This is a genomic window from Leptolyngbya subtilissima AS-A7 (assembly GCF_039962255.1).
In the GTDB taxonomy this organism is placed as follows: domain Bacteria; phylum Cyanobacteriota; class Cyanobacteriia; order Phormidesmidales; family Phormidesmidaceae; genus Nodosilinea.
In genome coordinates this window covers 1-110,230 of record NZ_JAMPKY010000012.1, presented here as the reverse complement: position 1 = coordinate 110,230, position 110,230 = coordinate 1, and the positions used below count along the sequence as shown (strand labels likewise).

General features: G+C 56.5%; 117 protein-coding genes, 1 tRNA gene and 1 pseudogene (1 of these 119 cut by a window edge). 64 read left to right on the top strand and 55 right to left on the bottom strand.

Annotated elements, in window-relative coordinates:
* On the bottom strand, positions 1–185 hold the 5' portion of the coding sequence (locus tag NC979_RS23080; RefSeq protein ID WP_190519879.1) for an Npun_F2552 family protein. 781 nt of this gene lie to the left of the window's left edge; the window shows 185 of its 966 coding nt (coding positions 1–185); its start codon is at positions 183–185; its stop codon lies off the left edge, out of view.
* Positions 186–284: 99 nt separating this feature from the next.
* On the opposite strand from NC979_RS23080, the gene NC979_RS23075 reads away from it, so the two are divergent.
* Positions 285–1,022: a DUF554 domain-containing protein gene (locus tag NC979_RS23075; protein WP_190519877.1), complete on the top strand. Its 738-nt coding sequence runs from the start codon at positions 285–287 to the stop codon at positions 1,020–1,022.
* Between the two features lie 86 nt (positions 1,023–1,108).
* On the opposite strand, the gene NC979_RS23070 is transcribed toward NC979_RS23075, so the two are convergent.
* Positions 1,109–1,190: transfer RNA gene (locus tag NC979_RS23070), tRNA-Leu, on the bottom strand.
* Between the two features lie 260 nt (positions 1,191–1,450).
* Here NC979_RS23070 and accC point away from each other — a divergent pair.
* A complete protein-coding gene (gene accC / locus NC979_RS23065; RefSeq protein WP_190519875.1) occupies positions 1,451–2,800 on the top strand; it encodes an acetyl-CoA carboxylase biotin carboxylase subunit in 1,350 nt (449 codons plus the stop codon).
* A 57-nt stretch (positions 2,801–2,857) separates the two neighbouring features.
* Here accC and NC979_RS23060 read toward each other — a convergent pair whose 3' ends face one another.
* The gene (locus NC979_RS23060; RefSeq protein ID WP_347403941.1) at positions 2,858–3,142 is read right to left on the bottom strand and encodes a YggT family protein; all 285 of its coding nucleotides are present in this window, start codon (positions 3,140–3,142) and stop codon (positions 2,858–2,860) included.
* Between the two features lie 214 nt (positions 3,143–3,356).
* Here NC979_RS23060 and psbX point away from each other — a divergent pair, with 214 nt between their 5' ends.
* From psbX to NC979_RS23045, 3 genes are all read left to right on the top strand, one after another.
* The gene (gene psbX / locus NC979_RS23055; RefSeq protein ID WP_190519873.1) at positions 3,357–3,476 is read left to right on the top strand and encodes a photosystem II reaction center X protein; all 120 of its coding nucleotides are present in this window, start codon (positions 3,357–3,359) and stop codon (positions 3,474–3,476) included.
* Positions 3,477–3,628: 152 nt separating this feature from the next.
* Complete coding sequence (locus NC979_RS23050; RefSeq protein WP_190519871.1) at positions 3,629–4,414, top strand: Ycf66 family protein; 786 nt, start codon at positions 3,629–3,631, stop codon at positions 4,412–4,414.
* 52 nt (positions 4,415–4,466) lie between these two features.
* Positions 4,467–4,784, top strand: coding sequence for a hypothetical protein (locus NC979_RS23045; RefSeq protein WP_348253812.1), 318 nt, complete (start codon positions 4,467–4,469; stop codon positions 4,782–4,784).
* A 652-nt stretch (positions 4,785–5,436) separates the two neighbouring features.
* Here NC979_RS23045 and NC979_RS23040 read toward each other — a convergent pair.
* Positions 5,437–6,261 carry a hypothetical protein gene (locus NC979_RS23040; protein WP_190519869.1) on the bottom strand — a complete coding sequence of 275 codons (825 nt, stop codon included), beginning with the start codon at positions 6,259–6,261 and terminating at the stop codon, positions 5,437–5,439.
* 174 nt (positions 6,262–6,435) lie between these two features.
* Between NC979_RS23040 and NC979_RS23035 the strand changes: the two genes are divergently transcribed.
* Together NC979_RS23035 and NC979_RS23025 are read left to right on the top strand one after the other, a co-directional pair.
* Entirely contained in the window at positions 6,436–7,326 is an 891-nt protein-coding gene (locus NC979_RS23035) for a nucleoside monophosphate kinase (protein ID WP_190519867.1), read from the top strand.
* Between the two features lie 369 nt (positions 7,327–7,695).
* Complete coding sequence (locus tag NC979_RS23025; RefSeq protein WP_190519865.1) at positions 7,696–8,274, top strand: SMI1/KNR4 family protein; 579 nt, start codon at positions 7,696–7,698, stop codon at positions 8,272–8,274.
* Positions 8,275–8,365: 91 nt separating this feature from the next.
* Here NC979_RS23025 and NC979_RS23020 read toward each other — a convergent pair whose 3' ends face one another.
* Positions 8,366–8,953, bottom strand: a complete 588-nt coding sequence (locus NC979_RS23020) for a DNA-3-methyladenine glycosylase I (protein ID WP_190519863.1) — start codon at positions 8,951–8,953, stop codon at positions 8,366–8,368.
* A 166-nt stretch (positions 8,954–9,119) separates the two neighbouring features.
* On the opposite strand from NC979_RS23020, the gene NC979_RS23015 reads away from it, so the two are divergent.
* From NC979_RS23015 to NC979_RS22990, 6 genes are all read left to right on the top strand, one after another.
* On the top strand, positions 9,120–10,271 hold the full coding sequence (locus NC979_RS23015; protein ID WP_242024041.1) for a CobW family GTP-binding protein: 1,152 nt from the start codon (positions 9,120–9,122) through the stop codon (positions 10,269–10,271).
* A 15-nt stretch (positions 10,272–10,286) separates the two neighbouring features.
* A complete protein-coding gene (locus NC979_RS23010; protein ID WP_190519861.1) occupies positions 10,287–10,715 on the top strand; it encodes a QcrA and Rieske domain-containing protein in 429 nt (142 codons plus the stop codon).
* Between the two features lie 95 nt (positions 10,716–10,810).
* Positions 10,811–11,311, top strand: a complete 501-nt coding sequence (locus NC979_RS23005; protein ID WP_190519859.1) for an HIT family protein — start codon at positions 10,811–10,813, stop codon at positions 11,309–11,311.
* Positions 11,269–11,751 carry a D-aminoacyl-tRNA deacylase gene (gene dtd, locus NC979_RS23000; RefSeq protein WP_431191110.1) on the top strand — a complete coding sequence of 161 codons (483 nt, stop codon included), beginning with the start codon at positions 11,269–11,271 and terminating at the stop codon, positions 11,749–11,751. The genes NC979_RS23005 and dtd overlap by 43 nt, the downstream gene beginning before the upstream one ends.
* Positions 11,752–11,775: 24 nt before the next feature.
* Positions 11,776–11,916, top strand: a complete 141-nt coding sequence (locus NC979_RS22995) for a hypothetical protein (protein WP_190519855.1) — start codon at positions 11,776–11,778, stop codon at positions 11,914–11,916.
* A gap of 309 nt (positions 11,917–12,225) precedes the next feature.
* Positions 12,226–12,960 carry an HAD family hydrolase gene (locus tag NC979_RS22990; protein ID WP_190519853.1) on the top strand — a complete coding sequence of 245 codons (735 nt, stop codon included), beginning with the start codon at positions 12,226–12,228 and terminating at the stop codon, positions 12,958–12,960.
* Between the two features lie 151 nt (positions 12,961–13,111).
* Here NC979_RS22990 and mreD read toward each other — a convergent pair whose 3' ends face one another.
* Genes mreD through NC979_RS22975 form a run of 3 tightly spaced genes read right to left on the bottom strand, consistent with a single transcriptional unit; the run spans position 13,112 to position 15,573 of the window.
* Positions 13,112–13,684 (bottom strand): rod shape-determining protein MreD, encoded by a 573-nt coding sequence (gene mreD / locus NC979_RS22985; RefSeq protein ID WP_190519851.1) that lies wholly within the window; start codon positions 13,682–13,684, stop codon positions 13,112–13,114.
* Positions 13,681–14,505 (bottom strand): rod shape-determining protein MreC, encoded by an 825-nt coding sequence (gene mreC, locus NC979_RS22980; protein WP_190519849.1) that lies wholly within the window; start codon positions 14,503–14,505, stop codon positions 13,681–13,683. Before mreC ends, mreD begins: the two co-directional genes overlap by 4 nt.
* 33 nt (positions 14,506–14,538) lie before the next feature.
* Positions 14,539–15,573, bottom strand: a complete 1,035-nt coding sequence (locus tag NC979_RS22975; RefSeq protein ID WP_190519847.1) for a rod shape-determining protein — start codon at positions 15,571–15,573, stop codon at positions 14,539–14,541.
* 325 nt (positions 15,574–15,898) lie between these two features.
* Here NC979_RS22975 and NC979_RS22970 point away from each other — a divergent pair, with 325 nt between their 5' ends.
* Positions 15,899–16,258, top strand: coding sequence for a single-stranded DNA-binding protein (locus NC979_RS22970; RefSeq protein WP_190519846.1), 360 nt, complete (start codon positions 15,899–15,901; stop codon positions 16,256–16,258).
* Positions 16,259–16,294: 36 nt separating this feature from the next.
* Here NC979_RS22970 and NC979_RS22965 read toward each other — a convergent pair whose 3' ends face one another.
* Positions 16,295–16,501, bottom strand: coding sequence for a DUF2949 domain-containing protein (locus NC979_RS22965; RefSeq protein WP_190519843.1), 207 nt, complete (start codon positions 16,499–16,501; stop codon positions 16,295–16,297).
* A gap of 103 nt (positions 16,502–16,604) precedes the next feature.
* Positions 16,605–17,033 (bottom strand): large conductance mechanosensitive channel protein MscL, encoded by a 429-nt coding sequence (mscL, locus tag NC979_RS22960; protein WP_190519842.1) that lies wholly within the window; start codon positions 17,031–17,033, stop codon positions 16,605–16,607.
* 255 nt (positions 17,034–17,288) lie between these two features.
* On the opposite strand from mscL, the gene NC979_RS22955 reads away from it, so the two are divergent.
* The gene (locus NC979_RS22955) at positions 17,289–17,660 is read left to right on the top strand and encodes a Crp/Fnr family transcriptional regulator (RefSeq protein ID WP_190519840.1); all 372 of its coding nucleotides are present in this window, start codon (positions 17,289–17,291) and stop codon (positions 17,658–17,660) included.
* Positions 17,661–17,806: 146 nt separating this feature from the next.
* Positions 17,807–19,396, top strand: coding sequence for a glucose-6-phosphate isomerase (locus tag NC979_RS22950; protein ID WP_190519838.1), 1,590 nt, complete (start codon positions 17,807–17,809; stop codon positions 19,394–19,396).
* Between the two features lie 180 nt (positions 19,397–19,576).
* On the opposite strand, the gene NC979_RS22945 is transcribed toward NC979_RS22950, so the two are convergent.
* The gene (locus NC979_RS22945; protein ID WP_190519836.1) at positions 19,577–20,131 is read right to left on the bottom strand and encodes a hypothetical protein; all 555 of its coding nucleotides are present in this window, start codon (positions 20,129–20,131) and stop codon (positions 19,577–19,579) included.
* A 316-nt stretch (positions 20,132–20,447) separates the two neighbouring features.
* Here NC979_RS22945 and NC979_RS22940 point away from each other — a divergent pair, with 316 nt between their 5' ends.
* The 3 genes from NC979_RS22940 to NC979_RS22930 all read left to right on the top strand — a co-directional run bounded on the left by NC979_RS22940 (position 20,448) and on the right by NC979_RS22930 (position 24,142).
* A complete protein-coding gene (locus NC979_RS22940) occupies positions 20,448–21,173 on the top strand; it encodes a Bax inhibitor-1/YccA family protein (RefSeq protein WP_190519834.1) in 726 nt (241 codons plus the stop codon).
* Positions 21,174–21,601: 428 nt separating this feature from the next.
* Positions 21,602–23,044 carry an Asp-tRNA(Asn)/Glu-tRNA(Gln) amidotransferase subunit GatA gene (gatA, locus tag NC979_RS22935; protein WP_190519832.1) on the top strand — a complete coding sequence of 481 codons (1,443 nt, stop codon included), beginning with the start codon at positions 21,602–21,604 and terminating at the stop codon, positions 23,042–23,044.
* A gap of 246 nt (positions 23,045–23,290) precedes the next feature.
* A complete protein-coding gene (locus NC979_RS22930) occupies positions 23,291–24,142 on the top strand; it encodes an alpha/beta hydrolase (RefSeq protein WP_242024040.1) in 852 nt (283 codons plus the stop codon).
* A gap of 78 nt (positions 24,143–24,220) precedes the next feature.
* Here NC979_RS22930 and NC979_RS22925 read toward each other — a convergent pair whose 3' ends face one another.
* Positions 24,221–26,329, bottom strand: coding sequence for a S8 family serine peptidase (locus tag NC979_RS22925; protein WP_190519828.1), 2,109 nt, complete (start codon positions 26,327–26,329; stop codon positions 24,221–24,223).
* 198 nt (positions 26,330–26,527) lie between these two features.
* On the opposite strand from NC979_RS22925, the gene NC979_RS22920 reads away from it, so the two are divergent.
* From NC979_RS22920 to grxD, 3 genes are all read left to right on the top strand, one after another.
* A complete protein-coding gene (locus tag NC979_RS22920) occupies positions 26,528–27,151 on the top strand; it encodes a hypothetical protein (protein WP_190519826.1) in 624 nt (207 codons plus the stop codon).
* Positions 27,152–27,288: 137 nt separating this feature from the next.
* Positions 27,289–27,543, top strand: coding sequence for a BolA family protein (locus NC979_RS22915; protein WP_190519824.1), 255 nt, complete (start codon positions 27,289–27,291; stop codon positions 27,541–27,543).
* A gap of 56 nt (positions 27,544–27,599) precedes the next feature.
* The gene (gene grxD / locus NC979_RS22910; RefSeq protein WP_190519821.1) at positions 27,600–27,923 is read left to right on the top strand and encodes a Grx4 family monothiol glutaredoxin; all 324 of its coding nucleotides are present in this window, start codon (positions 27,600–27,602) and stop codon (positions 27,921–27,923) included.
* Positions 27,924–27,984: 61 nt separating this feature from the next.
* Here the strand turns inward: grxD and NC979_RS22905 are convergent, their stop codons facing one another.
* Positions 27,985–28,221 carry a hypothetical protein gene (locus tag NC979_RS22905; protein WP_190519819.1) on the bottom strand — a complete coding sequence of 79 codons (237 nt, stop codon included), beginning with the start codon at positions 28,219–28,221 and terminating at the stop codon, positions 27,985–27,987.
* A 40-nt stretch (positions 28,222–28,261) separates the two neighbouring features.
* Here NC979_RS22905 and NC979_RS22900 point away from each other — a divergent pair, with 40 nt between their 5' ends.
* Positions 28,262–29,716 (top strand): MFS transporter, encoded by a 1,455-nt coding sequence (locus NC979_RS22900; RefSeq protein ID WP_190519817.1) that lies wholly within the window; start codon positions 28,262–28,264, stop codon positions 29,714–29,716.
* 153 nt (positions 29,717–29,869) lie between these two features.
* Here the strand turns inward: NC979_RS22900 and NC979_RS22895 are convergent, their stop codons facing one another.
* The 4 genes from NC979_RS22895 to NC979_RS22880 form a co-directional block, all read right to left on the bottom strand.
* Positions 29,870–31,912 (bottom strand): ribonuclease catalytic domain-containing protein, encoded by a 2,043-nt coding sequence (locus tag NC979_RS22895; RefSeq protein WP_190519815.1) that lies wholly within the window; start codon positions 31,910–31,912, stop codon positions 29,870–29,872.
* A gap of 35 nt (positions 31,913–31,947) precedes the next feature.
* Positions 31,948–32,163 (bottom strand): 30S ribosomal protein S18, encoded by a 216-nt coding sequence (rpsR, locus tag NC979_RS22890; RefSeq protein WP_073610307.1) that lies wholly within the window; start codon positions 32,161–32,163, stop codon positions 31,948–31,950.
* A gap of 9 nt (positions 32,164–32,172) precedes the next feature.
* The gene (rpmG, locus tag NC979_RS22885) at positions 32,173–32,361 is read right to left on the bottom strand and encodes a 50S ribosomal protein L33 (protein ID WP_190519813.1); all 189 of its coding nucleotides are present in this window, start codon (positions 32,359–32,361) and stop codon (positions 32,173–32,175) included.
* A 396-nt stretch (positions 32,362–32,757) separates the two neighbouring features.
* On the bottom strand, positions 32,758–33,315 hold the full coding sequence (locus tag NC979_RS22880) for a phycobiliprotein lyase (RefSeq protein ID WP_190519811.1): 558 nt from the start codon (positions 33,313–33,315) through the stop codon (positions 32,758–32,760).
* 292 nt (positions 33,316–33,607) lie between these two features.
* Here NC979_RS22880 and NC979_RS22875 point away from each other — a divergent pair, with 292 nt between their 5' ends.
* Together NC979_RS22875 and NC979_RS22870 are read left to right on the top strand one after the other, a co-directional pair.
* The gene (locus tag NC979_RS22875) at positions 33,608–34,144 is read left to right on the top strand and encodes a phycobiliprotein lyase (protein WP_190519809.1); all 537 of its coding nucleotides are present in this window, start codon (positions 33,608–33,610) and stop codon (positions 34,142–34,144) included.
* A gap of 83 nt (positions 34,145–34,227) precedes the next feature.
* Positions 34,228–34,875 (top strand): cyclase family protein, encoded by a 648-nt coding sequence (locus NC979_RS22870; RefSeq protein WP_190519807.1) that lies wholly within the window; start codon positions 34,228–34,230, stop codon positions 34,873–34,875.
* Between the two features lie 248 nt (positions 34,876–35,123).
* On the opposite strand, the gene NC979_RS22865 is transcribed toward NC979_RS22870, so the two are convergent.
* Positions 35,124–36,164: a ligand-binding sensor domain-containing protein gene (locus NC979_RS22865; RefSeq protein ID WP_190519805.1), complete on the bottom strand. Its 1,041-nt coding sequence runs from the start codon at positions 36,162–36,164 to the stop codon at positions 35,124–35,126.
* Between the two features lie 491 nt (positions 36,165–36,655).
* Between NC979_RS22865 and NC979_RS22860 the strand changes: the two genes are divergently transcribed.
* The 3 genes from NC979_RS22860 to NC979_RS22850 all read left to right on the top strand — a co-directional run bounded on the left by NC979_RS22860 (position 36,656) and on the right by NC979_RS22850 (position 39,133).
* A complete protein-coding gene (locus NC979_RS22860) occupies positions 36,656–38,086 on the top strand; it encodes a form I ribulose bisphosphate carboxylase large subunit (RefSeq protein WP_026072509.1) in 1,431 nt (476 codons plus the stop codon).
* Between the two features lie 189 nt (positions 38,087–38,275).
* Entirely contained in the window at positions 38,276–38,704 is a 429-nt protein-coding gene (rcbX, locus tag NC979_RS22855; protein WP_190519803.1) for a RuBisCO chaperone RbcX, read from the top strand.
* Positions 38,705–38,785: 81 nt separating this feature from the next.
* Positions 38,786–39,133 (top strand): ribulose bisphosphate carboxylase small subunit, encoded by a 348-nt coding sequence (locus tag NC979_RS22850; RefSeq protein ID WP_190519800.1) that lies wholly within the window; start codon positions 38,786–38,788, stop codon positions 39,131–39,133.
* A gap of 89 nt (positions 39,134–39,222) precedes the next feature.
* On the opposite strand, the gene NC979_RS22845 is transcribed toward NC979_RS22850, so the two are convergent.
* The 4 genes from NC979_RS22845 to NC979_RS22830 form a co-directional block, all read right to left on the bottom strand.
* On the bottom strand, positions 39,223–39,408 hold the full coding sequence (locus NC979_RS22845) for a hypothetical protein (protein ID WP_242024039.1): 186 nt from the start codon (positions 39,406–39,408) through the stop codon (positions 39,223–39,225).
* Positions 39,409–39,411: 3 nt separating this feature from the next.
* Positions 39,412–39,615, bottom strand: a complete 204-nt coding sequence (locus tag NC979_RS22840; protein WP_255524824.1) for a Uma2 family endonuclease — start codon at positions 39,613–39,615, stop codon at positions 39,412–39,414.
* Positions 39,573–39,806, bottom strand: a complete 234-nt coding sequence (locus NC979_RS22835; RefSeq protein ID WP_431191114.1) for a Uma2 family endonuclease — start codon at positions 39,804–39,806, stop codon at positions 39,573–39,575. The genes NC979_RS22840 and NC979_RS22835 overlap by 43 nt, the downstream gene beginning before the upstream one ends.
* A gap of 137 nt (positions 39,807–39,943) precedes the next feature.
* Positions 39,944–40,438: a hypothetical protein gene (locus NC979_RS22830; RefSeq protein WP_190519798.1), complete on the bottom strand. Its 495-nt coding sequence runs from the start codon at positions 40,436–40,438 to the stop codon at positions 39,944–39,946.
* 193 nt (positions 40,439–40,631) lie between these two features.
* Between NC979_RS22830 and NC979_RS22825 the strand changes: the two genes are divergently transcribed.
* Positions 40,632–41,276 carry a histidine phosphatase family protein gene (locus NC979_RS22825; RefSeq protein ID WP_199308866.1) on the top strand — a complete coding sequence of 215 codons (645 nt, stop codon included), beginning with the start codon at positions 40,632–40,634 and terminating at the stop codon, positions 41,274–41,276.
* A gap of 88 nt (positions 41,277–41,364) precedes the next feature.
* Here the strand turns inward: NC979_RS22825 and psbO are convergent, their stop codons facing one another.
* Positions 41,365–42,189, bottom strand: coding sequence for a photosystem II manganese-stabilizing polypeptide (gene psbO, locus NC979_RS22820; protein WP_190519794.1), 825 nt, complete (start codon positions 42,187–42,189; stop codon positions 41,365–41,367).
* Positions 42,190–42,574: 385 nt separating this feature from the next.
* Between psbO and NC979_RS22815 the strand changes: the two genes are divergently transcribed.
* From NC979_RS22815 to NC979_RS22805, 3 genes are all read left to right on the top strand, one after another.
* Positions 42,575–42,943 carry a hypothetical protein gene (locus tag NC979_RS22815; protein WP_242024038.1) on the top strand — a complete coding sequence of 123 codons (369 nt, stop codon included), beginning with the start codon at positions 42,575–42,577 and terminating at the stop codon, positions 42,941–42,943.
* A 265-nt stretch (positions 42,944–43,208) separates the two neighbouring features.
* The gene (locus NC979_RS22810; RefSeq protein ID WP_190519792.1) at positions 43,209–44,765 is read left to right on the top strand and encodes a glycoside hydrolase family protein; all 1,557 of its coding nucleotides are present in this window, start codon (positions 43,209–43,211) and stop codon (positions 44,763–44,765) included.
* Positions 44,766–44,955: 190 nt separating this feature from the next.
* A complete protein-coding gene (locus NC979_RS22805) occupies positions 44,956–45,540 on the top strand; it encodes an antibiotic biosynthesis monooxygenase (RefSeq protein ID WP_190519790.1) in 585 nt (194 codons plus the stop codon).
* A 147-nt stretch (positions 45,541–45,687) separates the two neighbouring features.
* On the opposite strand, the gene NC979_RS22800 is transcribed toward NC979_RS22805, so the two are convergent.
* The 6 genes from NC979_RS22800 to aroF all read right to left on the bottom strand — a co-directional run bounded on the left by NC979_RS22800 (position 45,688) and on the right by aroF (position 51,496).
* Complete coding sequence (locus NC979_RS22800) at positions 45,688–46,299, bottom strand: DUF4334 domain-containing protein (RefSeq protein WP_242024037.1); 612 nt, start codon at positions 46,297–46,299, stop codon at positions 45,688–45,690.
* A gap of 201 nt (positions 46,300–46,500) precedes the next feature.
* Positions 46,501–47,226 (bottom strand): GDSL-type esterase/lipase family protein, encoded by a 726-nt coding sequence (locus NC979_RS22795; protein ID WP_199308865.1) that lies wholly within the window; start codon positions 47,224–47,226, stop codon positions 46,501–46,503.
* A 425-nt stretch (positions 47,227–47,651) separates the two neighbouring features.
* Positions 47,652–48,902, bottom strand: a complete 1,251-nt coding sequence (locus NC979_RS22790; RefSeq protein WP_190519788.1) for a BaiN/RdsA family NAD(P)/FAD-dependent oxidoreductase — start codon at positions 48,900–48,902, stop codon at positions 47,652–47,654.
* 17 nt (positions 48,903–48,919) lie between these two features.
* Complete coding sequence (locus NC979_RS22785; RefSeq protein WP_190519786.1) at positions 48,920–49,579, bottom strand: MotA/TolQ/ExbB proton channel family protein; 660 nt, start codon at positions 49,577–49,579, stop codon at positions 48,920–48,922.
* A 123-nt stretch (positions 49,580–49,702) separates the two neighbouring features.
* Positions 49,703–50,497 (bottom strand): LmeA family phospholipid-binding protein, encoded by a 795-nt coding sequence (locus NC979_RS22780; protein WP_190520090.1) that lies wholly within the window; start codon positions 50,495–50,497, stop codon positions 49,703–49,705.
* Positions 50,498–50,602: 105 nt separating this feature from the next.
* The gene (aroF, locus tag NC979_RS22775) at positions 50,603–51,496 is read right to left on the bottom strand and encodes a 3-deoxy-7-phosphoheptulonate synthase (RefSeq protein WP_190519784.1); all 894 of its coding nucleotides are present in this window, start codon (positions 51,494–51,496) and stop codon (positions 50,603–50,605) included.
* A gap of 571 nt (positions 51,497–52,067) precedes the next feature.
* On the opposite strand from aroF, the gene NC979_RS22770 reads away from it, so the two are divergent.
* A complete protein-coding gene (locus NC979_RS22770; RefSeq protein ID WP_190519782.1) occupies positions 52,068–52,226 on the top strand; it encodes a family 2 glycosyl transferase in 159 nt (52 codons plus the stop codon).
* A 46-nt stretch (positions 52,227–52,272) separates the two neighbouring features.
* Here the strand turns inward: NC979_RS22770 and frr are convergent, their stop codons facing one another.
* Together frr and pyrH are read right to left on the bottom strand one after the other, a co-directional pair.
* Positions 52,273–52,833 carry a ribosome recycling factor gene (gene frr, locus NC979_RS22765; protein WP_190519780.1) on the bottom strand — a complete coding sequence of 187 codons (561 nt, stop codon included), beginning with the start codon at positions 52,831–52,833 and terminating at the stop codon, positions 52,273–52,275.
* A complete protein-coding gene (pyrH, locus tag NC979_RS22760; RefSeq protein WP_190519778.1) occupies positions 52,823–53,551 on the bottom strand; it encodes a UMP kinase in 729 nt (242 codons plus the stop codon). The genes frr and pyrH overlap by 11 nt, the downstream gene beginning before the upstream one ends.
* 61 nt (positions 53,552–53,612) lie before the next feature.
* Here pyrH and NC979_RS22755 point away from each other — a divergent pair, with 61 nt between their 5' ends.
* Both NC979_RS22755 and NC979_RS22750 read left to right on the top strand, forming a co-directional pair.
* The gene (locus tag NC979_RS22755; RefSeq protein WP_431191109.1) at positions 53,613–54,284 is read left to right on the top strand and encodes a diacylglycerol/polyprenol kinase family protein; all 672 of its coding nucleotides are present in this window, start codon (positions 53,613–53,615) and stop codon (positions 54,282–54,284) included.
* A 144-nt stretch (positions 54,285–54,428) separates the two neighbouring features.
* Complete coding sequence (locus NC979_RS22750) at positions 54,429–54,914, top strand: hypothetical protein (protein WP_347403940.1); 486 nt, start codon at positions 54,429–54,431, stop codon at positions 54,912–54,914.
* A gap of 183 nt (positions 54,915–55,097) precedes the next feature.
* Here the strand turns inward: NC979_RS22750 and pip are convergent, their stop codons facing one another.
* A complete protein-coding gene (gene pip, locus NC979_RS22745) occupies positions 55,098–56,045 on the bottom strand; it encodes a prolyl aminopeptidase (protein WP_190519771.1) in 948 nt (315 codons plus the stop codon).
* Between the two features lie 636 nt (positions 56,046–56,681).
* On the opposite strand from pip, the gene NC979_RS22740 reads away from it, so the two are divergent.
* The 4 genes from NC979_RS22740 (at position 56,682) to NC979_RS22725 (ending at position 60,070) form a co-directional block, all read left to right on the top strand.
* Positions 56,682–57,533: a hypothetical protein gene (locus NC979_RS22740; RefSeq protein WP_190519769.1), complete on the top strand. Its 852-nt coding sequence runs from the start codon at positions 56,682–56,684 to the stop codon at positions 57,531–57,533.
* Between the two features lie 84 nt (positions 57,534–57,617).
* The gene (locus NC979_RS22735) at positions 57,618–59,171 is read left to right on the top strand and encodes an NAD(P)H-hydrate dehydratase (RefSeq protein ID WP_190519766.1); all 1,554 of its coding nucleotides are present in this window, start codon (positions 57,618–57,620) and stop codon (positions 59,169–59,171) included.
* A 5-nt stretch (positions 59,172–59,176) separates the two neighbouring features.
* Positions 59,177–59,809 carry a rhomboid family intramembrane serine protease gene (locus NC979_RS22730; RefSeq protein WP_347403939.1) on the top strand — a complete coding sequence of 211 codons (633 nt, stop codon included), beginning with the start codon at positions 59,177–59,179 and terminating at the stop codon, positions 59,807–59,809.
* Positions 59,810–59,866: 57 nt separating this feature from the next.
* Positions 59,867–60,070: a hypothetical protein gene (locus NC979_RS22725; protein ID WP_190519763.1), complete on the top strand. Its 204-nt coding sequence runs from the start codon at positions 59,867–59,869 to the stop codon at positions 60,068–60,070.
* A gap of 38 nt (positions 60,071–60,108) precedes the next feature.
* Here the strand turns inward: NC979_RS22725 and trpD are convergent, their stop codons facing one another.
* The gene (gene trpD, locus NC979_RS22720) at positions 60,109–61,179 is read right to left on the bottom strand and encodes an anthranilate phosphoribosyltransferase (RefSeq protein ID WP_313887304.1); all 1,071 of its coding nucleotides are present in this window, start codon (positions 61,177–61,179) and stop codon (positions 60,109–60,111) included.
* Positions 61,180–61,439: 260 nt separating this feature from the next.
* Here trpD and NC979_RS22715 point away from each other — a divergent pair, with 260 nt between their 5' ends.
* Positions 61,440–61,847, top strand: a complete 408-nt coding sequence (locus NC979_RS22715; protein WP_190519762.1) for a nuclear transport factor 2 family protein — start codon at positions 61,440–61,442, stop codon at positions 61,845–61,847.
* A gap of 10 nt (positions 61,848–61,857) precedes the next feature.
* Here NC979_RS22715 and NC979_RS22710 read toward each other — a convergent pair whose 3' ends face one another.
* From NC979_RS22710 to NC979_RS22695, 4 genes are all read right to left on the bottom strand, one after another.
* Complete coding sequence (locus NC979_RS22710) at positions 61,858–62,304, bottom strand: hypothetical protein (protein ID WP_190519760.1); 447 nt, start codon at positions 62,302–62,304, stop codon at positions 61,858–61,860.
* A 204-nt stretch (positions 62,305–62,508) separates the two neighbouring features.
* Complete coding sequence (locus NC979_RS22705; RefSeq protein ID WP_347403938.1) at positions 62,509–64,212, bottom strand: glycoside hydrolase family 3 N-terminal domain-containing protein; 1,704 nt, start codon at positions 64,210–64,212, stop codon at positions 62,509–62,511.
* A complete protein-coding gene (gene rbfA, locus NC979_RS22700; RefSeq protein ID WP_190519759.1) occupies positions 64,209–64,661 on the bottom strand; it encodes a 30S ribosome-binding factor RbfA in 453 nt (150 codons plus the stop codon). The genes NC979_RS22705 and rbfA overlap by 4 nt, the downstream gene beginning before the upstream one ends.
* A 24-nt stretch (positions 64,662–64,685) precedes the next feature.
* The gene (locus tag NC979_RS22695) at positions 64,686–64,883 is read right to left on the bottom strand and encodes a DUF751 family protein (protein ID WP_190519756.1); all 198 of its coding nucleotides are present in this window, start codon (positions 64,881–64,883) and stop codon (positions 64,686–64,688) included.
* Between the two features lie 168 nt (positions 64,884–65,051).
* Between NC979_RS22695 and NC979_RS22690 the strand changes: the two genes are divergently transcribed.
* Both NC979_RS22690 and NC979_RS22685 read left to right on the top strand, forming a co-directional pair.
* The gene (locus NC979_RS22690; protein WP_190519754.1) at positions 65,052–65,894 is read left to right on the top strand and encodes a DNA adenine methylase; all 843 of its coding nucleotides are present in this window, start codon (positions 65,052–65,054) and stop codon (positions 65,892–65,894) included.
* A gap of 82 nt (positions 65,895–65,976) precedes the next feature.
* A complete protein-coding gene (locus NC979_RS22685; protein ID WP_199308863.1) occupies positions 65,977–66,705 on the top strand; it encodes an EcsC family protein in 729 nt (242 codons plus the stop codon).
* A gap of 84 nt (positions 66,706–66,789) precedes the next feature.
* Here the strand turns inward: NC979_RS22685 and NC979_RS22680 are convergent, their stop codons facing one another.
* Positions 66,790–67,266 (bottom strand): CRR6 family NdhI maturation factor, encoded by a 477-nt coding sequence (locus tag NC979_RS22680; RefSeq protein WP_190519752.1) that lies wholly within the window; start codon positions 67,264–67,266, stop codon positions 66,790–66,792.
* Between the two features lie 565 nt (positions 67,267–67,831).
* Between NC979_RS22680 and NC979_RS22675 the strand changes: the two genes are divergently transcribed.
* Both NC979_RS22675 and NC979_RS22670 read left to right on the top strand, forming a co-directional pair.
* Positions 67,832–68,461 (top strand): RNA polymerase sigma factor, encoded by a 630-nt coding sequence (locus NC979_RS22675; RefSeq protein WP_190519750.1) that lies wholly within the window; start codon positions 67,832–67,834, stop codon positions 68,459–68,461.
* Between the two features lie 246 nt (positions 68,462–68,707).
* Positions 68,708–69,631, top strand: coding sequence for an MBL fold metallo-hydrolase (locus tag NC979_RS22670; protein WP_190519748.1), 924 nt, complete (start codon positions 68,708–68,710; stop codon positions 69,629–69,631).
* Between the two features lie 5 nt (positions 69,632–69,636).
* On the opposite strand, the gene NC979_RS22665 is transcribed toward NC979_RS22670, so the two are convergent.
* From NC979_RS22665 to NC979_RS22645, 5 genes are all read right to left on the bottom strand, one after another.
* Positions 69,637–70,320, bottom strand: coding sequence for an SH3 domain-containing protein (locus NC979_RS22665; protein WP_190519746.1), 684 nt, complete (start codon positions 70,318–70,320; stop codon positions 69,637–69,639).
* Positions 70,321–70,431: 111 nt separating this feature from the next.
* Complete coding sequence (locus tag NC979_RS22660; RefSeq protein ID WP_190519744.1) at positions 70,432–71,532, bottom strand: ABC transporter ATP-binding protein; 1,101 nt, start codon at positions 71,530–71,532, stop codon at positions 70,432–70,434.
* Between the two features lie 171 nt (positions 71,533–71,703).
* A complete protein-coding gene (locus NC979_RS22655) occupies positions 71,704–72,273 on the bottom strand; it encodes a hypothetical protein (RefSeq protein ID WP_190519741.1) in 570 nt (189 codons plus the stop codon).
* Between the two features lie 77 nt (positions 72,274–72,350).
* A complete protein-coding gene (locus NC979_RS22650; protein ID WP_190519739.1) occupies positions 72,351–72,788 on the bottom strand; it encodes a DUF4079 family protein in 438 nt (145 codons plus the stop codon).
* Between the two features lie 142 nt (positions 72,789–72,930).
* A complete protein-coding gene (locus tag NC979_RS22645) occupies positions 72,931–73,296 on the bottom strand; it encodes a DUF1830 domain-containing protein (protein ID WP_190519737.1) in 366 nt (121 codons plus the stop codon).
* Positions 73,297–73,723: 427 nt separating this feature from the next.
* Between NC979_RS22645 and NC979_RS22640 the strand changes: the two genes are divergently transcribed.
* The 8 genes from NC979_RS22640 (at position 73,724) to NC979_RS22605 (ending at position 82,277) form a co-directional block, all read left to right on the top strand.
* Entirely contained in the window at positions 73,724–75,319 is a 1,596-nt protein-coding gene (locus NC979_RS22640) for a photosystem II high light acclimation radical SAM protein (protein WP_190519735.1), read from the top strand.
* A gap of 39 nt (positions 75,320–75,358) precedes the next feature.
* Complete coding sequence (locus NC979_RS22635; protein WP_190519732.1) at positions 75,359–76,750, top strand: DICT sensory domain-containing protein; 1,392 nt, start codon at positions 75,359–75,361, stop codon at positions 76,748–76,750.
* 8 nt (positions 76,751–76,758) lie between these two features.
* Complete coding sequence (locus NC979_RS22630) at positions 76,759–77,406, top strand: pentapeptide repeat-containing protein (protein ID WP_431191108.1); 648 nt, start codon at positions 76,759–76,761, stop codon at positions 77,404–77,406.
* A 171-nt stretch (positions 77,407–77,577) separates the two neighbouring features.
* Entirely contained in the window at positions 77,578–78,240 is a 663-nt protein-coding gene (gene arsH, locus NC979_RS22625) for an arsenical resistance protein ArsH (protein ID WP_190519729.1), read from the top strand.
* 22 nt (positions 78,241–78,262) lie between these two features.
* Positions 78,263–78,673 (top strand): hypothetical protein, encoded by a 411-nt coding sequence (locus NC979_RS22620; RefSeq protein ID WP_190519718.1) that lies wholly within the window; start codon positions 78,263–78,265, stop codon positions 78,671–78,673.
* A 402-nt stretch (positions 78,674–79,075) separates the two neighbouring features.
* Positions 79,076–80,791 carry a DUF3352 domain-containing protein gene (locus NC979_RS22615; protein ID WP_190519716.1) on the top strand — a complete coding sequence of 572 codons (1,716 nt, stop codon included), beginning with the start codon at positions 79,076–79,078 and terminating at the stop codon, positions 80,789–80,791.
* 10 nt (positions 80,792–80,801) lie between these two features.
* Positions 80,802–81,890 (top strand): glycerate kinase, encoded by a 1,089-nt coding sequence (locus tag NC979_RS22610; RefSeq protein WP_242024035.1) that lies wholly within the window; start codon positions 80,802–80,804, stop codon positions 81,888–81,890.
* Positions 81,891–81,950: 60 nt separating this feature from the next.
* Positions 81,951–82,277, top strand: coding sequence for an STAS domain-containing protein (locus NC979_RS22605; RefSeq protein ID WP_190519713.1), 327 nt, complete (start codon positions 81,951–81,953; stop codon positions 82,275–82,277).
* 116 nt (positions 82,278–82,393) lie between these two features.
* Here NC979_RS22605 and NC979_RS22600 read toward each other — a convergent pair whose 3' ends face one another.
* On the bottom strand, positions 82,394–83,527 hold the full coding sequence (locus NC979_RS22600) for a SpoIIE family protein phosphatase (protein ID WP_190519711.1): 1,134 nt from the start codon (positions 83,525–83,527) through the stop codon (positions 82,394–82,396).
* 377 nt (positions 83,528–83,904) lie between these two features.
* Between NC979_RS22600 and NC979_RS22595 the strand changes: the two genes are divergently transcribed.
* Both NC979_RS22595 and NC979_RS22590 read left to right on the top strand, forming a co-directional pair.
* Positions 83,905–84,390, top strand: coding sequence for a cupin domain-containing protein (locus tag NC979_RS22595; RefSeq protein WP_242024034.1), 486 nt, complete (start codon positions 83,905–83,907; stop codon positions 84,388–84,390).
* A 79-nt stretch (positions 84,391–84,469) separates the two neighbouring features.
* Complete coding sequence (locus NC979_RS22590; RefSeq protein ID WP_199308862.1) at positions 84,470–86,161, top strand: CocE/NonD family hydrolase; 1,692 nt, start codon at positions 84,470–84,472, stop codon at positions 86,159–86,161.
* Between the two features lie 484 nt (positions 86,162–86,645).
* On the opposite strand, the gene NC979_RS22585 is transcribed toward NC979_RS22590, so the two are convergent.
* On the bottom strand, positions 86,646–87,845 hold the full coding sequence (locus NC979_RS22585; protein WP_190519709.1) for a YbaY family lipoprotein: 1,200 nt from the start codon (positions 87,843–87,845) through the stop codon (positions 86,646–86,648).
* 403 nt (positions 87,846–88,248) lie between these two features.
* Between NC979_RS22585 and NC979_RS22580 the strand changes: the two genes are divergently transcribed.
* Together NC979_RS22580 and NC979_RS22575 are read left to right on the top strand one after the other, a co-directional pair.
* Positions 88,249–89,358 (top strand): DUF1517 domain-containing protein, encoded by a 1,110-nt coding sequence (locus NC979_RS22580; RefSeq protein WP_190519707.1) that lies wholly within the window; start codon positions 88,249–88,251, stop codon positions 89,356–89,358.
* A 278-nt stretch (positions 89,359–89,636) separates the two neighbouring features.
* On the top strand, positions 89,637–90,113 hold the full coding sequence (locus tag NC979_RS22575) for an Hsp20/alpha crystallin family protein (protein ID WP_190519705.1): 477 nt from the start codon (positions 89,637–89,639) through the stop codon (positions 90,111–90,113).
* A gap of 176 nt (positions 90,114–90,289) precedes the next feature.
* On the opposite strand, the gene NC979_RS22570 is transcribed toward NC979_RS22575, so the two are convergent.
* From NC979_RS22570 to NC979_RS22555, 4 genes are all read right to left on the bottom strand, one after another.
* Positions 90,290–90,511 carry a DUF2283 domain-containing protein gene (locus tag NC979_RS22570; RefSeq protein WP_073608782.1) on the bottom strand — a complete coding sequence of 74 codons (222 nt, stop codon included), beginning with the start codon at positions 90,509–90,511 and terminating at the stop codon, positions 90,290–90,292.
* A 77-nt stretch (positions 90,512–90,588) separates the two neighbouring features.
* Complete coding sequence (locus tag NC979_RS22565) at positions 90,589–92,901, bottom strand: glycosyltransferase family 2 protein (protein ID WP_190519703.1); 2,313 nt, start codon at positions 92,899–92,901, stop codon at positions 90,589–90,591.
* Positions 92,902–93,182: 281 nt separating this feature from the next.
* Positions 93,183–94,892 (bottom strand): NACHT domain-containing protein, encoded by a 1,710-nt coding sequence (locus NC979_RS22560; RefSeq protein ID WP_190519701.1) that lies wholly within the window; start codon positions 94,890–94,892, stop codon positions 93,183–93,185.
* A 31-nt stretch (positions 94,893–94,923) separates the two neighbouring features.
* The gene (locus NC979_RS22555; RefSeq protein ID WP_190519699.1) at positions 94,924–95,283 is read right to left on the bottom strand and encodes a rhodanese-like domain-containing protein; all 360 of its coding nucleotides are present in this window, start codon (positions 95,281–95,283) and stop codon (positions 94,924–94,926) included.
* Between the two features lie 167 nt (positions 95,284–95,450).
* Between NC979_RS22555 and NC979_RS22550 the strand changes: the two genes are divergently transcribed.
* From NC979_RS22550 to NC979_RS22535, 4 genes are all read left to right on the top strand, one after another.
* Positions 95,451–96,167 carry an aspartate/glutamate racemase family protein gene (locus tag NC979_RS22550; protein WP_242024033.1) on the top strand — a complete coding sequence of 239 codons (717 nt, stop codon included), beginning with the start codon at positions 95,451–95,453 and terminating at the stop codon, positions 96,165–96,167.
* A gap of 315 nt (positions 96,168–96,482) precedes the next feature.
* Positions 96,483–96,728: a photosystem I iron-sulfur center protein PsaC gene (gene psaC / locus NC979_RS22545; protein WP_006515950.1), complete on the top strand. Its 246-nt coding sequence runs from the start codon at positions 96,483–96,485 to the stop codon at positions 96,726–96,728.
* Between the two features lie 116 nt (positions 96,729–96,844).
* Positions 96,845–97,312 carry a MarR family winged helix-turn-helix transcriptional regulator gene (locus NC979_RS22540; RefSeq protein WP_190519697.1) on the top strand — a complete coding sequence of 156 codons (468 nt, stop codon included), beginning with the start codon at positions 96,845–96,847 and terminating at the stop codon, positions 97,310–97,312.
* A 135-nt stretch (positions 97,313–97,447) separates the two neighbouring features.
* The gene (locus NC979_RS22535; RefSeq protein WP_190519695.1) at positions 97,448–97,978 is read left to right on the top strand and encodes a hypothetical protein; all 531 of its coding nucleotides are present in this window, start codon (positions 97,448–97,450) and stop codon (positions 97,976–97,978) included.
* Between the two features lie 66 nt (positions 97,979–98,044).
* On the opposite strand, the gene secA is transcribed toward NC979_RS22535, so the two are convergent.
* Positions 98,045–100,834, bottom strand: coding sequence for a preprotein translocase subunit SecA (secA, locus tag NC979_RS22530; RefSeq protein WP_190519693.1), 2,790 nt, complete (start codon positions 100,832–100,834; stop codon positions 98,045–98,047).
* Positions 100,835–101,303: 469 nt separating this feature from the next.
* On the opposite strand from secA, the gene speA reads away from it, so the two are divergent.
* Complete coding sequence (gene speA, locus NC979_RS22525) at positions 101,304–103,307, top strand: biosynthetic arginine decarboxylase (protein ID WP_190519691.1); 2,004 nt, start codon at positions 101,304–101,306, stop codon at positions 103,305–103,307.
* A 100-nt stretch (positions 103,308–103,407) separates the two neighbouring features.
* Here the strand turns inward: speA and pstB are convergent, their stop codons facing one another.
* The 5 genes from pstB to NC979_RS22500 all read right to left on the bottom strand — a co-directional run bounded on the left by pstB (position 103,408) and on the right by NC979_RS22500 (position 108,120).
* Entirely contained in the window at positions 103,408–104,214 is an 807-nt protein-coding gene (gene pstB / locus NC979_RS22520) for a phosphate ABC transporter ATP-binding protein PstB (RefSeq protein ID WP_190519689.1), read from the bottom strand.
* Between the two features lie 40 nt (positions 104,215–104,254).
* Positions 104,255–105,187, bottom strand: a complete 933-nt coding sequence (gene pstA, locus NC979_RS22515) for a phosphate ABC transporter permease PstA (RefSeq protein WP_190519687.1) — start codon at positions 105,185–105,187, stop codon at positions 104,255–104,257.
* Positions 105,184–106,119 (bottom strand): phosphate ABC transporter permease subunit PstC, encoded by a 936-nt coding sequence (gene pstC / locus NC979_RS22510; protein ID WP_190519685.1) that lies wholly within the window; start codon positions 106,117–106,119, stop codon positions 105,184–105,186. The genes pstA and pstC overlap by 4 nt, the downstream gene beginning before the upstream one ends.
* Positions 106,120–106,224: 105 nt before the next feature.
* On the bottom strand, positions 106,225–107,271 hold the full coding sequence (locus tag NC979_RS22505; RefSeq protein ID WP_190519683.1) for a PstS family phosphate ABC transporter substrate-binding protein: 1,047 nt from the start codon (positions 107,269–107,271) through the stop codon (positions 106,225–106,227).
* Positions 107,272–107,847: 576 nt separating this feature from the next.
* Positions 107,848–108,120, bottom strand: coding sequence for a hypothetical protein (locus NC979_RS22500; protein WP_348253811.1), 273 nt, complete (start codon positions 108,118–108,120; stop codon positions 107,848–107,850).
* A 672-nt stretch (positions 108,121–108,792) separates the two neighbouring features.
* Here NC979_RS22500 and NC979_RS22495 point away from each other — a divergent pair.
* The 3 genes and pseudogenes from NC979_RS22495 to NC979_RS22485 form a co-directional block, all read left to right on the top strand.
* Positions 108,793–109,161 carry a phage holin family protein gene (locus NC979_RS22495; RefSeq protein WP_199308861.1) on the top strand — a complete coding sequence of 123 codons (369 nt, stop codon included), beginning with the start codon at positions 108,793–108,795 and terminating at the stop codon, positions 109,159–109,161.
* A gap of 224 nt (positions 109,162–109,385) precedes the next feature.
* Positions 109,386–109,775 carry a c-type cytochrome gene (locus tag NC979_RS22490; protein ID WP_199308860.1) on the top strand — a complete coding sequence of 130 codons (390 nt, stop codon included), beginning with the start codon at positions 109,386–109,388 and terminating at the stop codon, positions 109,773–109,775.
* Between the two features lie 312 nt (positions 109,776–110,087).
* Positions 110,088–110,230: pseudogene (locus NC979_RS22485) on the top strand (photosystem II q(b) protein); the annotation flags it as partial.

The window sequence follows — 110,230 nt, the reverse complement described above, 5'->3', positions numbered from 1 at the left end:
GGCCGGGTAGTGCATTCTTTAGTAGGGCGGGCGCTAGTCAGCAGGTTGGGCTTGAGCAGCACGCGATCGCCTGGCTTAACAAAGGCCGCCATACCTCCCAGGGGCGCGAGTAGCTGAGTGAGCGATCGCTCCAGTTCGGCCCTTTGGTAAGACTGGGCGCGCATCAAACTGACTGGCACCACCATGGCACTCTCCCAGAATAAATGGTCTGATTGGAGAATAACGCGGAACCTAAGCGCCGCGCACCTACTATCTGCCCAACCATCTCCCGTGAGGAATTTACTATGCTCAGCCTGTGGGCCAAAACCAGCGGCACCTGGATTAACGTCGCCACCATTTTGCTGGGCACAACACTGGGACTCATGCTGCGCAGCCGCCTGCCTAAGTCAATGCAGCAAATTATCACCCAGGCAGTGGGGCTGATGACCCTGGTCATTGGGGTCTCCATGGCCAGTAACCTGTCTGCCATCGACGCTGGCCCCATCGATGGCATCATCTTGGCGCTGCTGGTAATGGCGGCGGGAGGGATGCTGGGCGAATGGTGGCAGATTGAGAAACGCCTCACGGTGTTGGGCGATTGGCTCAAGGCTAGGGTGCGAGGCGGTGGCCGCTTTACCGAAGGATTTGTGGCGGCTAGCCTGTTGTTTTGCATTGGCCCTATGGCCATTGTCGGCAGCCTCAACAACGGCCTGTCGGGCGACAATGCTCTGCTCACGCTGAAGTCTACGATGGATGGGCTGGCGGCGATTGCCCTGACTGGCACCTATGGTGTTGGCGTCGGCTTTTCTGCCCTCAGCGTGCTGGGGGTGCAGGGGGCGTTGTCGGTGCTAGCCAGCCTGTTGGGGACTATTCTCACCGACCCAACCACGAGTCCTCAGGTTTTGTTGCTCACGGGTACCGGCGGGCTGATGATTTTGGGCATCGGGCTAAATCTGCTCGAAATTGGCCAGGTGAGAGTGGCGTCATTTTTGCCCGCGCTGCTGCTGTGTCCCGTGGCGATCGCCCTAGCCCAGCGTCTATAGCAGTCGTTCAATAAATCGGCTCCAACAACAATGCCGGGCTGTAGCACTACAACCCGGCATTGTTGAATCAATCCATAGGGATTTGATGCGGATGGCGAGACTCGAACTCGCACAGCGTAAGCCACACGCCCCTCAAGCGTGCGTGTCTACCGATTCCACCACATCCGCTGGTGTATGAACGGTGCTAGTTGGGCGCAACTGAGGAAATGTTGGCCCCAGCACCAGCTCAGATATATAAGAGTAAACCATAATGGCCCCCTTGTAAGAGCACATTTTCAGCAATATTTGTTGCGCTAGCCCCGTGATAGAATCAGCGACCGTCGTCATCGTATGATGCTGATGATGGTCGGTTGCGGCAGTGGGCTGGGGTTGCTTAGCTGGGCTGCTACGCCACAACTCAATGGTCTGTTGCTATTTGCCCTACGTACATGCGCTTTTCCAAGATTTTAATTGCCAACCGGGGAGAAATCGCGCTGCGCATCCTCCGCACCTGCGAAGAAATGGACATAGCCACCGTTGCGGTTCACTCTACTGTCGATCGCCACGCTCTCCATGTGCAGCTGGCCGATGAAGCAGTGTGCATTGGCGAGGCCCCCAGCCAAAAAAGCTACCTCAACATTCCCAACATTATTGCCGCGGCCCTGACCCGCAACGCCAGCGCCATTCACCCCGGCTACGGCTTTCTAGCCGAAAATGCCCGCTTTGCCGAAATCTGCGCCGACCACCAAATTGTCTTTGTTGGCCCCTCCCCCGACTCCATTCGCCGAATGGGCGATAAATCGACCGCCAAAGACACTATGCAAAAGGTGGGTGTGCCCACGGTGCCGGGCAGCGGCGGTCTGCTAACCGACGAAGCCGAAGCCTACGCTGTCGCCAGCGAAATTGGTTACCCGGTGATGATTAAAGCCACTGCTGGGGGCGGCGGGCGCGGCATGCGCCTGGTCAACAACGAGTCCGAGCTGGTCAAGGCCTTTATGGCTGCCCAGGGTGAGGCCCAGGCCGCCTTTGGCAACTCTGGCGTATATATGGAAAAGTTTATCGATCGCCCCCGGCACATCGAGTTTCAGATCCTGGCCGATAGCTACGGCAACGTGGTGCACCTGGGCGAACGCGACTGCTCAATTCAGCGGCGGCACCAAAAGCTGCTTGAAGAAGCCCCCAGCCCTCGCCTCACGGCAGACCAGCGCGAAAAAATGGGGGCAGCGGCGGTACTGGCGGCCCAGTCGATCAACTACGTGGGGGCTGGCACTGTGGAGTTCCTGGTCGATAGCCAGGGCAACTTCTACTTTATGGAAATGAATACCCGCATTCAGGTTGAGCATCCCGTCACTGAGATGATTACCGGCATTGACCTGATTGCAGCCCAGCTCACCATTGCCCAGGGCGAAAAGCTGCCCTTTACCCAGTCAGAGATTCAAATTCGCGGCCATGCGATTGAATGCCGCATTAATGCCGAAGACCCCGACCACAATTTTCGCCCCAACCCTGGTCGCATTAGCGGCTACCTCGCCCCCGGCGGCATGGGTGTGCGCATGGATTCCCACGTGTATACCGACTATGAAATTCCGCCCTACTACGATTCGCTGGTGGGCAAGCTGATTGTTTGGGGGCCAGACCGCCCCACCGCCATTCGCCGCATGCGCCGCGCCCTGCGAGAGTGCGCCATCACCGGCCTGCCCACCACCATCGGCTTTCATCAAAAAGTGCTGGAGAACGCCAACTTCCTCAGCGGCGATGTCTACACCAACTTTGTCGCCGAGATGATGGCAATCAAGTAGTCAAACCGTAAATGCTGTGTTGGCAACGTCCAAGTTACCAACACAGCATCTCTTTGCCTAGCCCAGCATCCGCAATAGGCCCTGCTGGCCGACTAGAATTTCCCGCAGCAGGGTGACGATGCCCACCCAAACGACTGGAGCAATGTCCACGCCACCAATTGGGGGGACGAGCTTGCGCATGGGCACCAGCAAGGGTTCCGTTGGCCAAGCGATGAGCGAAAAGGGCAGCTTAGACAGGTCGGCCTGGGGATACCAGGTCAGCACAATGCGAAAGATAAACAGCAGGGTCATCAGCCCTAGCAGCAGGCCCACGCCAATAGTCAGCACTTGTGTAGCGGCCACGGTTGCCCTCCAAAAAATCGCCGTTGCAGTTATGTACAATTCTAAAGCTTTACTCAGCCTTATTTTTGGCGCTGGGATGCCCTTGGCTGGGCTAATCTTGCTCAGTTGAGATAAATACTTGCGATCGCCCCTCCCACGCTATGGGCAGGGGGCAGAACTTGATCAATAATGATTGGTAACAATTTGTCTAAATCATTATTCAGGACAAAGGCATATGACACCGTCTTTAACTAACTTTTTGCTGAGCATTCTGGCTGGAGCCGTGATTATTGTTGTACCGGCTAGCGCTTTCCTGTTTTTTGTTAGCCAGCGCGACAAGATTCAACGCCAGTAGTCTCAAAGAGCTGTGCCCGCTGGCATAGGTCAGAGGGCACAACCTAGCAGTCTTGCGATCGGGAACCCTTGCGGCGTTCCCGATTTTTTCGCTAAGTCGGCTAGAATTAACGTGTTCGGTTGGCAGAGGCGATCGCCTAAGAGGAATTTGCCGTGAATTTTGGTACCCCCGTCCCCCTGCTGCTGGGCATCTTTATGGTGATTTGCGGCGTGGCGCTGTTCTTCTTAGATCGGCTAAAGCCCGGCTATGAGCGCGACTCTGACAAGGTCTATGCCATTCTGTTTTTGCTGTCAGGGGTGTTCCTGCTCGGCAACCTAGGCATGGACGTCATCTCCTCCTTTCAGCAAATGCTGTTGGTGGGCATGGTGGTGTCGCTGATGATTCAGAACATCAATTCCAGAACGCCGCTCGCTAAAGTGGGCTTTCCGGGCGACGGCGGCGATTTTGGTGGCGGTGGCGGCTACCGCCCGCCCCGAGGTAGTCGCCCGCCGGCTTATGCTCCTGACAACCGTGCCAACCTCCGCGCTGAGCTAGACCGCCGCGACTATGGCCCCGCCGATCCCTACAATCGTCCTCGGCCTATGCTTGAGGGGCGCGGTGAACCGACCGGACGGCCTCCCTACACCCCCGACGTCTACGGCGATGGTCGCCCCATGCGTCGCGAAGATATCCCCGTGGATCGGCCTGGCGATCGCCCCGTGGACGGTCGTATGGATCGGCCTAGCGATCGCCCCGTAGACGGCCGCTTCATGGGCGATCGCCCCATGGATGGCCCTGACGGTCAGCCCTACTACGACAATAATCCTCGTCCTACCGACGATCGCGTGCGTCGTCGTCGCCCCCCCAAAAACCGCGGTGAATACAACGATCGCTACCGCATTGATCCCGGTCCACAGCCACCTCGGCCCGATTACCGCCCCGATCGCGACCCGCTCTAGGTGCGGTGAAAGCCTTTGACTTCACTTCGGCTAATGCTCTGGCCTCGCTCCGGTGACTGCTTTGTCGTCCTTGCCCGTTGATTTCGATACCGCCACTATTGCTGGCACTGCTCTGTGGGCGATCGCGCTGTACTGGGGCTTTTCGCCCTTAGCCGACCGAGTAATTTCAACTTTTGAGGGCTGGCTAGGCGCGGACTCGCCCGCGGCATCGCTGCTGGGCGTCCTGCCCTTTTTGGCAGTGGGTGGTTTAGCGCACTACGGTCTGACGCTGTCGCTGGGCGGCAGTTGGGCCGTCAGTTTGGGGGTGCTGTCTGCGATCGGCTGCGGCGTATACGAGCTAGGCCGACGAGACGGTAAGGCGTCTGAATAGAGCTTACCGTTGACCCATTTCGCATGAGTTGTGTGATCTAGCTACTTGGCCACGGGCTAAGGTTTTTTCTGTATATTCTTCAAAAATTTACGTTGGCAAAGTCTTGCGCGATCGCGCCTTCATAGAACTGAGCAGACGGAACCAAAAGTGACCACAGAGAGTCAACCAATCAAGCGATGCAGGGTATTCTACTGACAAGACACATCGCCCTAAAGAGTCTTTAAAACGAACGATTACTAAATTTATGAGTAACTCTGACTCTGCCCCCGAAACGAACAACTTGAAGTCACTGCTGCTTAAAGGGTTGGTTGGTACCGTCGCTTTAGTTGGTACTACTGCTATTCCAATCGTGGTGCAGCGTTCTTTGCAAGCCCCACCTGCATCTCCACCTAGCTCGGCTACAACGGCTCCAGTTTCTCCAACCCAACTCTCTCCACTGCCCGATTCGCCTCAGGTCAACTCTGCTACAACCCTGCCAGTCGTTGATGAAGATAGAAAAGAGAATTCGTCTAATGGGCAAGGCAAGAAGAAGGGCGGGGACGACTAGAAACCCAACGCTTGCCGGTTAGGGGAAGACTTTTAGGAGAAAACTGTTGGTTGTAGGCTATCTATCGCCTAGTTTGGGCAGTTTGTGGCTCACCTGTTTTTTCTATTACCATCGCTGAGCCCAATCAGGAGCCTCCATCGGCTCTGGCTGCAATGCAGATAGATCGGCCTCAAAAGCGACCTTAAAGGAATGCTTCTGCAACTCGCGAACTTGCAGTTTGCCACTGCGAGTAGCTACCGGCAGTTGTCCTTGGGCAGTCCAGTCAGCCCATTGCACATCATTTAGAATCTTGATGTCTTGCTCCGATTCAAGGGCATAGACTACTCGCAGGCCGTCTATCGCCTGGCCAACCCCAAATTCGCCGCCGGCCCGGCCCAGGCTTTCTAGCCGCAGCAAGTAGGGGCCTCCCGGCTGTGGTTTTTGCAAGCGAGCATTGCGGTTTTCATCCCAGGGGCCACCGACACTACGAGGTGGTGAATTGCGGGCTTCTAGCCAGCCCCGCCGCCGTTCGTTAGCGAACTGCTCAACCGGAATGAACGTGAGATCATAGGGAATAGGCAGAGTGGTAGCTTTTGAGTCTTCGCGGCTGCCACCCGTCGTGAAGTAGTAACCCCGAGTCCAGGTGCCGCAGGTGGCGAAGGCATGGAGGGCCGTCAGCCAGGGCAGCTTGGATACGGCGACATAGGCGTCTCCATATTCCCAGCGAGCTTTGGGGTTGTGAGCAAAGTAGCACAGCCAGCGCCCATCGGGGGAAATGTCTGAGCGCCGGGGAAAAATGCGGCCCCGTAACCAGCCCCCTGGCTCGTAGCAGTTCTGAGCCAAATCCCAGCGACCGACGTGAGCCCACTGACTAGGTCCACGTCGAAATACCGCTACCACTGGAGCGTCGGTAGCGGGGAGGCAGTAAATGCGAGGTGGAGATGACGGCATGGAGACGGGGCGAATCAGATCAAGGGTGTACTCATCACTGTTACTCGAAGCCTAAATTAGCCCAATGGTTATTCTTGGCCTGCCGTTAAATGAGGTTAAAAAACTCAGGTTTTAGCCCTTTGACATAGATGATGAATGTAGGGATGAACAGCGGAAGAAGGATATTGCCATTCTATGAAAACTAAGCAATTTATCCTACTGGGCCTTCCTGGCGTAGGGCTAAAGGCGCAAGCGGCTGCGCTAGCTGAACGCTGGCAAGTTCCCCATGTGGCTATGGGGGAACTGGTTCGCGGGGCGATCGCCGCAGAGACTGCGATTGGTGTAGAGGCTCGTCCCTACGTAGATGCGGGCGAGCTGATTCCCGATGCTCTGGCCATGAAGCTGATCCGCAAGCGGTTTGAGCAGCCCGATACTATGCTCAAAGGCTGGGTTTTGGAGGGATTCCCGCGATCGCTGGCTCAGGTCCAGGCGTTTGATGAGTGGTGGGCAGCGGTAGGGCAGCCACCAGCGACGGCGGCTTATCTCAAAGCGACAACTGAGTTTTTGATCATCCGACTCTTAAACGAAAGCAGCGAAAAGCCGCCAATTTCCACCATCCGAGACCGGTTAGAGACCTATCAGCAGTCGTTAGAGCCGCTGATTGAGTACTATCAGCAGCGATCGCAGCTCGCCACCATTAATGCCAACCTGTCGTCTGCGGAGGTAGCCAACGCTCTGACCCAGCTGGGCGAAGAAGACACGGGTGCCGCCAAACTAATTCGCGACGAGGCTGAACTCGATGCGCTGTTGGCCAGTGAACCCTTGCTGGTGGTCGATTGTATGGCGTCTTGGTGTGGCTCTTGCAAACAGGTGACGCCATCGATCGATAAACTAGCCGAGGCCTACAGTGATTCGGTCACGGTGAGAAAGATCGACTTTGATGCTAATCGGCAGATCACCAAGCGATTTGAGCTCAAGGGCATACCGGCGGTGATGTTCTTTAGAGATGGCGAGCGGCTGGAGACCCTAACAGGAATCAAGTCTTATCAGGAATACAATGCGGCGGTAACTCGCCTGTTGGCTTGAAGCTAAACACAGCGAGTCCCGCTGCGATCGCCTAGGGTTAGGAGACAGCAGCAGAGACTCGATCGTTTTAGTCGCTTACTCGATGAGTACGGTTTTGGTCAAAATGACCATCCACGGATGGGAATGTGTATGCTCCTCAGATTTACCTGGGCCAACAACTTCACTGTTGGATACGGGAATGAGATCGCTTCAGTCGTTAGGGTCGGCGTAGCCTAGGGAATAAAGAATTTTGATGGTGCGGTCTATCCCAGCGAGGCTGCCTAAAGCATGTGACGCACTTTCTCGGGTGTTAGGGATCGCGATCCTCCATCGTTTAAGCCGGAGCTAGGTGTCAACAGTGAAGCAAACTTTGATCACTAAGCCAAGCGTATGGATGCGAACGTTATGCAAGATTTATGGAATCGGCTTGAGGCGTGGCTCACTATCAACGCGCCCGCACTTTTGGAAACATTGCAATCTGGCGCAACAGAAGAACAAATTATCCAAACCGAAGCGTTTTTATCGATTCAATTTCCTGATGATTTTAAAGCCGCTTATCGCATTCATAATGGGCAAGTCGACTACGCAGATGGTTTTATTGACGCACGAGAGTTTCTTTCGTTAGAACGCATTCAGGATGAGTGGAAAGTTTGGAAGGACCTGCTCGATAGCGGCGATTTCAATGATTATAAAAGCGATCCTCGTGGACCAGTTAAAGACGATTGGTGGAACGCTAAATGGATTCCGATAACACATGATGGTTCAGGCAATCACGATTGTTTGGATCTAAATCCTGCCAAGGGAGGCTGTGTTGGCCAAATTATTGACTTTTGGCATGATGAGGCAACACGAGAAGTTAAAGCTGATAATTTTGACTTGTGGTTTGCTGCTTTTGTTGAAGGGTGTGAGACCGGAAAATACGTTTATTCAGATGAATACGACGGTATTGTCAACGCGCAGGATGCGTAAGCTGACTGTCTCAACATTGGCAGAGCTAGGTACTGTAACCGACTATTTACAGCTTCGTTCTTTACTACGCTTCCAGCGGAGGTTGGCTGAGTCATGAGGCCAATTCCTGATGGCGAAAGCAGTCTGTGGTGTGGTCGTTGACCATGCCTGCTGCCTGCATGTAGGCGTAGCAAATGGTGGTGCCAACGAACTTAAAGCCGCGCTGTTTGAGGTCTTTGCTCATGGCGTCCGAGGCGGTGGTGCGAGTCGGGGCATCAGCTAGGGTCGGCCAAGCATTCTGCACGGTTTCGCCTTCGACAAATTGCCAAATGTAGCGATCGAAGCTGCCGAAAGTTTCTTGCACCTTGAGAAACGCCTGGGCGTTGAGGGTAGCGGCGGCAATTTTGAGCCGGTTGCGCACAATGCCCGTGTTTTGTAAAAGCTCTTGGTGTTTGTTCTCGTCGTAGGCAGCGACGATCGCAGGGTCAAAGCCATCAAAGGCGGCGCGAAAGTTCTCACGCTTGCGCAAAATCGTGATCCAGCTCAGCCCGGCCTGAAAGCCATCGAGAATGATGAACTCGAAATGCTTGCGATCGCAGTGTAGTGGCACCCCCCACTCAGTATCGTGATAGGCGATTTCAATTGGGTCGTTGTGGTGCACCCAGCTGCAGCGGGGTAGGGCGTCGGGGGCGAGGGTCATAGGTCGTTGCTAAGAACGAATCAATGCAATTGTACTGGTTTGGGCGGCGCGACGGTCAAAGACTGGCCGGGGCCATACTTCCTTACCTAAACAATCCCAACCCTGACCGCCACGACTCCAGATTCATCGCTAGTATGGAAAATGTCCTTGCGTTCAGAGAGCACCCATGTCTACCGCTGCGCCTCCCATCCAGCCCCAGGCCATGGATGACATCAAACACGGTCTGCCCGTTACGATCATTACCGGCTTTTTGGGCAGCGGCAAAACCACCCTGCTCAACCACATCTTGGCCAACCAAGAAGGGCTCAAAACCGCTGTACTGGTGAACGAGTTTGGCGAAATTGGCATCGACAACGACCTGCTGATCGCCACCGAAAACAGCGACGACACCATGGTCGAACTCAGCAATGGCTGCATCTGCTGCACCATCAACAACGACCTGATGGAAGCGGTATACAAAGTGCTGGAGCGCCAGGACAAAATTGACTATTTGGTGGTTGAAACGACCGGGTTAGCTGACCCCTTACCCATTGCGCTGACATTTTTGGGCACCGAGCTGCGCGACATGACCCGACTCGACTCCATCGTCACCGTAGTCGATGCCGAAAACTACAGCCTGGACCTCTTCAACAGTCAGGCCGCCCATAACCAGATTGCCTACGGCGACATTATTCTGCTCAACAAGGCCGACCTGGTCGATGACGCCGATCTTGATCTGTTAGAAGTCAAGATTCGCGACGTCAAAGAGGGCGCTAGAATCCTCCGCACCACCAAGTCGCAGGTGCCCCTGCCGCTGATTCTCAGCGTGGGGCTGTTTGAGTCGGATAAATATTTTGGCAGCGACAGCGCTGAGGCCGAGCACGACCACGACCATCACGGGCACGACCACCACGACCACGAGACCCATGACCACGCCAATTGTGACCACGACCATGGCCACTGTGAGCACGACCACGACGATCACGGTCATGCCCACGGTCACCACTCTGACCACTTAGCCATCGATGGGTTTACGTCGCTGTCGTTTGCTAGCGATCGCCCCTTTGCCATTCGCAAGTTTCAGCATTTTCTCGATAACCTGCTGCCCGAGTCGGTGTTTCGCGCCAAGGGCATTCTCTGGTTTGACGAAAGCCCTAAGCGCCACATCTTTCACCTCAGCGGCAAGCGCTTTTCGCTCGACGATGACCAGTGGAAGGGCGAACCCAAGAACCAGCTGGTGCTGATTGGCCAGGGGCTAGACCACGACACCCTGCGCGAACAGCTCAACGCCTGCCTGGGCATTCCCTCGCCAAAGCGAGGTCAGGGGTTTGGTAAATAGAGGAAAACAGAGTCTATGAAGCGTCGAGAGTTTAACAATCTGCTGGCGCTTGGGCTGCTGGCTAGCTCGTTGCCGGTGGCGATCGCAGCCTGCCAGTCTGACTCCACCTCTGAAGCAGGGTCGGGAGCCGATGGTGAGTTTGTCCCCCTCGGCTCCGTAGCTGATCTAGATGCCCAGGGCAGCCTTGCCAATGAGAATTTTCAGGGCAAGAATCTAGCGGTCATCCGCGACCCCAACGCTTCCGATGCTCTAATCGCCGTGAGTGCGGTCTGCACCCACGCTGGCTGTACCGTGGCTTGGAATAGTGAACAAAAGCTGTTTGCCTGCCCCTGCCACGCTAGTAACTTCAACTCAGACGGCACCGTTGACTCTGGCCCTGCGCGGGAGCCGCTAGAGACCTTTGAGGCAAAGGTTGAGGGCGATCAGGTGCTGGTCAAGGTCTAGGGCGTCTGGTTTAGGGTTTAGGGTCTGACTCAATCTTTGGACCTGTACCCTCTTTTCTACGTTGCCTCGTTCCCCGTCAGCAGGAGGCTTAGGCTATGACCGACAAAGGAGCGCAACTGCATATCGACTGTCTCGCCTGTCAGATATTGGCGGGCGCACAGCTGGTGCCCGGTGGCACCATTGCAGAGAACCCCTGGTGGGTCGCTGACCATTGCGTTGGCCCCTACGGCTTGGGGTCGGTGGTGGTTAAAACTCGCACCCACCGCGAAAACCTGTGGGAGCTGTCGATGGCCGAGTCGGCCTCGATGGGGCCGTTTTTGCAGCAGATGTCAGAGGCGATCGCCCTGGCTATGGAGGCTGAGCGAGTTTACGTTAGCCTCTGGGTTGATCAGCCGCCGTACCACGTTCACTTTGTGCTGCAACCCCGCTACCCAGACGGTTGCCACCCTGAGGAACTGGGGCTTAAGGGCCTAGAGCTGCAGGTGTTTCGTACCCTGGGTAAGCCCCCCAGCGAGGCAGAGATGACTGAGGCCGCTGATCGCATTCGCACCGTGTGGCAGCAGAAATTTTCGCCCCAGGCGTCGTGCGAGTCGTAGTGCAGCGGGTGACGGCCTCTAGCGTCACCGTAGATGGGCAGATCGTGGGGAAAATTGGTGCAGGGCTCAACCTGCTGGTGGGCATTGCGCCTACCGACACCGTTGCCGAACTGACCTGGATGGCGCGCAAGTGTCTCGATTTACGGCTGTTTCCGTCACCGGACAGCGAGCGCTGGGATTTCTCAGTTCAAGATATTCAGGGCGAAATTTTGGTGGTGAGCCAGTTCACCCTCTACGGCGACTGCCGCAAGGGGCGCCGACCTTCCTTCGATGGAGCCGCCCCACCCGCCCAGGCAGAAGCGCTGTACAACGACTTTGTGGCGCTGCTTAGAACCAGCGAGCTGCGGGTAGAGACCGGCCAATTTGGCGCGATGATGCAAGTCGAAATTCACAACGACGGGCCTGTCACCTTGGTTGTAGAACGGGACGCTTCTGGGTAACAAACCTACGGACAAGTAACGCCTATGACCGAAGTCGAGGCGATCGCTAGCAACATCAGCGATACCTGGGCAATAATCAGCACCGACTTGGTCACTTCGGCGCGATCGCAGCTAATCAGTTGGGAACCCCAAATACGCCCCTTACTTGCCCCGTTATCGCAATAGGCTCGATAAAAACCACAAAAACGGCTAAATCGTTTCAAAAATGCAAAAATTTCCTATTTATAGCTGTGGGCTTTTTGAAGCTGGTGTCTCTACTCTCAGCATGAATCCTCTATCTGAAGCCGTGTGAAGGTTCCATGAGACCCTCTATGAATGAGAAGGCTACAATCTCGAGTTCGTGCAGTGGTCATTTTGCATTTAGGTTGCTAAAGTAAACGTACTTTGATTTTTGTAAAGAAATTATTAATAAAACTGATGTCGGATTTTGCTTAATGCGAGTTCGCCGCCAGCGGTGAGGAGTCTCTGAAGTCTATGTCTGCGATCACTCTTTTTTGCGATTTTGACGGCCCCATCGCCGATGTGTCTGAGCGTTACTACGCCACGTATCGCCAAGGGCTAGATTGGGTGCAGGCGACTGCCCAAGCAGAGGGTTACCCAGTCACCATTCGCTATCTGTCAAAGTCACAGTTTTGGACCTTTAAGCAAAACCGGGTTCCCGACCGGCAGATCGCCCATTGGTCTGGGCTAGAAGGTGCAACTATCGATGCCTTTCTGGCGCAGGTCAGTCGCATCGTTAACCATGCAGCTTTGCTCGATCGCGATCGGGTGCAGCCCCAAGCTAGAGAAGCACTCGATTTACTGCGCCAGTGCGGGGTGCGAGTGGTGCTGGTCACCCTCCGTCCCCCCGATCAGGTGATGGACTTTCTAGACCAGCACGATCTCCGCTGGGCCGTTAGCGATCTCTACGGCATGCCCCAGTTAGACGCCGCCTACAGCAACCAGGCGAATCATAAGGTGGAGCGGCTGGGGGCGGCGATCGCCACCCAGCAACGCCAGGGCTATGACCTCCGTCAAAGCTGGATGGTTGGTGATACCGAAGCCGACATCATGGCTGGCCAGACCCTTGGCATAGAAACAGTTGCCGTTACCTGCGGCATTCGCAGCAGCAGCTATCTCCAGGGGTTTCGTCCTACCCATCTACTGCCCGATTTGTGGACAGCCTGCCAAAAACTTCAGCAGCGAGTCACCTTAGGCGGGTGTGCCTAGGCAATTTTCATCCAGGAACCTGTCCTAAATACCTAATCATACGAATCGTCTAGGCTGCCTTAGCGGCCTGGACGGTTCGGGATTGATTAAGGCAGCTATTTGAAAAGATGGGGTGCTCAGCAGCTGCGATCGCCTACTGCCCATCCATCCTCTAAGGCTCAGCGACATAGCGCTCCCACCAGTGGTTGAGGGGATAGTAAAGCGCTGGAGCCCATAGACTACTCAAAATAGCGGAGCTCAGCGCTACCCGCTGGTGATATATCCAGATTCTGCCCAGGGGTGGGTAAAGCGAATTGGCCGATAAAAGCTGATCAAAACTAATTTGCAGCGCCAGCACTGTTTCTGCAATGACCGCCATTGCGAATACAATCAGCGCTACCGAGACAATGTCTTCCTGGAGGTAGCGCTGCTTTTGTAGCCTTGCCGTTAATACGCCAACCACAATCAAGCTAAGGGTGTGGGTTGGGTTAGGGGAGGTCATCGCATCCTGCAATAGGCCCAGCACCAGGCCGGCTATAGCGGCCTCCCACTGGGTGCGCTTAATGCTCCAGGCCACTACCCAAACTAGCAACCAGTGAGGGGCTACCCCCAGCAGTTCCATCCCCGGTATGCGACTGGGCAGTAGCAGCAGGCAGACCAGCACCGACGCTGCCGTGACTAGGCTATTGATCACCCAAGGCTGACGCCATAGGGGCAACGACGATGCTCTTACCCCTAGGGTCATGGCTGAGCTCCATCGCCGCTTTCGGGGACAAGACCATTTTCAGGCGTTGCCCCCGGCAGCACGGGTAAATCCACCGTTTCCTGCGGTTCAAAGGGATGGATAATAGCCCACTCTAGGATCGATAGGGGCGACGATACTTGAATGACTGCTTCTGGAGCCGGGCTCTTGGTTAGATCGATGGATTCGATGCGTCCGATGGGAATGTCTTGGGGAAACAGGCGGCTGTAGGAGGAAGTAACAATTACGTCACCGGCTTTAACGTCGGGGAGTTTTTCGAAAAACTCCATGACCACTCGGTTGTTAGATTGCCCTCTCACCACCCCCATGGCCCGGCTGCGGCTGACCTTGGCCCCCACTCGGCTGGTGGGGTCACTAATTAACAATACTCGTGAAGTGCTGGGAGAAACCGCTACTACCCGGCCAATCAACCCGCCTGGGCCGGTCACTATATGCCCAGTTGCCACATCGTTACGGCTGCCCCGGTTGAGAACAACGTGCTGCCACCAGTGGTCGGCTCCGCGTCCGATTACCGTTGCCCGCACCCCATCCAGGGGATTGGTGGCTTCATAGTCATTCAGGGTTTGTAGAGACCGATTTTGGTTCTCTAGCTCCACAATGCGTTGCTGAAGCTCAAGGATATAGCTATTTTCGAACTGCTGCTCTCGGCTCATGCCCGGCTGTAGAGGCCGGGTTAACCAGTGATAGGTTTCGTAAATAACGGCACCATCATTGGCCCGAATTAGCCAAGCGGAGGAAATGGCCAGGGTAACCATTCCCGCTTTGAGGGCATTACGTGTCCACCAGCGGCGTAGAGCAAACATAGGTTCTGGGTAGATGATGACTCTGGAGATGCCCTACAGGCTCGATCGCCCGCTGAAAACTCGGCCCATTTGGCTAAAGTTCTCTAGTACTCGCCCAGTGCCCAGCACCACACAACTCAGAGGATCAGCCGCCACGTGCACTAATATGCCGGTTTCGTGGCTAATTAAGGTGTCTAACCCTTTGAGCAATGCCCCACCGCCAGCCAGCATGATGCCGCGATCGATGATGTCAGCAGCAAGTTCAGGTGGAGTGCGCTCTAGGGTGCGCTTAACAGCTTCGACGATAACCGAAAGCGGCTCAGCCATGCTCTCGCGAATTTCGGCACTCTTGACCGTTACGGTGCGGGGCAAACCAGACAGCAGGTGTAGACCCCGCACATCCATAGCAATCTCGTGGTCATCGGGGTTGGGGTAGGCTGACCCAATAGTGATTTTGATTTCTTCGGCAGTGCGTTCCCCAACTACGAGGTTGTGCACCTTCTTCATGTAGCTGGAGATGGCTTCGCTAAGTTCGTCTCCGGCTACGCGCACTGACTCGCTCAGCACGGTGCCTTGCAAGCTCAGCACGGCTACCTCTGTGGTGCCACCGCCAATATCCACAATCATGTTGCCGGTGGGTTCGGCGACGGGTAGACCTGCCCCTATGGCAGCGGCCACCGGCTCGTCAATTAGGTATACGGTGCGGGCTCCAGCCTGCTGGGCGGCATCCATAACCGCGCGCCGTTCAACCCCCGTAACTCCGCTGGGAATGCCGATCACGATGCGCGGCGATACTAGGGTGCGGCCCTCGTGCACCTGACGAATAAAGTGCTTAAGCATTAGCTCGGCGGTGTCGAAGTCGGCGATGACACCGTCTCGCAGCGGGCGCAGGGCCACGACGTTGCCAGGGGTACGACCCAGCATGCGCTTAGCTTCTTCCCCAACTGCCAGGGGTTTCTTTTCAACCTGGTCAATGGCCACTACGGAAGGCTCTTGCAGTACGACCCCCTTGCCGGAGACGTACACCAGAGTATTGGCCGTACCGAGGTCAATACCCATATCGCGAGAAAATCTGTCGAAGAAAGCCACAGGCAATAACGCCCCTACATCAAGAAAAGACAGTGAACTAATGCTAAGGCACACCCCTAGGGGCTGACGTTTACATCGAAGTGGATTCTATTACGTTTCGTATCAGTGCGTCTAGTAATCAAATATTTATCGGTAGGGGGAAAAGCCAAGGGGCATTTCTAAAGGCGTTAAACTGACTGAAGCAGTAGGCCCTAAACGCTGAGGGTGACCTCGCCAATATAAAAGATGCATAGCCTCCCCCATGACGGGATTGATCGCCGCAGTGTTCCTGACGGATGCTTGAGGTTTCGCCTACAATGCTGGAACAAGTGTTGGGCAATCAGCAATGACGATTAATGTGGTAACTCTGGTAGGCCGTGTGGGCACTGACCCAGAGGTGAAATATTTTGAGTCGGGTACGGTGGTGTGCAACTTGACCCTAGCGGTGCGGCGACGGTCGAGCCGAGACGATAAGCCTGACTGGTTCAACCTCGAACTATGGGGTAAAAACGCCGAGGTGGCGGCCAACTACGTGCGCAAGGGCAGTTTGATTGGTATAAGCGGTGCACTGAAGCTAGACCATTGGCAGGATCGCTCTAGCGGCACGGCACGTTCGAAGCCGGTTGTGCGAGTAGATCGCTTAGACTTGCTGGGCTCTCGCCGAGATAACGAGTCGTCCATGACCTACAGCGACGATGAATTTTAGGAGATTAACTCCTATTTCTAGTTAGATACCCAAGGCCTATGGAGCAGCAGGGCCAACTTCCTCAAGCCAGTCAAAGATTTGGCTGAGCTGATCGGTGCTGACCAAGCCGTATTGCCACAGTGCCATGGGCAGTAAGTTTGTGGCTTGCCCTGCCTTGCGCAATCCCATGGCGATCGCCTCAGAGGACACCGCTAGTTCGGTCTGAAGAAACTCGATGAGCTGCTTTTGGCGTTGGGATGGCATGGCAATCAGGGCAGATGCTGGTAGTTAGCCCTTACTATAGCGGCTCTGACTGAATACTGCCTCTGCCCTGAGAAATCCGATTTTTTGGGGGCGCGCTCTACCGTTAGGGGCGGCTTTCGAGATAAGTGGCGAGCCGAGTCAAGGTGTCGTTGAGCTTTTCTTCGATGGTGGGTTCTGCTGCTGCCTCAGCGTCATCTTTCCGCTTTAATTTCTCAAAGGCGCGGATCATCAAGAAGATCACAAACGATATCACCACAAAGTTGATGACAGCGGCGAGAAACAAACCGTATTTGATGCCGTTAGCAGAGAGGTTGGCAATATCCTCTACCCCTGCCGCCCGTAGCGCCGGATTCAGCAGAACAGGGGTGATGATGTCTTCGATAAACGAGGTGACCACAGCATTGAAAGCTGCGCCAATGATCACAGCGACAGCTAGGTCAATGACATTGCCGCGCATGAGAAACTCCTTAAAGTCTCTCGCGAATCCACCTGCGGAATTCACCGCTCGACCTCGAGTCTGTCTATTAGCCATGTCTCTATAGTCCTTATCTTTCAATCAAGACCATACAGTATCCGACTAAAACAATATCAGCGTTTCCAAGGCTTGACTTATAGCCGGAGTGCTGAGCAGCAAAAAAGAGACTTAAAGTGCGGCTAACCCATCCAAGACGATCTGGCTATAGAATTGCGGCAGCCCATGAGAGAACCGCTGTGCCCTGGTAGAACCCATCCAGAGCGAGAGCAGGGGCGCTGATTTGGGGACAACACCCGGGAGCAAAGCTAACCTATGCTAAAACCGATTCAGGTTGTTGAACTGTTGATGACGACCCCTAGCCATCAAGACTTTGGGGCTGGGGATACGATCTTTGAGGTGGGTTCCTCAGGAGATTGTATGTACGGCGTCATTCAGGGAGAGGTTGATCTTTGGGTCAATGGCCGTGTGTTCGAAACCATTTTTACTGGCGACGTATTTGGTGAAGGGGCGCTGGTGCAAATTCCCCATGTGCGGGCCTCTACGGCGGTGGCTAAGACCGACTGTCGTCTGGCTCTAGTAGACAAGGCTCACTTTAAGTTTTTAGTACAAGAGACGCCGCTGTTTGCCCTAGAGGTGATTCGTAGCCTCTCAAGCCGTCTGCGGGCGGCCAAAGCGGCGGCTTAGAAGCTGATGGATAGGGCGATCGCCTTCATGGTGCCTTGCCAAGACTAAGCTGTATGTTTAGCCACCCTTTTTGTAGCGGTGGCCGTCCTATCCTAAACTGCACCTCAGGACGTTAGTGAATACGGTTTAGACCGAGGAGTGACAGGATGGATGCAGCCGCCCTTTGGCAACGCTATAAAGACTGGCTCTACTACCACGAAGGTCTGGGCTTTTACCTAGATGTCAGCCGCATGGGTTTTGATGATGCCTTTGTCGCTGACATGCAACCCCGCTTTGCGAAAGCCTTTGCCGATATGGCTGCGCTGGAAGCTGGGGCGATCGCCAACCCCGACGAAGACCGCATGGTGGGCCACTACTGGCTGCGCGATGCCGACCTAGCCCCTACCCCCGAACTCAAGCAAGATATTCTCGATACGTTGACCAGCATTGAGCAGTTCGCCAGTCAGGTGCGTACCGGCGGCATCTACCCCCCTGGTCAAGAACGTTTCACCGAGGTCCTCTCCATTGGCATTGGTGGCTCGGCTTTGGGGCCGCAGTTTGTAGCCCAGGCCCTAGGGCCAGATTTTCCACCCCTGGCGATTCACTTTATTGACAATACTGATCCCGAGGGCATCGATCGCATTCTTGCCCGACTGGAAGACAAGTTGTCCACCACCCTGGTGATCGTTACCTCTAAGTCGGGGGGCACCGCCGAAACCCGCAACGGTATGGTCGAAGTGCGCACCCGATTTGAGCAGCGGGGGCTAAACTTTCCCAAGCAGGCCGTCGCCATTACCGGGCGGGGCAGCAAGCTCGAAAACCAGGCCCTCAGCGAGGGCTGGCTGGCTACTTTCCCCATGCGTGACTGGGTGGGGGGCCGCACCTCTGAGCTATCGGCGGTGGGGCTGCTACCTGCCGCTCTGCAGAACATTAGCATTCGCTCCATTCTCGGTGGCGCACGCGAGATGGATGCGGCTACCCGCGTGCCCGATCTGCGCCGCAACCCCGCTGCCCTAATCGCTTTAGCCTGGTATTACGCGGGCAACGGCAAGGGTGAAAAAGACATGGTGGTGCTGCCTTACAAGGACAGCCTGCTGCTATTTAGCCGTTACCTGCAACAGCTGGTGATGGAGTCATTGGGCAAGGAAAAAGACCTGGATGGCAACCTGGTCTACCAAGGCATTGCCGTCTATGGCAACAAAGGCTCTACCGACCAGCATGCCTACGTGCAGCAACTGCGCGAAGGGGTGGCCAGCTTCTTCGTCACTTTCATTGAAGTATTGAAAGACCGATCTGGCGATTCGGTGGAGATGGAGCCCGGTGCCACCAGCGGCGATTTTCTCTTTGGCTTTTTGCAAGGCACCCGCAAAGCCCTCTACGAAAACCAGCGCCAGTCCATCACCCTTACAATCCCTGAAGTCAATGCCCACACGGTAGGGGCTATGATCGCGCTGTACGAGCGGGCGGTGGGCTTTTATGCCTCGCTGGTAAATATCAACGCCTACCACCAGCCGGGAGTTGAGGCGGGCAAGCTGGCTGCCGCCGGAGTGCTCGATCTACAGCAGGCCGTGGTCAATGCCCTGGCTCAAAGCTCAGGGCCGTTAACCCTAAGTGAACTGGCTGCCGCAGCGGGAGCCCCTGACCAGGTGGAGACGATCTATGCGATCGCCCGCCACCTCCACGCTAACCAGCGCAGTCTGGTCATTCACGGCAACCCCGGACATCCCGATGCGATCAAGATTGTGGCCCTGCGGTGAGAGGGGGTAGATGGGTAGATGGGTGGATGGGTAGATGGGTGGATGGGTAGATGGGTGGGTGAGAGTTTTGAATAGTGAAGGTTGAGTTTTGAGTTTCTGGTATACAAACAGAACTCAAAACTCAAAACTAAGCACTCAAAACTTCCTCTCTCCCCACCCATCCCTAAACCTGCCACTGCTTTAGTCCGGAATCCACACGTAGGGGCTGCCTGACACCGTAATGCCCTCAGTCTTAGAGAAGCGAATCACCACCAGCCGCGAGCTGTCGCGACCCAGGTCGAGGTAGCCGCTGGCCCAAACCTCAGACCGCACCACGCCAGTGATCTCAAGGCGATAGCCGCCAGGGGGCAGGTAGAGGGTTTCTTGGCGATCAAAATTGTGGGGGCGATAGACCAGACGGTTGTTTAAGTAAACTGCGCCCCAGTCGTCACCGCGGGCATCAAACTCGATCCTGACCTGCTCGCTCTCTGGCTCAGGGCGGGGGTAGGGCAGAATAATGATCGATGGGCGAAAAATGTTTGGCGACTGCCGAATGATCACTCGTCGGTTCGAGCGAATAATGCGGTCTGACTCAGCGGTAGTGCCCTCTTGGGCCTGGGCGAGCGGCGCGCAGGGTAGGGCGATCGCCGCCGCTACCCCCCAAAGAAGCCGCCACCAGTGCTGGGTTGATTTCCTCGGAGCGGTCTTTGACCCCAGTCCTTTAAGAGACTTACTTTCATCCGCCTCAACCACCATCCCACTACTCCTTGACTCGCAGCCTCCAGTCCGATGGTAGTCGCCCCTGTTCTTAATCTAGAGAAGTCTGTGACTCTTAGCTAACCGGCGGTCAATTGACGGGTAGATATCCACACCCCAGGGCTGCTCACCCAATTCAGTAAAGTTGACTAAGATTTAGATAAGGAAAACCGGTTTGCCCAAACTTAGCGGCTAAGCTAGCTCTGAAGTCTGATTCAGCTTGTGCGATGGTCAAAGACCGGCCCAGGGGGCCATCGCCCTAACCGGGCACCTAAATCTATTTTGCCAAATCTATTTCGTCGTAGAGGATAGGGCTTTGAGTAACACCAGCAATTTTCGTGAAGCGATTAGTAAAGCCAAAGGGCAAACCCTGATTGGCCCCAACGTGATTAAGAATGCCCTGCCCTATGTGGGCGGCGGGCTGATTCTAACCGCTTTAGGCTCCTTTGGTGGCCTGAGCGTGATGGCCACCAACCCGGCCATCTTTATGCCCACCTTTTGGGTAGCGTTCGTTGCCCAACTCGTGCTTTTCTTTGTGGCGATGAATGTCGCCTCTAAGGGCAACAACAGCACTGCCCTACCCCTGCTCGCCACCTATAGTTTGCTTACGGGCTACACCCTCAGCGGCCTGCTGGCCGTTGCCCTGGGTACGTCTGGAGTTGGTGTCACTGGCATTGGGTTTGCGGCGCTGTCCTGCGGCGTTGTCTTCATTGCGGCTCGCCAAATTGGGTCTAACCTCTCCGAAGAAGATGGTTTTGCTCTGACCCGCACCATTGGCATTGGTGTAGTCGCCGTCCTCATTGCAGTGGTGGGTCAGTTCATCTTCGCCATGTTTGGCGGCCCCATTCCCCAGTTTCTCGACATCGCCATCTCTGCCTTTGGTGTGCTGGTGTTCTGCGGTGCTTCGGTTGTCGATTTCTTCATTCTGCCCCGCACCTACAAAGATGAGCAGTACCTGTCGGCCGCGCTGTCGATGTACCTCACCTACATCAACCTGTTTGTCTTCATTCTGCGTCTGCTGATCGCCATCAACCGCGACTAGTACGCCGCGAGGGTTTACCTTCCCTATTAAATCGAAGTCCCGGAATCCATGTGATTCCGGGACTTTTGTGTTTATGGCACTTGCTCAAACATGCACCCTGCTGAACTGTGCGATAGCAAAGGCTAGGTTGTCCACCCGCACGGTCTGGATAAATGGCAGTTGCTAGGCGCGATCGCCCTTACCGTTAGCCAACTTTATCCCGCTCGAAATCTACACGCCCGCAATCGATGGGGTATCGAATGTGGGCGTGTAGCGATTAACATCCTTTGCCAAGACAGTCCCGTCTCGTTCAATTGGGTCAACCATAGGCTTTAGAGCCTTCACCAACCTTGCTCAACTAAAAACTGCGTTTCGCGCCCCATCCTTCCTATACTGATACCTTGGTGTCCGTTACCCTTAGTCGCCCCGGATCAGTTTTAAGGAGTCCCATGTCTGTCATCCGCGCTCTGCATCAACAGTTGGTCAGCAAAGAACGCTCTGCGGTGGAGATTACCCAGAGCTACCTCGACCAAATTGCAGCCCTGGAACCCACAATTCGCAGCTACCTGACCGTGACTGGCGACCAAGCCCTGGCCCAGGCGGCCCAGGTAGATGACCGCATTGCCGCCGGGGAAGACATTGGCCTGCTAACCGGCATCCCCATTGCTTTGAAGGACAATCTCTGTACCCAGGGGGTACGCACCACTTGCGGGTCGAAGATTCTCGAAAACTTTGTGCCGCCCTACGAGTCAACGGTGACGGGAAAATTGCGGGATGCAGGGGCGATCGCCCTGGGCAAAACCAACCTTGACGAGTTTGCCATGGGCAGCTCCACCGAAAACTCCGCCTACCAGATCACCGGCAATCCCTGGGATGTGACTCGGGTGCCGGGCGGTTCCTCAGGTGGCTCTGCCGCCGCTGTGGCCGCTGGGGAATGTGCGGTAGCCCTGGGGTCCGATACCGGGGGCTCTATTCGTCAGCCCGCCTCGTTTTGTGGCGTGGTTGGGCTAAAGCCTACCTATGGGCTGGTTTCGCGGTTTGGCCTGGTGGCCTACGCCTCGTCACTCGACCAAATTGGCCCCCTATCCCGCACGGTGGAAGATGCTGCACTGCTGCTTCAGGGGATTGCGGGCCACGATCCCAAAGACTCCACTAGTCTGGATGTGAAGGTTCCCGACTACACCCAGTATCTTAAAACTGACCTCAAGGGTCGCAAGGTCGGCATCATTACCGAAACCTTTGCCGCTGAGGGCATTGACCCCGCCGTTAGAACGGCTACCGAGAAGGCCATTCAGCAGCTCAAGGAGCTTGGGGCTGAAATTCAAGAGATTTCCTGCCCTCGCTTCCCCTACGGGTTGCCCACCTACTACATCATCGCTCCTTCGGAAGCATCCTCGAACCTAGCCCGCTACGACGGGGTTAAGTATGGCGTTCGCAACAACAACGACAGCCTGATGTCGATGTACACCAAAACCCGCGCCGAGGGCTTTGGCCCCGAGGTGAAGCGGCGCATCATGATCGGCACCTATGCCCTGTCGGCGGGCTACTACGACGCCTACTACCTTAAGGCCCAAAAGGTGCGCACCCTAATTAAGCAAGACTTTGAGGCCGCCTTTGGTCAGGTCGATGTGCTGGTATGCCCTACGGCCCCCACCACTGCTTTCAAAGCGGGCGAAAAGGTAGACGATCCCCTCAGTATGTATCTGTCTGACCTGATGACGATTCCGGTGAACCTGGCGGGCCTGCCGGGGCTCAGCCTGCCCTGCGGTTTCGACGACCAGGGGCTACCCATTGGGCTGCAACTGATCGGCAATGCCCTACGCGAAGATCTGCTGTTTGAGGTGGGCTACGCCTACGAGCAGGCCACAGAGTGGCACCAGCGGGTGCCGTAGTCAACTGTTTAAACGAACTGGACGCAGCGTTGAGTTGAGTAGAATTCCCTAACTGGAGGCTTTTGACAGCCGTGTCTTCAGAAAGCCTGGCCTAATCCTGTCAGCTGCTGAAAAATCGTCACAGGGGAGTATAGGGAAGCGGGGCAAATACCCCATAATAGGCAGCAAGCAAGGGGCAAAGTTCTGTTGACCGTCACTGGTTCTCAACACCCACCCGCTTACTCACCTACTTCCTTCCTTTATTCCATGCCCATTGTCAAATTTCTCTTCGGCGTTCTGGGCATTGCAGGGGTCATCTATGTTTCGCTGTGCAGCTGGCTGTGGTTTGCCCAGCGGCGGCTGATGTATTTGCCTTGCCCGGCTATGGGCGTGACTCCGGATGCGTTTGGCGTAGTCTACGAAGATGTTTGGATTCCAACGGATGGGGCTGGACAGCTGCACGGCTGGTGGCTGCCGGCGAACTCGGGCAATGACCTCACCATCTTGTATCTCCACGGCAATGCTGGCAATGTCTCCAGCAATTTGGGCAAGGCGCTGCAGCTGCGATCGCTAGGTGCCTCTGTGCTGACCATTGACTACCGTGGCTACGGCCAGAGTTCTGGCCCCTTCCCCACTGAGCAGCGGCTTTACGAAGACGCTCTGGCTGCCTGGCGGTTTTTGCAGGTTGAGCAAGGCGTCATGCCTCAACACCTGGTGATTTATGGCCATTCTCTCGGCGGGGCGATCGGCATTGAGTTGGCTACCCAGGTGCCCCATCTTGCAGGCCTGGTGGTCGAGGCGTCATTCACCTCCATGGCCGATATGGCGACCCTCTCGCAGTACAATCGTTGGTTTCCGGTGCGTCAGCTGCTCACCCAGCGGTTTGAGTCAATCACTAAGGTCAACCATCTAAAGGCTCCCACCCTATACCTTCATGGCTTGGCAGACGCCTCAGTACCGGCTGTCATGAGCGAGATGCTCTACCAGGCTACGGGCGGGCCAAAATCCCTTTGGCTGGTGCCCAATGCCGACCACAACGACCTGCCTGACTGGGCTGGTGAAGAGTTTGAGCAGCGGCTGCGCCAGTTTTTGCAGAATTATGTGTTGGCTAAGCATTAAATGGCAGCAATTGCTCTGCAAAGCCGGTCTGAACTCTGTTCGTAGCGGCGACCTTTAGGGATCTGACGCTCACCTCCCTTATCCACTTACTCCCAACGTCAGCCCCCAACTCAAGAGCTGGCCTGTAGCGCCAGGGGCGTTATCCACTGCCCGCAACCGCCAGGTTCCTTGAGCTGGCTGGCCCAGGAGCCGCATTAGCACTGGCGTTGTTTGCAGCGTGTAGGTAGTGCGCAGTTCCGTTTGGCGGCCCAAAGTGCGGCCTTGAATAAGAGCCGTAGTGCCGTTAGGAGAAACCAGCGTTAGGCTGATATCTCCCAAAAATGGGTGGTCAAGGCTGACCTCGACCTGCACATCGGCTACCGTTCCAGTGACGGCTACGGCCACGCTGCTCTCCACTCCACCTGGCTGGTTGTCAGGTATGCCCCGCGCAGTCTGGTTTTGCTGCTGCACGATCCGACCCACTTGCCGCCCCGGCAAAGCCCGCCGCTGGGCCTCGCGCACCGCTGCTGCTGCATTGACTTTGCCGTAGCCAAACCACTGAGAGTGGCCATTGGCGTTGTAGGTGCCGTGTTGAAGGCCGAGCTGGGGGTCGGGGGTGCGATCGACAATTTTGTCGGCGGTGGCCTGCAAGATTTCGCGCACCTGCCGTGCTGTCAGACTGGGGTTAACCGAGAGCATCAGCCCCGCTACTCCCGCCACCACTGGGCAAGAGCTAGAGGTGCCGCCAAAGGTGTTGGTGTAGTCTTCACCGGAGTAGCCGGCGGCCTGGGTGCGATCGCTCGTCACCATGCCCCGCCCCGGCTGGTACTGAGTCAGCGGTGGCCCAGTTTGCACATTGCCCACTTGGGGTAGGGTCATGTTGGGTGGCGCGTTGTTGCTGGGGGCTGTCACGGCGATATGTTCGCCCCAGTTGCTGTAGGCAGCCTTGGTGCCCAGGCTGGTCGAGGCAGACACCGCAATCACGTCAGGGTGAATGGCAAACCCGCTCAGCCACCGCGTGGGGCCGCTGAGAGCATTTTTAGGCCACTGGGTCTCGTTAATGGTGCCGCTGACGGGGCGGTTAGCATTGCCCGCCGAAAAGACAATAACGCAGCCCTTGCCGTTGCGCCCGGTGGTGGCAGCTCGAGTCAGCGCATGGGTCTGCCGCAGGGTGAGGGGAAAGTAGTTCGATGCCGGTGACCAGCTACAGACGATTACGGCGGCCCCCCGACGCGCCGCCTCATTGAACAGCTGCTCGATCGCTCCATCGTCGATAAAGCCGGTGGTGCGAATGGGCAAAAAGGCGCAGCCAGGGGCCACCCCAACGATGCCGGTGGCATTTTCTTCGCCAATAGCCAGTCCGGCGACGGCGGTGCCGTGGTTTTCATTCTGCTTAGCGGGCAGGGGCAGAGCGTCTTTATCTTGCAGATCTAGCGGTGCTACCAGCTTGCCAACCCCCTGAAGATCGGGATGGTTGAGGTCAAACCCGTCATCGCTGACGGCGATCACCACCGATCTGGACCCCCGGGTAATATCCCAAGCCGCCTCCGCTGAGATGTGTGACCCTGCCGCCAGGCTCGGGCCACCGTTGTGAAACAGGTGCCACTGCTGAGGGTAGCGATCGTCTGTGGGGCGGTAGAGGCTGCCGGTTTCTATAGACAGGTTTGGCTCTGCTGCCAGCACCATCTCTAGCGCTATCAGTCGGTTAGCAATTTTGATTGGATTTTCGGTCGCCGCTGAGGTAACCTGCACCACAAAGGCGTTGGGCATGCCCTCCAGAGGGTTTTCGATGGCGATGCCCAAGCTACCCAAAATGGCGTCAATCGTGGCCGTAGTCGTGTCAGGGGCAAACTGCACCGTTAGCTGGTCGGTTAGATAGACCCAGGTTTGAGGGCTATCGACCAAGCGATATACATGGCTGGCAAAACGGACCGTCGGGTTTTGGCGGGCCGTGGTTAGAGCTACTTCCAATCTGTTTTCAGCCATCTGCCACTCCACCAGTTGCCCTCCAGCCACCGCACGCACAGCCAGAGGGTGCAGACGCTGTTGCAGCGGTTCTAACGCTGTGGCTGCCGTGAGACGGGTAATAAAACGGGTGGGTACTTTTTCGAGCAGCAGCTCTTCGCCGCCGCGCTGCAGGATCTCTCCTCGAAAATCGCTGCGGGGGCCACCATGGGGCAAACGAGCATCTGAGGAAAATCCGGTCATCGATCTGATGGGCTCCAACAGGAACTTTTGGTCGCTAGAGCAGTCTGTGACCTGGCTGTGGCGCTAATTTCTAGCCCTGGGTAGGTGTCTGGCTGAGCCAAAAGTCGGTACTGCGCCATACCGAGATGATAAGATACCCCAGTGTTTTTCTGTTTAGTTGTCTCGTCCTGCTCATTGTCCCTCACTGCGTTTTACTCTATGGTCGTTTTCACCCGTTTTCTGCGTCAGTCTTGGGGCGGTTGTGCCGCCGCTGCCCTATCTATTGCCCTGGTTGCAGGGGGATCTGGGGTGGCCCTGGCCCAGGAGGCTGGCGGCTCTGACCCAGCGCGGCCTCTGAACCAGGCCAGCAGCGCTCTCAGCATTGCTTCGGGGCAGCAGCTGATGACCGAGGCCAATGCTGCGATCGCTGACCAAAACTACCCTCTGGCTGAAGAGAAGCTCAAGGCGGCGAGAGATAGTTTCAACCAGATCTCGACCTTCTACCAAGAGCTGGCGCAAATGTTTGTCGGTGTCGACACGCAGATCAACCGCAGCAACCGAGAAAAAGCGCTTGAAACCGCTCAGCTGCGCGACCAGGCTACCTACCAGCTGGCGTTGGTTTATCGATCGCAAAATCAGGCCAGTGAGGCAGTGCCCCTGCTGATGGAAATTCTGCGCAGCCAGCAGCCCACTCGCGATCTGGGCCAGCGAGCCTATCAACAGCTGTTTGAACTGGGCTTTGTCGATGAACCCTACAACGGCCGGGCAGCTACTACCCCAGTTGAGCCAACCGAGCCGGGTGAAGCAGCCGAGCCGACCGAGCCAGCCGAACCGACCGAGTAGACGATCGCAGCGGCGGTTTTCGCGGTTGCCTATAGCTAGATTCAATGCCCCGGGTTAGCGATCGAGGGTTGCTCCTGGCAATATGGTCCTAGGGGATTCGAGTAATCCCAGCTACCCATCCCACAAGGAAACTGTTCATGATTACTCCCGATCAGGTTAGCGCCATGATCAAGTCTGGCCTTCCCGATGCCGATGTGCAGGTGCAAGATTTGACCGGCGGCGGCGATCATTACCAGGTGGTTGTGGTTTCGTCGCAGTTTGCGGGGCGCAGCTTGGTGCAGCAGCATCAGCTGGTTTATGGAGCGGTGCGCGAGGCCATGTCCTCCGAGGCTATCCATGCGCTAGCTTTAAAGACATATACCCCAGAAGATTGGGCCGCTCAAAGCGCCTGAGCCTGGGCATCGATTTGCCTCAATTGTTTACTCCGTTCTGCAAGGGTATTGACGCTATGGATTCGGCAACTAAAGAAAGGCTCGATCAGCTGGTTCAAAACAACACCATCGTGGTGTTTATGAAGGGCAACAAGCTCATGCCCCAGTGTGGTTTCTCCAACAACGTTGTGCAAATTCTCAACGTGCTGGGTGCCCCTTTTGAAACGGTCGATGTGCTGGCTGACCCAGATATTCGTCAGGGCATCAAGGAATATTCCAACTGGCCTACCATTCCCCAGGTGTACATCAATGGCGAGTTTGTCGGTGGTTCCGACATTCTCATTGAGCTGTACCAAAACGGCAAGCTCCAGGAGATGGTTGAGATCGCCCTAGCTTCTTGAAGATTTGGGGTAAAGACAAGGGCTAAGTTTAGCTTTGCGAACAACTCCGCTTAACTCCTGTTCATGAGAGGTTGAGCGGAGTTGTTGCCTTGGCAAACAGGCAATGCCAATGCGAGGCGTTGCCCAAGTGCTCGTTCGTCATAGAGGGTACCTGGGCTAGGCGATCGCCGCTTGTAGATGGCTGCGATCGCGATCCGGTCCGCTCCAATATGCAGTTTTGCTGGGGTAGCAGGGGTAAATCTCTGGAATATTGAGCCTCGACCGCTTCCTCACATTGTGGCAGCAGCTTGTTGATCACTTAGGATTGCTAGGGTGAATTCAGACCTTCGCATCGCGTCATGTCCCCAACTACCCTGCCGGTTGCCTTTCAGCAGCGTCTCGACCAATCTGCCATCACGCGCCCGATGGTGCGGCTGTGGCTGCTGGCCGCCAGCCTGATCGCCCTAGACGGGTTTGACTTTTTTATCATTGGGGTTGCTCTGCCATTTTTGCAGCGTGACCTTGATCTAGGGCCAGCAGCAGTTGGGGCCGTGGCGGCGGCAGCAGTGGCCGGTTCGCTGCTGGGCTCATTGTTTCTCGGGCCGCTCACCGATAAATTGGGCCGCCAGCCCATGCTGATTGCCGACGTCATTTTGTTTGTAGTAGCTACCGCTGGCACCGCCCTGGCCTGGAACCTGTCTTCGCTACTGGTCTTTCGGGTATTGGTTGGGGTGGCGATCGGAGCCGACTATCCTATCAGCGTGGCCTACATTGTCGAAAACGTACCTACGCGCCACCGCGATCAGCTAGTGATTGGAGCCTTCTCCTTTCAGGCGGTGGGGGCGCTGCTAGGGGCGCTAGTGGGCATCGCCACCCTGTATGAATTTTCTGTGGGCTATCCAGGTGACGAGCAGATGGCTATTCACTACGCCTGGCGCTGGATGCTAGGGGTGGGGGTAATTTTAGCGCTGGGAGTGGCCTTAGCGCGCCTAGCGGTTTCCTTAGAAAGCCCTGCTTACCTACTGGCCCAAGAGGACTATGAAGGAGCATCTAATATGGCCTCTGAGCTACTGGGGGAGACCGTTATCCTAGAGCCCGATCGCAGTTCACCAGATGGCCAACTCCAGCTCCGCTATCGAGATCTGTTTGCGCCCACCTACCGTCGCCAAACGCTGCTGGCTTCGGTGCCCTGGTTTTTGCAAGATATTGCTACCTATGGGGTGGGCATTTTTACCCCGGTTATTTTGGGTGTTTTAGTCTTTGGCGAATCGTCTAACCTGGTGACGCAGACCCTAGCCTCGGCCAAAGGCTCGGCGCTGGTCGATATCTTTTTAATCCTTGGCTTTCTGCTGGCGGTGCTGCTAGTTAAGCGGCTGGGGCCGATTGTGCTGCAAATCGTTGGCTTCTTGGGTATGGCCCTAGGCCTGGGGCTGCTGGCAGCCTCGACCGGGCTGCCACCCGAGAGCCGTGCGGCTCTTGGGTTAATTTTTGGCGGCTTTCTGCTGTTTAACCTGTTGATGAATGCAGGTCCCAACGCCACCACCTTTCTACTTTCGGGAGCGGTGTTTCCGGCTGCGATTCGAGCTAGTGGGGCTGGGTTGGCGGCTGCCTTAGCCAAAGCTGGCGCTGTGTTGGGGACCTTTGGGTTGCCGGTTCTACAGCAGACCCTAGGGTTGGCCCCAACACTGGGGTTGTTGGCGGTGTTGTGTGGGGTAGCTGCTTTGGTGACCTTTGTCTACCGTCGAGAAGCATCACAACTGCGACTACTCGGTGATAGGGCAGATGAGGCGATCGCCCCATCATTGCCTGAATAAGCGATTTCCTAGTGGTAATGAGGTAACCCTGAGCATGGCCAAAGCATCAGTGGCAAGCATGGGGCAATGCCCAGCAGTAACCCTAGGCAATTTGCACGTTTCAAATTGAGTGAGTTGGCGAACAATTCATACCTAGCTGCTCTGAAGGAGCCCTCAGCTCGCCGTCATTGCTGAAGCGGGTGCTTCTTCACTCTCGGGGGCAACTTCTTCAAAGCGAATCACGTCCTGGCGAGGGCTGGCATGGCTAACCCGCACCTGAAACTGCTCCCCTAGAGCTACAGCCCGGTTGAAGCGCATGGCCAACTCTAGGCCCAAATCTTCTACCATAATCAGCCCTAGTCCTTCGTCTTCTCGCAGCCAGCGCAGCAGCATCACTTCCCACACCCGGTCTTGGTGACGGCGCAGGTATTCTAAGGACCAGTAGCGCTTGGTTTGGCGCTCGACTAGGGTGGCTTCGTAAGCCGCAGAACTGGCTCCAATGGCCAACTCGGTCACTTCTGTGGAGGAAAAGGGCAGCGGCTCGCCCCGTAGGTGAGCTTTGAGTTGAAAGTGGGTTACCAAGTCGAGGTAGCGCCGAATGGGGGAAGTGACCTGACTATAGCTGTCTAGCCCTAGGGTGGCATGGCGGCTGGGGGTAATACCCACTTCACTGCGGGTCATGCAGCGGCGAATAGCCGAGTCACGCACCCAACCCGTGGGCAGCTGGATGAGTTCTTCATCCGAGGGCAGCTCGGGCTGGGGCTGGCTGCGAAAGGGAATTGCCAGGGCGTGGGTTTGCCCATAGCGAGCGGCTACTTCTCCCGCTAAAATCATCATTTCGGCCACCATCTGCCGGGCCGTGGAGTCGTTGAAGACCTCGATAACAATGTCATCTTCGGCCTCAGACACCTTGATGCTCGACTCGGGCATGTTGATGCTGATCGCCCCTTGGGTGAGCCGCCACCGGCCTCGCACCTTGGCCCAGTGGGCTAACCCTTGCAGCTCGGGCTCAGCGGTAATGCCCAGCTCCAACATTTCGTCAACGTCGTCGTAGGTCAGCCGATAGGTAGGACGAATTAGCGTGGGGTGAATTTGATAATCCTGAATATCGCCATCGGCTGTCAGGGTGATGCCAAAGCTGAGGGCACAACAGGTTTGGCCCTGAATGAGACTCATAGCCCCGGTCGCCAGCTCCATCGGGAACATGGGAATCATGCCGGTGGGCAAATAAACGGTGGTGCAGCGGCGGCGAGCTTCTAAATCCAGATCGTCTCCGGGCATAAGCCAGCGGGTCGGGTCGGCAATATGAATCCAGATACGCTGGGTGCCATCGCCTAGAGTCTCTAAGCTCAAGCCGTCGTCAATTTCTTGGGTGCTGGCGTCATCTACGGTGTAGGCCTTGAGGTGGGTGAGGTCTACGCGGTGGGCATCGGGGTCAGGCGGCGGAGACTGGAGACGCTGCTGCGCCATGGTAAGGGTTTCCTCAGAGAAGTGACCAGGAATTTGGCTGCGCCTGAGAGCCAGGTTTTCGTGGACGCTCCACAATCCCAGTGACACTAGGGTATCAAATGCACCCGCCGCTGTCGGGTTAGTACCCAGAGCATTAAGAATTTCTACGGCCTGGGTGCGCTGACTCGACTCGTCGCCAAACAGCGCCAGGCGCTCGAGGATTTCGAGACGGGGCCGATCGCTCTTTTCCCACCCGACGGTCTCTCCCGCCATGGCCTGACGGGCCTTGGTGATAAACGATTCCCACTCGTGCTGGCGCTGGGCCTCGCGTTCGAGCTGTAGCCGTAGCTCATCAACTTGGGCAGCAGGGCGAGGTTCGTAGCGATCGCCCTTTTGCTTAAAGAAAATCTTGTCCTCTACTAGCAGTCGGTGGGCTGCGTAGCAAAAGGTGGGGCTCTGGTCAGAAAACAGCAGCTCTGCCAAGGTGGCTGGGTCAGCAGATTCTCCAGATTCAATTAAGAACTCCCAGGCAATTTCTAGGCTGGAGGGATCAATATATGATCCAGCCTCGGTCGCGAAGGGACCAATGTCAGTGGGTTTATAGGTGTTACCGCTGACCTCATAGGTGAGGTCGCGGGGATGAAGGGTGTGGGCTTGACCGCGCTCGTCGATCACTACCCAGTTCTTTTTGCCCTCGGGGCGATCGACAACCCCTAGACGGGGCTGCCCCTGGTGCTTAAATTCGACTAACGTTCCTTTGTCAACCAAGCCAACACCCTAGCGATCGCCATCCCTAGCCTAGCCTAGCCTTCCCCATTCACATAGGGCAGCAGGGCGATAATCCGCGCCCGCTTGATGGCTGTGGTGAGTGCCCGCTGTTGTTTAGCGGTCAAGCCAGTGATGCGGCGGGGCAAAATTTTGCCGCGCTCGGTGATGAACTTACGAAGCAGATCGACATCTTTGTAGTCGATCGGGTCTTCGGGCTTGATTGGAGATACTCGACGACGAAAATAGGCCATGGGTACTAATTACTTGATTTCTTTGTGGATAGCGTGCTTGTTGCAGTGGGTGCAGAACTTCTTGAGTTCGATGCGGTTGGTCGTGTTACGACGGTTTTTTTGGGTGGTGTAGCGCGATACACCGTTAGAGCGCTTGTCGGGGTTGGTCCGGCATTCGGTGCACTCTAGGGTTATGACGAGGCGGACGCCTTTAGCCATGACTGTTTACCTGAAAATAGGGCGGGCAGAAATAATACACAGTCTTTCATTATTTCATAGGCTGCTCAGATCTGCCAAATTTGATTTTTTGAAACTTCGGCCAAAGAGTGGAGCTAGTAGGGTGCATTCGCGAAGCAATGCATCACGAGACTCGATATTATGGCTGAGAAGGCGTGCGGTGCACAATTTGGGTCAAAGCCACATCTACTGCTGGGGCCATTTCGCTGGCCCCAGACCCCCATCGAGAAAGGCGTTCCGCCGCCCTTCACCCCACGGAAAGGACTAACCGATCATCGGTTTTAACCTCTGTTCTGCCAATCAACCTGTGAGCAACATTCACCCTCTTACCCCCTCACCTTCCTCAATACCCATCTACCCATCCACCCATCTACCCGCCTACCCTTCCACCTTCTGCTCCACGCCAAACCCAACCAGCGCTAGGCTATCCAACGCATCTCCCTCTGCGGGGCGGTGGTAGTTGAGAATGCGGCGAATGCGCATGTTGGGGTTGACTAGCAGAATGGAGTCGACGGAGACCACGCGGGTGTAGGGGGTGGTCATGAGCAGTTCGTGGTTGCTCTGGTTGTAGGTGAAGGTGGAGATGATCGGGCGGTCTTCTTCGTAGGCGCGATCGCGCAAATAATCTCCCGATAGCATGGTCCCCTCTTGCTGCTTGGGCACAAATAGGGCTCGCAGCTCCTGAGAGACTTCTTCGCCTTTGTCAGACACGGTGTGGAAGGCGAGCTGAAAGCCGGGCAGCTGGTCGATATTATCTATCTGGTTGTAGCCGTTGTCGGCTAGCACTTTGCGCCGCAGCTCGGGGGTGATGGCATCGACGCGAAAGTCGGTGTGCGATCGCTCCACATCTTGCTGGGCAATGTAGTGGTAGGTGCGCTCAATCGACCATTGGCCAATGCAGCAGTTGAAAAAGTAGGTGATGTCGGCTAAATCCATTCTGTTAGCCCAAAGGAGTGCATTACCTCCTACGGTACCAGGGTTTGCGGAGGCTCTCATCAACCGCCTAAGACCCTGCCTTCAACGCATTCCAGCCTTAAGTATTAATGCTTACAGAATCTCCCGTGAGACTGCGTAGGATAGGCGACAAGTTTGGCTAAATCACCCGCTTGGGTCATTGTCGGACGCCTGCCAGCCTATTATGATAGGTACTAAAGTTAAGAAGTTTAACAATCTTACTTTTTCGGATTGACTTTTGCTGCTCCATGTCCCTCTCTTTGGATGGCTGACTATGCCCCTCTCCACTGATGTTGCCCGCATTTTGGCCGAACCTTTGGTGCAAGCCTTTTTTCAAGACACTGCCGGAGACTGGCGCTCGGAGCGTCGCTACTACACCCTCAAAAGCGGCGAAACTCAGGAAGTAGTGAGCCAGATTACTATCGAGTTTCTAGAAGCTGGGGCTGATCAGCTTTTGGAACTTGCTACCTTGCACCAGTTGGATCCTCAAAAGCCACTAATCTGCGGCACCACCGTCACTTGGGAAAGCGAGTACGTGGGCACTGGCAAAAAGCCCGTGGCTGGCAGTACCATTTTTGGGGTGCGGGGGACGACGTTGTACCGCGATCGCGGCTTTGCTACCTCTAAACCTGTCACCGCCCAATACCACTTCACCGACAGCCGCACCCTGGTGCTCAAAACCCAGTACAACGACTCCTCTTTTGAAGAGGAACTACGGCTGATTGGCCAGCGCTATCGCACCCGCCAAACGGTCATTTCCCGTGCTGGAGAACAGATTATGATTGGGCAATACCTGGAAACTCGCCTTTAAGGTTAATTTTGGGGCCTAGAAGCTGCTGGGCAAAGGCTTCCTCGGTTTAGCATTCTGCTATAGCTATTGCTAGAGAAAAGAGAATGCTGATCGATCTGAGCCACACCGTAGAGCACGGCATGATTACCTACGAAGGTATTCCTGGCCCCATCATTTGCGATTTTCTCAGCCGAGAAGCCTCGCAGGCCCACTACGCCAAAGGCACCACTTTCCACATTGGCAAAATCGAAATGGCGGCCAACACCGGTACGTACATCGATTCGCCCTTTCATCGCTATGCCGAGGGCAAAGATTTATCAGAACTGCCTTTAGAATCCATCGCCGATGTCGATGGGCTACTGTTTCGGGCTGACCCAGCGCAACGGGCGATCGGCCCAGAGTTGTTTGCAGGGGCAGCGGTTCAGGGCAAAGCTGTACTTGTACATACCGGGTGGTCTCAGCACTGGCGTACAGCCCAATACTTTAAGGGGCATCCCTTTCTAACCGCAGCGACGGCAGAGTGGCTCAAAACCGCTGGTGCTCGATTGGTGGGCATTGACTCGCTCAATATTGACGACACTAGCGATGGCCATCGCCCTGTGCATTCAATCTTGTTGGGTGCAGATATTCCCATCGTTGAGCACATGTGCAACCTCGAAAGTCTTCCCGAGTCAAAATTCAAGCTACACGCCGTGCCCGTTAAGGTCCAGAACTTCGGCACCTTCCCCGTACGGGTTTACGCGGTTACGTAACTATATTGATTGCTGCATGTAGCGTTTCGTCAGGCCCAGTCGAAGCTGACAAGATTTCCCTAACCTACGCTTGAGCCGTAATCCATGGAACGCTTAGTTAGCCACGGCGCATCCTTCGGGCACATTGCCTTGGTCAGAAAGCTTTGGGTTAGGCGAGCGGTTCATCATAGTGCAGCGAGGCACAGGGTTTGGCAGCGGTTAAGCACCGCCTGACGCTACTCCGCAAATATTAGGACCTTCTAGAATCTTTAGCGGGTTTGAACGACGGTAGGGCTCACCAAGCCCCAGTGAGGGTTGCCGTCGCCCGTGGTTAGGCTGACCCAGCCTAGTCCTTCGCTGGTGCCCACCCAGATCTTGTTGCCTGTGTTGGGTGACAGTGACAGAATGCGCCCGGAGGGCAGAGATGGCACCTGACCCAGCAGTTCGCCGCTGTCGGGCTTGATCTTAAACAGACCTGTGGTGGTGCCCACCCAAACATTTCCGGCCTGGTCAAACTCGACCGTTTGCACGTTTTTGTCGCGCATTGTCCCCACCGATCGCACCAGCTCAGACCGCACCGGGTCTACGACCAAAAGACTGCTGGCTGTGCCAACCCAGAGATTTCCCTCGGGGCCGAGGGTGAGCGACTGCACCGCGCCGCCGGGCAGGTCGCTGACTTCGCGAACGGGGAAGGCATTGGCCGTATTGATCTGTACCAGGCCGCTGAGGGTGCCAACCCAAAGGTTGTTGTTGCCGTCGAGGGCGAGGGCGTTGGCGCTCACCCCCGGCAGGCGCTGCACGGTGGTCATGAGCAGGCCGCGATCGGGGCTGATCATAACTAGGCCGCGATCGGTACCGGCCCAGAGAAAGCCGCGGCTGTCTACCAACATCGACAGCACCCGGTTAGAGGGCAGGGTGAAGTTTTGAGTGGTAATGACGTTAGTGCGTGGGTCGACCCGTACTAGGCCGTCATAGGTGCCTACCCAAATCCGCCCGACCCGATCTTGGGCTAGAGATTCTAGGGTGCGGCTAGGCATTCTGACGCGTTGCAGTACTTGCCCGGTTTCGGGGTTGATGCGAGATAGCCCTGCCCAGGAGCCGACCCAGAGGTCGCCAGTAAAGTCGGGCTGTAGGGCGGTAACGCGATAATCGCTGGTGAGGGGAGCTTGGGCGATCGCAGGGGCCGGGGAACGATGGGCGTCGAGAGCGAAGGGTGATAGACGCGGAGCGGTTTCCCCAAGGGTAAGGGATGGCTGATGAAAACTTCCCGGTGACAGCGTTAGCGACGATAGAACCAGCAGGCTTAACATAATCTCTCCCCACGGTTTGCGGTGGCGTGCAATAGCCCCTAATGGATGACTATCAAGGGTTTGGGCACCTCAAGCGTTACAGTATATCGACAATTTCAGAGAGCGGAGTCTTTGGGGAGATTTTACCTGCCAGCACTGTCGGGGCCTAGAACACGGCTTGCTTCAAAGAACTTGAGAAACCCACACCTAGGTTCATCTGGATTCATAGTTTTTAGTTATGAATGTATACAGATCTTCCAAAATTAAACTTATCCAATCGCTGATAGTATGCTAACCATACGGTAATTAAAAATACTAAAAGCATTTGCAGGGTTAGCCGTTTTGAGGGCTGGTTTTGAGGGTGCTTTAGTATTTCTACTCGTCTCAAATTAGCGTGGACTGACCGGGGCTTGGGCTGAGCAGAGGCTTCCTTAACTGAGGAAGCTTGTTTGTGTGTGGCTAGGCTGCAGGGGTTCGCTTGAGGGATTTCTTAGATTCACAGGAAGGGAGACATGTCTTACTCTCAGACGACGACTCAATCAAAAGCTGGATACAGCGCCGGGGTTAAGGACTACAAACTGACCTACTACACCCCGGATTACACGCCTAAGGATACCGACATCCTGGCGGCGTTCCGGATGACTCCCCAGCCCGGCGTACCGCCCGAAGAGTGCGCTGCTGCTGTGGCCGCTGAATCTTCCACCGGTACCTGGACTACGGTGTGGACCGACCTACTGACCGACATGGATCGGTACAAGGGTCGTTGCTACGACATCGAGCCCGTGCCCGGTGAAGACAACCAGTACATCTGCTATGTGGCTTACCCCCTCGACCTGTTTGAGGAAGGCTCGGTTACCAACCTACTGACCTCCCTAGTCGGTAACGTGTTTGGCTTTAAAGCCCTGCGCGCCCTGCGTCTCGAAGACCTGCGCATTCCCGTGGCCTATCTGAAGACCTTCCAAGGTCCTCCCCACGGTATTCAGGTAGAGCGCGATCGCCTCAACAAGTACGGTCGTCCCCTGCTGGGCTGCACCATCAAGCCCAAGCTCGGTCTGTCGGCGAAGAACTACGGCCGCGCCGTGTATGAGTGCCTGCGCGGTGGTCTCGACTTCACCAAGGATGACGAGAACATCAACTCCCAGCCCTTCCAGCGCTGGCGCGATCGCTTCTTGTTTGTGGCCGATGCCATTCACAAGTCCCAAGCTGAAACCGGTGAGATCAAGGGTCACTACCTGAACGTCACCGCCGCCACCTGCGAAGAGATGATCAAGCGGGCCGAGTACGCCAAAGAACTCGACATGCCCATCATCATGCACGACTTCTTGACCGGTGGCTTTACCGCCAACACCAGCCTGGCTCACTGGTGCCGCGACAACGGTGTGCTGCTGCACATTCACCGCGCCATGCACGCTGTAATCGACCGTCAGAAGAACCACGGTATTCACTTCCGTGTGCTAGCTAAGTGCCTGCGGATGTCCGGTGGTGACCACATTCACACCGGTACCGTTGTGGGTAAGCTAGAGGGCGATCGTGCCGGTACTCTGGGCTTCGTTGACCTGCTGCGCGAAAACTACATCGAGCAAGACAAGTCTCGCGGTATCTACTTCACCCAAGACTGGGCTTCCATGGGCGGCGTCATGGCTGTGGCCTCCGGTGGTATCCACGTGTGGCACATGCCCGCGCTGGTGGAAATCTTCGGCGACGACTCCGTGCTGCAGTTTGGTGGTGGTACTCTGGGCCACCCCTGGGGTAACGCGCCGGGTGCTACCGCTAACCGCGTAGCTCTAGAAGCTTGCGTTCAGGCCCGTAACGAAGGCCGTGACCTGGCCCGCGAAGGTGGCGACATCATCCGCGAAGCCTGCAAGTGGTCGCCCGAACTGGCTGCCGCCTGCGAATTGTGGAAGGAAATCAAGTTCGAGTTCGACACCGTTGACACCATCTAGATGACAGTTGGGTACTGCGGTACCCGCTGGGCGACGGCTCAGGGCGCGTTGGCAGTTCACCGATTTGCAGGGTCTCAAAATTTTTTGGAATGCTGCACAAGTTACCGAATCTTCAAACCATTCGGGCTTAGATCAGGGCTACCAACCGCCCCCATGGTGGGGTCTACGTCAATCGTTCGAGAGACACCGATGGACCTTAAGCAATCAGCTAAAGACACCGCTAAGGTGCTCACTAGCTATCTGACTTTTCAGGCCGTGAAAACGGTGCTGGATCAGCTCAAGGAAACCAACCCCTCCCGTGCCTATTGGCTCAACGCGTTTTCGACTAAGGAAGCGCTCCAGGATGGTGAAGCCTACCTGAGCGCCCTGCTGGAAGAAAGCGCAGACCTGGCGATTCGGGTGATGACCGTGCGGCAGCACATTGCAGAGGGTATCTGCGAGTTTTTGCCCGAGATGGTAGTCACCAGTATTCAGCAGGCCAATATGGAACACCGCCGCCAGCATTTAGAGCGCATTACCCAGCTCGGAGATGCCGAACACGCCGTAGATTCAGAATTTGTTGAGGACACTGATGTCCCGCAAGAATCCACGGCTGACAGCGACCCCTCCCCTGAGTAGGCGATTGAGTTCAACTCTGTTGCTCATTCATTTAGTTCACGGCGTCAGCCGATCGCACCCTAGTCAACCTAACGAGGACCTATGAAAACTCTGCCCAAAGAGCGTCGTTTTGAAACGATGTCTTACCTGCCCCCGCTCACCGATGCCCAAATCGAGCGGCAAATTGCCTACATCCTGAAGCAGGGCTATTTCCCCGCTATTGAGTTCAACGAAGCCTCGAACCCCGAGGAGTATTACTGGACCATGTGGAAACTGCCCCTGTTCAATGCCAATTCTACCCAAGAAGTGTTGAGCGAAGTGCAGGCCTGCCGTTCTGAGTACTCCAACTGCTACATCCGCGTGGTGGGCTTTGACAACGTCAAGCAGTGCCAGATCGCTAGCTTCATCGTGCACAAGCCCGGTGCTACCAGCAGCGGCTACCGCTACTAAGGTCTTACCTGTAAAGGGTTAGACAACAAGACAAAGGGCGGCGAGGATTTCCTCGCCGCCCTTTATGTTTTAGAGTTCTGCTGAATGATTTACTGGCCCGCTTCGAAGATCTCGTTGGCCGTTAGCCGCAAATTCGGCACTCCTGGCGGGACAATATTGTCTTTCTGGCGAAAAAGCTGAGTTTCGTAGGCGCCATTAGCCCAGCGGCAAATAGTAATGGTCGGTTGCTTAGGATTGCCAATGTAGCGGCGACCGCCTAGGCCCAGGTAGTCCACAATCTAGTATTCACCAATGCCCATGGCTTCATAATCTTCAAACTTACGGGCGTAATCATCGGGCCAGTTGGTTGAGACAACTTCCACTAAGAGCTTGATCGAACTGGCCAGGGTAAGCACCGATTCCCGCTTCCACAGAGGCTCTTGGGCCAGCGCGGCGGTATCTACCAATAGCACGTCTGGCTTATAGCTACTCTCATAGCCCAAGGGCTGCTCAATACTGTGTTGGGTATGAAATAGTTGAGGTTTTCCTGCTCTAGGAGAACATTAAACTTGCGGTTCAATAAACCTACTACTTGCTCATGTGCCCCCGTCGGCTGCATTTCAACTACCATTCCATCGTGCAGCTCGTAGCGCCCGGTTTCTGGCAACCAGGCCAAAAACTCCTGCAAGGTCATGTACGGCTGAGATAACGCCTGAACCATTGGTTTAACCCCATGTCGGCATCAATGAATGATGCTCTTGAGCGCAGAGGACTGGTAGGGTTTGTGCCCACTTGCTAGCCCTAAACTGATTCTACAAGCTAGCTCTTAGCCTAGCGGTTGGTGCAGGTGGCCAGCAGTTGCTGGTCTAGCTCCGAGAGGGTGGCGATCGCATGCAGGCCCTCTAGCTCAGTTACCCCGGCCCCGCCGCTGCTGCTGGCGATATTAGCATCGGCTACCATCGCTACCGAATAGCTTGATTCGCTCTGGTCGTAGGCATCGGTGATTACCAGGTCAAGGGCACCGTTGCCTACTGTGCCGCGCACGCAGTCAAAGGACGACGAGGGCTGATAGATGGCTCCATTCAGTCGGCCTTCCTGAGCTTCAAATACAAAGTAGATGGCCCCCACCGTATCAGCCACTGGCGACTCACCGTAGAGATAGGTGCCGTTGGGGATGCCGGGGGTGCTACCCGATGCGCCACCGGCCATGGCTGAGAGCCCGACCACAGCGGCGGCAGCAGTAGCTAAACGACGCAGGCTGGTCTGGACGCGATCGCCCCCGGTGAGGAGTTCGGTTTGGGCAGAATAAGTGGGGGAAGAAGCCATAACGGGGGGATTTCATGCGACATAAGTAATATCCCTCTAATTACCGATGCCCATGGTGATAGCCTCCCTTAGCAAGGGTGACGTTAGTAAGGTGAAGGTGTGATCTAGATCAGTCTTGGTTGCTATGGTCAGACGCCCAACGCATCAACCGCTGCAACCGTCGCACCCTAGGCTATTTTGGTGCAGTGTCGGGTTGCTCGCACTTGCTATAGAAGGATGCTCTTTAGGCCCAACGAGGGGCGTTGAACCAATAAACCCGGCCCTGAAAGTACCTGCCCTAACGGCACCTCAAAATCTTGCTGTAGAACTAGAAACGCCTCGTCCTGAGCCCGCCACTGTTTGGCAGCACCTCCAGCAGGCTGATGGGCAACTCTATGCAGTGCTGCTGCGCCACGCCCTAGCCCCAGGCACAGGTGACCCGGCTAATTTTCGTCTGGATGACTGTACGACCCAGCGCAATTTATCTACTGAGGGGCAAGACCAGGCGCGGCGCATTGGGGCAGCGTTTCGACAGCGAGACATTGCTGTGGTGCAGGTTTTGTCTAGCCAGTGGTGCCGATCGCTCGACACCGCCACGCTGATGGATCTAGGGCCAGTGGAACCGTTCGAGCCGTTAAACTCATTCTTTAGCGATCGCAGCCCTGCCGCCGAGCAAACTGCCCAAATTCGCGACTATCTGCGCCGCCAGCCCGACCGGGGCGTCATTGTGATGGTTACCCATCAGGTCAACATCACGGCGCTGACTGGGGTGGTACCCGGCTCTGGGCAGGCCGTTGTGGTGACTCTCGATGAGGCAAGGAATTTAGTGCAGGTAGGGTTGTTGGATGCAGGGGAGTAGCTATAGGTGGAAAAGAGGGCAATAAAAAAGGAAGGAGCATAACTCCTTCCTCAGCTTTGAAATTGTTGGGGTTTAGCTTAAGACAAGCTTAGACTTCCTCAAGACGGGCGTAGAAAACGCCCTGAACCTTGATGTCTACTGGCTCAGCAGTGCCCATGTCGGTATCAGAGGGCTGCTCTGCTTCAAAGGTGCCGCCAATTTCGCCAGTGGCGCTGTCGATCTTAGACACTCGCAGGGAGATATGACCCTGACCGACGTCAAAGGATTTCACATTTTCCTTCTCATACTCTTCGCTGTCACCGCTGCCGGGTAGCGCTACGGCGCTGTCATAGCCAGTGGCTAGACCGCGGCCTTTGGGGTCGAGGAAGTTAGAGGTGCGGTAGGAGGGCACTGAATAGTCACCCTCAAAGTCGATAGAGCTGTTTAGAGCGCTTTGCCCCGGCTGGGACTTAGCAGTCAGCCCTTTGACGGTAAACAGGAAAGGCTCTTGCTGACCACCGGGAAGCTGAACGGTAATAGCCTGGAAATCCATGCCGCCGGTCTCAGAGAACAGCAGACTACCGTCAGAATCTACAGTCAGATCGCCGCGTACCTGGTCTAGGCTCGAGGTGTAGCGAGTTAGCACCTTGCCGGGCACATAGGTCGCCTCTTGGCGCTTGGAGGCTTCTTCCTTCACAAAGTAGGCGGTGGGCTCAATGCACATGCCTACGAGTTCATAGGTTTTGCCACTGTCAAGGGCAATGCTGCCTCGGGTCATTTCTGAAAGCTGGGGGCACTTATTGGCCAGGCCAGTGTTACGAATTTGGTCATAGGTTAGCGGCACACTACTGGTGGCACTGGGCGCTTCGCTACAGGCTGTCAGTACACTCAGGCAGATGGCCAAGAACGCAACTAAGAGGGCGCGATACCTCATGGTCTACCTCAAAATTTAGTATGTAAAAGGCGCTGTCAAACTACTCAAATAATGCGACAGCCGTCAGCTCTGGGCTGCTATGGCGCTGGCCAGATAGCCCTGGCGCGAAACCATGGCGAACAACTTAAATTTTGCTCGCTAGCCCGGCAACAACGCTGGGCCTGCCCTCAGCCAGTAAAGCCTCAAGTAAGCATTCTACATGGCTCTGGGACTCTTTCCTAGAAGATCGGGTCGGTACTGTCGAGGTGCTGGTATCTTGGGGTAAACCCAGTTGGGCTAAGGGTTTCAGAGTTAAGGCTAAATCAGAGCTTCACCCGTGCTGATGCTGGTTTTGACAACCCAACCGCTAACGTTAAGCTATCTAACAAAATCTCTAGCTAGACCCATGACTGACTACCCGCCCGGCGATCGCAGCGACAGTCTATCCAAAGATTTGAGCCAGCTGTCTGACCTCATCGATCAGGCTGCCCTGGGTCGCAAGGGCAACAGTACCGATTTGCTGGCCCTGCTGCGGCTCCTAGAGCGGTGTCACCGCGACATCTGCGAAACTCTTTTTTATGAGGCGCTGCCCGACAACCGCCAGCACCTCTATGCGCTGCTAAGAGATATCGAAATCAACGGCGGCTGGCCCTACATTCAACGGATGAAGCTTCAGGCGCTGTTGGCTAACCTGCCCGACTTCGATTTTGATACCTTCTCCCCCTCAATGGTGCTTCCCCTAGAGGAGGATCGGTTCCCGGGGGAAGAAAAGTAAACGGTACTGCCCGGGCATGGGAGCTACAGGTGTTTTGGGCAGAAAGAGAATGTGCAGTCCGACCAGGACTCTTTTGCTAAGTCAATTAATCTAGTGTCTCCATCTGGGCTGCCTACCACAACTAGTGGTAAGCTGAGCCAATTTCGATATTGTGGCTGGCGTTGGGTGCTCAGAGAGCACTGGCCTAAACTGACTACTCCCTAGGGTCACTTTGTGGTTTAAACGCTACCTTGGCTTTCGGCACAACTCCTTTTTCGTCGCACCTATGGTTAGTCATTCTTTTACAGCTCGGCTCCGTAGTTCGCTGCAGTGGGTGGCTAAACCACTGCTAGTGCCGAGCTTGGCTCTAGCCGCTGGATTGGCTAGTTTGGGATTGCTGCCGGGTAGCAGTATGGAGCGAGCGCTAGCACTCAACGCCTATTGCCAAGTCACCCAAGAGGCTGCTCTAGCTAAAGAAAATTTGCGCAAAGCTGCCCTGGAGGGTGATAGTGCGGCCCAGCAGCAGTACGAGGCCATGGTGCGTCAGCACACGGAGGACCTGCGCCAGTGTCGCAGCCGCACCTGGCCCCAGCGCCAAGCAGTGTGGGTGCGCCTTTACCCCTGCGACCTGCAGCCCGGCATTCTCGATGCCCTATTCGATCGCATCGTAAATCTCGGCTACAACGAGGTCTATGTGGAAGCCTTCTATGGTGGGCAGGTGCTGCTGCCCCAGGGCGACAACCCTACTGTGTGGCCCTCGGTGGTGCAATCCCCTGGCTACGAGCGCCGCGACCTACTGGCTGAATCGATTGAGTCGGGTCGCCAGCGAGGGCTGCGAGTTGATGCTTGGGTGTTTGCCCTGAATTTTGGTTATTCCTACGGGTTGCGGAGCGATCGCGAGCAGGTGCTAGCCCTCAATGGTCGCGGCCAAACCACCTATACCTACGCCAAAGCCGGGGATTCTAGCAACCCTGACGAGGTCTTTGTTGACCCCTACAATACTCAGGCCCAGGATGACTACAGCCGGTTACTGGGGGCGATACTGCGGCGACAGCCTGACGGTGTGTTATTCGACTATGTGCGATACCCTCGGGGTGTTGGCTCCAACTCCGTGGCCGACAGCGTTGACGACCTCTGGATCTATGGTCAGGCCTCGCGAGATGCGCTGTTTCGCCGGGCGGTGAACCAGCAGGGGCAAGAGCTGATTCGCCGCTACATCAGCCGGGGTCACCTGGTCGATCGCGATATTCAAGAGGTGCGCGACCTCTACCCCAACGAGGCCGAACCGCTGTGGCAGAGCCGTACCCCATCCCCGCCGCTGCAAGCGGGTCAGGCGCCGCCTACTCCAGCCAGCTTGCGCCCCCAACTGAATGCTGAACTCTGGCAGTTGAGTGTGGCCCACGCCGTGCAGGGGGTCGTGGATTTTGTGAAGGTCGCTGGGGAACAGGTGCAGCGCAGTGGCATTCAATCCGGAGCGGTGTTCTTCCCAGAGGGCAACCAAACGGTGGGTACCGGTGGCTACGACTCGCGCCTGCAATATTGGGAGCGCTTTCCCACCTGGATGACCTGGCACCCAATGGCCTACGCGGTGTGCGGCAACACGGGCTGTATTTTGGATGGGATACGTCGGGTGCAGACGATGATTCCTAGCGGCACCTCCCCCACTGTGACTCCAGCATTGGCCGGCATTTGGGGGCAGGCTACCTACAACCGACCGGCTTTAGAAACGCAGATGGAAGCGCTGCGGCGATCGAATCCTGAAATTACCTCAGTGAGCCACTTTGCTTACTCCTGGCAAGACCCTGAGTTCGATCGCGTCAGAAAGTTCTGTTCGCTCCAGTAAGCTAAGCGTCTAGGGTTCAGGATTTAAGGTTTACGACCGGCCTTAAACCCTGAAGCTTGAACCCTCACCAACCGGTCACCTCGGGCTTGGCAGACTAATAGTCTTAGTCTTTAACACGTTGGACGGTGCATGGCGGAAACCTCGGGCTTTCTGTATTCTTGAGGTTTCTTCGACTTATCTACCTTGACCCATGGAAGAGCCACAGCCGCAGTCTGGCCCGGTTACTCTGGTGATCTCAGAGGTGGTTGAACCCAGCAAGGTCGATGCCTACGAAGCTTGGACGAAGGGCATCAATCACGATGCTAGGCAGTTTGAAGGCTTTTTGGGGGTTGAGATTATTCGCCCCCGCGACCACACTCACCCCGAGTACGTAGTGATTATCAAGTTCGAGAGCTACGATCGCCTGCGCCGCTGGCTAATATCGCCCACCTACCGCGCCTGGATGGATCAATCCTATGGACTGATTGCGGCGCGATCGCAGCAGCAGCTTCCCAGCGGTCTAGAGCTATGGTTTACGCTGCCCAAAGCACGCCTCGGCATGACAGCGCCACTGCCCTCGCCCCCTTACTACAAACAGGTAGTGCTGGGTGTCTTGGCAGTTTACCCGCTAATTTTGCTGGCCAATCGACTGCTGGGACCGCTGCTGGGGGGGCTGCCGCCACTGCTGGGCCTGCTCATTTCGGTGATTTTTGTCTCAGCTTTGCTGACCTATCCCGTAATGCCGTGGCTCAGTAAAGGCTTAGAGTTTTGGCTTTATCCCACAGGGCGAAGGTAGAGGGGTGTAGAAAAAGAACGAAGATAGAAGAGCAAAAAATGGAAAAGAATGCTTAATTCAATAAACTGGATTTTGCAATTACTTGTTTTTGGGAGGTCAAGAAATACTCACATATTTGATGAATAAAACTGTTTTTCTTGCCTAAGCTTACTCCCGCTGCAACACGAAAAAGAACGGGCATTCCATACCCTTCAAATCCATTAAGCCTAGCACCGTGCGATCATCCACCTTGCGAAAGATATCGTTAATTGGGAGACTGTCATAAATCATCGTTGCGGTCTCCTTACCCCGATAGGTGACTGGGCGAAGTCGCGCACAGGATTGATTAGTGGAAAACAAAAAAAGGCTAGCCTGAAAAATACTTCCTATCGCCTCTGACTTTGGAATTGGCAATCGATCAATCCAGCTAACTAGTGGCAACATCCAAATTGGATTGACGCTGGCTGTGTTGCCATCTGCGGTCTTAAAGACAAGTGGGTGAACGTGCTCTGTGGTCTCAAACCGTTTGCCGTGCCAGTGATAGGCTTCGAGAGCACCATCGAGAGGATGATCGGTAAGAAAGCTTGCCCCCCGCCATGAGCCAATCATGTCACTGACAGCAACGGTCTCAAGACTGTCAAAAATATCTAGGGCCTCAGCAGTGGTTACTTTGCCAATGGCAAGAGCTTCAGAAAAAGTTTTCATGGCGGCGATCGCTAAGAGTACAGCGGCTAGAGCAATGACTATTTCAGTTAAACGTAAGCGTACGCCCAATGCCATCGCAATTAAGGTGCATATTTAAGCAAAACTCAAGCCTAAATACTACCGAAAGACGCCCCATCCAATAGGATGGTGTCTTTAAGGTTCAACTTATTACTAATGAGAGAATCTGCCAAAACGTAGAGCAGATAACACTGACTCTGAACCGAAACGGTGTTAAAGATCCAGCAAGTCCAGAGTACTCAGTTGCCACCCATCATTTTAATTTTGTCGCTGATTGGATAAGTTGGGAGGCAGTGTCACGTCTTGTAAAAGTGGCTGCAATCCTTCAGCAATGCGATCTGCTAAAATCCTCTGCCCAGCTTGGTTAGGATGAATTTGATCGTATAGATAACGCGGATCGTTTAGACCTTCCAAAATCCCAGGAATAAGATGGGCTTGAGTATCATCTGCTACTCGCTGATACAACCCTTCGTAGCCGCTACTAAAAGAGCTGATATCCATACCTAATATCACTACAATGGCTCCTGCTTGTTGCAGGCGGGTCACAATTTGCCGCAGGTTTGCCTCGGTTTTGGCAGGTGGAACTTGCCTGAGGTAGTCGTTGCCGCCTAGCCCGACAATGACTAACCAAGGATCAGCTTCTATGACATCTTGCTGTAAACGATTTAGCGCGGCTTCCGTGGTGTCGCCACTTCTGCCCTGGTTGACAACGGGTAAGTCTAAGGTTTGACTGAGCAAGTTTGGGTAGGCAGCCTCAGGGCCAATGCCAAACCCTGCTGTGATGCTATCGCCTAGCGCGATGATTTGCGTTCCGCTGCCCCGGCGCAGGTTGTTGGCATCTTCGCTCAAAGTTTCGCTGGTTTCGCTGAGAGTATTGGTACCAGATTGGTCGATAGCGGGTAATTGAGGGTTATTGCACGCGGTCAGAAGTAGCAACCCGCTAAAGCTTAGACTCATTAACTTGGCTTTAAACGTCTTGCTCATCAAGAAAGTTTAGGTTGTCTGAGTACACCATAATGCTCTTTGAGGGTTTGTGGGGGCAGCCGCGATCGCACCAAACAGTTATCTCTCCAGCATCATTATCTCCGCTAGCCCTAATACTGCTCTAGCCCAAAGGGGTAATTCTGCCTGATCGATGAGGGCTTGCGCTCCCTAAGCCTGTTTGAGAGCGTGATGGATAGAAACAGGGGCGCGATCGCTGGGCCTATATCTTGCCGAGATTTGATAGGCCCAGCGATCCGTCTACTACCTCTTCTCTAGAGCGTTGGCTTGCTCTTGATTGGTGACAATACTACCTGGTGGAACTATAGTGCCGTCGGCCAAGGTTACATCGACTACGACCGCCTTATTGCCAATGGTGACATCGTTGCCAACCGTTGAGCGGAAAAGAATAGCGTCGTCTTCAATGGTTAGCCCATTTTTGCCATCGCTTGCCCAGCTAGCCAGCCGGTGGTCCAGGCGTTTTGGAAGTTGAAGCCGCCTGTGATGCCGTCGACGTTGAGAATTTCTCCCGCCAGGTATAGCCCTGGGCAGCGGCGGCTCTCTAGGGTCTTGAAGTTGACCTCAGGCAGGGGAATGCCGCCACAGGTGACAAATTCGTCTTTGAAAACGCCTTTGCCTGCAATCGTATACTGCCCTCGGGTTAGCTCCGTCACCAGGGCTTGCAGCTGCCCCTTCGACAGGTCAGCCCAGTTTAGTTGGGTGGTCAACTTGGCCCGGTGCTGAACCAAGTACTGCCACAGCCGCCGCGATAGTTCTGGAAACGGCGAAAACGCCGCCACCTGTCGTTTGCCCTGCTCTTGCTTGAGGCTCGTTAGCTTTTGCCGCACTTGGTCTTGCTTGAGGGCCGGGAGCCAGTTCACTGTCAGCGTCGCTCGGTAGCGCTGACCGTGTAGCCCCACCGCCCCGTAGGCCGAGAGCTTGAGCACGGCTGGGCCACTCAGGCCCCAGTGGGTAATCAGCAGTGGCCCGCTCTGGGTGAGTACCGGGGAATTTTCCAACGCCAGGCTGAGGTGAACAGTCTCGACCGAAACCCCGGCCAGGTCGTGCAGGGCCGGGTCAGGGACGTTGAACGTAAATAGTGAGGGCACGGGCGGCACCAGGTCGTGCCCGAGTTTGAGGGCCAGGCGATAGCCGCCGGGGCTGCTGCCCGTAGCCAGCAGCAGGCGATCGCAGTGCCACTCGGCCCCAGCCCGGGTCGTCAGCCAAAAGCCATCGTCGTCGTGGTGAATTTGGGCGATCGCCTGGCTGGTGTGAATTTTGATGCCCAGTCGTCGGGCTTCTCCCAGCAGGCAGTCGACGATGGTGCCCGAGTCGTCGGTGGTCGGAAACATGCGGCCATCGGCCTCCGTTTTGAGCCGCACCCCCCGCTGCTCAAACCAGGCCACCGTGTCCTGGGGCTGAAAGCGGCTAAAGGGACCGCGCAGAGCATTGCTGCCGCGCGGGTAGTGGTTAACCAGCACCGCTGGCTCAAAGCAGGAGTGGGTGACGTTGCAGCGCCCACCGCCGGAAATTCTCACCTTGGCCAGGGGTTCGCGCCCCGCCTCAAAAATGTGGATGGACTGGCCAGGGTTGGCTTCGGCGTAGGCGATCGCCCCAAACAGCCCCGCCGCCCCGGCCCCGACCACAATTACGGTCACGCGGTGGACTGAACCCGACATCCCAAAACCCTCATCCCTCACGGCAGGCTCCCCGGCAGGTAGACGCTGGAACTGATCGCTCCCTGACGCTGAGCGCGGCGGTAGAGAATCTCCAGCTTGCCCCCCGCTTCTAGAATAAATGCCCTCTGGCGACGGTATAGCCCCTGAAACAGGTTCGTTAGCAGCAGCGCCACCAGAGCTACCACCAGCCCCGCCGCCGTCGAGATCAGGGCCTCGCTTACCCCAGCGGTTACGCCGCTGGCCGCTGGACCACCGGTATCGCCCAGGCGCAGGGTCGAGAATGTTTGCATCAGGCCTAGCACCGTCCCGAGCAACCCCAGCAGCGGTGCCACCCCCACCACGGTTTCAAACAGGGTCTGGAATCGCTTCAGCACTGGCAGTTCGGCCTGGGCAGCACTCTCTAGAGCCAAGCGAAACTCTTCGGGAGTGGCATCGCCCAGGGTGAGGGCGGACAGAAAGATGCGGGCAATGGGTAACTGCTGGTGCTGCTTGAGCTTAGCGATCGCCCGCTGCGGGTTTTGGCTAAAGGTGCTCAGCACCTGGGGCACCAACCCCTGTTGCTGACGGCCAATTTGCAGCCAGAACCAGCCTCGCTCTATGGCAAAGGTCAGGGTCAGCAGCGAAAACAGCAGCAGCGGCCACATAACAACGCCCCCCGCCGCAAACCAGTTACCCATAGCGCCGATGCCCTAACCCAAGAACCCAACTATGATACTGGCCTTGGTAGGTTTACGGTTCAAGGTGCAGGGTACGAGGCCACCCCTTGAACCGTAAACCTAAAACCCCGAACCTCTCTGCCCCTACATCGTGCCGGGGAAATGCTCGATCTGGGCGTAGCCGCTAAACACCAGCTGTTTGCCCTGGGTTTCTAAGCGGTTGACCCGCAGCAGCACCCCGTCAAGGTTAAAGCGCTCTAGGTCGACCATACGGTTGAGCACCTCCGCAAAGCCCTTAGTCAGGGTCTCCGAGATCGAGGTCAGCGATTCGGGAACGCCCTCGGGCAAAAATTCTGCGTTGGCAAAAATAATTCGCCGCCGCTTTTCGACCGTGACCTGGGCCGACATTTGAATGGGCACATCCTTGTGGTTGGGCAAATCGGTCTTAGCCGTAATCTTGACGCCCTGGTCAGGCAGCAGCGTGATGTTGATATCCCGGAAAGTGACCGGATCGCCCCCCGAGAGCGAGGTGACCGCCTCATCAGTCACCCCTTCAAGGTGCTGGCGCACCAGCTCGGCCTCAAAGGAGCGGTTGATGGCGTCTTCGTTTAAGGTCACCTGGGCTACTGCCTGGGTGGGCTGGCGCAAGCGAATTTTGCCGCCGATCGCTGAGCCGACGTCTATCGACACTGTATCGGTCTCAAACATCATCTCGGCGGCCTCAAATTCTTTGCGAATCACAAGGCCGCGCCCTTCCATCCGAAAGCTGTCGATGGTGCCCTGAAGAAGCTTGCTAGAGGGAGAGCAGCGCACCGACACTTCCACAGCATCGCTGCGGCTAAACAGGTGACGCAGCGACTGGGTAGCCACAGAGTTAATCATCCTTTCGCCAAAGTCATTGGATCCTTTGGACTGAAACCCGGTAAAGCCACCAAACATAGAGGTTATTACCAACCTAATTCCCCTTATGTTGTAACAAAATATGAAGCCCATTGACAGAGGACTTTGCTAATGGCACCCATTGTGAATGCTGATGAGCCCGCTTTAAGCGGCTAGCACTGGGCTTTCTAGAGTCCGGTCGGGCTCCTTCAAGGTGGTACCAATGCCCCCTGATTTAGCCAAGCGTCTTCCCAGAGCTGCCGCAATGGGGTCAAGGCTGCGAGCCAGTGCAACCATCTCCTCTAGGGTAAGGGCTTGGCGCGCATCTGACACCGATTCGTCGGGTGCCGGGTGGCACTCGACGATCAGCCCGTCGGCCCCAGCCGCGATCGCCGCCCGCGCCAGATTGGGCACCAGCTCCCGCTTACCGGCCGCGTGGCTGGGGTCTACCATCACCGGCAGATGGGTGAGTTGTTTCAATGCTACCACCGCCCCCAGGTCCAATACGTTGCGGGTGTAGGTATCAAAGCTGCGAATGCCCCGCTCGCAGAGAATCACATTGGGGTTGCCGTGGCTGAGAATATATTCCGCCGCCATAACAAATTCTTCAATCGTGGCGGCTAGCCCGCGCTTGAGTAGCACCGGCTTGTCGATACGGCCCAGAGCCTTGAGCAGGTCAAAGTTCTGCATGTTGCGGCTGCCCACCTGCAACACGTCTACGTGGGCCACCATCGATGGAATTTGATCCATCGCCATCACCTCGGAGATCACCGGCATCTGAAACTGCTGCCGGATGTCGTCCAGAATGCGCAGGCCGGCTTCCCCCATGCCCTGGAAGGCGTAGGGTGACGTGCGCGGCTTGAAGACCCCGCCGCGCAGCGCCTGAACGGGGGTAGGGGCCAGATGGCGGGCTACCTGCTCCATCTGCTCGGCGCTTTCGACGGCGCAGGGGCCGCCCACTATCAGCAGGGTGTCACCGCCAATAGTGATGGTATCGGTGAGAGCCACTACCGAGCGGTGCTCAAGGCTTGATTTACGGGTCAAAACAGCATCTTTCATAGTGAAAAAAAGTGGGATAAAGAACGGGGCGATCGCAGCAGAAAACAAAAAACCCGAAGCTTGTGGCTCCGGGTCAGGTAAAGGGCATAGGAGAACCTATCACCACAAGCCTGACCCGGTGGTGTAAAAAAATCCGTAGTACCAATTGGTGGTGAAAGTTTGCATAGCGGCTAAAGAGAACAGGGCTAACGAATTAAACCAAAAAACAAAACCGCAGAGGGTAAGCTCCACGGTTCACAAGGTTGGCAACACAAAAGGTGCTCACGACCTGTGAACCGACGGCTGCCACCAAAAATAAAATGCTCTTACGGACGCGATCATGGTTGCGGGTGAACTGAAACGTATTTGCAATCTAACAGGGCTGCTGGGGAGCGTCAACCGGGGCGAGGGAATTTAGCTCTGCTCAGCCCAAAGGCGTCGGCAGGTCTCCAGTTTAAGTTCGTGGATTTCTCGGAGTACATCCTCAAGGGATAAACCTAGGATGAAGACACTCGGCCTGCATGAAGCAATTGTGAAGACAGGTCCCCCATTGCCACTATCACCGCCTCAAACTGCCATTAGGGAAATCACCATGATCTGGGAACTTTGCGTTCGCTACGCCAACGGCCGAGAAACCGTTTTAGACGTATTTCAAAGTCAGGCAATTGCTCAAAACCAAGTCGACAAGCTCTACGCCGAGGGATACCCCATGCACTTTGCCTACTTTGTTAGACCGAAATGCGCAACATAGAAATATTCCGTAGAGACGCGATCAAGCACGTCTCTACTGCAGAATCTCACACGGTCATAATGTCTTTCTCTTTAGCTGCTAAGGCTTCGTCGAGCTGAGCGATATATTTATCAGTGAGCTTTTGAATTTCATCCTGGGCATCGCGCGACTCGTCTTCGGAAATGTCGCTGGCCTTTTCTAGCTTTTTGATGGCGTCGATGCCGTTGCGGCGCTGGTTGCGAATGGAGACGCGCCCTTCTTCAGCTACTTTGCCCGCTGTTTTGACAAACTCTTTGCGGCGCTCGCTGGTCAAAGGCGGAATGTTGAGGCGAATTACCCGGCCGTCGTTGTTGGGAGTCAGGCCCACGTCAGATAGCGAGATCGCTTTTTCGATGGTGGTTAGGCTGCTGGCGTCGTAGGGCTGAATCATCAGCGTGGTGGAGTCGGGGATGGAGATGTTGGCCATCTGCTTGAGGGGAGTCTGGGCACCGTAGTAATCGATTTCAATGCGGTCGAGCAGCGAGGCGTTGGCGCGCCCGGTGCGAATAGTGTTGAAGTTGTTCTGAGTCGCCCTAATAGACTTCTGCATCTGGTCTTCGGTCTCGAGCAAAATATCGTCAACTGACATCACAAGACTCTCCTACAATCGTGCCGATAGATTCGCCCATTAGCGCCCGCTTGATGTTCCCAGGCACCGACAGGTCAAATACCATGATAGGGATGTTGTTGTCCTTACAGAGGGCGATCGCGGTGCTGTCCATCACTTTTAGATCGTTTTGCAGCACATACCCGTAGGTGAGGGTGCGAAAGCGCTTGGCGTTAGGGTTAATTTTAGGATCAGAATCGTAGACGCCGTCAACCTTGGTTGCTTTGAACACCACCTCGGCGTTGATCTCCGCCGCCCGCAGCGCGGCAGTAGTGTCGGTAGTAAAGAAGGGATTGCCGGAGCCTGCCCCAAAAATAACCACCCGGTTTTTCTCCAGGTGGCGAATGGCGCGGCGGCGAATGTAGGGCTCGGCGACCTCCTGCATGGCGATCGCCGTCTGCACCCGGGTCGGCACCCCCATGCGCTCCAGCGAGTCTTGCAGGGTCATGGCGTTCATTACCGTGGCAATCATACCGATGTAGTCAGCGGTAGCCCGATCCATCCCAGCGGCCGAGCCTTTAATGCCGCGAAAGATGTTGCCGGCACCCACCACCACGGCGATTTCGATGTCTTCTTTAATCACCTCGGCAATTTCGGTGGCGATGGTTTCTACTACGTTAGGATCGATGCCATAATCCATGTCGCCCATGAGGGCTTCACCGCTAAGTTTTAGCAGCACTCGCTTATAAGGTTTATCCATAGGAAGTTGGTGTAGTAAGGTCTAGAAGTCCCACACCACTATACTTGCTTCCCCTGCCATGATGGCTACTGCGCTTGTGCAAATTGGACTGGTAGCCGCCTGGCTGGCAGTAGTTGGGGGAGTGGCTGAAGGGGTGCGTCGCACCGGCCGCTTCGCTACCGAAATTACCCGGAAAATCGTCCATATTGGGGCAGGTCACGTGATTTTGCTAGCCTGGTGGCTTCATACTCCTGCTTGGATGGGTATAACGGCCTCAGTCGTGTTTAGTGGCGTGGCGCTGCTGTCGTACCGGCTGCCGATTTTGCCGGGGGTTGACGGTGTTGGTCGCAACAGTTTAGGTACTTTTTTTTACGCTGTCAGCATTGGGGTACTGACGGCGGTTTTCTGGCCCTTGGGTCTACCGCAGTACGCTGCCCTCGGCATTTTGGTCATGACCTGGGGAGATGGTTTGGCCGCCTTGGTGGGGCAAAACTTTGGCCGCCATCCCTACAAGATTTTTGGTAACCAGAAGAGCTGGGAGGGCAGTTTGACCATGGCCCTGGCTAGCTTGCTGGTGGTCTTGCTGGTGCTGGGGCTGACAGCGGGGTTCACCGGGGCGGTGTGGGCAACGGCCGTGGTGGTGGCGATCGCTGCCACCCTGCTAGAAACGCTCTCTTTCTATGGCCTCGACAACCTTACGGTGCCGTTGGGGAGTGCAGCCCTAGCCTATGGACTGATGAGTTGGATGGGTTAAGGGCGTGGGTGAGCCGACGCCAACTTGGATATCGTCAGGGCAATTGGCACTTCGTAATGGTGTGTTAATCGCTGGTTTTTTCGTACTATCAAGTAGTACAAGTTGTGCGTTGGTCGAAGACTGGCCCAAGAGTGGATGAACCCCGTGAATGCCGCCTCTTCCTCTACTTTAGACCTCACCGATCGCGTGTTGACCATGGCTAAAACCGGGGTCTACCGCCAGTCGGTGTTTGAGGCTCTGAGGCCAATTGCCACCCGGCGGCAGATTCGCGACGCGATCGCCCAGGCTAAGCAGTTTGGTCTCTACACCGTCTCCGCTCTGCGGGATGACGAGCTAGGTACCTACTATCAGGTCGAGGTGGCTAACTACGAATCATTTCAGGCTGCCTCGAAGACCATAGCTGCCAGTGCACCCTCAGACGACTTAGCCGGCCAATTCGTGGCTACCCACGATGCCCTGCGGGCCATGCTGACTACCGTAGCGAGCAGCACCCTGGGTTTAGCTGTTTTGGGTGGATGGTGCTTGCTCGACGGACAAACCCAACTAGGCCGAGGCCTGTGGCTAGGGGCCATAGTTGCCGGAGGACTGTGGAGCGTGCAGCGGTGGATCGCGCGCCGGGTGTTGGGGTAGCGAGGGAGGGGGGTTAAGCGGGTGGATGGGTGGGAGAGTGGATGGGTAGGCGGGTGGAGGTGTAAAGTTCAAAATGCAAAAGGAAAAATTTCGAATTCTCAATTTTGAATTATCCACTCAGCATCTATATTTCCCCATCCCCCTTCTCCTCAACCTCCTCATCTTCTCCCTCTCCTACTTCCCTCACCGCCGCGCAAACTCATCCGTCGCCTCAATCAGCGCATTGGCAATGCCCGGCTCCATAGCTGAGTGGCCGGCCTCTTGCACCATGACAAACCGGGCTTCGGGCCAGGCTCGGTGCAGTTCCCAGGCGGTAGTAGCGGGGCACACTACATCGTAGCGACCCTGCACGATGACGCCGGGAATGTGGCGAATGCGGTCTACCTGGCTGAGGATATGATCGTCGGTTTCGAAAAAGCCTCGATTGATAAAGTAGTGGCACTCGATGCGGGCAAAGGCGATGGCAAACTCGTCTGCGCCGAAGTGATGCAGCAGTCCGGGGTCTTGTACGAGCTTGCTGGTGCTGGCTTCCCACACAGCCCAAGCGCGGGCGGCAGTCAGTCGTTCTTCAATGTTGTCATTGGTGAGGCGGCGATAGTAGGCCCTGACCAAATCATCGCGCTCGCCCTCAGGGATGGGGGCGAGATACTGCTCCCAGGCATCGGGATAGAGGAAGCTGGCTCCTTCCTGGTAAAACCAGCTGATTTCTCGCTGGCGCAGGGTGAAAATGCCGCGCAAAATTAGCCCCTGGCAGCGATCGGGGTGGGTTTGGGCGTAGGCCAGAGCTAGGGTGCTGCCCCAGCTACCGCCAAACACGGTCCACTGGTCAATGCCTAGATGAACGCGAATTTTCTCGATGTCGCTGACCAAAGCCCAAGTGGTGTTGTCGTCTAAATCAGCGTGGGGCAAACTTTTGCCGCAGCCCCGCTGGTCAAACAGCACAACGCGCCAGCGCTCAGGATCAAAGAACTGTCGGTAGGTGGGGTTGCTACCACCCCCAGGCCCGCCGTGCAAAAACACCACTGGCTTACCCTCGGGGTTGCCAACCTGCTCTACGTAAAGCCGATGCCGTTCTGATACCGCTAGATATTCGGCATGGTAAGGCTCAATGGGGGGATAAAGTTGGCGCATGGCAGTAGGTGGTGTTCCGCTACAGACGGAATGAGCCCACACTATAGCCCAGCGATCCTGGCTCTGGTCAAAGCGGTTTGAAGACTTACTTCCTTCTCGATCGCAGATACACGACTAAGGACAGAGGAATGAGTCTGACCAGGTGCAGCGGTCTGATCAGAATTCTTGCTATGGTCATCCCCAGGAATTATCGACGACTCCTGGGGTGAATCTTTACCACGTGCCATTCCCCCGTGTGTGGATCGCGCTGGGTGGTAAACGGATTGTTTTTGAGGGGTTTGCTGCAGGGATTAGCCATAGCACTTACTGTTGCAGAGTTGTCTCTATCGTAAGAAATGTCACATTGCCCACAGGTGACTCACAGGCCCCTTTCCGGGTGATGTTGCAGCCTGTAACAGGTGATCTGAATCACACAACTGGTGGTGCGGTCTGTGCTGACCAAAAGATCGGACGAGAACGATGCGGTTTTTCAAATCTGCGCTAACATCCTCAAGGCATATAGAGGACGGGCAAAAAGTCGTTGATGCTTGACCGTCTACCGGTTCACCATACGAGCAATGGGCAGGAGTCGTGATGGCAATGCAGAACAGTTTGTTGGGGTTATGGAGTAGCTGCGGGCGCAGGCTGCCCCTAAAAATGGTAGCGATGGTAGCGATCGCCGCCACTGCGGTAATCAGCACAGCGTCCCAAGGTAGAGCTCAGGGCTATGAAGTTGTGCCGCCGCTACCCGCTGGAGCGGTGCCCGTGCCTGGGACGGCTATGCCTCAGCAGGTGCCCACCAGCGGCCAGCAGTATTTAATCTACGTTGGCGACACCAGCGAGGCCACGCTAAGCCAGGTGCGTCTGGTGGAGCCGACGGCCTTTCGCACCTCGTTTCAGGGGCGATCGGTGATTCAGGCAGGGCGGTTTAACATGACCGGTAATGCTCAGCAGCGCATTACTGACCTGGGGGCTTTGGGGGTCAGGGCTGAGATGGCCCAGGTGGCTGCTGCTGTGCCCTACTATTCTCAAACGTCTGCATTGCCTAACAACGTCTACGCCTCCAACGGCGATTTGCCGCCCCTGCCCGATGCGGCGTTCTCTCAGGCTGCGGTGACGGCTGTGCCTGTGCCAGCCCTGCCGCCGGGTGTCGCCGCGGCGCCTTCGACCGCAGGAAATGTGGAGTTTGGACAAGAGCTCAACTATGGCGTGCCGGCCGCACCTCCCGCTGGGGAAATCATGGCGCCGCCAACGGCAGCTCCACCGATGACTGAGTCGGCTAGCGCGCCCTACTACGTGGTCATTCCCACCGACGCTTCAAACTTGGGCACCGTAAGTAGCCAGGTAATTCAGCTAGGAACCCCACCCGATCGCGTGCAGCAGCGCACAGAGCCCCGGGGTCCCCACGTCGCTGTTGGCCCCTTTGCCGATCGCGGGCTGGCGAACCGTTGGAATGATTTTTATCGCCAAGCTGGCCTGGGCAATAGCCGGGTTTTCTTTGAGCGATAGAGACTGCTGGGCACTAAAACAATAGGATTGATAGGCGATCGGCCCTACTAAAGCTGTGTCGCCTATTGTTGGTTTGATGGGCCTATGAGCTGTGAATTTCTCGATCGCATCGTCACCGCCGAGCAAATGCGGGCCATTGAGGGTCACCTGTTTGACGCCGGTATGCCCGTGGCCGCGCTCATGGAAAAGGTGGCGGGCCGCATTGCCACTTGGCTGGTGGCTCAGTTTCCGCTCCAGCACTACCCCCGGATTGCTGTGGTGGCAGGGCTAGGGCACAACGGTGGCGATGCCTTAGTGGTAGCTCGGGAATTGGCGGCCCAAGGTTATCGAGTGCAGGTGTGCAGTCCTGCCGAACGGTTGAAGCCGCTGACCGCTGACCATCTGCGGTTTGTCGAGTATTTGAATATTCCGGTAGTGCAGACGGTGGCAGGGCTAGCCCCCTACGATGTGCTCATCGACGGACTGTTTGGTTTTGGCCTAGATCGCTCGGTCGAGGGGACCATGGCCGACGCGGTAGCGGCAATCAACGCGGCCGAATGTCCAGTAGTCAGTATTGACCTGCCATCAGGATTGCACACTGACACTGGCAAGGCGTTGGGTATAGCAGTGCAGGCTACCCACACTCTCTGCCTGGGCTTGTGGAAGCGAGCGTTTTGCCAAGAGGAAGCGCTAGCGTATTTGGGGCAGCCTCATCTCATTGACTTTGATATTCCCTCAACGGCGATCGCAGCTGTACTCGCAGCGCTGCCTACTGTTCGCCGAGCGACTCTGCCCGCAATCCGGCAGCGATTGCCGCTGCCTCGCCAAGTCAATACTCACAAGTACCGAGTGGGGCATTTGCTGGTGGTAGCAGGGTCACAGCCCTATGCTGGGGCGGCTTTGTTGGCGGCGTTGGGGGCCAGAGCAAGCGGGGTGGGGATGCTGACCTTGGCGGTACCCGAGTCGCTGCGGTTGATGATAGTGGCTCAAATTCCTGAAGCACTGGTGGTGGGCTGTCCAGAAACCGAGGGGGCGATCGCTCATCTGCCCGACACTTTAGATCTGAGCCGCTATAGCGCGATCGCCTGCGGGCCAGGTTTGAGTCGCCACGCTAGGGAAGCCGTGCAAACCGTTTTGCAGAGCCCCGTGCCTCTATTGCTTGATGCCGATGGTCTTAACCTCTTAGCGGATTTAGGCACCATTGAGACCCTGAAGCAGCGGCAGGCTCACACAGTGCTAACGCCCCACCGAGGCGAGTTTAAGCGGCTGTTTCCTGAACAGCTAGAGAACTCCGAAGACGGCGGCGCGGCAGCACAGCAGGCTGCTGCCCAGAGTGGCGCGGTGGTGCTGCTAAAGGGAGCCTGTACGGCGATCGCCCACCCCAACGGCACAATCTGGTACGTGCCCGAGAGCACCCCGGCTCTGGCACGGGGTGGCAGCGGCGATGTGCTGACCGGCTTAATTGGTGGTTTGCTGGCTCAGGCAATGGCCGCAGATGTCGACAGTTCCTTGGATGCAGCCCTGGATGCGGCGTTGGTAGGAGCCTGGTGGCACGGTCAGGGGGCTCGCGCCGCCGCCTGCGATCGCACCGAGCTGGGGGTCGATGGCACGCAGTTAGTCCAATACTTGAATCCGGTGTTGGCCCAGGTGCTAGCCTGAAGGGCGTGAGTTTAGTTGCGGCTGCGATCGCCTTGTTTTCCTTCGACCAAATCGTGTTGCCCGATGGCTTTCGTCAGGGAATCTCGCTGCTGGCCTATCTGCTGGCGCTGATGTGGGTGCTGGCCGTGGTGGATTTCGTCACCGGGCGACGGGTACTCAACAAGCTCAGCATTGCCCCTCGCAGCTTGGATGGGCTGCCGGGGATTGCGGTGGCTCCCCTGCTCCACGGCGACTTTGGCCACCTGGCCGCCAACTCTGGCCCCCTAGTCATCTTGGGCACCGTAATTTTGCTTCAGGGGCTAGAGGTGCTGGGGCTAGTCACGGTGTTTTGCTGGGTGTTTAGCGGCGTGGGCATTTGGCTGCTAGGCCGTCCTGGCACCCGCCACCTGGGCGCTAGCGGCGTGGTGTTTGGTTACTTGGGCTACCTGCTGCTGCGGGGCTACTTTGAACGCAGCCCAGGGGCGATCACCGCCGCTGTGGTCGTCGGCCTGCTTTACGGCAGCGCCCTGTGGGGTCTGCTGCCGCTTCAGCGAGGCAAGTCGTGGGTGGGCCACGGCATGGGCTTTTTGGCAGGCGCGATCGTGGCCCGCAAGCTAGACATCATGCTGGAATGGGTGAGGAATAATGCAGGCTTTTAGCCTTTACCACCAGAATTCAGTTCCTTCTTCGTTCTTTCCTTTTCCCTCGTTTGCTCCATGGCCGATTCCCCTTCCCACTTCACCCCCGACGAGCTAGAGCGCTGGCGCTTTGGCTTGGCCCAGGCCAATTTGAACAACATCCTCTGCCACTGCCGCGATTGCGACGCTACCTGGATGGTTTCGGACGACGAAAATATTGCCTGCGCCTGCGGCAGCCGTCGGGTCGAGCACATCCCCTGCTGGCAATTCCCGGACGGCTGAGTTTCCGTTAACTAAGCGGAGTCAAAGCATCAGAACTCTCAAGCCAAGAACGTCACTAGGGCTTGCAGCTTATCCCAGGCAGCTCCGCTGGCGAGAATGTCTTGGGCCAGGCTGATGCCCTCGGCAAGGGAATCTTCCAAAGATTCACCTTTTACCTTTTCGCCCACTTTCAGCGCCAGGGCCGCGTTTAGGGCCACCACATCCTGCTGGGCTTGGGTGCCTTTGCCTTGAAGCACGGCGGTCAGAATGGCGGTATTCTCTTCAACCTCACCGCCGCGCAGAGCGCTGAGGGGCGCAGCCGCTAAGCCCAGAGCCTGGGGATCGATCGCAGCGCTCGTGACCTGGCCGTTCTCCACTACCGAAATATCGGTTTTGTCGCCCAAACCGGCTTCATCCAACCGCTCGCGGCCGTGGAGCACGATCGCTTGGGGAATGCCCAGCTGGTTGAGCGCCTCGGCCATGGCAGGCACTACGGCCACGTCATAAACGCCAATTACCTGACCAGTGGGCTGCAACGGATTTACCAATGGCCCCAGCAGGTTAAACACCGTGCGTACCTTGAGGGCGCTGCGCAGAGGAGCCACCGCTTTCATTGCTGGGTGCCAGCCTCGGGCGAACAGAAAGGTGACGCCCACCTCATCCAATGCCGCTTTAACTCGCTCGGGATCGGCTCCTAGGTTAACGCCGAGGGCTTCGAGCACATCGGCAGACCCCACCTTGCTGGAGGCGGAGCGGTTGCCGTGCTTCGCTACCCGAATGCCCGCCGCCGCCGCAACGAACGCTACGCAGGTAGAAATATTAAAGGTGTGGGCCCCGTCGCCTCCGGTACCGCAGGTGTCGATGCAGGGGGTGAGATGGTGAATTTTGCCTTCGCCGCCGAGGGACTGCCCCTGAAGCACCCGCGCCATGCCCGCCAGCTCATCGGCGGAGACGCCTTTGGCCTGGAGTACCGCCAATAGCCCGCCCGACACCACCTCGGGAATCTCTTCGCTGAGCCAGCCGCGCATCAGGGTTTCGGCCTGCTCCTGGCTGAGCGATTCTCCTAGAATGAGGCGCTGCAAGAAAGCTGACCAATCTTGAACGGTGGCAGCGGTCATGGCTTGGGTCACGGCTTAGTTTCGGGGGTAAAGGACAGATGGCGAATTAGCCCCCCTATTTTCTCCTAGAACGTCCGTTTACGAGCGATCGCGTTTCAGAGGAAGCGAGCACCCCTGAGCCAATGTATTAGCCAATTCCTTTTTCCAAAACAGCGTTCGAGCGATCGCAGCGCCCCCTCAGAGCACCCAATTTCTATTTGCTCTGTCAAGAGATAGACGCTTTAACCCGGTTTAGCCCCGTATCGTAAAACCATTCATCGCGGAGGATGACCATGGCCACTCGCACTGCTGAAGCACCCTTAAACCCAGGGACGGTGTCCTCTGCCGTCGACAGTTACTTTACCGGCTTTAACGCTGAAGACTACCGTGCTGTAGCAGCGCTGTTTGCCGCCGATGGCGTCCTGCTAGCTCCCTTCGAGGAACCGATTGTAGGGGCCGAGGCCATTTATACCTATCTGGAAGCCGAAGCCGTATCTATGCGCGCCGTGCCGGTCGAGGTTGAGACCGAAGTGGACGCCGACGGCAACCAACGCGTAGTGGTCAGAGGCCGAGTTAAGACGCTACTGTTCACCGTGGGCGTGCGTTGGACCTTTGTGCTGACGGCGGCAGATACCATCCAGTCGGCTGAAATCAAGCTGATGGCATCGCTGCAAGAGCTAATGCAGCTCGATCGCGGCTAGGTCCTATGCCCTAGGCAGCTTTGGGCACCGATGATTGACCCCAGGCGGCGGTGAGCAGCGATCGCCCCAGGTTTAAATGCTGAGGCGCACATTGCCAGTCGGGGTGAGCCGTCAACAGCAGCGATTCTAGCGATTCGGTGTCGAACAGGTGCCACACCTCGGCCCCGGTCGAACAGTCGGCGATCGCATAGCAGTTCTGGGCAACGCAGTGAATCGTCAGGCGATCGCTCATCCCAGCGGGCAGGGTCAGTTCTTGGCCAATAGCTAGGCTTCTAAAGCTGCACATTGCTTGCTGAAAAGCCTCTTCGCTCTGAGTGGCTAACCCCGACATCACTCGCAGCGATCGCGGGTCGCCGTTGACGCAGATCCAGTAGCGGCGCAGCGGGTCAATACCCCTGAGCCAAGGTGATTCGTCATCTAAGCAATAGCGAGGTGCTAGGGATAGCTCGGAGAACATGACTTTACCAAAATGTGGCAAGCGATACATTCAGCATCGTGTAATCACCCAACTTTCCTCAATACAGGGCAACAAAAGTATAAAAATCTGATATAAGCCTTTACGTTTGCTTATGAATAATAGCTGCTGTCATCTGGCCACCATAGAGCTGCCGCTGCGACAAAGCGGTTAGTTCCCCAAAAGAAAGCGGCTGACTCAACTGACCTAGTCTGTGAACTCTCGGCTGGCAGAAGTCGCTGACGGTTCTGGTAGCAGAGCGGGCAGAATTAGGCTCTGGGCCAAGGGCATCTGCCCATAGGTAAACCCATGGGGCACCTGGTCGAGGTAGGGGCGTAGCTGCTCTAGAGCATAAGGGCTGCCGTAGATCACAATCCCGCGCAGCAGTTGGGCCGATCGCAGAGTCTCTAGCCAAGTGGTCGCCAGCTGTAGAAGCTGTGCGGAGCCGCGAAAAGGGTTGCCCCGCACAAAAATCTGCACCAGGCTGGGTCGCAGATCCAGCTCAGCTGATTTTTCCTCGTGTTGGGGCCAATGTTGACACCCCTGGGTATCGACTAGCTTGAGATGGTAGTGGTGGCGCTGGGGCCAGGTGAGGACCGCCGCCGTGCGCTCTAAAAAGCGACAGCCGATCGCATCATCGACGATCACAATATTGTGGCCGGGGTCGGCGGCGGTGCAGGGGGCGATCTGGCCTTGTACCGTCATTGATGCGACAAGTATGTCGGCGGCGAGCTGACGGGTCGCGGGTTGGGCCACGGCTGCCAAATTCACCGGTGGTGGCGGCAGGTGCTCCCAGGCGTGACCAGCCCCGTCAGGCAGCAGGGCAGGGGCCGCTTTTTGTTTGGCCCGCCAGAGGCGTTCCACGCTGGCCGTGATGCGCGTTGGGTCGATGCGCCCCAGATTCACGGCTTCTACTACCGCAGCAATTACCCCTTCAGGATCGCCGGGCATGAGCAGCACGTCGGCGCCGGCTTCCACTGCCAGCACTGCCGCTTCGTAGGGGCCATAGGTGTTGGCGATCGCGCCCATAATCAGAGCATCGGTCACAATTAGCCCGTCAAAGCCCAGATCCTGGCGCAGCAGCCCGGTGAGGGTAACGGGTGAAAGGGTGGCGGGCAGGCGGGCATCCAGCGCCGGAATTTGGAGATGAGCCGTCATGATGCTGTCTACCCCAGCGGCGATCGCATTTCGAAAGGGTGCCAGCTCCAGATTGCTGAGGCGATCGCGGCTGTGGGGCAGCACTGGCAGATCGAGGTGGGAGTCGGTGGTGGTGTCGCCGTGACCGGGGAAATGCTTGGCGGCGGTGAGCACCGGCTGGGTCTGTGCTCCGCGAATAAAGGCCTGGGTCAGAGCGCTAACTCGCTCTAGCCCATCGCCGAAGGCCCGCACGTTAATGACGGGGTTGGCGGGATTGTTGTTGACATCCACTACCGGAGCCAGCACCCAGTTGAGGCCAATTGCTAGCGCTTCGGCGGCGGTGGCGGCCCCAAAGGCCTCGGCGTAGGCCAGGGCAGCGGCAGGGTTGCGATCGGCCACCGCCGACAACGCCATCGGCGGCGGAAACCAGGTGGCACCGCTAAATCGCTGACCGACCCCCTCTTCCACATCGGCGGCAATCAGCAGCGGAATCCTGGCTTGGGTCTGAAGGGCTTGGGTTTTGAGCCCCACTTCGGCGGCGCTGCCCCCCAGCAAAATTACTCCGCCCACGCCCAGTTCTTCGACGTAGTGGGTGAGGGTGGCGCTGTCAGCTTCCCAATCGGGGTAGCGAATTTCGTGGTCAAACAAGTGACCCGAGGCACGCACCACCACCATTTGGGCCACTTGTTTGGCTAGGGATAAACTTTCAGGGGCGGGCAGCCGGGCCGAGGTGTTTACACCAGAGGGCCAGTCGTTGACTGTCGCCCAGTTCACTCTTCCTCATCTCCGAGGTTGGATTCATCGGGTGTAGCGGCCGCGGAGGTACCCGCGTCGTCCTCAAAAAACTCGTCGGTCAGGCCCTTTGCGGCCCGCTCTTGGCTGAGCTGGTTGATTAAGTTCAGCACATTGGTGCCGCGCTCCATGCCCACGTCTTCTTTGAAGATGATTTCGGGGGTGCGTCGCAGCCGCAGTCGCTGGCCCAGTTCGCTGCGCACAAAACCGGTGGCGGCGTGGAGGCCCTCCATAGTTTCGGCTTTGGCCTCGGGGGTGCCATAGATGCTGACAAACACCTTGGCGTGTTGTAGATCGCCCGACACATCGACATCGGTAACGCTGACCATGCCAGCCCCCACACGGTCATCTTTGATATCGAGCATCATCATCTGGCTAATTTCTCGTTTGATTAGAGAAGCTACCCGCTCAACGCGACGATTATTTGGCATCGGTCTGTACTCCTGGTAAAGGCATTAACCTAGGCCCAGCATTGCCCGCAGGGTAAAGGTGAGAAACAAGAAGCCGGCCACTACGGCACCGATCAGCGCGATCGCCGTAGGGGGTTGCTTCAGCAGCGGCACTAGTGGCTGGGCGGCATTAAAAAATACGCCCAGGGTGAAGGAAATAAAGTAGCGCGGATAGCGAGAGATGTTGTCAAAAAAATCTTTCATAGCGGCAGAGTAAGGGCTTTAGGGGCCAATGCGCGCAAAGCCCAGCGCACTGACTCTGAATTTAACTCGTTTTACATCCTAACCCACGACAAAAGAGTGTTGCTCCGGCTGAGCTTTGCTATAGTTGGGGCATTCTTTAAACAAGTACATTTGATCTCAGGCAGTTCTGTGACAGTTGCCCTCTCTGCACCTCCGACCTTACACCCGCGTCCTTTTCTCAAATGGGCTGGCGGCAAAGGTCGTTTGCTCAGTCAGTACGAGCCGTTTTTGCCCACGGCCATTGACACCTATTACGAGCCGTTTTTGGGCGGCGGGGCGATGTTCTTTCACCTGGTGGGGCGGGCGAGGCGGGCGGTGCTGTGGGATATCAACCCCGAGCTGGTCAACGTTTACTGCTGCGTGCGCGACCGGGTCGAAACGCTGATTCGTCATCTGTGGGATCACCAGCGCCGCCACAACCCGGACTACTACTACCAGGTGCGCCAGCGGCAAAATTTGCGATCGCCCGTAGAGCGCGCCGCCCGCCTGATCTACCTCAACAAAACCTGCTACAACGGCCTCTACCGCGAAAATTCCCAGGGGCATTTCAACGTGCCGGTGGGAAACTACAAAAACCCCACCATCTGCGATCCATCGCTACTGCGGGCGGCCTCGGCAGCGCTGCAAACCGCCGAGATTAAGACGTTTTCGTTCGAAAAGCTGATGGAGCGATCGCTCTCCTCTAGCGACTTTGTCTACTTTGATCCGCCCTACCATCCCCTCAGCTCTACCAGCAGCTTTACGGGCTACAGTCGCTACGGCTTTACCGGAGCCGACCAAGAGCGCTTGGCGACGGTGTTTCGCACCTTAGCGAGTCAGGGGCAACGGGTGATGCTGTCCAACTCCGACTGCGAGTTCATCCGCGAGCTTTACCAGGGGTTGACGATGCACCCAATTCTAGCGGCGCGGGCGATCAACTCCCGGGCCGGGCGTCGAGGCAAAATCGGCGAGCTTTTGATTACGCCCTTTTGACCTTGCTTAGGACGGATGCAGCGCCTCTATAGAATCAGCTATCAAATTGATATAACGCTACGCGATCCAGAGGCGACCTTTCGTGACGACTCCATCCCCCAGCGGCAATCCGAATGACCAGGCTCGCGACACCTTTCAGGCTGTAACCCAGGTGATGCAGGCCGTCGTCACTGTGCTGGATGACATGACTGCCAACACGGGCAATGTTCTGTTGTCGAGGCTTCAGCCTTTTTTAGAACCGGTGACGGCTACCGTAGGCAGCGTGGTCGGCCCGATTGTCGGTTTGCCCTTCATTCAGTACGCCACGGCGATACCCGGCATGAGAGTGCTGCTGGCGGCGCTGGGTCAGGTGAATGTGGTAGAGGTGCGATCGCAGGTGGATGAACTCCGTCAGCAGTACCCTCAAGAGAGCAAACGCACCCTAGCCCAGCGGGTGATGGCCGAAACCGCCCTCAAAGCCGCTAGCGTCGGCTTGGCTACCAACTTTGTGCCCCCTGTGGCCTTTGCCCTCACCCTGGTTGATATTGGTGCGGTCGCGGCCCTTCAAGCCAACATGATCTACCGCATCGCCACCATCTACGGCTATTCGCCCACCGACAACGATCGCCGTGGCGAAGTGCTAGCGATCTGGCTGCTGTCATCGACCACTGGTGGCATGGTTAAATCGGGGCTGAGCGTTGTGGAGCTGATTCCGGGTCTGGGTGCTGTGCTGGGTATTGCCACCGACGCATCGCTGATCTACAGCGTCGGCTACTTTGCCTGCCGCTACTACGAAACCAAGCGATCGGCTCCCACAGAGATCTTGGTGTAAGTCAGGGTTGTAAGGCCTGAGGTGCAGGTGTAGGACTGCACCTCAGGCCTAAATCTCGAACCCAGAACCTTTCCCCGCTCTCCCTTAGGCCAACAGCTCAAACAACCCGTCATCAATTTCATAGCCCAGCATCTGAGTCATAAATTTCAGCCGGGTGTACTGGGTAATGCCCTGCCCTTTGAGCCAGGCAGCGATGACAAAAATTTTCGACATCATAAAAATTTCTAGCCCCTCTGGGTTGTAGCGAATGCCCTCGGTAGGGCTGAACTGGTGAGGCACTAGCATCGCGGCATAACGCCCTAGCTCGCCTGCTTCCCAATCCAAAACCAGGGGCAACCAGGGGTAATGGGTGTCCAGTCGAATAAACCACAGCCTAACTTCCGGCAGCTCTGACAGCTCGCGGGGGTCGCTGGGGTCACGGCTGATATCGACGACGAACCGCAGTCCAAGCTCGCTGTCGAGCACCTTGCCCGCTGCCAGCAGCGGCTCGATCACCTCTTGGGCCGGGGTTAGGTCGAGGGTTTGCAGGTGAGATTCGTGCAGGGTGATGGTTTGAGCCATGGGGCAGCCAGATCGCAATGACAGAAGTACTGCCCATTGTCGCAGAGGGTGGTCCGCTCTGCCCTGAGTCTGCCTCACTGTACAGGACTATATCTGAGCGGACGTTTTGAAAGAATGGCCGTGGAACATAAAGGCCGCAATCGTTGACCGATGCCGAAGCTTACGGCACCATGGCTCGGGCGGTTAAATCTTAAGTAGTGCCTGCCGCCGATCGCATTCCAGCTACCTTCAGGACTTATGGTTTTAGCCGCCGGAGAGCGCCTTTGTAAACTACGCGGCATCCATGTCATCAGGACATGACAATGGGTGGTGGGCTAGTAAATTTACTATTCGTGGCAAAGACTTGTTGGCGATTTTATACCGCTAGAAAAACGGGCTTGGAAGGGCTCGGGCAGACAGATTTGAACGGCTAATTGGATGGGTTGGCGAGCGGCTTTGTAACCAGAGTCACACAGTCGTCTTGGGAGAACCACGAATCTCTGTCCGGAAACTTCACGCTTCATGAAAACTTGAAAACTTGATGCCGCTACATTAGAACTTAACCGCTGGTCATCTACCCAGAGTCATGCCGTCTCACCCTCCGTCAGAAACGCAGCAGTTCAACCATGATGTACAGCTTCTGCTCAAACCCAACAACCCCCATGCTCGATCGCTACTAGCCTTTATCAAGCGCACCATTCAGCAGTTTGGGCTGCAAGCTCACATCACCGAAATCGACATTTTCGTCGAAGCTTATCTGCGCGGCGTTCGATACACTCAGCAAAACCAGGAGCACATTCGCCAGCCCAAGGCGTGGATGCGGCGCACGGCCTACAACATTATTCGCGAGTGCAAGCGCGATCGCCAGCGTTACCTAGCGGTGGCGTTTGATGAACTGATGGAGCAAGAGGCTGCTGGCAGCGGGCCGGCAGCCGTTAATGACGAGATGATTACCCACGCTATTGCCTCGGTGCTGCAAGCCCTCGCTGCTCTGTCGCCAAGCGATCGCAACTTGATTCAGTGGAAGGTGGTTGAAGGCTTAACCTGGCCTCAGGTGCAAACCAAGCTAGTGGCAGCAGGCGAAGAGTGGGTATCCCTAGCGACCCTGCGCAAGCGCGGGCAGCGTGCCCTAGAACGGTTGCGCACCGCGTACCACGTTTGCGATGGTGACTCCAGTAACGACGACTTACCCGATCCTCCCGATTTGATGCCGTAGTGTGCAGCGAGTGGATAAAGCACCTCTAAGCAGGAACCAAGATCGGTCGAATGGCTGAAACGTTGGCTGAGAATAGTCCGTCAAAGAAATCTGCTGGGAAATACTAAATTTGAACTGGAGAGTAGACTTGTTGAAGTTCTCATAATGGATCCTCTACAGGTGTGACAATAAACCACCGTCTAAGTTTGGCTGTCGAGGTGCACAGCAAGGCATCGCCGTCTAAACTTGGTGAAACGTTGAATTTGCATGGCCAACATCGCTAGCCCTTCCGACGCCCTATTCACTGCTCAGCCTGGGAACCTGACCCAGCCTGGAACCGCTGCCCCAGCGCAAGCCTTTAGGCTGACTTTTTGGGGAGTGCGCGGCAATATTCCTGCACCGGGGGCCGACACGGTGCGCTACGGCGGCAACACATCCTGTGTTGAAGTGCAGGTGGGTGGCCAACAGCTGATTTTTGACGGTGGCACCGGCCTGCGGGTGCTGGGTCGCCACCTCATGGCCCAGGAGCAGCCTGTGGCCGCCCACATCTTTTTTACCCACACTCACTGGGACCGCATTCAGGGGTTTCCTTTCTTTGCCCCAGCTTTTGCCCCGGCGACTCAGCTCGATATCTACGGTGCCCAGGCCCTCAACGGGGCGTCCATCAAGCAAAGCCTCATGGATCAAATGCTGCGGCCCAACTTTTTTAAGCCACTGCAAACCATGGCCGCCGCCATGACCTTTCACAACATTGCAGCGGGAGACGCGATCGCCCTGGGCGATGTCTTGGTAGAACCTTGGAGCCTGAACCGTCACACCAGCGCCTTGGGCTACCGGGTCAGCTGGGGCGATCGCGTGCTGGTCTACGCCACTGATACCGACCCTACCCAAACGAGCGTTGACCCCAATCTGCTGATGTTGGCTAGCGGAGCCGACGTCTTAATTTTTGATGGCACCTACGCCGACGCGGCCTACTCAGAGCCCAACAGTGCCGGCTTAGTCCCCTGGCATCTAGGTATTGAGGTAGCCCAGGCAAGCCAGGTCAAGCGCTTGGTGCTGTTTCACCATAACCCGTGCCACACCGACGATCAGCTCGATCAGCTGGAGCGTCAGGTGCAGGCCAGTTTTGCCCAAGCCAGTTTGGCTCGCGAGGGCATGACCCTAGACTTAATTTCTGAATCGGTTGAGTGACCGTCCTAGGATGGCTGCAACAGGTCGCCTCGCACCCAGCCGGTGGTACCTTCGTAGTTGACCTGATACCAGATAAAGCCGTCCTCTGGGTTGCCCCCGCGATCGAGCACATCTACTACGGCGCGACGGGGCGCTGTGCTCAGGATGGTGCTACCTAGACGCGGTGCCGATCGCAGCCGAGCGGCTTCAGCAGACAGGACAAGCGCCGGAGTGCCGGGGGCAAAGTTATTGCCGCGAAAATTGGTGGCACCTAGAGGTACCCTGACCACCGGGTTAAAGCCGGGCTCTTGGAGCACAACGCTACCGTTGGCCGCAAGAATTTCTAGCTCGGTTTCGCCTACCACATTGATGCGGGCAAACCGCTGGGCCTCGCCGCCGGCTCTGTAAACCGTCTGGTCGCGGGTGCTAGGCACGAGTTGAGTAGGGGCAGCCCGCAGTTCTACCGCATCAGTGGCCTTGTTATAGAGATTCATGAATAGGCCCGTGCCGCTGCGGTAGACGCGCACCACTCTAGATTCAGTCTCGAACAGCAGCACCGTTTCGATGGTGTCCGCTTGGGCTAGCCAGGTTTCTGGGACGAGTGAGTTGGTGGCTCCGGGCAGGGCTGGGGCAGCGGCCAGAGTAGGGGTAGCGCTCAGCAGCGCCAGTGGGGTCAGCGATAGGCAAACGCGTTGAAAAACCCAATTCATGGAATCACCTGAAACGATAAAACAGGGGGCTAAAGCAGCACGAAACCACTTGCAGAATCTAAGCGTAACCATACTGCAAAACGCTGGTGCTGGGCGGTATAGGGGCGATCGCTACCGCAGAGAAGGAGCCGAAAGCGGGCTGTGCGTTCCATTAGCTTGAGGAGTGTATAGGCGCAACCGCTGAGATGGCACCGTGATTTGAACCCGGCTGCCCACCTCGATAGCGCTAGTCATGGGCAGTCGAGCGTAGAGCAACTGCCCCGAGGGGGTTTGCAGACAGTACTTATACTCTCGGCCTAAAAACTGGCGATCGCGCACTACCACAGCGCCTCCAGCATCCTCCACCAGAGCCATATCTTCTTGACGCACCATCAGGTCAGCCTGGGCGGTCTCAGCACCGGTGACCCCAAAGCAGCCCACCTCGGTTTGCCAACCCTGGGGGCTGGGTTGGGCGGGCAAAAAGTTGGCCTGGGTGACAAATTCGGCGACAAAACGCGAGGCGGGCTGCCCGTAGACGGCCTCTGGTGTATCAATTTGCTCTAGCTGACCCTGGTGCATGACGGCCACGCGATCGGCCAGGGCCAGGGCTTCTTCCTGATCGTGGGTGACGAAGACGCAGGAAGCCCCCACCTGGCGCAAAATGTCGCGCACCTCCTGGCGCAGGTACAGACGCACCTGCACGTCCAGGTTGCTAAAGGGCTCATCCAGCAAAATGATGGCCGGACGCGGGGCCAGGGCGCGAGCTAGAGCCACCCGCTGCTGCTGTCCGCCCGACAGCTCGTGGGGAAAGCGATGGGTTAGGATTTCTAGACCGACCAGGGCGATCGCCTCAGCGGTGCGCTGCCGGAGATCGGAGGTAGCTTGCCGTCCTTTGCGATCGCGTCGTTGGAGGCCAAAGGCAACATTCTGCTCCACTGTCAGGTGGGGAAACAGGGCGTAGTCTTGAAACACTATGCCCACATCGCGGCGCTCGGGCGGTAGCCAAGTTGTTCCACCCACAGGCTGACTGCCCAGGTACAGGATGCCCCCATCAGGCTTCTCAAATCCTGCAATCAGCCGCAGCAAGGTGGTCTTGCCGCAGCCTGACGGACCTAACAATCCTAAAATCTCCCCCTGCCCCAAACTGAGGCTAACTTGGTCTACCGCTGGCGGTAACTGAGGACTGTAGCGTTTTGTAATAGTATCAAGGCGAAGAATAGGCGGTAGGGTCATAGCCTGGTTGATAGCGCAGCGATCGCAGGGCCGCTTATAGCGCGAGGATAATTAGCAAATACTCTGGGTTTAATATACCGTCTGATGGGCGATCGCCCGGTTCACTGCAGCCTGGCCCCATGGGCCTTTTCTGTATAACGCTATCCCACCGCAAGCAGCGCCAGCGATCGCCTAGCCCATCTGCAGCGCTGTGGTAATTGTCCAACCGTCAACCAGCAGCAGCAGCAGGGTAAACCCCAGCAAAATAAAGTACATCCAGGGCTGAGCCAGGGGTCTAATATACTGAGTGTCGAGATCAGTGTAGGTCTCAACAAGGCATAGCAGGCGGGCAAAACCCGCCACCCGCATCGGCAACAGGTAGGCCTGCTGATCGGCCCCGACAAAGTAATATACGATGCCCCCCTGCCCGGTCGAACGGGGCTTCAACGCCTGGGCTTCGCGCCACGGCAGCTGCCACCCGCCGCGGAACAGCCAGCGTATCCACACCGGGTAAGCCACTCGAATGCCGTCGCCATCCACCTCGACCCGCTGACCCAGCGCACCGTAAATTCCCAGGCCGCCCAGCCCAATGCCAACTACCAAAACCATGGGCGATACCGCCGCGTCGGTAGCATCAGCCAAAAACGGCAAAGGCCCCATTAGCGCCAGGTAGAGCAGCAGCAGCGTCAGGCGAATCAGCGGCGAAATATGAAAGACCTGGGTCTCTGTGGGGGTAGTAGCCGAAGGTGAGTACTCAACCATACCAATCCAAGACCTGATCTAAGGTTAAAGCCCCTTGCGACCAGCTCAAAACTGGCTAGACACGAGGGTTTACCCCTTTAAGGTAGATACTTTTGCACCACCTGCCAACCCGATAGCCCAGCGGCCGCCAGCGCTACCCCAAGGGCACTGTTGAGGGTGACATGGAGCGATCGCGCCCAAGGCCGATCCACAGAAATACGACTAGCGCTCCACGCCGAAGCCAGCACTAGCGCTACTACTATCAACCCAAACAGCAAGTGTACTGAATGGCCCAGCCGGCCATACTCCCCTATGGTGCCAACCACTCCAATGGCGAGCAGCACCAAGACTAGGCTGACTGCCCCTGTACCCAGAACAATGTGCAGCGGTCGTAGCCAGGACGATCGCTCTTGATCGTTAGAGCGGGTGTAAAACAATACCCCACCCGTAACAGCCAGCAAGAAATAGGCCGTCAGCGTAAGACCCATAGACCAAGCGGCGATCCGCCACAGCCACAGAAATGAAGGTAAATTCACGGCTCGTCCCTAAATGTCACCATTAGCTGTGCCCTGGTGGCATAGGGAAGGTAGAAATTCGACCTTCAGCCCGCTATCAAGCTACGCCAGAACGCTATCGCTATAGCCAGGGCTCAGCGCACCACCCCTTTAGTCTACCGAACTAGCTGGCGGGTGAAATGGCTACTGCGGTTGCAGGTTCATCTAGGGGTGCTGCCAATCGACTCGCCTCAAGCTCATCACCTGAGGCGGGCTCAAAACCCGCGGGTTCTGGGGCATCGATCTGCAACCGTTCGCAAGGGATACTGTCAGACAAAATGGCGCTGGCCATCATGCCCGTATGAATCTCTAGGAGAGCCTTGGGAACAGTTTCAAAAAGCAGCCGCTGCCCCGGAAACACGACCCGCTCGAAGTACCAATCAGGCACATTGGTTATGCGAGCAATCTGAATCTTACTGGTGGCATTGACATAGCAGCAGAGCACCTGGCTCTGGCCATCGGAGGGGAGGGGATCAAGGATTTGTGCCATTGATGCTTTACGGCAATATTGCAAGAATCACCCGCAAAGCGTAACACCTCGCGATCCCCGGCTGTTGTAAAGGCGACTACCAACCCCCACAGCACCTTAACTATTCAAAATAATTGAACACAGTGCTTTATATTTCGCAACTGCTGAGCCCTAGCCAATGCCACTGTCCGTCGCCAGCCCTTAACTCAAATCTCAAGGCAGTCTGAGACATGCAGCATAAAGCGTTGCGGAAAATCTTAACAGTGTTTTTATACCACGATTCTGCGACCTCAGAGCGGCCTGGTTTCCCCTGCTAAGGCCTGTACCGCCGCTACCAGTAGAATCGCCCCAACGAGTCCCCGGTTTGCTGAAGAGGAGATTTGTCAGCTTTTCCTATCCTGAGAAGAAGACGGTGTTATCGTGAAGTTATATGTCAAGCCTGAGAAGCATGCCCTCTAATATCGCCAGCCAGGCCCGTGTGCTCTACGTGCGGCTGCCCTGTAACCCCATCTTCCCCATCGGGGTGGTTTACCTGGCCGACCATGTGCACAAACTGTTTCCCCACGCGGAACAGCGCATCTTTGATCTCGGTGCCGTGCCGCCCCTCGACTACGGTGCTGCCCTCGATCGCTGCATTGATGACTTCAGGCCAACTCTGCTGGTGTTCTCCTGGCGGGATATTCAGATTTTTGCGCCGGTGGGCGGTCGCGGCGGCAATCCGCTGCAAAACGCCTTTGAGTTTTTCTACGCCCGCAACCTCTTCTTAAAAGCGCGAGGGGCTTTAGGTGGTTTGCGGATGGCCACCACTTACCTAGCCGAGCTGTGGCGCAACCAGGGATTGATCAAGCGTGGCTTTAAGCGGGCCCAGCGCTATTCCCAAAATGTCACGACCGTCGTGGGTGGCGGTGCGGTGAGCGTGTTTTACGAACAGCTGCACAACCGGCTGCCTAAGGGCACGATCATCTCCGTGGGCGAGGGGGAAATGTTGCTGGAGCGGATCCTGCAGGGCAAAGACTTTTCTGATCAGCGTTGCTACATTGCTGGGGAGACGACACCGCGCGATCGCCTCATCCACGAAGAGCCCGCTCCGCTCGAAAAAACCGCCTGCAACTACGACTATATCGAGGGCATTTGGCCTGAGTTCGACTATTACCTGCAAGACCAGGATTTCTACATTGGTGTGCAGACTAAGCGGGGCTGTCCCCACAACTGTTGCTACTGCGTCTATACAGTGGTTGAGGGCAAGCAGGTGCGCATCAACCCCGCCGATGAGGTGGTGGCCGAAATGCAGCAGCTCTACAAGCGGGGGGTGCGCAATTTCTGGTTTACCGATGCCCAGTTCATCCCCGCTCGCCGGTTTATGAAGGATGCCGAAGAGCTGCTGGAGAAGATTCTCGAGGCGGGTATGACCGACATTCACTGGGCCGCCTATATTCGCGCCGACAACCTGACGCCCAAGCTCTGCAAGCTGATGGCCGACACCGGCATGAACTACTTTGAGATCGGCATCACCAGCGGATCCCAAGAGCTGGTGCGCAAAATGCGCATGGGCTACAACCTGCGCACGGTGCTGCAAAACTGCAAAGACCTTAAGGCAGCCGGGTTCAACGACCTGGTGTCGGTCAACTACTCCTTTAACGTGATCGACGAACGGCCCGAGACCATTCGTCAGACCCTGGCCTACCACCGCGCCCTAGAGCAGGTGTTCGGCCGCGACAAGGTAGAACCCGCGATCTTCTTTATTGGCCTCCAGCCTCACACCCATTTAGAAGAGTATGCCTTTGATAAAAACATTCTCAAGCGCGACTACAACCCCCTCGATATTCATCTGCCCTGGGTGTCGAAGAAACTGTTGTGGAATCCAGAACCATTGGGCTCGTTCTTTGGGGAGGTGTGTTTGACGGCATGGCAGCGCAACCCAGACGACTTTGGTCGCGAGGTCATGGACATTCTAGAAGAGCGCTTAGGGTTAGCTCCTTTAGAGGAAGCGTTGAGCGCGCCGATTGAGGCTGACCGCCGCCCCTTGGCTGCGTTATCATCCTGAATACAAGGGTTACAGGCAATAGAACTATAGGGGATTGCGATGCTGGAGGGGTCAATATTGAAGCTGTTGGTGGATGGTCGTACTGATCCAGAGACGACCCCACTCAACTATGGCGTGTACTACAAAAACACCCTGGTCGCTCTTTGTCACGCCCTTGAAGACTGCATTTTGACCTCTGGCTCGGCCCCCTTGGTGGTTACGGCTTTTCAGCGGGGGAAGTGGTATTTAGAAGAGGCTGATCGCTATAGCGCGATCGCAGACGCTGCCCAGCAAATTGTGATTATGGCCTCGCCCGAGGCTGGCTTTCACGACCATCCCACCAGTCAGCGTGAGAACGTAGCCCTTGTCGACTTGGCTGACGACGATCCGGTCGCTGAAGAATGGCACTTGATAATTTTTTCTCCCGACTACACTGCCATGGTGCTGTGCCAGGAGCTGTCGGAAGCGGACTACGGTAAGACTGGGATACCCGAGCACGATCTAGAGCGCAAGTTTTACGGGTTTTGGACCTTTGACTCGGCCCTGGTGAGCGAAACGGTGGAGCTGGCGATCGCTCACATTGGTCGCTATAACCCAGCTCTTCAGGCGCAGCTAGCTGACCACCTGGCCACCCTCAAGCAGCAAAACCCCGCCCTCCGCCACGACGAGCCTGCGGTTGTTAGCCATACCGTGACCCAGGTAGTGCACTACCTGCAAAATAGCCGCAACGACCTCCAGGGCAACCTCGCTTTTAACGTAGTTGACGACCTTGACCAAAACCTGCTCTCAAATGAGCTCCAGGCGTTTTTGCGCATGGCTCAGCTGGTGGATCTCAGTGATCCCATTAACCCTATGGCTGCCAGCGAAGTGGTGGCGCTTCTAGAAATGATGGGGCAGCTGCTCGACCTGCCCGCTTGGCAGCTCCAGCGGCTGCGCCTAGCGGGAATGCTGCACCGCATTGCCCCAGCCCCTGACCTGGCGGCCCTGGCTGACGATGGACCCAGCTGCCCGCTTATTCCCGAGGTGCAGGCCTTGCGACTGATGCCCCGTATGCGGGCGGTGGCCGCCATCATTGCCCACCAGGGCGAATGCTGGGACGGCAATGGCTACCCGGCTGGCCTCGTCGGTGATGCGGTGCCCCTAGAGTCGCGCATGTTGGCGCTGGTAGCAGAGTTTCAGCGCCGGGCAGCCCAGGCTCGCCATGGCAAAGACCCCGCCGAGGTCGACGTGTCTCTGCTGAGTGACGTTCTCACCACCTGCCAGGCTGAGGCCGGTCAGCGGTGGGATCCTAAACTTGTCGAAATTTTAGGGCTAATGGTGATGGGGCTTCAGCAGGGTATGAGCCTGCCCACAATACCGACTAAAATTACCCTGGGGTCGGGGTTGTTGAATCCCGATGTGGCTGACCAAGCCTCCGTCTTTCCCTCCTCCTCTGAACTGCTCCCTCGATAGTGACTTCTGTGCCCACCTACTCCATAGATATTGCCGCCCTGCGATCGGGCAAGCTCCGTCACCTAGCCGGGGCTGATCTGGAAGATGAGGACCTCTCTGGTGCTGACCTGGCGGGTATCTACCTGGCTGGGGCCACCCTTGTGGGTGCCAACTTAAGCCGCACCTCCCTGGTCAAAGCTCATTTAGAAGGGGCTAACCTTATGGGAGCCAACCTGATAGGAGCAGACCTGCGGGCAAATCTATGGGGTGCGAACCTGATGCAGTGCGACATGACTGGAGCCGACCTGCGAGGCGCAAATCTGCGAGGCGCTAACCTGATGGGGGCGCGCCTGGGCGGAGTTAGCCTAGCTGGAGCGTTCTTAAGTGGCTGCAACCTGATGGGGGTCAACCTGCAAGGGGTTGACCTGCGCGGGGCCGACCTGCGGGGAGCAAACCTCAGCGATACTAACTTGAAGGGGGCCGACCTTTCTCAGACCGATCTGCAGGGGGCACGGCTCGACAACGCGAATTTAGAAGAGGCGGATCTGCGTCAGGCCAATCTGTCGGGAGCCTCCCTGGGCGGCGCCAACCTGCTTTGTGCCGACCTCTCTAGTACTCAGCTTGACGGCGTTAGTCTTACTGGAGCCTGCCTGATTGGCACACACCTAGACAAGTAGGGGGTTGCTCTTGAAGGGGGTTCGTCTGTCGGGGCTGCGATCGCGGCAGCCCGCATCAGCCGGTGTGGCTGTATTGAGGAATGCAGGGTAATTCAGCAACGGTTAGCTAGGCTGGGTGAATCGCCAAGGCGGCAGAAAACCAAGCTGAGACTCTCAATGGAGAGGAATCCCATGAGCTTTGACCACAAACCGAGAATTTTATTTCTCTATGGTTCGTTGCGCGATCGCTCCTACAGTCGGCTGCTAGCTGAGGAAGCCGCCAGAATCATTGAGGGCTTCGGAGCCGAGGTGCGCTTTTTTCATCCCCACGATCTGCCGATTCACGGCAGCGTACCTGATGACCATCCTAAGGTGCAGGAGTTGCGCGATCTTGTGCTGTGGTCGGAGGGGCAGGTGTGGTCTAGCCCCGAGCTGCACGGCAACATTAGCGGCCTGATGAAGCACCAGATCGACTGGCTTCCTCTGAGCCTGGGGGCGGTGCGACCCACCCAGGGCAAAACCCTGGCAGTGATGCAGGTGAGCGGTGGTTCGCAATCTTTCAACGCGGTGAACACGCTGCGGGTGCTGGGCCGGTGGATGCGGATGTTTACGATTCCCAACCAGTCATCGGTGCCCAAGGCCTATCAGGAATTTAACGACGATGGCACGATGAAAGACTCGGCCTACCGCGATCGCGTTATCGACGTGATGGAAGAACTCTACAAATTCACCCTGCTGCTGCGCGATCAAGTAGACTATCTCACCGATCGCTACAGCGAGCGCAAGGCCGAGACTGAAAAGCAGGCCCAAGCCATCATCAGCCAGTCCATCGGCACTGCCCCTAGCCAAGCCTGAGCACCCTCAACCGGAGTTGGCCATGTCCCTATTTCTCCGCTCGCGCTCCAGCGCCGCCCTGCCATTAGGGGCAGCGGTTCTTGCCTTGACCTTCGCCTGCCAGCCCGTGCCCTCCGCAGATCACAGCAGCGCAATCAATAAAATTGCCTTTGACCTAAGCAGTTTGGATGAAAACGGACTCTTTGGCCCAGCCGACGGCAAGCGATCGCTCGACTACGAGTTTTGCATTCCTGCGGGCGGTGCCTACACCCAAGCGGTGGGCGCCATCGACCCTTCAGCGCAGTTCTTCCCGCAGAGCCGAGGACGTATTGGCTGCGGCGAGGGTGAGGTGCTGACCATTGGCAACACCTACCAGACCAACTACCAAGACATTCTGATCGAGCTAGCCAACCTCAACTACATCGATCGCATTCAGCTGGTGGATTGGGAATAGAATGCATGGGTTATGGGTAAGGCTCCGGCGCTGAGGGCGATCGCGTCAGCAAATTCGTCAACCTGGTGAAGTAAGCTACGACTCCACCCAGAACCTCGATGCCGTTGTCTGTGCTCAGCTGATCGGGCCAATTTTGAGGCAACTACAGCATTTGAGACTGCTTTGCTCTATCTAAGAAGGCCGCAATTTGCTTTCCTGCACCAGTCTCTAACAGTCTCGCCCCCACTACTTAGCGCCAAATTTTGCTTAACTCCTAGGAACCCGAAAATTTACATTGTTTAATTTCTAAACAGCCCGTTGGCATCCGAGGCATTACGGGGCTCGAAGGGCCATACACTAAGGAGAATTAGTTGGCGTGAGCAGTCGCGCTGCGGGTGTTTTTGGGTTGCAGGCGTGAGGTCAATGAAGTTTCGCTCGTTTATTCGACCCCTTGCCATTGTCGCTGGGCTGGTTTTGGTCTTGGGTTTGGGCCTGCTGGGGCGTTTGACGCTCAACACTCCTCTATACCTGATTGAGCGCGGTGGGCAGGCTCAGCCGCTGGCGCTTCAGTTTGTGCCCAAGCAGTCGCCCATCGTTGCCTCAGTGTTGGTGCGCCCCGATCGCCTCGCCAGCCTGTGGGAATACCTGGCTACCCCCCGCCTACGCCAGGAGACCCGCCACGACCAGGAACTGATTGAGCAAGCGCTATTGGCCAATACCGGTCTCAGCTACAGCCGCGATATCCAGCCGTGGCTAGGGGAAGAGGTGACCGCCGCCATGGTAACCCCCGATCTCGACCAAGACCCCACCAACGGCACCACTCCTGGCTATCTGGTTGCCCTGGCCTGCAACGACAGTGCGGCGGCCCAGGCGGCGCTAGAGCTGTACTGGCAGAACCGTGCGATCGCTGGTGACGCTCTTACCTTTGAGGATTTTTCAGGCAATCGGCTGATCTACGCCCGGCGGAGCACGCCGCGATCGGCCCAAGCAGAAACGGCCTCGCTGGCCACAGCCCTGGTCGCCGACCGCTACGTGTTGGCCGCCAACCACCCCGATGTATTGCGCCAGGCACTCACCGCCGCCCAGTCTACGGACCTAAATCTTCAAAGCGATCGCCGCTACAAAATCGCCCTGGGGGAGCTGCCCAATCAGCGGGTGGGGCTGCTGGCGCTGAACCTGCCTGCGGTCAGCCAGTGGCTCAACCCCGATAGAAATTTTGCTGAGACATTGGTTGATCTGGGTGAGATAGGAACCGCTGATGACCAAGTGGGCTGGGCACTGATGTCGTGGCGGCTTTCCCGCGAGGGGTTAGTGGGCCACACAGCCCTGCTGGCCGCCCAGGGGCATCGTCTCCATCCTCAGCGGGCTACGGCAACCGATTGGGATATTGTGCCCTACCTGCCAGAGAACTTGGCGGTAACTGCGATCGGTTCTGACCTAGCAACCCTGGGGCAGCGAATCAATCCCCTGCTGGCCTTGGCCTCTCCCACGGGCGAGGGAAGTTTTCCGTTGGCTAAGCTGATTGACGGTGCTTTGGGCCAGGGCGCGACGAATCTTTTAGAGACAGGAGTAGACCAGGCCTACGGTGTGGGATTTGGAACGGCTGCAACCGGCTTGCCCGATTGGGTGGTGGTGGCACCTCAGAGCGAGCCATTGGCTGCCGCGCTCGATGCCATGACCGCTTTGGCCCAAGGGCAGGGGCTAGGGGTAGGGTCTCTGGATCTGCGAGGCACTCCGGCAATCGCGTGGACTCGTCTTGCCCTGCCCAAGCGAGGATCACAGCCTTTGCAGGTGGTGGCTGAGGTGGCGGGGCTGCACGCCCAGGTCGATCAGTACGAGGCGCTGGCCGCTTCCCCCGCCATGCTGGATGCCGTCATTCACCCCGCTGCAGTACCTCGGCAGCGCCCGGCTTGGTGGTCTCAGGTGACCCAGGTGCCTGGCCCCAGCACCGGTTATGTTCACATCGACTGGCCGCAGATTCAGGCTGGCTTAGCCGGTCAGCTGCCCCGGTGGCGGCTGTGGAGCACTGCGGCCCAGCCTGCCCTCAAGCATCTACGACAGATTACGCTAGTCAGTGGCGATCGCAGCGATGCGATGCAGACCGGCAGTATTCTGGTGCAGCTCAGCAATCAATCGTGACGATGCAGTGATGGCAGACCCGATAAACTCAATGGATTTCGCGATCGCGCCCCTGCTGGCCGCCTACCTGGCGGGCAGTGCCCTCGACGACGCCCAGCGTCAGCAGCTGCTGGCGTGGGAACTAGCTGACCCCAGCCAGGCCGCGGCCTGGGGCATTAATCCCGAGAATGGCACGGCTCAGCTAGAGGAGCGCTTGGGCTGGCTGCAAACCCTAAAGGCCCATCACAACACACTGCCCCTGCCTCCCGCGCCGATGGAGCGCTACCTAGGACTGTACTGGCGACTGTGGCTGCCCCTGGCCCTCACTCTCAAACGGGCCCGCGATGCCCAGGCTGGCCCACTAATTCAGGGAGTGCTCGGCGGCCAGGGAACAGGAAAAACCACCCTGACCTTGATTCTGCAGCACATTCTACAGGTGATGGGCTACCGGGCAGTGGGTCTCTCCATTGACGATATTTACAAGACCTACCGCGATCGCCAGGCGCTAATTAAGGTTGACCCGAGATTGCGGTGGCGCGGGCCGCCGGGCACCCACGACATCGACCTGGGCCTAGCCACCCTGACCCAGATTCGCGCAGCGGGGGCAGGGGAGGCTGTGGCCCTGCCCCGGTTCGACAAATCGCTGCACGGTGGCGAGGGCGATCGCACCGACCCGGAGTGGGTGCAGGATGTGGATATTTTGCTGTTTGAGGGCTGGTTTTTGGGGGCACGCCCCATCGAGCCGGCGCAGTTTGACCAAGCCCCAGAGCCCATTGTCACTGAAGCCGATCGCCAGTTCGCCCGCGACATGAACGCTGAACTGGCTACCTACCTGCCCCTATGGGACTGTCTCGATCGCTTGATGGTGCTGTGCCCAGCCGACTACCGCCTGAGCAAACAGTGGCGCAAAGACGCCGAGCACCAGATGAAGGCCCAGGGCAAAACCGGCATGAGCGATGCCACCATCGATGCGTTTGTGGAGTATTTTTGGTGTGCCCTGCACCCCGAGCTATTTATTGCGGCCCTCAAGCGCGATGGTGAACACGTTAACCTAGTGGTAGAAATCGACCGCGATCGCACCCCTAGGGCCATATACTCTCCAGCATTGGCTATTATTTAGCTAATGGGCTAAGTTGCTGTCTACCAAACAGTTGTTAATTTTGGATAATGATTTTTTATTATGAATTCTAACGTTCAAGTTATTGAGCCTACTGGTATTTTAGATAGCACTAAAGCTGAAGAATTTCGCGAGTCTGTCGAGGCACTACTCGAGGAGGGAGTCGAAGTTATTTTAGTTGACTTAAAAGAGATTACCTTTATCGATAGTTCAGGGCTGGGCACGCTGGTTGTACTGCTCAAAAAGGCGCGAGCGCTCAACCGTAGCTTCTGCATTTGCTCTATGAATGACCAGGTCCGTATGCTGTTTGAACTTACCAGCATGGACCGAGTATTTGAAATTTATGAAAACCGTCAGGCCTTTGAAGATACCAAGCTCAAAGTATCTTAGGTCTAGATACTCAAAGAGGTGCAAGGTTTGAGGTTTCAAGTATAAAAAATGGCCCTAAACCCTGCACCTAAAACCTGACACCCTTGGTAAAGTCGCTTTCTTGAGGCTGCCGAGGACTAGTCTAAATTGACCATCATTAAAGACATATCATCACTGGCGACATCCCCCGCCTGACGCTTAATTACGGTGTCGAGAATGTGGTCGATACTGCGCTCGCGCTTAGCCACAGCTAGCAAATCTACAAAATTGTCCAACCCGAGGTACTGCTGATTGTCTTGCAGCACCTCGTAGAGACCGTCGCTGAATAAATAAAGGCTGCTGTTGGGGGGCAGCTGGCAGCGCTGCCATTGGTACTTGGCCTCGGGCAGCATGCCCACGGGCATGCCAGGGGTGCGCAGGCGGGTGGTGGTCACATTTTGGTCGGCATCGATTGACACCAGCACCGCCGGGGGGTGGCCAGCGCTGGCGTAGAGCAGCTGGCGGTTGGCGCAGTTGAGCACGCCGTACCAGATAGTGAAATATTTTTGGTTCTGATCGCTCATCTGAAAGGTTTCGTTGAGCGCTCGCAGCACTTTTTCGGGGCGGTAGAAGCTGACATCGGGCAGCGACTGAGCACGCAGCACGTTTAGCACCGAGGTGGAGAGCAGCGCCGACCCCAGCCCGTGGCCCGAGACATCGAGCAAATAGATCACCAGATAGTCAGGGTCGAGCCAGTAGTAGTCGTAGCAGTCGCCGCCGAGCTGCTGAGAGGGCAAAAACCGCGATTGAATGGGCACTCTGCCGACCTGGTCATTGGGCAGGAGCGATCGCACATAACCCTCCGCTTCCGCCATTTCAGCTTCCATCCGCTGCTTTTGCTGGCGCAAGTCCTGGGTGAGCTGATAGATGCGTAGCCCTGCTCGCACCCGCGCGTTGAGCTCGTTGATATCCACTGGTTTTGAGAGCAGATCGTCAGCCCCCATCTCTAGCCCCTTGACTCGGTCGGCGGTGCTGTAGCGGGCCGTCAGCAGCAACAGTGACGTAATCGAGAGCACTGGATGATGCTTAAGCGCCTGGCAGATAGCCAAGCCGTCGATGCTACCTGGAATATTCCAGTCACAGATAATCACCCCCGGCAGAAGCTTTTCGGCCAGGGTGAGGCCCTCTGCCCCGCTGCGGGCCGTGGCTACGCTGTAACCCTGCTGCTTGAGAGCGCTGACCAAAAACTGCTCTGTGGCGGCATCGTGCTCAATGATGAGGATGTCGATCATGCTGCGTTTGAGACCAAGGGAGTAACCGTAGACCTGGAGAACGAGTAGCGTTGATAACGGTAGTAGAGCAACCAGGCGTTTCTAGATTTCCCCACTGGCCTAGCACCACAGCTAGATGGGGATACTGAGGTTTAGCGTAACCCTAAACTGTTCCAGCCAGGGACTTCATAAAGATCCTACGCAATCTCTTTAGAGTCCAAAAGCTACAGAGGTGAATGGTTAACCATTGGAACCATTCCTGCCCGCTTAAATCTGTAGTTTTAGTTTCGGCAGTCACCCCTGACTAGGCAACTTTTTGTGAAAGGTACGGTGAGCTACTGTGATCTACGCGGGAGTCTGTTTAGCATAGTCATGCCGTTCCGTTAGGCCAACCGGTTATGGATACTATGGTTATGGATCCCTTGACCTGCTCGTTGCCTACTAGTTGCGTCGTTCCGGTGTACAAGTCGCCGAAGGATTACCAGGCTTTTCGCATTAGCCCCGGCGATAGTAACCGTCTTGCCCTGGTGTTTGACCCCACCATTGCCAATATGTCGCTGACCTACTGCGTCGAAATTTTTGACGTTGGCGGCAAAACACCACCTAACCGCCACCAGGTTGCCGTTGAAATGTTCTTCGTGCTCAAGGGCGAAGGCCGCGCCACCTGCGATGGCAAAACCGTTGCGATTCAGGCGGGAGATAGCATTCTGGTGCCACCTAGCGGGGTGCATGTGGTCGAAAACACTGGCTCTACCCGACTCTATACCCTGTGCATCATGGTGCCCAATGAAGACTTTGCCGAGCTGATTCGCAGTGGCACCCCCGTTGAGCTAGACAATGAAGATTTGGCTGTTTTAGGCCGTCACGATTCTCCCAAGCCCTAAAATCACTCTTTCTGTCCCGTAGGGTGGGCATCGCCCACCATTCCCATTTAGGGCCAGCATCCTACCGTTCTGTAAACCCTTGCTCACTCCCGGCCTCTACGCTGTTGCTCCCCCGCAAACCCTAACGCTGGTGCTGCCCCCACCCGAGGGGGAGGCGATTCGCCTCGATGCCGATGTGTACTATCCCATCGGCGAGGGGCCATTTCCGGTGCTGCTGATGCGGCAGCCCTACGGACGAGCGATCGCATCCACCGTGGTCTATGCCCACCCTACCTGGTACGCCAGCCACGGCTACATTGTGGTGATTCAAGATGTACGGGGGCGGGGTACCTCCGGTGGGGAATTTGACCTGTTTTGCCACGAGGCCAACGACGGCTATGCCACCGTACAGTGGGCAGCAAACCTACCCCAGAGCAATGGAAAAGTCGGTATGTACGGGTTTTCCTATCAAGGGATGACCCAGCTATATGCGGCGGCGAAGCAGCCGCCTGCGTTGAAGGCGATCGCCCCAGCGATGGTGGGCTATGACCTCTACGCCGACTGGGCCTACGAAAACGGAGCTTTGCCCCTGCAAATTGGCCTGGGCTGGGCGCTCCAACTCGCCGCCGAAACCGCTCGCTTAAAAGAGGATTCTATTGCCTATCAAGCGCTTCGCCAGGCTGCCCGTACCTTGCCCTTGGGCGATGCCGTGCCTGCCCGGCCTGAGGTGCTGAAAACCCATGCTCCCGACTCTTTTTTTCACCAGTGGCTCGATCGCCCTCAGCCTGACGACTACTGGCAGGCGCTCAAGCCCAACTTAGCCGAGGTGAATCTGCCCATGCTGCACATCGGTGGCTGGTACGACCCATACTTGCGAGGTAACCTGCGCCTGTATGAGCAAATGGTCTCCCAGAGCAGCGCCCCTCAAGAACTGTGGATTGGCCCGTGGGGACATCTGCCCTGGAGTCGCCGAGTGGGAGCGGTGAATTTTGGCCCGGAGGCCGACAGCCCGATCGATCGCCTGCAAGTTCGCTGGTTTGACCGGTTTTTGAAGGACTCCCCTTCTGACCCAGGTGATCAATCTCCTGTTCAACTGTTTGTGATGGGGGTGAACCAGTGGCAGGGGCGCGATCGCTGGCCGATCAACTCCGGCCAACCCTTCTACCTAAGCAGTAGCGGCCTGGCAGGGATGCGCGAGGATGACGGCGTGCTTAGCCCACACCTGTTTCAACTCCCGACACAACCGGCATCTCCATCTGAGGATGTGATTGTGCATGACCCTTGGCGACCGGTGCCCTCCATGGGTGGCCACTGCGGGTTGCCCGCTGGCCCCTTTGACCGAGGGTTGATCGACAGCCGCGCCGACGTACTGACCTACACGACCGCTCCCTTGACCGAAGGACTAAGGCTGGTGGGGACGGCGATCGCTACCCTTTTTTGCCGAGCCGATGCCTCCAGCTTTGACCTCAGCGTGGTGCTCTCGGAGGTGCATGACGATGGTCGGGTGATCAACCTCACCCAAGGGCAGTGCCGGGTTGATAACCCTGATGTGGCAAACCTTAGCCCTCAGAGGGTGACGCTGCCCCTACAGCCCACGGCTGCTACCCTAGTCCCCGGTCAACGCCTGTGGCTGAGCGTGGCGGCCTCTTGTTTTCCCGCCTACGCAGTTAATAGCGGTACTGGGGCGAGACCTGGAGACTGTGCGCAGATAGACTATCGGATCATCACCGTAACCCTTGCCCACGGGGCGGTTTACCCCTCCTGCGTAAAGTTACCTCTAGAGGCAGAGTGAAGGGCGATCGCGATCGTAAAGAATAAAAAAATCGGCTCCCTAGGGAAGCCGACGTGGGTGATACTAAATATCTACGTTGTTCTCTCAATCTGGAAGAAACCATCAAAAACTCAGCGTTTTGTGCAGCGCCGAAGGTTAGATAATTTTTCCGCTGGAGGGCTCTCATCTCCTCCGTCTCTCATTGTAACAACAAGTACAGATTTTCATTAACACAATCTCTACTGATTGTGTGTTGATTTGATAACCTAAGCTAATGAGCAAATGTACTCAGTATTTTCTCGTAGAGCTGTTTAGAGGCTTAGCGTTTAATACTGAATCCAATGCCCTCAACCTGGCAAAAGCTGGCTTGGAGGGGTTTTAGTGCAGCCTAGCTAGAATCTTCACGCTGCTTGCCTTGGAAAGTCAGGATAAGTAAACAGCATTGGTTTGCGGGTGGTTCTCACGATTAGTTCTATAACCGATAGAACCACTCGTTGCCCTAGGCTTACCGCGAAACCTGTTCAACCCGAACTTCTACATTGGTGGGGTTACCTTGGGTGATTACTGCAAAGCGGCTGGTGGTGGTAAATCGTAGATCCCCGTCGACAATAATGCGGGCCTGCACCGCGTAGCTCAAGCGTGGGTCAATCTGGTCGGGGTTGTAGACCAGCTCAAAGGGGATCGGTACCTGGCGATCGCCAAACACCATGCTCTGAGAAGCAAGCACCACCCCTGGCGCATCGGCCCGGCTGACATCTACCAGGCTGACCTCCAAAACAGCGTTGGGGGGCATGGCAATGCGGGGCAGATAGCCGACGGTGCCAGTCACGCTGGCGGAGTTGGTTTGCACGGCGTTGTTGACCTCAATGGTTTGGGCGCCGTTAGCAGCGATCGTTACCTCTACGGCGGGAGTGCCGTTGTGGGTGAAGATGGTGCCTGCTGCGGAAGCGTTAGCGGTCGCCGGGGCCGCATTTAGCTCTTGCCGCCCGGTGGTCTTGTTAAACAGGTTGATGCGAGGCTGCCCTTGCTGAGTAAATACCCTCACCGCGTAGGTTGGCGTCTGCGAAAACACGATGGTGCCATCGAGCACGCTGGAATCTACCGGCCCCGGCAGCTGAGCCAGCTCGCTGAGGCTGTCGTCATCGACCACGAAACTGCGGTTGATTACCTCAGTTTGGGTCAGCTGCGACACGTTAATGCGTTGATTTTCAATGGTGGTAGGGCCGTTGAGCATAATTCGTTCCCCCACAGCGACGGGGCGCAATGCCTGAGCTTCGCCGTCCACATCCATCACGGCTGCTGCGTAGGTGACCAGATTAGTGCCGCCCCCCTGGTTAACGCCAAAAAATACGGCGGCATCAGTTTTGCCGTCGCCGTTGATATCGCCAAAGGCCAGCCAGTTGGGTTCTTTGGCCATGCTGACCAGCAGTTCGCCGGGGCGATTGTACTCGCCATTTTCCAGGGTGACGGTTTCAAAAGTAGGCTCGGAGCCAAAGCCGAGGGGCACAGTGTAGGTACCGTTGATCAGGGTGTCCCAGCGATCGCACCAAGCCTGCTTCTCGGGCGTAAACACCTCACGGGTCATGCAGTTGTGCCATTCGGGCTGGGGCTGGGCCAGGGCTTGGCCCCCTGCCATCACTCCACCGCCTAGAGAAGCAGCTACTAAACCAGCGCCTAAAAGAGTAGAAAACACTCGCTTGTTCATGATGAATCTCACACCTAAAGTTCAGCAGGGAGAACCACAGTCTTCTGCTTAGGCGTGGCTCAAAACGCTGACTGTATCTCCCCTGAGTCCTTAGGCAATCTATCAATGAACTATAAGGAAGCGGTGTGGAGTTACGGTTTTGGCAACGTAACCTGCCTAGGCCCTCGCTAACTGATGACCGTGCCAACCCGAGCGGATGCGCTAACGGCTAGACCTGCACTGATAACCCCTGACCCACTTCACCCATTCCAGATGTAGTTTTGCCACTAGTGCTCTCTCAAGGGTGCTACGGACGATGAGTTTAGGATTATTAACCCCCAAGCTATGAAGTTTCTTGGATACTCAAGGAGAGGTTCTAGCGATCTACAAACTCTACATTGAATGAACTATTGGAGAACCCGTGATGCAGGTGAGCTCTAGCTTTAAGCGGCTTTGGTGGATGATTGCTGCCACTACCGTCATGATTGCGATGGTGGTCTATCTGGGGGTAGTGCCGGTGGTGAAGAGCCATCACCTTTCCCTAGGGGCGATCGAGGAGCGGCTCAGCCAGGGCTTTTTGCCATCGGGAACTGTTAGAGAGCAGTCCGTCAGCGGCGGCATGAGCCGAGGGGGCTCCTTCAGCCGTCCCTCTGCGCCTGCGCCCTCGGCTCCGCGCAGTTTGCCTAGCTATGGTGGTGGTTATGGAGGCAGTTATGGTGGCGGCTATGGCGGCAGTTACGGTGGCGGTAGCTACGGCTATCGCTCGGCCCCAGGGCCAGTGATTGTGCCCTACCCAACTTATGCTCCTGCTCCGGTGTATGTGGGCACGGGCGGTGGCGGTGGCGGTGGGTTCTTGATTGTGATTGTGGTGGTAGGTTTTATTTTGCTGCCCATCGCGTTTAACTATCTGCAGGGCGGCACTAGTCGGTTTGACAGCCCAGCGACGGCGGGTAGCCAGAGTGAACTGCTCAACAACATTGTCACCGTGACGCGTCTACAGATAGTGCTGCTAGCGGGGGCAAGAGATCTTCAGCGCGACCTCGATCGCATTGCCCTCAATGCCGACCTCACTACCCCGACGGGGCTAGCCGCACAGCTGCGCGAAACAGTGCTGGCGCTGCTGCGTCACCCTGATTATTGGACCCACGTGCGAGCCGAATCGCAGACGGTGGCCGGACGTGAGCAGGCGGCGGAACGATTTGAGCGGCTGTCGATTCAAGAGCGCAGTAAGTTCACCGTCGAAACTTTGGTGAATGTGGGCGGCGAGGTGCAGCGACGGGCGATGTCCGTCGGCCCCAGCGGAGATGTGGCCTCGCACATTGTGGTGACGCTGCTGTTGGGCACGGCAGACGATCGCCCCCTGTTCAGCACCGTCAACTCTGTTGCTGACCTAAGAGCGGTATTGCAGCGCTTAGGCTCTATTTCTCCTGCCTATTTGCTGGTCTACGAGCTGCTGTGGACACCCCAGGACCCCACCGATAGCCTAAGCGGCGATGAACTGCTCGCCAACTATCCCGACCTAGTCACGCTTTAGACTGCCCATCACTTGCAGCTGAGAGCGGCTCTGAATTTGGGAGTATCGGTGGTGAGAACGTCTCGATGCTCGTCGAGCCGGTTTCGAGCTGAAAATTGCCTTACGGTTAACCCCACAATTGGTACGGGAGGGAAGTTCGCCATCACAGTAGGGTTCCTACGACTGGAGGTAGAAGCAGCTCTGGCGCACCATAGTAGCTGTAGAGAGTGAAAGCGCAAATGCTTGACCTGACTCACCTTAGACGTTTGCAAAGGCAAGTACCAGGAGGTTTAGAACCTATGATTATTCGTCGCTACTTAGACCCCATCACCGAAATTAATGCCATTCGTCGCCAGATCAACGAGGCCTTCGGCGATCTCACCAATGAAGCATTGACTAAGACCGATTGGGCTCCTGCCATTCGCTTAGTTGACCACGGCCATGATTTCGTGTTGACGGCTCACTTAGTGGGCGTCACTGCTGCCGACCTCGACGTGCAGGTAGCCGCTGACAGTGTAACCATTGCTGGCGTTCGCAAAGCTCCCGAAGCCCCTGCCGAAGAAGGCACCCAGGTGCTCTATGACGACACCCGCTACGGCAGCTTCCAGCGCATGGTCAATCTGCCCGACGCTGTGCAGAACGACAAAGTTGTGGCTGACTTTACCCACGGCGTGCTGACTCTGACTCTGCCCAAGGTGGTTGAAGCCCGCAATAAGGTCGTCAAAATCAGCCTAGGTGGCAACGAAAACCCCGCCATTGAAGCGGGTGAAGCCTAACTCAGAGCAAGAGATGTCTCTGCGCTAACGATTGATGATTGAGAGTAAGTCATGATGACTGGGGAGGCATTGCCTCCCCTTTTTTTGCTGCGCTGATTGCAGCATTGCGCCACTGAATTTGCAATTACCCTAAACTCAGTTCTCCTGGAGCTAGCCCAGGCAATTCTGCTGGGCCTCTACGGCTGCGGCTTTTCGAGATCGGCGTCGCCTACGGTAAACGTGACCGAGAGGGGACTATCAACCCGGCGAGAGGCCTCGCGCAGCTCAAGCCCCACAACCATGCCGTCGTCGTCGTAATCGAGAATGAGGTTGGGCGAAATGCGGGCGGTTTCGCCGACTTCGCGCTGATTAAAGGCGATTTGCAGGATGTCGCGATCGGGGTCGTAGGTGATCTGCATAGGCTGGAGCGCAGGGCGACAAAGGCGCGGTGGGTAGTGTGATAGCCGCCATCATAGAGTGTTTCTGGGCGGATGGTTTACCCTTTGGCCACCGGCATTGCTCTAGAACTGAGGTCCTGCGCCCATCTTGGCCAAAACAGCACCCGTAGCAGCAGCCCGAGCGATCGCAGCTCGCCGGGGCTGTTCCACCGCTTCCACTGACCAGGGCGGCAAAACAGGGTGGTGACCAGGGCACGGTAGGTGGCAGGGGCCATGGGGCCAAACTGCACCCGCAGATGGGGCAACTCGTCTTGGTAGACTACGGCGGTGACGATGCCTTCTAGGGCGATCGCCTCCTCGGCGATTTCTAGATCTACCGCCATCCCTACGCTGAGGGGATGCTCTGGGGAAACCTGCTGGGTGAGGGCGACCTCAACCCCGGCCTCTGACATTTGCGTAGTAATGCCCCACCAAGTTTTGGGGATAGGGCCACTGGGACTGGGGTCGAGGCCATCGTCCGACGCCACCTGAAACAGCCGGGGCGACAGCTTCACCACCCGGCGCAGATCCAGCCACACATGGGGGTTGGGGCGAGGGACATCCAGCAAAATTAGCAGAGCGATCGCGATCATCGCCAGGTTGTAGGCGCTCCACAGCCAGCCCAAGGCCAGCCCCTTTGCTTGGAGACCATAGCTGTCACTGCCCCAGCCGACCATCAAACACAGGCCCAAGTTGCGCCACAGGCTGACGGCGGTCAGCCCAAACAAAATCACCAGCGGCAGGCTCAGCCGCCAATTAAACTGAAACGTTTGGTTAGACGTGCCCTTTGGGGTGACATCAAAACCCTTCGAAAATGGTCTGACTAGAGCTTGCACCACCGCCGCCGCTAGGGGAAACACCAACACTACCGAATAAATATCAGAAATCAGCGCCGAGCGGGAGTAGTGGTTGAGCCAGGCAAACACGGTGAGCTGCACCAGGTAGTAGGGCAAAAAGAAATACAGCACTTCGCGGGTATTGGCCTGAATAGGCACCACATTGAGAAACGAGTAGGCCAAGGGCATCAGCAATAGCACTAGGCGGGGAATGCTGCCCAACTGATTCATCAGTCCTTCGAGATGCCCCAGGCGCTGCAGCAGAGACAGCCCTCGAATAGTTAGGGGATTAGAGTCGATGAAAAACGCCTGAAGGGTACCCCTGGCCCACCGCAGCCGCTGGGTGACGTGGGCTGAGATGTTCTCCGCTGCCAGGCCCGCACTGAGCTGTTCGTCTAAATAGATAACTTCGTTGCCCAGGGCCGCTATGCGGATGGCGGTGAAGTAGTCTTCGCTGAGCGATTCGGTGACAAATCCACCGCTGTCTTCTAAAGCGCTGCGGCGCACCACAAACGAGGTGCCGGCACAGACCACGCTGCCTGACCCGTCTCGCATGGGTTGAATCTGGCGGTAAAAGACCTCTTCGTCGGGGGTTAACACCCCTTCTAAACCCAGGTTGCGGGCAATGGGGTCAGGGTTGTAGAAACTTTGGGGGGTCTGCACCAGCCCCACCGTTGAGTTTTGAAAAAAGCCCACAGTGCGGCAGAGAAAATTGCGCGTTGGCACAAAGTCGGCATCAAAGGAGGCGATCAGTTCTCCCTGGGTGAGTCCAAGGGCATGGTTGAGATTGCCCGCTTTGGCGTGGTTGTTGTTGGGGCGCGTCAGGTACTGGCAGCCCAATTCTGCTGCTAAGGCTTTGATTTCAGGTCGGCGGGTGTCGTCGAGTAGATATACGGTTTTGCGCGAGTAATCCATTGCCTGGCAACCGATGACAGTGCGGCGCAGGATAAAGGCTGGTTCATCGTAGGTGGGGATAAATACGTCTACCCAGGGCTGGTAATGCCCCTGGATGACCTCGTGCTCTAGCGCATCGGCCTGGAAGCGGCGATCGCGCACCCGCAGCAGCAGCAGCAGTTGAATAATGCTGATGGTGAGGCCAAACAGCTCCACCCCAAGCAGCAGCAGGCTAAAGGTGCTCTCTAGGGGTGAGGCTAGATTGAGGGTAGAGAGGCAGCGCCAGACGAGATAGCGGGTTACCAAAACCAGCAAAATGCTAATCACAACGCACCGCGACCAGGGCTGAGGCCGAGGCGAAATGCGGGTGATGGCAAAAGCCAGCAGCAGCAGCACCACCGTGGGGGCCACCAAATATTGGGCAGCCACCATGGGTACCTCAAGCCACATCGGGGGCTGATTCTGCAACATCTGGAGCTGGGCAAAAATTTTGGTAATCTGCGCTTCACCCACAAACCAGGCCAGCACAATGGCTGCCGACAGCCCTACGATCGCGGCTATGATCAAGGTCGCCCAGCGTACCGGCGGGCGCGATTTAGCCTTGTCGATCGGTTTAGAAACAGATCTCGATAGAGACGGCATGGCTAAAAGACGGTAAAGAGCAGAAGCGGCGGGTGCAGCCTCAGGCCAGCTAACCGAGCACTATCCAGTAAATTTTGGCCGACGTGTTTGAGAGTGGCCTAAGTAGAGCAAGCACGCAGTAGCAGACATCCAGAAATCGGGTCTAATCTACCGCTATCGAAGACAAAGCTCGTAGTAGCCGGGCCACAACCCTGCCTACTGTACGCGTTAGCGCGTTATTCAGATGACGCCTACCCAACAGAGGGAGCGATCGCTCCCAGGTTTTTCTAGTGCGTTGGCCCCTAGGGCTGGTCTTCGACCATCGCCTGACGCAGTTCTTCGTGACCAAAGCTATAGCCGCCTCCGATGCGCCGCAGCAGCCCAGCCGTCACCATGGTCTCAAGCCAGGGTCGTGCCGCCTGAGGCAGACCTTGCTTACCGCCCAACAGCAGCCGCACCAGAGCGTGCTGCAAGCTAAAAGACAACCACAGGGTGAGAATCACCAGGCACCCCACGATCAGCCTCAGGCGGCTGAGGGGCAACAGCATCAGCGGCGGCTGACCGCTCACCACTGCAGGGAGTACTAGCAGTAGCCCCAAAATCGCGCCCAGCACCGCCACCAGCACCACCGTATTCCGCAGGGCCAGGGTCACATCTTGATTGGGGATCTGGCGAATTTGAGCCGCCCCAGGCACCCCGCCCTGGAGCAGCCCGACCAAACCTAAGCTCCAGCCCAGCACGGCACCTACGGCCCCGGCTCCGCCAAACCCGACTACCCCAAGGCCAAAGGGGCTGAGCACTAGGGCGGCCACGCTGCCCAACCCGAGACCCAGCACCAGGGCTAGCCCGCCGCAGGTGAGCGCTAGGGAAATTAGGCGACTCATGGGAGCGATCGCCACCCCCAGCCGCACATAGGGAAAACTCTCCAGATCAATCTGCGAGGCCATCAGCCCCAGGGCTACTCCCAGCAGCAGGTTGCCTCCCACCAGCCCCATGATTAAGGCGATCGCTAGCCCCACCAACAACCGATAGAGTAACTGGCGCGGTTCGGGCAGCCAGCTCCGATCTAGGTCATCCAAATAAAAGGTACGAGGGCGCTGGCTGAGCTGCTCGGCCAGCCAGCTCAAGGCTGCTCGGTGCTGGGCTGGGTCGCCCTTTGCTTTAGCTAACCCCTCAGCCAGATATCGCCCGATTAGGTCGGCTCGACTGCGCAGGGGGGGCACCGCCAGGTTGGGCATCGCCACTAGCAGGTTTAGCACCAGGGGCAATCTGGCCAACTGCTGAAGCAGCTTGCTGCCCTTGATCATCGGCCATAGCTCGGGCCGGTTCTGGGCCAGCACGTAGTCTTTGACCTGCTGGGCCGCTAGAGGAATGATGTTGATGCCGCCGTTGAACTGGTCAAAAGTGAGCCCTGACGACTCCAGCACCTGGCGGCGGCAGCAGAGCAGGGCGGTTTGGTTGGGGTTACTGCGCAGCAGGGTTTCAACCGCCGCGGCGCACTTGCGCTTTTGGGCGGTGGGCAGGTGGTCGAACCCGTCGATTAACAGTGTGAGCTGGGCATTGTCGATCCAGTAGCTGGCATCGGATTTTGCTACCCGGTAATCGCGCCACAGGCTGACCATCAGCCAATCGCGCATGGTTTCTCCAGTCCAGGCTGAGACATCCACCAGCACCGGCACCGGCCCGCTGCGCTTCGCCAGTAGTTCGCCTACCGCCAGCAGGGTGTGGGTTTTGCCGACGCCCGCCTCGCCCAAAATCAGCAGGCGACCGTCGATGCCGTCGCGCTGAAACCGGTCGGCGATCGACCCTACCGAGGTCAGCACCTCATTGTCTTGGCTGCCAAACTTGAGTCCCCACACCCGATAGTTCATGGGGATATCGCGGCGCGGCGTGACCAGCGGCAACCCCGCCCGCCGGGCCGCGATCTGGCGATCGGCTCCTTGGGCCAGGGTCTTCAAACTGGCCACCGTCGGCGGTTCAGGGAGCAGCGATCGCAGAAAAGTCGTCACCATGGGGGCAAGGGGAAAGAACCCAAACAGCAGGCTAGTAGCGGGGCACGGCGCGATCGACCAGCAGGGCATAGGCATCGATGCCGCCGGTCACATTCTTGAGCTGGGTAAAGCCTTGCTGGGCTAGCCAGCCGCACATCTGGGCCGAGCGAATGCCGTGGTGGCAGAGCACGATAGTGTCGCGATCGCGCTCAAAGCGGCTGTGAATAGTCTCTGACCACTCGGCAAACTCGCTCAGGGGCAGATTAGCAAAACCGGGCAGGCTGGCCAGTTCAAGTTCGCTGGGTTCGCGGACGTCGATTAGCTGCACTGCATCGTCGGCCTCGGCTAGACGCTGGGCCAGGGCCTCAACGCTGAGGGATGCGTAGGGGGCAGGGTTGGGAGAAACGGTCATAGGCCAACTCTAGAGGGCAACGGTAGAACGACGGGCTGAGGCTATCCGTTTAACTCTGCCAGGCTTTTGCAGGTTTACGCAACCTTAACTGATCGCTCCGGAAGGGTGCCTAAGAAGGTACCAGAAAGATGATATAACCCTGGGCACAACCTCTCCTCGGTAACTCCATGCCAACCCCTCCGATGAAAACCATTGGCCTGATCGGCGGCATGAGCTGGGAGTCAACTCTAGAGTACTACCGCCTTCTCAACCGAGCTACGCAGGTGCAGTGCGGGGGGCTACACTCCGCCAAGATCATTATGTTCTCGGTCGATTTCGCCGATCTGGTCACCCTTCAGCACCAGGGTGATTGGGCGGAGATCTCAAGCATTTTGGTGGAAGCCGCCCAAAAGCTGCAAATGGCTGGAGCTAGTATGGTGCTGATCTGCACCAACACCATGCATCGGGTGGCCGATGCGATCGAGGCCCGTATTTCCATTCCCTTGCTGCACATTGCCGACGTGACCGCCGCCTGTGTTAAAGCCCAGAGCCTGCAACGCATTGGCCTGCTCGGCACCCGGTTCACCATGGAGCAAGACTTTTATCGCGATCGCCTCTCCAGCCACCATTTAGATGTGCTGGTGCCCGATGCCGCCGGGCGCGAGGCCGTCCACCAGATCATTTACGACGAGCTATGCCAAGGACAGTTCACGCCTACCTCCCGTGAGACCGTGTTGGCGCTCTGTGAGCAACTGGTCCACGCTGGGGCCGAAGGCGTGATACTGGGCTGTACGGAGCTAGAGCTGCTGGTTGGCGATGCCATGGCGACGGTGCCCCTCTTTCCCACTACCCGCATCCACGCCGAGGCCGCTGTGGCGCTTGCTTTGGGATCAGTAGAAACCTGACCGCAGTTTAAAGCGGTGTCCTTGTGCTTGGACTCTAGTCATTTTGGCAACGGCTATACCAAGCGCCAGCCACAACCCTAGAAAATTAGGCTACGGCACTAGGGATCCTGACAGCCCATCATCTGTGAGCCACAACCCTTGCCCATATTACGATCCGTTAAGGTTTGCGGGGGGTGGCGATAAGAGCTGAAATCTCTCGCTATAGACTGGTCAAAGATTAGGAAACCCTTACTGCATAGACCGTTTTGACCAACCTTTGAGGGCCTCCTTAAAGCTGTCAAACCCAGTCGTGACCCACATTGGAGTTTTGTTTCAATGTCCCATTCTGTCAAAATTTACGATACCTGTATTGGCTGCACCCAGTGCGTGCGCGCCTGCCCCACTGACGTTCTAGAAATGGTGCCCTGGGATGGCTGCAAGGCCGGGCAAATTGCCTCCTCTCCCCGCACCGAAGACTGCGTGGGCTGCAAGCGTTGTGAAACCGCCTGCCCCACCGATTTTCTGAGCATTCGAGTTTATCTGGGTGCTGAAACCACCCGTAGCATGGGTCTGGCCTACTAGGCACCCTGCTATTTAGCCATAGTTATCGTCATTAAGCTCCAGCCCCTGGGATTAACTCCCCCAGGGGTTTTTTGCGAATTTGCAGTTTAAGCTAGAGCGATCGCAGCTTCGCCTACATGTTCAGTTCCTCCCCCAATGCCGATTTCCTCAACCAGTGGCGCTTCGCCCTAGCTCCCTACAACCTGGGGTACAAGGTCAAGCTGGTGTCCCAGCTCATGTATCGCGATTTTTTGGAGCGGCTAGAACCCTACGGCCTCACCCCCTTTCACTATCTGGTGTTGTGCTGCCTGTGGGAAGAAGATGGCCTATCAACCTCGGGCATTGCCGACAAACTCAAGCAGCTTGGGGCCACCCTCACTGGGGTTGTCGATCGCATGGAAGATCGACATCTGGTGTATCGCGAGCGCGACCCTAGCGATCGCCGTATCATTCGCATTTGGCTCACTGACGAGGGCAGGAAGCTGATGGACATATTGCCCGCCGTCGGCGCAGAGACTATTCAGCGTGCCACCACTGGGGTCTCGGAAGCCGATCAGGCTGCCGTTACGCAGTTGCTGGAGCAAATCATTCATAACCTCACCTAAGCAATAATCGCCCTCCTGTTGACCCCATCGAGATTACTTAATATATTGACTATTAGTATGTTAAGTAAATTTGGCTGACACTTTTTGAGTCAGTCAAGAGCTTTTGGTCAAATTTAGAGTATTTGGGAGAAAGCTATGGCAAAACTCAGCCTCAAACAAAAAAGCTGGCTGGTTTCGGCTCACATCGCCTTTGCAGCTCTCTGGACTGGCGCCGTACTGAGTATGTTTTTGATCTCGCTGCGAAGTACCGCCTCTGATAAAGGGGATGCGCTTTATGCACTCAACTCTGCCATTAATCTGCTTGATGACTATATAGTGATTCCTGCCGCCATTGGCTCAGTGCTCACTGCCACAGCGCTTTGCTGGGGTACCAACTACGGCTTCACCAAGTTTTACTGGGTAATCACCAAGTGGATTTTGACAACCGGGCTAGTGGTATTCGGCACCTTCTGGCTGTTTCCCTGGGGCAGTGGTGCTGAGCAAATTGCCTCTGTGGAAGGGTTGCAAGCTATGACCAACCCCACCTATGCCTTTGAGGCTAGAGGCGTTTTGATCGGCACGCTGGTGCAGGCGATCTGCCTATTGATTATTATTGGCATCTCGGTGCTTAAGCCCTGGGGCCGACGCGCTCCAGGCATGCCGCCCCAAAAGAACGCATTGGGCTAAATCTAGCCCAATGCGGTTGCTATCAGCAAAGCAAGGGTGGTGTAGGGCGATCGCGCCTCTCCGACTCTACCCCACCTGCTGCGATGCCTTCACCTGGGGCTGGGGCTGGGGCTGGAACTGGAAGAGGGTATAGACCACGTTGCGGCGAATGCCCGTCATCATGTCGAGGAAGACCTCGTAGCCCTCGCTCTTGTACTCGATCAGCGGGTCTTTTTGGCCATAGCCTCGCAGGCCCACAGTTTCCCGCAGGGCATCCATCTGCTGCAGATGGTCGCGCCAAAGGCTATCGATCTGCTGAAGGATGAAGAAGCGCTCGGCCTCGCGCATCAGTCCTGGCTTGACCTGGTCAACCTGGGCCTCCTTGATGTCGTAGGCAATGCGGGCCTGCTCGTGGAGGAAGGTGCGGATTTCGCCCACAGAGAGGTCTTCAAGCTGCTCAGGGGTGAGGTCAGAGAGCAGGTAGACAAACTCCTTCACTTTACCCACCATTTCCGGCAGCTTCCACTCTTCGGGAGGCAGCTCGGGGTTGATGTAGGCGTTGACGATGTCATCCATGGTTTGCTCGGCGTAGCCGATCACCATTTCTTTGAGTTCGTTGCCTTCGAGTACGCGGCGGCGCTCAGCATAGATGGCGCGGCGCTGGTTGTTCATCACCTCGTCGTACTCAAACACCTGCTTGCGGATGTCGTAGTAGTAGGTTTCGACTTTCTTTTGGGCCCCTTCCAGCGATCGCGTCAGCATGCCCGACTCAATCGGCATATCTTCTTCGACCCGGAAGGCGTTCATCAGACCGGCGACGCGATCGCCGCCAAAAATCCGCAGCAGGTTGTCTTGCAGGCTCAAGAAAAACTTGGTGGAGCCGGGGTCGCCCTGGCGGCCCGCTCTACCCCGCAGCTGGTTGTCAATGCGGCGCGACTCGTGGCGCTCGGTGCCAATCACGTGCAGGCCGCCCCGTTGAATCACTAGCTCGTGCTCAGCACTAGTTAGCGCTTCGTACTCGTGGCGAATGCGATTGTATACATCGCGCAGCTTTTGAATGACGGGGTCATCGGTGGGGGCTTTTTCGGCAGCGACGGCCAGCTTGTCTTCGGCCTGCAGCTCGGTCAGGCTGCGATCGCCGTAGGTGGTGACGGCGAAGTCGACGGTGGCCTTCAGCTCATTGATAGTGTCCGCCGATAGCTCAATGGGGAAGATGTCGGGCGAGGCCTTCCAGGTTTTGACCTTTTTGCCGGGGGCAAAGCCCTGGGCCGGGGCGCGGCCCTTAGTGCCCGGCACCGCCGTCACCGAAAACTCATCTTCGTCCTCAGGCTTGACGATGCGGGGCATCAGGTACTCGCGCACCTTGAGTCGGGCCATATAGTCGGCGTTACCGCCGAGGATAATGTCGGTGCCGCGCCCCGCCATGTTGGTGGCAATGGTGACCGCGCCGCTGCGCCCGGCCTGAGCGACAATCTCCGACTCGCGCTCTACGTTCTCGGGTTTGGCATTAAGCAAGTTGTGGGGCACGCCGCGCTCGTTGAGCAGCGTCGACAGCACCTCCGATTTTTCTACGCTAGTGGTGCCCACCAGCACTGGGCGTCCCGCCTCGTGCATCTCGGCGCACTCTTCGGCCACGGCCTTCCACTTGGCCTCTTCGTTTTTGTAGACCACATCGGAGAGGTCACGGCGAGCGGCGATGCGGTTGGTGGGGATGATAGTGACTTCAAGCTTGTAGATGCGCTCAAATTCGGCTTCTTCGGTCTTGGCGGTGCCGGTCATGCCCGACAGCTTGGGATAGAGCAAAAAGAAGTTCTGGTAGGTAATGCTGGCCAGGGTTTGGGTTTCCGGCTGAATTTCTACATGCTCTTTAGCTTCAATCGCTTGGTGCAAGCCATCGCTCCAGCGGCGACCGGGCATGACTCGCCCGGTAAACTCGTCCACAATAATGACTTCATCGTTGCGGACGATGTACTTAACGTCCTTGGCGAATAGTTCCTTGGCCTTGATGGCGTTGAAGATATAGTGAGCCCAAGGATCTTTGGGGTCGAACAGATCTTGCACGCCCAGCAGCTCTTCAGCTTTGATGAAGCCTTCGTCAGTGAGCAGCACGTTGTGGGCTTTTTCATCGACTTCGTAGTGCTCTTCGGCGTGGAGCTCGCGGCTAATTTCGGCGGCGCGGTTGTACTTCTCGCCGGGGCGATCGACCTGGCCGGAAATAATCAGCGGCGTGCGGGCCTCATCTACCAGAATGGAGTCGACCTCGTCGATAACGCAGTAGTTAAAGGGCCGCTGCACCACGTCTTCCATGGCGGTGGCCATGTTGTCGCGCAGGTAGTCAAAGCCAAACTCGCTGTTTGTGCCATAGGTGATGTCGCAGCCGTAGTTGAGTTTACGCTCGGCGGGCGACATGCCCTGCTGAATTAGCCCTACGCTGAGGCCCAAAAAACGATGAATCTGCCCCATCCACTCGGCGTCGCGGCGGGCCAGGTAGTCGTTCACTGTGACTACGTGAGCCCCCTTACCCGAAAGGGCATTGAGGTACGAAGGCAAGGTTGCCACCAGGGTTTTGCCTTCCCCAGTTTTCATCTCGGCAATCTGACCATCGTGGAGCACCATGCCGCCAATCAGCTGCACGTCAAAGTGGCGCATGCCCAGCACCCGTTTTGAGGCTTCGCGCACAACAGCGAAAGCTTCGGGCAACAGGTCGTCTAAGGATTCGCCCTTTTCGATCCGCTGTTTGAACTCCGCGGTTTTGGCCGTTAGGGCCTCGTCGGAGAGCTGCTGAATCTCTTCCTCCAGCAGGTTGATCTCGACCACGTCGGGACGATACTTCTTAAGCTTGCGCGCGTTGGGGTCACCGAGGAGGTTCTTTAGCATGAATTAGCCAGGTCAGCGAAGGGTGCTGCACTTAGTCAATCGCATATGGAGACTACTCTGCAAGGAGAAATGTCCACACCTGGGCCAGGAGCAACGGCGGCAGGGTCGAGAGACGGGGCGAAAGTGCTTTTCTATCCTATCACTTGGCTTGAGGAGGCGCCCGTTTGACCGGCTGTAAAGCAATGGCTGACGCAAACATCCTCTTAAAGAGGATAGGTAAACAGAGAACTCTGGACGCAGCACAGTTTGGCGGGCCTGGGGCTATGGCGGCAGCTGTAATTCTGGACAGTGGAGGCGAGCATCCGGGTCTGTACACAAAATCAGCTTTGGACGATCGCAAACCGCCCATCTCCTCCCTCCGACGCCCCGTCTTTAGGTGTAGCTCTTTGTTACAATTTGGGTCGCGCCCCAGCGGCGATCGACCCTTCAGCCGCTGTCCCCGTCTACCCTTGCGGAGCACCTTGCCCCTATGAATATGGCCCAGCAACCGCCCCTGCCGTCGTCACCCCTGTCGCCGTCGCCGTCTCGTCGCCTGCATCGGGCCACCTTGGAAAACATGCTGCAATCCTCAGAGGCCGTTACCCCCCCCTGGACCATCGAGGACAGCGAGGAACTCTACCGCATCCACAGCTGGGGAGAACCGTACTTCTCAATCAATGCTGACGGACATTTAACGGTGTCGCCCAGAGGCGATCGCGGTGGCTCGCTCGATCTGCTGGAGCTGGTGGAAGCCATCAAGCAGCGCAACCTCAACCTGCCCCTGCTGATTCGCTTCTCGGATATTCTCGAAGACCGCATTGAGCGCATTAATGCTTGCTTCGCCAAGGCGATCGCCCGCTACAAATACAGCGGCGTCTATCGAGGCGTGTTCCCGGTCAAATGCAACCAGCAGCGGCAGCTGCTCGAAGACGTGGTGCGTTACGGCAAGCCCTACCAGTTTGGTTTAGAAGCAGGCTCCAAGCCCGAGCTGCTGATTGCCTTGGCCACCCTCGACACCCCCGGCGCGCTGCTGATCTGCAACGGCTACAAAGACAAGGACTACATCGAGACCGCTATGCTGGGCCAGCGTCTTGGTCAGCAGCCAATCATCGTCATCGAGCAGATGAATGAGCTGGAGATTGCCATTGAGGCCAGCCAGCGGCTCAACATTCGTCCGGTGCTGGGGCTGCGGGCCAAGCTCAGCACCAAGGGCAGCGGTCGCTGGGGCATTTCGGCGGGCGATCGCGCCAAGTTCGGTCTGACTGTCCCAGAGATTCTGGCGGTGGTCGATCGCCTGCGCCATGCCAACATGCTCGACTGCCTCCAGCTCTTGCACTTCCACATTGGTTCCCAGATCTCGGCCATCAGCGTGGTCAAAGAGGCCCTGCGGGAGGCCAGCCGCATCTATGTCGAACTGGCGGAGCTGGGCGCGGGCATGCGCTATTTAGACGTAGGCGGTGGCCTAGCCGTTGACTACGATGGCTCTAAGACCACCTTTTACGCTTCTAAAAACTACAGCACCCAAAACTATGCTAACGACGTGGTGGCCGAGGTGCAGGAGGCCTGCCGCATCAAAGGGATAGCTGTCCCCACCTTGGTGAGCGAAAGCGGGCGGGCGCTGGTGTCTCACCAATCTGTGCTTGTTTTTGACGTGCTAGGCAGCAGCGATGCCCCCTCCCACGAGGAGGTGGAGATGCCCGGTGACGACGACCACGTGATTTTGCGCGAGCTGTACGAGATCTACCAAAACCTCACCCCCAACACCGTGCAGGAGCTCTACAACGACGCGGTGCAGTTTAAGGAAGAGGCAATTAGCCTGTTCAACTTTGGCTATCTGAGTCTGTCGGCGCGGGCGCGGGCCGAGCGGCTGTTTTGGGCCTGCTGCCGCAAGGCGCTGTCGGTGGTTAGCGATGCCGATTACATTCCCGAAGACATCGAGGAGCTGCACCAGAGCATGGCCTCGATCTACTACATCAACCTGTCAGTGTTTCAGTCGATGCCGGATACCTGGGCGATCGAGCAGCTATTCCCGATTTTGCCCATTCACCGGCTCGACGAAGAGCCGAGCTGTCGGGGCACCTTGGCCGACCTCACCTGCGACAGCGACGGCAAAATTACTACCTTCATTGACCTGCGCGACGTTAAGCACGTTTTGGAGCTGCACTCGCTCAAGCCCGATCAGCCTTACTACCTGGGCATGTTTTTGGGCGGGGCCTACCAGGAGATTATGGGCAACCTACACAATCTGTTTGGCGACACCAATGCGGTGCACATCCACATGACCCCTAAGGGCTATCAGGTGGAGCAGGTGGTTAAAGGCGACACCATGACCGAGGTGCTGGGCTACGTGCAGTACGACGCCGAAGACATGATTGAGAATATCCGCAAGCGATCGGAGCGGGCACTGCAAGATAGCCAGATCACCCTGGAAGAGTCACAGCTGTTGATTCAGCACTACGAGCGCAGCCTCAGCCAATACACTTACCTGACCTAGCTGCAACTAAAAAGTCCGGGCGCGTCATTGTCTCTCGTGACGCACCCGGACTCCAAATCTCAATCCAGCAGGCGCTTAGGACAACCTGAAGCAGTCTCAATCAACCAAATCGACCCGACACATAGTCTTGGGTCGCCTGTTCGCTGGGCTCATTAAAAATTTTCTCGGTGTCCCCGTATTCCACCAGATAGCCGACCTTGTTGCCAGACTCGGTCGCCTCGGCGTTAAAGAACGCTGTTTTGTCGGAAATTCGCGACGCCTGCTGCATGTTGTGGGTAACGATGACGATGGTATAGCGCGTCTCTAGCTCCTTCATTAGCTCTTCGATCTGGAGGGTCGAGATCGGGTCAAGGGCGGAGCAGGGCTCATCCATCAAAATCACTTCGGGCTCAATGGCGATCGTGCGGGCAATGCAGAGGCGCTGCTGCTGGCCGCCCGACAGAGAAAGGCCACTTTGCTTGAGCTTGTCTTTGACCTCGTCCCATAGGGCAGCCCGCCGGAGAGAGTTCTCGACAAGCTCATCCATATCGCCCTTGTAGCCGTTGATGCGAGCGGCAAAGGCAATATTTTCGTAGATCGACTTGGTAAATGGGTTGGGTTTTTGAAACACCATGCCAATGCGGCGACGCACATAAACCGGGTCAATATCTTTGGCGTATAGGTCGGTGCCATGGAACATCGCCTTGCCCTCAACCCGAGCTCCGCGAATGAGGTCATTGGTGCGGTTGAAGCAGCGCAGAAGAGTGCTCTTTCCACAGCCCGATGGACCAATAAAAGCGGTGATCTCATTCTTAAAGATATCAAGGTTGATATCCCGTACCGCTAGGGTTGATCCGTAGTACACACTGACGTTCTTAGCCCGCAAGGCAGCCTCAGTGGCAACTGGGCTGACAGATTGTGAAGTCATGACGTTACTTTACGCTGCAACTAAAAAACTCGCGCTAACCCTACTTCTGAAAGCGATTCCGCAGATAGATGGCGGTGGCATTCATCAGTAACAAAATTACCATCAGTACGATGATGGCACCTGCCGCTAAGGCATGGAAATCGGCTTGAGGTCGAGACACCCAGTTGAAAATTTGAATGGGCAATACGGTGAACGGGCTCTGTAACCCCCGCAGAGACAGCTCGGGCAAGAAGGGAATATAAGTGAGGGCCCCGATGGTGATTAGAGGAGCGGTTTCGCCGATCGCCCGAGACAGAGCCAAAATCACCCCGGTCAAAATACCCGGCAGCGCTAGGGGGAAAATGTGCGATCGAATCACCTGCCAGCGGGTAGCACCCAGGGCAAAGCCCGCCTGCCGCAAACTTCCTGGAATGGCTCTCAGAGCTTCGCGAGTCGCAATAATTACGATGGGCAGCACCAGCAGGGCCAGGGTCAGCGCCCCTGCTAAAACCGTGCGGCCTTGGGTAATTGGAAATAGAATGCGCACAAAAACCTGGAGACCCAGCAACCCGTAGATGATCGAGGGCACGCCAGCCAGGTTGGAAATGTTGATTTCGATTGCCCGAGCCAGCCAGCTGTCGGGCACAAACTCTTCGAGAAAAATGCCCGCTCCCACGCCAATCGGGAAGGTAACCAGGGCCACCAGCACCATGACCCAGATGGTGCCTACTAAGGCCGATACAATACCGGCTGTTTCGGCTTTGCGAGAAGGAAAGCTAGTGAGAAAGTTCCAGCTGAGAACAGGTACACCGTCAATGAGTACGTCAGCGAGCAGTACCACCAGCACAAACAGGGAAAAAATGACGGCTGAGAGGGCCAGCAATGAAAACCCCTGATCAATACCCTGGCGGCGGCCTAGGGCATTGAGAACCTGTTTCTCCTCAATATCCCAACCGGTATCGAGGGGTTTTGCTTGAGACGATAGGGGCGTCATTCGTAGGTCTCCCTAAACTTGCGAACAAACCAGAAGCTAATAATGTTGAAGACTAGGGTGAGCAAAAATAGCGTCATCCCTACCGCAAAGATTGATTTGAAGGCGATCGAGCCCGCTGGAGTGTCGCCCAGGCTGACCTGCACAATGTAGGCCGTCATGGTCATGACCGGCACAAAGGGATTGAGCCCGAGTCTTGGGTTTTGCCCTGCCGCCAGGGCGACAATCATGGTTTCGCCCACGGCCCGAGAAACCGCCAAAATCACCGAGGCGACGATGCCGGAAAGGGCGGCGGGCAGCACGACGCCAAAAATAGTTTCTCGCTTGGTGAGACCCAGAGCGTAGGAGCCGTCTCTTAGGGCGCTAGGTACAGCGTAAATAGCGTCTTCGCTCAGGGAGGCAATCAGCGGCGTAATGGCAATGCCCATGACAATGCCTGCGCTCAGGGCGTTGAAGCCGCCTAGCTGGGGAATAAATATCTGGAGAAAAGGTGTGACTAGCAGCAACGCAAAGTAGCCGTAGACTACTGTGGGCACCCCTGCCAAAATTTCTAAAGCGGGCTTGAGCCACTTGCGCAGCTTAGGGGAGGCGTACTCGCTGAGGTAGATAGCCGACAGCAGGCCCAGGGGAACGGCTACAAGCAAGGCGATTAGCGACGTTAAAAAGGTGGCGCTCAGCAGCACCATAATGCCGAACTGAGGGTTTGTGAACAGGGGAGTCCACTGTCTGTCGGTGAAGAAGTTCCATAGGGGAACGTCTTTGAAGAACTCCACGGTCTCAAACAGCAGCGAGAGAACAATACCGAAGGTGGTGGCGACAGAAATTAGAGCAAACAAGCCAAAGAGCCAAATAACGGCCTGCTCGACTCGCTTATTCAGCCCTCGATTGGGTTGCCAGAGGTTATTGGGGTCGGGCGGTGAAGAGTTTGTCGTCATGATACAGAACTCTAAAAAATAAGGGGCCAGGCAATGCTGGCCCCCAGGAACTCGATCGGCTAAACCTCAGGAAAGGCTAAGCCAGAGGGCGTTTAGGATGTAGGCCTAGAGCACTTCTTCAAGCTTAACGCCGATGGGGGAGCCGCCTTCAAACACACTGCCTACGGTTTTGTTCTCAAAGCGAGTAATAACCTTTTCATTGATCTCTTCGGGCAGTTTGACGTAGCCAACTTCATCCACTAAACCCGCATTTTCAGGGGAGATATAAAAATTGACAAAGGCTGCGATCGCAGGGTCTTCAGCCACTGACTGTTTGACGTAGATAAACTCAGGCCGAGAGAGGGGCACGTAGGTGCCGTCGGCAACGGTTTCAGCGCTGGGCTCTACACAGGTGCCGTTGCCGCTGTCGATGGCCACAGCTTTCAATCTGTCTTGATTCTCGGTGAAGTAGGCAAGACCAAAGAATCCGAGGCCGTTAGCGTCGCCGCTCACACCCTGAACAATTACGTTGTCATCTTCGCTAGCGGTGTAGTCACCCCGGCTTTCGCCATCGGCACCGATCGCATCCATAAAGAAGTCGTAGGTACCCGAATCGGTGCCTGGGCCATAGAGGCCAAGGGGCGCATCGGGGAAGTCAGCGCGAACCTGATTCCAGTTTTTGATCTTATCTTGGGCATCAGGCTCCCAGATGGTTAGCAGTTCATCGACGGTTAGACACTCGGCAAAGTCATTCTCGGGGCTAACTACCACCGTGAGACCGTCAAGAGCAATGGGCAGCTCAATATATTCAATACCGGCCTCCGCACAGAGGTCAATTTCTTCCTGGCTGATGGGGCGAGAGGCACCGGTAATGTCAGTTTCGCCAGCGCAAAACTTCTTGAAACCGCCGCCAGTTCCCGATACGCCAACGGTAACCGCTACACCAGGATTGGCTGTACCAAACTCTTCAGCCATGGCTTCAGAAATGGGAAAGACAGTGCTAGAACCGTCTACTAAAACTGTTCCAGACAGTTCAGAGCCAGCAGCGGTTTCGGTGGTGTCGGCTTCAGGAGTTGCGGTTTGAGATCCGCCGCCACAAGCGGCCAAACTAGCCATCATTGCTACCAATGCTGAGGAGTAGCCTACGCGCAACATTTTCTTATTCAAAACCATGATTCTTCTCACTCCAAATCCAATGCTTTAACGAACTCATTCAGCAAACTTTCAGCTACATTGATCCAGATGGTTAGATCCTCTGTCAATCACTTCGAGATCTAAGCTATCAGGCATACAATGGGCTTTGTGGTAGATGAAAACGTGCATTCACACGGTTTTCTGAGGACACTTTATCACTTAAGGGCTGCTGTGAAACTAGCCTTTGTCCATAGATAAATTTGGCTAAGCAATGGAGCTTAGGCTGCCATAAATAACCTTCAGCAGTTTTAGTTAGGCTTAAAGACAATATCCACCAACATGTATTTATGCCTGGCATAATGATCAGGTATTTCCTTCAAGGGAAGGTCAAGCGAACATTAATAAAAGATTTTTTATAGATTAATTTCAGGTTAAGACGGATTTTGAGTCTCCCTTTTATAATCATTAGGCGGTCGCTGGACTTGACCATAGAAATGAATATTAAAAACGCCGTTATCTTTCTTAAAGAGAATAATTAATTAGATTCAAGCTATGCGGGTTGTGGATGAACCCCACAACTCACCTATGCCGTAGCAGGGCGACCAGGGCAATGCCCTAGAACGGCTCTTGGGTGCTGATGATGCTGGCAGGTTGGGTACGCAGCTCTCCCAAACTTTCTATAAAAACTAATGTGTGGGCTAGGGCGATACACAGCACTCCTGGAACCAGCAGCCCGGTCTCTCCATTGGTAGAGTTAGTTCCGCGATCGGTGTGGCCACCAACAGGCTGCTGAGGCATGCAAAAAATTTTGGTAGAAAGCGATCGCCACCCCTGAGTGGTGCTGCCAGTAGTTCCTAGGCGGTTGCAGCAGCGCAAGCGATCGCCCAACAGCAGACCCCAGACAGATCCCTCGGTAGTCGCTGACCTCAGCCGTTATTCGGGAACCACTAGCAGCAAGGCTAAGGCTGCGATCGCACCATCTCACCAGCGCTAAAGGGTCTCCAAACAGCAGCAGTTCGAGCACAATGGCACAACGGTAGCGGGCAGGGCTACAAACTTCCAAACAGCCTCGACAACCCAAACAAAGACACTGAAGCATGCACCTGGAGCAGGGCGAATATAACACGGGCCATGGGCGAACTTTTTTAAGGATGCAAGGATGGGGAGCTGTTAGATTTTTCATATATTTTGCCGATATGGTTAGGCATAGCTTTAGGCAATAAAATAGGGGGCTCTTATGCGAGAAACCTTTACTGCCGAGGAATGGTCAGCACTGCTTCAAACCCCAATGCAAGCAGTTATGGGCATTTGCTTGGCCGACCGGGTAGACCCGGTTCTGTTCTTGCAGAAGGTTTAGATCTGGGGTCGCATTGTCACCGAAGCGATTCGGCAGAGCGATGCAGTGGGCGGCCTAGCCCCGTCTTTTCTTAGATGAAGCGAAAACTGTAGCAAATGCTACTTTATGGCCGATAATCTCAGGTGAATGGGCCAAAAGCCCTTCTATAGCTGGTTTTCTTGTCTGATAAACCCCATCATTTACTCGTGTGAGGAGAAACGCCAATGCTGATTGGATTTTTGATTAGCGTCGTTATTTTGGCCATCAGCCTGCTGATTATTTCTAAAATCCCCCCCATTGGGGTCGAGATCGATAGCCCCGTCAAGGCTCTGCTTGGCGGGGCTATCATTGGTGCCTTCAACGGCGTCTGGGGCTTCTTCCCCAATGCTCTGCGTGGCTTCTTTGCCTTTGTTAGCCTGGGGCTAGTGCCGTTGATTGGGGCCATTATTGTGTTTGGTTTGGCTGCTTGGCTGATTGAGGGCTTCCGCCTTCGCTATGGTATTTGGAGCGCTGTCCTCGGCGCGATCGCCCTAGCCATCGTCAGTTCTATTCTCAACGCTATTCTCAGATCCGTTGGGTTGGTTGCTGTTTAAGAACCCTGGTACCAATGCCAAAAGCCCTAGACTGTGATAGTCCAGGGCTTTTTGCTGCAGTGGTGTAATCATTTGTGGAGCTCGCTCTAAGGTAGCTGCTGATTCGATTATTTGACCTGCTGTAAGAATGGGTATCCTCTGGACGGAATCCTTAAGATTCTGCGGCAAACCAGTCTTAGGTTCTTAAAAGTACGTAACATTTAATTGAAGACATATTTCCTCCCTTGGCACAAGAAACGTTAGACGAGCAGACTGAAGACCTCAGCAGCCTACTTAGAAAGGCTGCGTTAACTGCTGTGGCCTTGATGACAGCCGTTGTGCTGACCGTTGTCGCGGTGCGCTGTTCTCAGGCCGCTGACCCCTACGTTCATCAAGTACTTTCCCTAGAGGGCAATGGCAGCCGGGGTGAGGCAATCTTTAAAATGAACTGCGCCGTGTGCCACGGCCTCGAAGCTACTGGAGAGGTTGGGCCTAAGTTACTAGGTGTATCTGACCACAAGACCAAGGTCGGTCTTATAAAACAGGTCATCAGCGGTCAAACCCCGCCTATGCCTCAGTTTCAGCCCGAGCCTCAGGACATGGCTGATCTACTTATCTATTTAAAGCAGCTGTAGCAGCCATAGTGGCCTCTTGAGCGAGCAATTGTTACAGAGTTTTATGAGAATTATAGACAGGCTTTGGCTGAGCCGCGATCGCGGCTCAGAATTTTGCTGACTTGGATAAACCTGTTCAAACTCCTGCAAACAGAGGTTTTGGCACTGTTTGTAGGTGGACAACTCTCCTTAAGCGGCTTTGATAGATTAAAGTTTGACGGAATGTTTGTTTACAAAACTCCACAACTACGGTATGGTTTACTCACATGGGTTACAAATCTAAACGGTTTGCCCATGTACCTTGAATCGATAAATACCAAGGACTAATACATCATGACCACGACTCTACAGCGGCGCGAGAGCGCCTCCCTGTGGGAGCAGTTTTGCCAGTGGGTGACCAGCACCGAGAACCGCCTGTATGTGGGCTGGTTCGGCGTGCTGATGATCCCCACCCTGCTAGCTGCTACTGCTTGCTT

Excerpts from the sequence above, each read along its gene's own strand:
- NC979_RS23075 (WP_190519877.1), top strand. The coding sequence starts at position 285 with ATGCTCAGCCTGTGGGCCAAAACCAGCGGCACCTGGATTAACGTCGCC.
- accC (WP_190519875.1), top strand. The coding sequence starts at position 1,451 with ATGCGCTTTTCCAAGATTTTAATTGCCAACCGGGGAGAAATCGCGCTG.
- psbX (WP_190519873.1), top strand. The coding sequence starts at position 3,357 with ATGACACCGTCTTTAACTAACTTTTTGCTGAGCATTCTGGCTGGAGCC.
- NC979_RS23040 (WP_190519869.1), bottom strand. The coding sequence starts at position 6,261 with ATGCCGTCATCTCCACCTCGCATTTACTGCCTCCCCGCTACCGACGCT.
- NC979_RS23035 (WP_190519867.1), top strand. The coding sequence starts at position 6,436 with ATGAAAACTAAGCAATTTATCCTACTGGGCCTTCCTGGCGTAGGGCTA.
- NC979_RS23025 (WP_190519865.1), top strand. The coding sequence starts at position 7,696 with ATGGATGCGAACGTTATGCAAGATTTATGGAATCGGCTTGAGGCGTGG.
- NC979_RS23020 (WP_190519863.1), bottom strand. The coding sequence starts at position 8,953 with ATGACCCTCGCCCCCGACGCCCTACCCCGCTGCAGCTGGGTGCACCAC.
- NC979_RS23015 (WP_242024041.1), top strand. The coding sequence starts at position 9,120 with ATGTCTACCGCTGCGCCTCCCATCCAGCCCCAGGCCATGGATGACATC.
- NC979_RS23010 (WP_190519861.1), top strand. The coding sequence starts at position 10,287 with ATGAAGCGTCGAGAGTTTAACAATCTGCTGGCGCTTGGGCTGCTGGCT.
- NC979_RS23005 (WP_190519859.1), top strand. The coding sequence starts at position 10,811 with ATGACCGACAAAGGAGCGCAACTGCATATCGACTGTCTCGCCTGTCAG.
- NC979_RS22995 (WP_190519855.1), top strand. The coding sequence starts at position 11,776 with ATGACCGAAGTCGAGGCGATCGCTAGCAACATCAGCGATACCTGGGCA.
- NC979_RS22990 (WP_190519853.1), top strand. The coding sequence starts at position 12,226 with ATGTCTGCGATCACTCTTTTTTGCGATTTTGACGGCCCCATCGCCGAT.
- mreD (WP_190519851.1), bottom strand. The coding sequence starts at position 13,684 with ATGACCCTAGGGGTAAGAGCATCGTCGTTGCCCCTATGGCGTCAGCCT.
- mreC (WP_190519849.1), bottom strand. The coding sequence starts at position 14,505 with ATGTTTGCTCTACGCCGCTGGTGGACACGTAATGCCCTCAAAGCGGGA.
- NC979_RS22970 (WP_190519846.1), top strand. The coding sequence starts at position 15,899 with ATGACGATTAATGTGGTAACTCTGGTAGGCCGTGTGGGCACTGACCCA.
- NC979_RS22965 (WP_190519843.1), bottom strand. The coding sequence starts at position 16,501 with ATGCCATCCCAACGCCAAAAGCAGCTCATCGAGTTTCTTCAGACCGAA.
- mscL (WP_190519842.1), bottom strand. The coding sequence starts at position 17,033 with ATGGCTAATAGACAGACTCGAGGTCGAGCGGTGAATTCCGCAGGTGGA.
- NC979_RS22955 (WP_190519840.1), top strand. The coding sequence starts at position 17,289 with ATGCTAAAACCGATTCAGGTTGTTGAACTGTTGATGACGACCCCTAGC.
- NC979_RS22950 (WP_190519838.1), top strand. The coding sequence starts at position 17,807 with ATGGATGCAGCCGCCCTTTGGCAACGCTATAAAGACTGGCTCTACTAC.
- NC979_RS22945 (WP_190519836.1), bottom strand. The coding sequence starts at position 20,131 with ATGGTGGTTGAGGCGGATGAAAGTAAGTCTCTTAAAGGACTGGGGTCA.
- gatA (WP_190519832.1), top strand. The coding sequence starts at position 21,602 with ATGTCTGTCATCCGCGCTCTGCATCAACAGTTGGTCAGCAAAGAACGC.
- NC979_RS22930 (WP_242024040.1), top strand. The coding sequence starts at position 23,291 with ATGCCCATTGTCAAATTTCTCTTCGGCGTTCTGGGCATTGCAGGGGTC.
- NC979_RS22925 (WP_190519828.1), bottom strand. The coding sequence starts at position 26,329 with ATGACCGGATTTTCCTCAGATGCTCGTTTGCCCCATGGTGGCCCCCGC.
- NC979_RS22920 (WP_190519826.1), top strand. The coding sequence starts at position 26,528 with ATGGTCGTTTTCACCCGTTTTCTGCGTCAGTCTTGGGGCGGTTGTGCC.
- NC979_RS22915 (WP_190519824.1), top strand. The coding sequence starts at position 27,289 with ATGATTACTCCCGATCAGGTTAGCGCCATGATCAAGTCTGGCCTTCCC.
- grxD (WP_190519821.1), top strand. The coding sequence starts at position 27,600 with ATGGATTCGGCAACTAAAGAAAGGCTCGATCAGCTGGTTCAAAACAAC.
- NC979_RS22900 (WP_190519817.1), top strand. The coding sequence starts at position 28,262 with ATGTCCCCAACTACCCTGCCGGTTGCCTTTCAGCAGCGTCTCGACCAA.
- rpsR (WP_073610307.1), bottom strand. The coding sequence starts at position 32,163 with ATGGCCTATTTTCGTCGTCGAGTATCTCCAATCAAGCCCGAAGACCCG.
- rpmG (WP_190519813.1), bottom strand. The coding sequence starts at position 32,361 with ATGGCTAAAGGCGTCCGCCTCGTCATAACCCTAGAGTGCACCGAATGC.
- NC979_RS22880 (WP_190519811.1), bottom strand. The coding sequence starts at position 33,315 with ATGGATTTAGCCGACATCACCTACTTTTTCAACTGCTGCATTGGCCAA.
- NC979_RS22875 (WP_190519809.1), top strand. The coding sequence starts at position 33,608 with ATGCCCCTCTCCACTGATGTTGCCCGCATTTTGGCCGAACCTTTGGTG.
- NC979_RS22870 (WP_190519807.1), top strand. The coding sequence starts at position 34,228 with ATGCTGATCGATCTGAGCCACACCGTAGAGCACGGCATGATTACCTAC.
- NC979_RS22865 (WP_190519805.1), bottom strand. The coding sequence starts at position 36,164 with ATGTTAAGCCTGCTGGTTCTATCGTCGCTAACGCTGTCACCGGGAAGT.
- NC979_RS22860 (WP_026072509.1), top strand. The coding sequence starts at position 36,656 with ATGTCTTACTCTCAGACGACGACTCAATCAAAAGCTGGATACAGCGCC.
- rcbX (WP_190519803.1), top strand. The coding sequence starts at position 38,276 with ATGGACCTTAAGCAATCAGCTAAAGACACCGCTAAGGTGCTCACTAGC.
- NC979_RS22850 (WP_190519800.1), top strand. The coding sequence starts at position 38,786 with ATGAAAACTCTGCCCAAAGAGCGTCGTTTTGAAACGATGTCTTACCTG.
- NC979_RS22835 (WP_431191114.1), bottom strand. The coding sequence starts at position 39,806 with ATGACCTTGCAGGAGTTTTTGGCCTGGTTGCCAGAAACCGGGCGCTAC.
- NC979_RS22830 (WP_190519798.1), bottom strand. The coding sequence starts at position 40,438 with ATGGCTTCTTCCCCCACTTATTCTGCCCAAACCGAACTCCTCACCGGG.
- psbO (WP_190519794.1), bottom strand. The coding sequence starts at position 42,189 with ATGAGGTATCGCGCCCTCTTAGTTGCGTTCTTGGCCATCTGCCTGAGT.
- NC979_RS22815 (WP_242024038.1), top strand. The coding sequence starts at position 42,575 with ATGACTGACTACCCGCCCGGCGATCGCAGCGACAGTCTATCCAAAGAT.
- NC979_RS22810 (WP_190519792.1), top strand. The coding sequence starts at position 43,209 with ATGGTTAGTCATTCTTTTACAGCTCGGCTCCGTAGTTCGCTGCAGTGG.
- NC979_RS22805 (WP_190519790.1), top strand. The coding sequence starts at position 44,956 with ATGGAAGAGCCACAGCCGCAGTCTGGCCCGGTTACTCTGGTGATCTCA.
- NC979_RS22800 (WP_242024037.1), bottom strand. The coding sequence starts at position 46,299 with ATGGCATTGGGCGTACGCTTACGTTTAACTGAAATAGTCATTGCTCTA.
- NC979_RS22795 (WP_199308865.1), bottom strand. The coding sequence starts at position 47,226 with ATGAGCAAGACGTTTAAAGCCAAGTTAATGAGTCTAAGCTTTAGCGGG.
- NC979_RS22790 (WP_190519788.1), bottom strand. The coding sequence starts at position 48,902 with ATGTCGGGTTCAGTCCACCGCGTGACCGTAATTGTGGTCGGGGCCGGG.
- NC979_RS22785 (WP_190519786.1), bottom strand. The coding sequence starts at position 49,579 with ATGGGTAACTGGTTTGCGGCGGGGGGCGTTGTTATGTGGCCGCTGCTG.
- NC979_RS22780 (WP_190520090.1), bottom strand. The coding sequence starts at position 50,497 with ATGTTTGGTGGCTTTACCGGGTTTCAGTCCAAAGGATCCAATGACTTT.
- aroF (WP_190519784.1), bottom strand. The coding sequence starts at position 51,496 with ATGAAAGATGCTGTTTTGACCCGTAAATCAAGCCTTGAGCACCGCTCG.
- NC979_RS22770 (WP_190519782.1), top strand. The coding sequence starts at position 52,068 with ATGATCTGGGAACTTTGCGTTCGCTACGCCAACGGCCGAGAAACCGTT.
- frr (WP_190519780.1), bottom strand. The coding sequence starts at position 52,833 with ATGTCAGTTGACGATATTTTGCTCGAGACCGAAGACCAGATGCAGAAG.
- pyrH (WP_190519778.1), bottom strand. The coding sequence starts at position 53,551 with ATGGATAAACCTTATAAGCGAGTGCTGCTAAAACTTAGCGGTGAAGCC.
- NC979_RS22755 (WP_431191109.1), top strand. The coding sequence starts at position 53,613 with ATGGCTACTGCGCTTGTGCAAATTGGACTGGTAGCCGCCTGGCTGGCA.
- pip (WP_190519771.1), bottom strand. The coding sequence starts at position 56,045 with ATGCGCCAACTTTATCCCCCCATTGAGCCTTACCATGCCGAATATCTA.
- NC979_RS22740 (WP_190519769.1), top strand. The coding sequence starts at position 56,682 with ATGGTAGCGATGGTAGCGATCGCCGCCACTGCGGTAATCAGCACAGCG.
- NC979_RS22735 (WP_190519766.1), top strand. The coding sequence starts at position 57,618 with ATGAGCTGTGAATTTCTCGATCGCATCGTCACCGCCGAGCAAATGCGG.
- NC979_RS22725 (WP_190519763.1), top strand. The coding sequence starts at position 59,867 with ATGGCCGATTCCCCTTCCCACTTCACCCCCGACGAGCTAGAGCGCTGG.
- NC979_RS22715 (WP_190519762.1), top strand. The coding sequence starts at position 61,440 with ATGGCCACTCGCACTGCTGAAGCACCCTTAAACCCAGGGACGGTGTCC.
- NC979_RS22710 (WP_190519760.1), bottom strand. The coding sequence starts at position 62,304 with ATGTTCTCCGAGCTATCCCTAGCACCTCGCTATTGCTTAGATGACGAA.
- rbfA (WP_190519759.1), bottom strand. The coding sequence starts at position 64,661 with ATGCCAAATAATCGTCGCGTTGAGCGGGTAGCTTCTCTAATCAAACGA.
- NC979_RS22695 (WP_190519756.1), bottom strand. The coding sequence starts at position 64,883 with ATGAAAGATTTTTTTGACAACATCTCTCGCTATCCGCGCTACTTTATT.
- NC979_RS22680 (WP_190519752.1), bottom strand. The coding sequence starts at position 67,266 with ATGGCTCAAACCATCACCCTGCACGAATCTCACCTGCAAACCCTCGAC.
- NC979_RS22675 (WP_190519750.1), top strand. The coding sequence starts at position 67,832 with ATGCCGTCTCACCCTCCGTCAGAAACGCAGCAGTTCAACCATGATGTA.
- NC979_RS22670 (WP_190519748.1), top strand. The coding sequence starts at position 68,708 with ATGGCCAACATCGCTAGCCCTTCCGACGCCCTATTCACTGCTCAGCCT.
- NC979_RS22665 (WP_190519746.1), bottom strand. The coding sequence starts at position 70,320 with ATGAATTGGGTTTTTCAACGCGTTTGCCTATCGCTGACCCCACTGGCG.
- NC979_RS22660 (WP_190519744.1), bottom strand. The coding sequence starts at position 71,532 with ATGACCCTACCGCCTATTCTTCGCCTTGATACTATTACAAAACGCTAC.
- NC979_RS22655 (WP_190519741.1), bottom strand. The coding sequence starts at position 72,273 with ATGGTTGAGTACTCACCTTCGGCTACTACCCCCACAGAGACCCAGGTC.
- NC979_RS22645 (WP_190519737.1), bottom strand. The coding sequence starts at position 73,296 with ATGGCACAAATCCTTGATCCCCTCCCCTCCGATGGCCAGAGCCAGGTG.
- NC979_RS22640 (WP_190519735.1), top strand. The coding sequence starts at position 73,724 with ATGCCCTCTAATATCGCCAGCCAGGCCCGTGTGCTCTACGTGCGGCTG.
- NC979_RS22635 (WP_190519732.1), top strand. The coding sequence starts at position 75,359 with ATGCTGGAGGGGTCAATATTGAAGCTGTTGGTGGATGGTCGTACTGAT.
- arsH (WP_190519729.1), top strand. The coding sequence starts at position 77,578 with ATGAGCTTTGACCACAAACCGAGAATTTTATTTCTCTATGGTTCGTTG.
- NC979_RS22620 (WP_190519718.1), top strand. The coding sequence starts at position 78,263 with ATGTCCCTATTTCTCCGCTCGCGCTCCAGCGCCGCCCTGCCATTAGGG.
- NC979_RS22615 (WP_190519716.1), top strand. The coding sequence starts at position 79,076 with ATGAAGTTTCGCTCGTTTATTCGACCCCTTGCCATTGTCGCTGGGCTG.
- NC979_RS22610 (WP_242024035.1), top strand. The coding sequence starts at position 80,802 with ATGGCAGACCCGATAAACTCAATGGATTTCGCGATCGCGCCCCTGCTG.
- NC979_RS22605 (WP_190519713.1), top strand. The coding sequence starts at position 81,951 with ATGAATTCTAACGTTCAAGTTATTGAGCCTACTGGTATTTTAGATAGC.
- NC979_RS22600 (WP_190519711.1), bottom strand. The coding sequence starts at position 83,527 with ATGATCGACATCCTCATCATTGAGCACGATGCCGCCACAGAGCAGTTT.
- NC979_RS22595 (WP_242024034.1), top strand. The coding sequence starts at position 83,905 with ATGGATACTATGGTTATGGATCCCTTGACCTGCTCGTTGCCTACTAGT.
- NC979_RS22585 (WP_190519709.1), bottom strand. The coding sequence starts at position 87,845 with ATGAACAAGCGAGTGTTTTCTACTCTTTTAGGCGCTGGTTTAGTAGCT.
- NC979_RS22580 (WP_190519707.1), top strand. The coding sequence starts at position 88,249 with ATGCAGGTGAGCTCTAGCTTTAAGCGGCTTTGGTGGATGATTGCTGCC.
- NC979_RS22575 (WP_190519705.1), top strand. The coding sequence starts at position 89,637 with ATGATTATTCGTCGCTACTTAGACCCCATCACCGAAATTAATGCCATT.
- NC979_RS22570 (WP_073608782.1), bottom strand. The coding sequence starts at position 90,511 with ATGCAGATCACCTACGACCCCGATCGCGACATCCTGCAAATCGCCTTT.
- NC979_RS22565 (WP_190519703.1), bottom strand. The coding sequence starts at position 92,901 with ATGCCGTCTCTATCGAGATCTGTTTCTAAACCGATCGACAAGGCTAAA.
- NC979_RS22560 (WP_190519701.1), bottom strand. The coding sequence starts at position 94,892 with ATGGTGACGACTTTTCTGCGATCGCTGCTCCCTGAACCGCCGACGGTG.
- NC979_RS22555 (WP_190519699.1), bottom strand. The coding sequence starts at position 95,283 with ATGACCGTTTCTCCCAACCCTGCCCCCTACGCATCCCTCAGCGTTGAG.
- NC979_RS22550 (WP_242024033.1), top strand. The coding sequence starts at position 95,451 with ATGCCAACCCCTCCGATGAAAACCATTGGCCTGATCGGCGGCATGAGC.
- psaC (WP_006515950.1), top strand. The coding sequence starts at position 96,483 with ATGTCCCATTCTGTCAAAATTTACGATACCTGTATTGGCTGCACCCAG.
- NC979_RS22540 (WP_190519697.1), top strand. The coding sequence starts at position 96,845 with ATGTTCAGTTCCTCCCCCAATGCCGATTTCCTCAACCAGTGGCGCTTC.
- NC979_RS22535 (WP_190519695.1), top strand. The coding sequence starts at position 97,448 with ATGGCAAAACTCAGCCTCAAACAAAAAAGCTGGCTGGTTTCGGCTCAC.
- secA (WP_190519693.1), bottom strand. The coding sequence starts at position 100,834 with ATGCTAAAGAACCTCCTCGGTGACCCCAACGCGCGCAAGCTTAAGAAG.
- speA (WP_190519691.1), top strand. The coding sequence starts at position 101,304 with ATGAATATGGCCCAGCAACCGCCCCTGCCGTCGTCACCCCTGTCGCCG.
- pstB (WP_190519689.1), bottom strand. The coding sequence starts at position 104,214 with ATGACTTCACAATCTGTCAGCCCAGTTGCCACTGAGGCTGCCTTGCGG.
- pstA (WP_190519687.1), bottom strand. The coding sequence starts at position 105,187 with ATGACGCCCCTATCGTCTCAAGCAAAACCCCTCGATACCGGTTGGGAT.
- pstC (WP_190519685.1), bottom strand. The coding sequence starts at position 106,119 with ATGACGACAAACTCTTCACCGCCCGACCCCAATAACCTCTGGCAACCC.
- NC979_RS22505 (WP_190519683.1), bottom strand. The coding sequence starts at position 107,271 with ATGGTTTTGAATAAGAAAATGTTGCGCGTAGGCTACTCCTCAGCATTG.
- NC979_RS22495 (WP_199308861.1), top strand. The coding sequence starts at position 108,793 with ATGCTGATTGGATTTTTGATTAGCGTCGTTATTTTGGCCATCAGCCTG.